The organism is Martelella sp. K41-7 (assembly GCF_055808365.1).
This window is the reverse complement of sequence record NZ_CM147867.1, coordinates 3,885,172-3,998,001: the sequence shown is the minus strand read 5'-3', so window position 1 is coordinate 3,998,001 and position 112,830 is coordinate 3,885,172. Positions and strand designations below refer to the sequence as shown.

At 59.3% G+C, this 112,830-nt stretch carries 111 protein-coding genes, 1 tRNA gene, 5 pseudogenes and 1 riboswitch (1 of these 118 only partly in view); of the genes and pseudogenes, 57 read left to right on the top strand and 60 right to left on the bottom strand.

What is annotated here, in order from left to right; translation table 11 throughout:
- Window positions 1-109, bottom strand: the 5' portion of a protein-coding gene (locus AC0L7L_RS19020; RefSeq protein ID WP_272213662.1) for a LacI family DNA-binding transcriptional regulator. The gene continues 929 nt to the left of window position 1, outside the view; only the first 109 of its 1,038 coding nucleotides appear in the window; it begins with the start codon at window positions 107-109; its stop codon lies beyond the left edge, outside the window.
- A 232-nt stretch (window positions 110-341) separates the two neighbouring features.
- On the opposite strand from AC0L7L_RS19020, the gene AC0L7L_RS19015 reads away from it, so the two are divergent.
- From AC0L7L_RS19015 to yicI, 5 genes are all read left to right on the top strand, one after another.
- A complete protein-coding gene (locus tag AC0L7L_RS19015; protein WP_272213661.1) occupies window positions 342-1,571 on the top strand; it encodes an ABC transporter substrate-binding protein in 1,230 nt (409 codons plus the stop codon).
- A gap of 116 nt (window positions 1,572-1,687) precedes the next feature.
- Complete coding sequence (locus AC0L7L_RS19010; protein ID WP_272213660.1) at window positions 1,688-2,590, top strand: carbohydrate ABC transporter permease; 903 nt, start codon at window positions 1,688-1,690, stop codon at window positions 2,588-2,590.
- Window positions 2,587-3,414 (top strand): carbohydrate ABC transporter permease, encoded by an 828-nt coding sequence (locus tag AC0L7L_RS19005; RefSeq protein WP_272213659.1) that lies wholly within the window; start codon window positions 2,587-2,589, stop codon window positions 3,412-3,414. The genes AC0L7L_RS19010 and AC0L7L_RS19005 overlap by 4 nt, the downstream gene beginning before the upstream one ends.
- Window positions 3,411-4,478, top strand: a complete 1,068-nt coding sequence (locus AC0L7L_RS19000; RefSeq protein WP_272213658.1) for an ABC transporter ATP-binding protein — start codon at window positions 3,411-3,413, stop codon at window positions 4,476-4,478. The genes AC0L7L_RS19005 and AC0L7L_RS19000 overlap by 4 nt, the downstream gene beginning before the upstream one ends.
- 69 nt (window positions 4,479-4,547) lie before the next feature.
- Entirely contained in the window at window positions 4,548-6,866 is a 2,319-nt protein-coding gene (gene yicI / locus AC0L7L_RS18995) for an alpha-xylosidase (protein WP_272213657.1), read from the top strand.
- Between the two features lie 144 nt (window positions 6,867-7,010).
- On the opposite strand, the gene AC0L7L_RS18990 is transcribed toward yicI, so the two are convergent.
- Window positions 7,011-7,784, bottom strand: coding sequence for a DeoR/GlpR family DNA-binding transcription regulator (locus AC0L7L_RS18990; protein WP_272213656.1), 774 nt, complete (start codon window positions 7,782-7,784; stop codon window positions 7,011-7,013).
- 253 nt (window positions 7,785-8,037) lie between these two features.
- Between AC0L7L_RS18990 and AC0L7L_RS18985 the strand changes: the two genes are divergently transcribed.
- The 7 genes from AC0L7L_RS18985 to AC0L7L_RS18955 all read left to right on the top strand — a co-directional run bounded on the left by AC0L7L_RS18985 (window position 8,038) and on the right by AC0L7L_RS18955 (window position 13,365).
- On the top strand, window positions 8,038-8,958 hold the full coding sequence (locus AC0L7L_RS18985; protein WP_272213655.1) for a metal ABC transporter substrate-binding protein: 921 nt from the start codon (window positions 8,038-8,040) through the stop codon (window positions 8,956-8,958).
- Window positions 8,959-9,035: 77 nt separating this feature from the next.
- Window positions 9,036-9,941: a manganese/iron ABC transporter ATP-binding protein gene (locus AC0L7L_RS18980; protein ID WP_473510717.1), complete on the top strand. Its 906-nt coding sequence runs from the start codon at window positions 9,036-9,038 to the stop codon at window positions 9,939-9,941.
- Window positions 9,941-10,798: a metal ABC transporter permease gene (locus tag AC0L7L_RS18975; protein ID WP_473510714.1), complete on the top strand. Its 858-nt coding sequence runs from the start codon at window positions 9,941-9,943 to the stop codon at window positions 10,796-10,798. Before AC0L7L_RS18980 ends, AC0L7L_RS18975 begins: the two co-directional genes overlap by 1 nt.
- On the top strand, window positions 10,795-11,631 hold the full coding sequence (locus AC0L7L_RS18970) for a metal ABC transporter permease (RefSeq protein ID WP_473510712.1): 837 nt from the start codon (window positions 10,795-10,797) through the stop codon (window positions 11,629-11,631). Before AC0L7L_RS18975 ends, AC0L7L_RS18970 begins: the two co-directional genes overlap by 4 nt.
- 131 nt (window positions 11,632-11,762) lie before the next feature.
- Window positions 11,763-12,167, top strand: a complete 405-nt coding sequence (locus AC0L7L_RS18965; RefSeq protein ID WP_272213647.1) for a Fur family transcriptional regulator — start codon at window positions 11,763-11,765, stop codon at window positions 12,165-12,167.
- 175 nt (window positions 12,168-12,342) lie between these two features.
- Entirely contained in the window at window positions 12,343-12,705 is a 363-nt protein-coding gene (locus tag AC0L7L_RS18960) for a hypothetical protein (protein ID WP_473510708.1), read from the top strand.
- Between the two features lie 60 nt (window positions 12,706-12,765).
- Complete coding sequence (locus AC0L7L_RS18955) at window positions 12,766-13,365, top strand: copper chaperone PCu(A)C (protein ID WP_272213646.1); 600 nt, start codon at window positions 12,766-12,768, stop codon at window positions 13,363-13,365.
- A gap of 269 nt (window positions 13,366-13,634) precedes the next feature.
- On the opposite strand, the gene modC is transcribed toward AC0L7L_RS18955, so the two are convergent.
- From modC to AC0L7L_RS18895, 12 genes are all read right to left on the bottom strand, one after another.
- A complete protein-coding gene (gene modC, locus AC0L7L_RS18950) occupies window positions 13,635-14,729 on the bottom strand; it encodes a molybdenum ABC transporter ATP-binding protein (RefSeq protein WP_473510705.1) in 1,095 nt (364 codons plus the stop codon).
- Window positions 14,726-15,391 (bottom strand): molybdate ABC transporter permease subunit, encoded by a 666-nt coding sequence (gene modB, locus AC0L7L_RS18945; RefSeq protein WP_272213642.1) that lies wholly within the window; start codon window positions 15,389-15,391, stop codon window positions 14,726-14,728. The genes modC and modB overlap by 4 nt, the downstream gene beginning before the upstream one ends.
- Before the next feature lie 43 nt (window positions 15,392-15,434).
- Entirely contained in the window at window positions 15,435-16,184 is a 750-nt protein-coding gene (gene modA, locus AC0L7L_RS18940) for a molybdate ABC transporter substrate-binding protein (protein WP_272213641.1), read from the bottom strand.
- A gap of 31 nt (window positions 16,185-16,215) precedes the next feature.
- Window positions 16,216-17,019, bottom strand: a complete 804-nt coding sequence (locus AC0L7L_RS18935) for a TOBE domain-containing protein (protein ID WP_473510702.1) — start codon at window positions 17,017-17,019, stop codon at window positions 16,216-16,218.
- 273 nt (window positions 17,020-17,292) lie between these two features.
- Window positions 17,293-18,096 carry a 2-keto-4-pentenoate hydratase gene (locus AC0L7L_RS18930; RefSeq protein WP_272213639.1) on the bottom strand — a complete coding sequence of 268 codons (804 nt, stop codon included), beginning with the start codon at window positions 18,094-18,096 and terminating at the stop codon, window positions 17,293-17,295.
- 353 nt (window positions 18,097-18,449) lie between these two features.
- A complete protein-coding gene (locus AC0L7L_RS18925; RefSeq protein ID WP_272213638.1) occupies window positions 18,450-18,626 on the bottom strand; it encodes a hypothetical protein in 177 nt (58 codons plus the stop codon).
- 116 nt (window positions 18,627-18,742) lie between these two features.
- Window positions 18,743-19,774, bottom strand: a complete 1,032-nt coding sequence (locus AC0L7L_RS18920) for a fatty acid desaturase (protein ID WP_473510695.1) — start codon at window positions 19,772-19,774, stop codon at window positions 18,743-18,745.
- 177 nt (window positions 19,775-19,951) lie between these two features.
- Window positions 19,952-20,161: a cold-shock protein gene (locus tag AC0L7L_RS18915; protein ID WP_272213636.1), complete on the bottom strand. Its 210-nt coding sequence runs from the start codon at window positions 20,159-20,161 to the stop codon at window positions 19,952-19,954.
- Between the two features lie 513 nt (window positions 20,162-20,674).
- On the bottom strand, window positions 20,675-21,832 hold the full coding sequence (uxuA, locus tag AC0L7L_RS18910; protein ID WP_473510691.1) for a mannonate dehydratase: 1,158 nt from the start codon (window positions 21,830-21,832) through the stop codon (window positions 20,675-20,677).
- A gap of 118 nt (window positions 21,833-21,950) precedes the next feature.
- Window positions 21,951-22,718 (bottom strand): FCD domain-containing protein, encoded by a 768-nt coding sequence (locus tag AC0L7L_RS18905; RefSeq protein ID WP_272213635.1) that lies wholly within the window; start codon window positions 22,716-22,718, stop codon window positions 21,951-21,953.
- Window positions 22,715-24,508 (bottom strand): glycoside hydrolase family 2 protein, encoded by a 1,794-nt coding sequence (locus AC0L7L_RS18900; protein ID WP_473510690.1) that lies wholly within the window; start codon window positions 24,506-24,508, stop codon window positions 22,715-22,717. The genes AC0L7L_RS18905 and AC0L7L_RS18900 overlap by 4 nt, the downstream gene beginning before the upstream one ends.
- Before the next feature lie 78 nt (window positions 24,509-24,586).
- Window positions 24,587-25,579, bottom strand: a complete 993-nt coding sequence (locus AC0L7L_RS18895) for a TRAP transporter substrate-binding protein (protein WP_473510687.1) — start codon at window positions 25,577-25,579, stop codon at window positions 24,587-24,589.
- 217 nt (window positions 25,580-25,796) lie between these two features.
- Here AC0L7L_RS18895 and AC0L7L_RS18890 point away from each other — a divergent pair, with 217 nt between their 5' ends.
- The 4 genes from AC0L7L_RS18890 (at window position 25,797) to AC0L7L_RS18875 (ending at window position 31,633) form a co-directional block, all read left to right on the top strand.
- The gene (locus AC0L7L_RS18890; protein ID WP_272213631.1) at window positions 25,797-26,354 is read left to right on the top strand and encodes a TRAP transporter small permease; all 558 of its coding nucleotides are present in this window, start codon (window positions 25,797-25,799) and stop codon (window positions 26,352-26,354) included.
- 14 nt (window positions 26,355-26,368) lie between these two features.
- On the top strand, window positions 26,369-27,679 hold the full coding sequence (locus AC0L7L_RS18885) for a TRAP transporter large permease (protein WP_272213630.1): 1,311 nt from the start codon (window positions 26,369-26,371) through the stop codon (window positions 27,677-27,679).
- A gap of 18 nt (window positions 27,680-27,697) precedes the next feature.
- On the top strand, window positions 27,698-30,073 hold the full coding sequence (locus AC0L7L_RS18880) for a glycoside hydrolase family 31 protein (RefSeq protein ID WP_272213629.1): 2,376 nt from the start codon (window positions 27,698-27,700) through the stop codon (window positions 30,071-30,073).
- A 99-nt stretch (window positions 30,074-30,172) separates the two neighbouring features.
- Window positions 30,173-31,633, top strand: a complete 1,461-nt coding sequence (locus AC0L7L_RS18875) for a mannitol dehydrogenase family protein (protein ID WP_473510683.1) — start codon at window positions 30,173-30,175, stop codon at window positions 31,631-31,633.
- Window positions 31,634-31,818: 185 nt separating this feature from the next.
- Here the strand turns inward: AC0L7L_RS18875 and AC0L7L_RS18870 are convergent, their stop codons facing one another.
- From AC0L7L_RS18870 to AC0L7L_RS18855, 4 genes are all read right to left on the bottom strand, one after another.
- Complete coding sequence (locus AC0L7L_RS18870; RefSeq protein ID WP_473510681.1) at window positions 31,819-33,051, bottom strand: cysteine desulfurase-like protein; 1,233 nt, start codon at window positions 33,049-33,051, stop codon at window positions 31,819-31,821.
- A gap of 24 nt (window positions 33,052-33,075) precedes the next feature.
- On the bottom strand, window positions 33,076-33,825 hold the full coding sequence (locus AC0L7L_RS18865; RefSeq protein ID WP_272213625.1) for an amino acid ABC transporter ATP-binding protein: 750 nt from the start codon (window positions 33,823-33,825) through the stop codon (window positions 33,076-33,078).
- A complete protein-coding gene (locus tag AC0L7L_RS18860; protein WP_473510678.1) occupies window positions 33,825-34,496 on the bottom strand; it encodes an amino acid ABC transporter permease in 672 nt (223 codons plus the stop codon). Before AC0L7L_RS18860 ends, AC0L7L_RS18865 begins: the two co-directional genes overlap by 1 nt.
- A gap of 86 nt (window positions 34,497-34,582) precedes the next feature.
- Entirely contained in the window at window positions 34,583-35,371 is a 789-nt protein-coding gene (locus AC0L7L_RS18855; protein ID WP_272213622.1) for an ABC transporter substrate-binding protein, read from the bottom strand.
- 156 nt (window positions 35,372-35,527) lie between these two features.
- Here AC0L7L_RS18855 and AC0L7L_RS18850 point away from each other — a divergent pair, with 156 nt between their 5' ends.
- Window positions 35,528-36,220, top strand: a complete 693-nt coding sequence (locus tag AC0L7L_RS18850) for a FadR/GntR family transcriptional regulator (RefSeq protein WP_272213621.1) — start codon at window positions 35,528-35,530, stop codon at window positions 36,218-36,220.
- A 73-nt stretch (window positions 36,221-36,293) separates the two neighbouring features.
- Window positions 36,294-37,196 carry a LysR family transcriptional regulator gene (locus AC0L7L_RS18845; protein WP_473510674.1) on the top strand — a complete coding sequence of 301 codons (903 nt, stop codon included), beginning with the start codon at window positions 36,294-36,296 and terminating at the stop codon, window positions 37,194-37,196.
- 7 nt (window positions 37,197-37,203) lie between these two features.
- On the opposite strand, the gene AC0L7L_RS18840 is transcribed toward AC0L7L_RS18845, so the two are convergent.
- Window positions 37,204-37,980 (bottom strand): HpcH/HpaI aldolase family protein, encoded by a 777-nt coding sequence (locus AC0L7L_RS18840; protein ID WP_272213618.1) that lies wholly within the window; start codon window positions 37,978-37,980, stop codon window positions 37,204-37,206.
- Between AC0L7L_RS18840 and AC0L7L_RS18835 the strand changes: the two genes are divergently transcribed.
- The 4 genes from AC0L7L_RS18835 to AC0L7L_RS18820 are packed head-to-tail and all read left to right on the top strand — an operon-like array spanning window position 37,979 to window position 41,071.
- Entirely contained in the window at window positions 37,979-38,146 is a 168-nt protein-coding gene (locus AC0L7L_RS18835; RefSeq protein WP_272213617.1) for a hypothetical protein, read from the top strand. The two genes, AC0L7L_RS18840 and AC0L7L_RS18835, sit on opposite strands and share 2 nt — an antisense overlap.
- Before the next feature lie 54 nt (window positions 38,147-38,200).
- On the top strand, window positions 38,201-38,770 hold the full coding sequence (locus AC0L7L_RS18830; RefSeq protein ID WP_272213616.1) for a TRAP transporter small permease: 570 nt from the start codon (window positions 38,201-38,203) through the stop codon (window positions 38,768-38,770).
- The gene (locus tag AC0L7L_RS18825) at window positions 38,767-40,047 is read left to right on the top strand and encodes a TRAP transporter large permease (protein ID WP_272213615.1); all 1,281 of its coding nucleotides are present in this window, start codon (window positions 38,767-38,769) and stop codon (window positions 40,045-40,047) included. Before AC0L7L_RS18830 ends, AC0L7L_RS18825 begins: the two co-directional genes overlap by 4 nt.
- Window positions 40,048-40,099: 52 nt before the next feature.
- Window positions 40,100-41,071, top strand: coding sequence for a TRAP transporter substrate-binding protein (locus AC0L7L_RS18820; protein ID WP_272213614.1), 972 nt, complete (start codon window positions 40,100-40,102; stop codon window positions 41,069-41,071).
- Between the two features lie 60 nt (window positions 41,072-41,131).
- Here AC0L7L_RS18820 and AC0L7L_RS18815 read toward each other — a convergent pair whose 3' ends face one another.
- Window positions 41,132-42,064, bottom strand: coding sequence for a dihydrodipicolinate synthase family protein (locus AC0L7L_RS18815; protein ID WP_473510669.1), 933 nt, complete (start codon window positions 42,062-42,064; stop codon window positions 41,132-41,134).
- 214 nt (window positions 42,065-42,278) lie between these two features.
- Here AC0L7L_RS18815 and AC0L7L_RS18810 point away from each other — a divergent pair, with 214 nt between their 5' ends.
- The gene (locus AC0L7L_RS18810) at window positions 42,279-42,413 is read left to right on the top strand and encodes a hypothetical protein (RefSeq protein ID WP_272213612.1); all 135 of its coding nucleotides are present in this window, start codon (window positions 42,279-42,281) and stop codon (window positions 42,411-42,413) included.
- A gap of 57 nt (window positions 42,414-42,470) precedes the next feature.
- On the top strand, window positions 42,471-43,784 hold the full coding sequence (locus AC0L7L_RS18805) for a flavin monoamine oxidase family protein (protein ID WP_473510666.1): 1,314 nt from the start codon (window positions 42,471-42,473) through the stop codon (window positions 43,782-43,784).
- A gap of 14 nt (window positions 43,785-43,798) precedes the next feature.
- On the opposite strand, the gene AC0L7L_RS18800 is transcribed toward AC0L7L_RS18805, so the two are convergent.
- Window positions 43,799-43,984, bottom strand: a complete 186-nt coding sequence (locus AC0L7L_RS18800) for a hypothetical protein (RefSeq protein ID WP_272213608.1) — start codon at window positions 43,982-43,984, stop codon at window positions 43,799-43,801.
- Between the two features lie 263 nt (window positions 43,985-44,247).
- Between AC0L7L_RS18800 and AC0L7L_RS18795 the strand changes: the two genes are divergently transcribed.
- The 9 genes and pseudogenes from AC0L7L_RS18795 to AC0L7L_RS18755 all read left to right on the top strand — a co-directional run.
- Window positions 44,248-45,039: a GntR family transcriptional regulator gene (locus tag AC0L7L_RS18795; RefSeq protein WP_272213607.1), complete on the top strand. Its 792-nt coding sequence runs from the start codon at window positions 44,248-44,250 to the stop codon at window positions 45,037-45,039.
- 45 nt (window positions 45,040-45,084) lie between these two features.
- Window positions 45,085-46,083 (top strand): TRAP transporter substrate-binding protein, encoded by a 999-nt coding sequence (locus tag AC0L7L_RS18790; RefSeq protein ID WP_272213606.1) that lies wholly within the window; start codon window positions 45,085-45,087, stop codon window positions 46,081-46,083.
- A 69-nt stretch (window positions 46,084-46,152) separates the two neighbouring features.
- Complete coding sequence (locus AC0L7L_RS18785; RefSeq protein WP_272213605.1) at window positions 46,153-46,668, top strand: TRAP transporter small permease; 516 nt, start codon at window positions 46,153-46,155, stop codon at window positions 46,666-46,668.
- Window position 46,669: 1 nt separating this feature from the next.
- Window positions 46,670-47,977 (top strand): TRAP transporter large permease, encoded by a 1,308-nt coding sequence (locus AC0L7L_RS18780; RefSeq protein ID WP_272213603.1) that lies wholly within the window; start codon window positions 46,670-46,672, stop codon window positions 47,975-47,977.
- 170 nt (window positions 47,978-48,147) lie between these two features.
- On the top strand, window positions 48,148-48,612 hold the full coding sequence (locus tag AC0L7L_RS18775) for a NanQ anomerase/TabA/YiaL family protein (protein WP_272213602.1): 465 nt from the start codon (window positions 48,148-48,150) through the stop codon (window positions 48,610-48,612).
- Window positions 48,613-48,752: 140 nt separating this feature from the next.
- Window positions 48,753-49,595 carry a 5-dehydro-4-deoxy-D-glucuronate isomerase gene (kduI, locus tag AC0L7L_RS18770; protein WP_272213601.1) on the top strand — a complete coding sequence of 281 codons (843 nt, stop codon included), beginning with the start codon at window positions 48,753-48,755 and terminating at the stop codon, window positions 49,593-49,595.
- A gap of 58 nt (window positions 49,596-49,653) precedes the next feature.
- Window positions 49,654-50,439 (top strand): gluconate 5-dehydrogenase, encoded by a 786-nt coding sequence (locus AC0L7L_RS18765; protein ID WP_473510661.1) that lies wholly within the window; start codon window positions 49,654-49,656, stop codon window positions 50,437-50,439.
- Window positions 50,440-50,811: 372 nt separating this feature from the next.
- Complete coding sequence (locus AC0L7L_RS18760; RefSeq protein ID WP_473510659.1) at window positions 50,812-52,395, top strand: EAL domain-containing protein; 1,584 nt, start codon at window positions 50,812-50,814, stop codon at window positions 52,393-52,395.
- Window positions 52,396-52,766: 371 nt separating this feature from the next.
- Window positions 52,767-53,290 (top strand): annotated as a pseudogene (locus tag AC0L7L_RS18755) (transposase); the annotation flags it as partial.
- 500 nt (window positions 53,291-53,790) lie between these two features.
- Here the strand turns inward: AC0L7L_RS18755 and AC0L7L_RS18750 are convergent.
- Window positions 53,791-53,919, bottom strand: a pseudogene (locus AC0L7L_RS18750) (IS481 family transposase); the annotation flags it as partial.
- Between AC0L7L_RS18750 and AC0L7L_RS18745 the strand changes: the two are divergent.
- Genes AC0L7L_RS18745 through AC0L7L_RS18735 form a run of 3 tightly spaced genes read left to right on the top strand, consistent with a single transcriptional unit; the run spans window position 53,877 to window position 54,888 of the window.
- Window positions 53,877-54,083 (top strand): hypothetical protein, encoded by a 207-nt coding sequence (locus AC0L7L_RS18745; RefSeq protein ID WP_473514033.1) that lies wholly within the window; start codon window positions 53,877-53,879, stop codon window positions 54,081-54,083. The pseudogene AC0L7L_RS18750 and the gene AC0L7L_RS18745 sit on opposite strands and share 43 nt — an antisense overlap.
- A gap of 3 nt (window positions 54,084-54,086) precedes the next feature.
- Window positions 54,087-54,533, top strand: a complete 447-nt coding sequence (locus AC0L7L_RS18740; protein WP_473510656.1) for a hypothetical protein — start codon at window positions 54,087-54,089, stop codon at window positions 54,531-54,533.
- A gap of 55 nt (window positions 54,534-54,588) precedes the next feature.
- A complete protein-coding gene (locus tag AC0L7L_RS18735) occupies window positions 54,589-54,888 on the top strand; it encodes a hypothetical protein (RefSeq protein WP_473510654.1) in 300 nt (99 codons plus the stop codon).
- Between the two features lie 134 nt (window positions 54,889-55,022).
- On the opposite strand, the gene AC0L7L_RS18730 is transcribed toward AC0L7L_RS18735, so the two are convergent.
- Window positions 55,023-55,098, bottom strand: a tRNA-Phe gene (locus AC0L7L_RS18730).
- 54 nt (window positions 55,099-55,152) lie between these two features.
- Here AC0L7L_RS18730 and AC0L7L_RS18725 point away from each other — a divergent pair.
- From AC0L7L_RS18725 to AC0L7L_RS18710, 4 genes are all read left to right on the top strand, one after another.
- On the top strand, window positions 55,153-55,662 hold the full coding sequence (locus AC0L7L_RS18725) for a hypothetical protein (protein WP_473510652.1): 510 nt from the start codon (window positions 55,153-55,155) through the stop codon (window positions 55,660-55,662).
- Between the two features lie 280 nt (window positions 55,663-55,942).
- Complete coding sequence (locus AC0L7L_RS18720; protein WP_473510650.1) at window positions 55,943-57,712, top strand: sugar phosphorylase; 1,770 nt, start codon at window positions 55,943-55,945, stop codon at window positions 57,710-57,712.
- Window positions 57,713-57,883: 171 nt separating this feature from the next.
- Window positions 57,884-58,771 (top strand): MBL fold metallo-hydrolase, encoded by an 888-nt coding sequence (locus AC0L7L_RS18715; RefSeq protein WP_272213591.1) that lies wholly within the window; start codon window positions 57,884-57,886, stop codon window positions 58,769-58,771.
- 34 nt (window positions 58,772-58,805) lie between these two features.
- Window positions 58,806-59,141, top strand: coding sequence for a protein tyrosine phosphatase family protein (locus tag AC0L7L_RS18710; RefSeq protein ID WP_473510645.1), 336 nt, complete (start codon window positions 58,806-58,808; stop codon window positions 59,139-59,141).
- Window positions 59,142-59,146: 5 nt separating this feature from the next.
- Here AC0L7L_RS18710 and AC0L7L_RS18705 read toward each other — a convergent pair whose 3' ends face one another.
- Complete coding sequence (locus tag AC0L7L_RS18705) at window positions 59,147-59,908, bottom strand: molybdopterin-synthase adenylyltransferase MoeB (RefSeq protein WP_473510642.1); 762 nt, start codon at window positions 59,906-59,908, stop codon at window positions 59,147-59,149.
- A gap of 66 nt (window positions 59,909-59,974) precedes the next feature.
- On the opposite strand from AC0L7L_RS18705, the gene AC0L7L_RS18700 reads away from it, so the two are divergent.
- Entirely contained in the window at window positions 59,975-60,178 is a 204-nt protein-coding gene (locus AC0L7L_RS18700) for a SlyX family protein (protein WP_018064972.1), read from the top strand.
- 117 nt (window positions 60,179-60,295) lie between these two features.
- Here the strand turns inward: AC0L7L_RS18700 and AC0L7L_RS18695 are convergent, their stop codons facing one another.
- Window positions 60,296-60,934 (bottom strand): hypothetical protein, encoded by a 639-nt coding sequence (locus AC0L7L_RS18695; protein ID WP_473510640.1) that lies wholly within the window; start codon window positions 60,932-60,934, stop codon window positions 60,296-60,298.
- Between the two features lie 90 nt (window positions 60,935-61,024).
- Window positions 61,025-62,149, bottom strand: coding sequence for a DNA replication/repair protein RecF (gene recF, locus AC0L7L_RS18690; RefSeq protein WP_473510637.1), 1,125 nt, complete (start codon window positions 62,147-62,149; stop codon window positions 61,025-61,027).
- On the opposite strand from recF, the gene AC0L7L_RS18685 reads away from it, so the two are divergent.
- Entirely contained in the window at window positions 62,148-62,327 is a 180-nt protein-coding gene (locus AC0L7L_RS18685) for a hypothetical protein (RefSeq protein WP_473510634.1), read from the top strand. The genes recF and AC0L7L_RS18685 overlap by 2 nt on opposite strands.
- A 5-nt stretch (window positions 62,328-62,332) precedes the next feature.
- On the opposite strand, the gene dnaJ is transcribed toward AC0L7L_RS18685, so the two are convergent.
- The 7 genes from dnaJ to AC0L7L_RS18650 all read right to left on the bottom strand — a co-directional run bounded on the left by dnaJ (window position 62,333) and on the right by AC0L7L_RS18650 (window position 70,211).
- Window positions 62,333-63,463 (bottom strand): molecular chaperone DnaJ, encoded by a 1,131-nt coding sequence (gene dnaJ, locus AC0L7L_RS18680; protein WP_473510632.1) that lies wholly within the window; start codon window positions 63,461-63,463, stop codon window positions 62,333-62,335.
- Between the two features lie 91 nt (window positions 63,464-63,554).
- The gene (gene dnaK / locus AC0L7L_RS18675) at window positions 63,555-65,480 is read right to left on the bottom strand and encodes a molecular chaperone DnaK (RefSeq protein WP_272213588.1); all 1,926 of its coding nucleotides are present in this window, start codon (window positions 65,478-65,480) and stop codon (window positions 63,555-63,557) included.
- A 352-nt stretch (window positions 65,481-65,832) separates the two neighbouring features.
- Complete coding sequence (locus AC0L7L_RS18670; protein ID WP_473510630.1) at window positions 65,833-67,035, bottom strand: serine hydrolase domain-containing protein; 1,203 nt, start codon at window positions 67,033-67,035, stop codon at window positions 65,833-65,835.
- A gap of 232 nt (window positions 67,036-67,267) precedes the next feature.
- Entirely contained in the window at window positions 67,268-68,380 is a 1,113-nt protein-coding gene (locus AC0L7L_RS18665) for an NAD(P)-dependent oxidoreductase (RefSeq protein ID WP_272213587.1), read from the bottom strand.
- Between the two features lie 199 nt (window positions 68,381-68,579).
- Window positions 68,580-68,795, bottom strand: a complete 216-nt coding sequence (locus AC0L7L_RS18660) for a hypothetical protein (RefSeq protein ID WP_272213586.1) — start codon at window positions 68,793-68,795, stop codon at window positions 68,580-68,582.
- Entirely contained in the window at window positions 68,792-69,481 is a 690-nt protein-coding gene (locus tag AC0L7L_RS18655; protein WP_473510627.1) for a GNAT family N-acetyltransferase, read from the bottom strand. Before AC0L7L_RS18655 ends, AC0L7L_RS18660 begins: the two co-directional genes overlap by 4 nt.
- 85 nt (window positions 69,482-69,566) lie before the next feature.
- A complete protein-coding gene (locus AC0L7L_RS18650; RefSeq protein WP_272213585.1) occupies window positions 69,567-70,211 on the bottom strand; it encodes a 2-dehydro-3-deoxy-phosphogluconate aldolase in 645 nt (214 codons plus the stop codon).
- A 200-nt stretch (window positions 70,212-70,411) separates the two neighbouring features.
- On the opposite strand from AC0L7L_RS18650, the gene AC0L7L_RS18645 reads away from it, so the two are divergent.
- The 3 genes from AC0L7L_RS18645 to trhO all read left to right on the top strand — a co-directional run bounded on the left by AC0L7L_RS18645 (window position 70,412) and on the right by trhO (window position 72,816).
- The gene (locus AC0L7L_RS18645) at window positions 70,412-70,888 is read left to right on the top strand and encodes a CYTH domain-containing protein (RefSeq protein WP_473510625.1); all 477 of its coding nucleotides are present in this window, start codon (window positions 70,412-70,414) and stop codon (window positions 70,886-70,888) included.
- A 1-nt stretch (window position 70,889) separates the two neighbouring features.
- Window positions 70,890-71,813 carry a CHAD domain-containing protein gene (locus AC0L7L_RS18640; RefSeq protein ID WP_272213582.1) on the top strand — a complete coding sequence of 308 codons (924 nt, stop codon included), beginning with the start codon at window positions 70,890-70,892 and terminating at the stop codon, window positions 71,811-71,813.
- A 91-nt stretch (window positions 71,814-71,904) separates the two neighbouring features.
- A complete protein-coding gene (gene trhO / locus AC0L7L_RS18635; protein ID WP_272213581.1) occupies window positions 71,905-72,816 on the top strand; it encodes an oxygen-dependent tRNA uridine(34) hydroxylase TrhO in 912 nt (303 codons plus the stop codon).
- 45 nt (window positions 72,817-72,861) lie between these two features.
- Here trhO and AC0L7L_RS18630 read toward each other — a convergent pair whose 3' ends face one another.
- Entirely contained in the window at window positions 72,862-73,308 is a 447-nt protein-coding gene (locus tag AC0L7L_RS18630; protein ID WP_272213580.1) for a Crp/Fnr family transcriptional regulator, read from the bottom strand.
- A gap of 62 nt (window positions 73,309-73,370) precedes the next feature.
- Window positions 73,371-74,054, bottom strand: a complete 684-nt coding sequence (locus AC0L7L_RS18625; RefSeq protein WP_272213579.1) for a response regulator transcription factor — start codon at window positions 74,052-74,054, stop codon at window positions 73,371-73,373.
- Window positions 74,055-74,163: 109 nt separating this feature from the next.
- Here AC0L7L_RS18625 and AC0L7L_RS18620 point away from each other — a divergent pair, with 109 nt between their 5' ends.
- Window positions 74,164-74,742 carry a L,D-transpeptidase family protein gene (locus AC0L7L_RS18620; RefSeq protein ID WP_473510621.1) on the top strand — a complete coding sequence of 193 codons (579 nt, stop codon included), beginning with the start codon at window positions 74,164-74,166 and terminating at the stop codon, window positions 74,740-74,742.
- 3 nt (window positions 74,743-74,745) lie between these two features.
- On the opposite strand, the gene AC0L7L_RS18615 is transcribed toward AC0L7L_RS18620, so the two are convergent.
- The 5 genes from AC0L7L_RS18615 to AC0L7L_RS18595 all read right to left on the bottom strand — a co-directional run bounded on the left by AC0L7L_RS18615 (window position 74,746) and on the right by AC0L7L_RS18595 (window position 79,716).
- Window positions 74,746-75,981: an AI-2E family transporter gene (locus tag AC0L7L_RS18615; protein ID WP_473510619.1), complete on the bottom strand. Its 1,236-nt coding sequence runs from the start codon at window positions 75,979-75,981 to the stop codon at window positions 74,746-74,748.
- A gap of 81 nt (window positions 75,982-76,062) precedes the next feature.
- The gene (locus AC0L7L_RS18610) at window positions 76,063-76,611 is read right to left on the bottom strand and encodes a gamma-glutamylcyclotransferase family protein (protein WP_473510617.1); all 549 of its coding nucleotides are present in this window, start codon (window positions 76,609-76,611) and stop codon (window positions 76,063-76,065) included.
- A complete protein-coding gene (locus AC0L7L_RS18605; protein WP_473510615.1) occupies window positions 76,611-78,437 on the bottom strand; it encodes an ABC-F family ATP-binding cassette domain-containing protein in 1,827 nt (608 codons plus the stop codon). The genes AC0L7L_RS18610 and AC0L7L_RS18605 overlap by 1 nt, the downstream gene beginning before the upstream one ends.
- 3 nt (window positions 78,438-78,440) lie before the next feature.
- Window positions 78,441-79,103, bottom strand: coding sequence for a thiamine diphosphokinase (locus tag AC0L7L_RS18600; RefSeq protein ID WP_272213575.1), 663 nt, complete (start codon window positions 79,101-79,103; stop codon window positions 78,441-78,443).
- A 64-nt stretch (window positions 79,104-79,167) separates the two neighbouring features.
- Window positions 79,168-79,716: a MarR family winged helix-turn-helix transcriptional regulator gene (locus AC0L7L_RS18595; protein ID WP_473510613.1), complete on the bottom strand. Its 549-nt coding sequence runs from the start codon at window positions 79,714-79,716 to the stop codon at window positions 79,168-79,170.
- A gap of 98 nt (window positions 79,717-79,814) precedes the next feature.
- Between AC0L7L_RS18595 and AC0L7L_RS18590 the strand changes: the two genes are divergently transcribed.
- Window positions 79,815-81,365 (top strand): MDR family MFS transporter, encoded by a 1,551-nt coding sequence (locus AC0L7L_RS18590; protein WP_473510611.1) that lies wholly within the window; start codon window positions 79,815-79,817, stop codon window positions 81,363-81,365.
- A gap of 9 nt (window positions 81,366-81,374) precedes the next feature.
- On the opposite strand, the gene AC0L7L_RS18585 is transcribed toward AC0L7L_RS18590, so the two are convergent.
- The 4 genes and pseudogenes from AC0L7L_RS18585 to AC0L7L_RS18570 form a co-directional block, all read right to left on the bottom strand.
- Window positions 81,375-82,547 carry an OpgC family protein gene (locus AC0L7L_RS18585; protein WP_473514012.1) on the bottom strand — a complete coding sequence of 391 codons (1,173 nt, stop codon included), beginning with the start codon at window positions 82,545-82,547 and terminating at the stop codon, window positions 81,375-81,377.
- A 41-nt stretch (window positions 82,548-82,588) separates the two neighbouring features.
- Window positions 82,589-84,421, bottom strand: a pseudogene (mdoH, locus tag AC0L7L_RS18580) (glucans biosynthesis glucosyltransferase MdoH); the annotation flags it as partial.
- Between the two features lie 217 nt (window positions 84,422-84,638).
- Window positions 84,639-86,258, bottom strand: coding sequence for an OpgD/OpgG family glucan biosynthesis protein (locus AC0L7L_RS18575; protein WP_473510609.1), 1,620 nt, complete (start codon window positions 86,256-86,258; stop codon window positions 84,639-84,641).
- A gap of 395 nt (window positions 86,259-86,653) precedes the next feature.
- Window positions 86,654-87,092: pseudogene (locus AC0L7L_RS18570) on the bottom strand (FKBP-type peptidyl-prolyl cis-trans isomerase).
- A 266-nt stretch (window positions 87,093-87,358) separates the two neighbouring features.
- Window positions 87,359-87,470, top strand: a riboswitch (TPP riboswitch).
- 47 nt (window positions 87,471-87,517) lie between these two features.
- On the opposite strand from AC0L7L_RS18570, the gene thiB reads away from it, so the two are divergent.
- The 4 genes from thiB (at window position 87,518) to AC0L7L_RS18550 (ending at window position 92,440) form a co-directional block, all read left to right on the top strand.
- Window positions 87,518-88,531 carry a thiamine ABC transporter substrate binding subunit gene (gene thiB, locus AC0L7L_RS18565; protein ID WP_473510606.1) on the top strand — a complete coding sequence of 338 codons (1,014 nt, stop codon included), beginning with the start codon at window positions 87,518-87,520 and terminating at the stop codon, window positions 88,529-88,531.
- A gap of 19 nt (window positions 88,532-88,550) precedes the next feature.
- Window positions 88,551-90,173 (top strand): thiamine/thiamine pyrophosphate ABC transporter permease, encoded by a 1,623-nt coding sequence (gene thiP / locus AC0L7L_RS18560; RefSeq protein WP_473510603.1) that lies wholly within the window; start codon window positions 88,551-88,553, stop codon window positions 90,171-90,173.
- 14 nt (window positions 90,174-90,187) lie between these two features.
- The gene (locus AC0L7L_RS18555; protein WP_473510600.1) at window positions 90,188-90,841 is read left to right on the top strand and encodes a thiamine ABC transporter ATP-binding protein; all 654 of its coding nucleotides are present in this window, start codon (window positions 90,188-90,190) and stop codon (window positions 90,839-90,841) included.
- 102 nt (window positions 90,842-90,943) lie between these two features.
- The gene (locus AC0L7L_RS18550; protein WP_473510596.1) at window positions 90,944-92,440 is read left to right on the top strand and encodes a M48 family metalloprotease; all 1,497 of its coding nucleotides are present in this window, start codon (window positions 90,944-90,946) and stop codon (window positions 92,438-92,440) included.
- Between the two features lie 18 nt (window positions 92,441-92,458).
- On the opposite strand, the gene AC0L7L_RS18545 is transcribed toward AC0L7L_RS18550, so the two are convergent.
- From AC0L7L_RS18545 to AC0L7L_RS18525, 5 genes and pseudogenes are all read right to left on the bottom strand, one after another.
- Window positions 92,459-93,322: an RNA polymerase factor sigma-32 gene (locus AC0L7L_RS18545; protein ID WP_272213556.1), complete on the bottom strand. Its 864-nt coding sequence runs from the start codon at window positions 93,320-93,322 to the stop codon at window positions 92,459-92,461.
- Window positions 93,323-93,576: 254 nt separating this feature from the next.
- Window positions 93,577-94,149, bottom strand: a complete 573-nt coding sequence (locus AC0L7L_RS18540; RefSeq protein WP_272213555.1) for a CarD family transcriptional regulator — start codon at window positions 94,147-94,149, stop codon at window positions 93,577-93,579.
- Window positions 94,150-94,574: 425 nt separating this feature from the next.
- The gene (fdxA, locus tag AC0L7L_RS18535) at window positions 94,575-94,913 is read right to left on the bottom strand and encodes a ferredoxin FdxA (RefSeq protein WP_272213554.1); all 339 of its coding nucleotides are present in this window, start codon (window positions 94,911-94,913) and stop codon (window positions 94,575-94,577) included.
- Window positions 94,914-95,078: 165 nt separating this feature from the next.
- On the bottom strand, window positions 95,079-95,474 hold the full coding sequence (locus tag AC0L7L_RS18530; RefSeq protein WP_272213553.1) for an RNA-binding S4 domain-containing protein: 396 nt from the start codon (window positions 95,472-95,474) through the stop codon (window positions 95,079-95,081).
- Between the two features lie 4 nt (window positions 95,475-95,478).
- Window positions 95,479-98,545 (bottom strand): annotated as a pseudogene (locus AC0L7L_RS18525) (helicase-related protein).
- A gap of 833 nt (window positions 98,546-99,378) precedes the next feature.
- Between AC0L7L_RS18525 and AC0L7L_RS18520 the strand changes: the two are divergent.
- The 3 genes from AC0L7L_RS18520 to phaR all read left to right on the top strand — a co-directional run bounded on the left by AC0L7L_RS18520 (window position 99,379) and on the right by phaR (window position 100,666).
- The gene (locus AC0L7L_RS18520) at window positions 99,379-99,534 is read left to right on the top strand and encodes a DUF3309 family protein (protein ID WP_272213550.1); all 156 of its coding nucleotides are present in this window, start codon (window positions 99,379-99,381) and stop codon (window positions 99,532-99,534) included.
- A gap of 22 nt (window positions 99,535-99,556) precedes the next feature.
- Window positions 99,557-99,745, top strand: a complete 189-nt coding sequence (locus tag AC0L7L_RS18515) for a hypothetical protein (protein WP_272213549.1) — start codon at window positions 99,557-99,559, stop codon at window positions 99,743-99,745.
- A 366-nt stretch (window positions 99,746-100,111) separates the two neighbouring features.
- Window positions 100,112-100,666, top strand: coding sequence for a polyhydroxyalkanoate synthesis repressor PhaR (gene phaR, locus AC0L7L_RS18510; RefSeq protein ID WP_473510590.1), 555 nt, complete (start codon window positions 100,112-100,114; stop codon window positions 100,664-100,666).
- A gap of 104 nt (window positions 100,667-100,770) precedes the next feature.
- Here phaR and rpmF read toward each other — a convergent pair whose 3' ends face one another.
- The 3 genes from rpmF to AC0L7L_RS18495 all read right to left on the bottom strand — a co-directional run bounded on the left by rpmF (window position 100,771) and on the right by AC0L7L_RS18495 (window position 102,565).
- Window positions 100,771-100,953: a 50S ribosomal protein L32 gene (gene rpmF, locus AC0L7L_RS18505; RefSeq protein WP_473510588.1), complete on the bottom strand. Its 183-nt coding sequence runs from the start codon at window positions 100,951-100,953 to the stop codon at window positions 100,771-100,773.
- Window positions 100,954-101,117: 164 nt separating this feature from the next.
- Window positions 101,118-101,765, bottom strand: coding sequence for a glutathione S-transferase family protein (locus AC0L7L_RS18500; protein ID WP_272213547.1), 648 nt, complete (start codon window positions 101,763-101,765; stop codon window positions 101,118-101,120).
- 80 nt (window positions 101,766-101,845) lie between these two features.
- Window positions 101,846-102,565, bottom strand: coding sequence for a biosynthetic peptidoglycan transglycosylase (locus tag AC0L7L_RS18495; protein WP_272213546.1), 720 nt, complete (start codon window positions 102,563-102,565; stop codon window positions 101,846-101,848).
- A gap of 123 nt (window positions 102,566-102,688) precedes the next feature.
- On the opposite strand from AC0L7L_RS18495, the gene AC0L7L_RS18490 reads away from it, so the two are divergent.
- Both AC0L7L_RS18490 and AC0L7L_RS18485 read left to right on the top strand, forming a co-directional pair.
- A complete protein-coding gene (locus AC0L7L_RS18490; protein WP_473510585.1) occupies window positions 102,689-103,597 on the top strand; it encodes a polyprenyl synthetase family protein in 909 nt (302 codons plus the stop codon).
- Window positions 103,598-103,601: 4 nt separating this feature from the next.
- Window positions 103,602-104,435: a glycerophosphodiester phosphodiesterase gene (locus AC0L7L_RS18485; protein ID WP_272213542.1), complete on the top strand. Its 834-nt coding sequence runs from the start codon at window positions 103,602-103,604 to the stop codon at window positions 104,433-104,435.
- 297 nt (window positions 104,436-104,732) lie between these two features.
- Here the strand turns inward: AC0L7L_RS18485 and AC0L7L_RS18480 are convergent, their stop codons facing one another.
- Window positions 104,733-105,740 (bottom strand): 2-hydroxyacid dehydrogenase, encoded by a 1,008-nt coding sequence (locus tag AC0L7L_RS18480; RefSeq protein WP_473510581.1) that lies wholly within the window; start codon window positions 105,738-105,740, stop codon window positions 104,733-104,735.
- A 174-nt stretch (window positions 105,741-105,914) separates the two neighbouring features.
- Between AC0L7L_RS18480 and AC0L7L_RS18475 the strand changes: the two genes are divergently transcribed.
- Complete coding sequence (locus tag AC0L7L_RS18475) at window positions 105,915-106,448, top strand: SH3 domain-containing protein (RefSeq protein ID WP_473510579.1); 534 nt, start codon at window positions 105,915-105,917, stop codon at window positions 106,446-106,448.
- Between the two features lie 6 nt (window positions 106,449-106,454).
- Here the strand turns inward: AC0L7L_RS18475 and ubiG are convergent, their stop codons facing one another.
- The 7 genes from ubiG to rpmI form a co-directional block, all read right to left on the bottom strand.
- Window positions 106,455-107,204 carry a bifunctional 2-polyprenyl-6-hydroxyphenol methylase/3-demethylubiquinol 3-O-methyltransferase UbiG gene (ubiG, locus tag AC0L7L_RS18470; RefSeq protein WP_473510577.1) on the bottom strand — a complete coding sequence of 250 codons (750 nt, stop codon included), beginning with the start codon at window positions 107,202-107,204 and terminating at the stop codon, window positions 106,455-106,457.
- Window positions 107,205-107,364: 160 nt separating this feature from the next.
- Window positions 107,365-107,739 (bottom strand): rhodanese-like domain-containing protein, encoded by a 375-nt coding sequence (locus AC0L7L_RS18465; RefSeq protein ID WP_272213537.1) that lies wholly within the window; start codon window positions 107,737-107,739, stop codon window positions 107,365-107,367.
- Between the two features lie 190 nt (window positions 107,740-107,929).
- The gene (pheT, locus tag AC0L7L_RS18460; RefSeq protein ID WP_473510574.1) at window positions 107,930-110,359 is read right to left on the bottom strand and encodes a phenylalanine--tRNA ligase subunit beta; all 2,430 of its coding nucleotides are present in this window, start codon (window positions 110,357-110,359) and stop codon (window positions 107,930-107,932) included.
- A gap of 72 nt (window positions 110,360-110,431) precedes the next feature.
- Window positions 110,432-110,854, bottom strand: coding sequence for an ASCH domain-containing protein (locus AC0L7L_RS18455; protein ID WP_272213535.1), 423 nt, complete (start codon window positions 110,852-110,854; stop codon window positions 110,432-110,434).
- Entirely contained in the window at window positions 110,851-111,933 is a 1,083-nt protein-coding gene (gene pheS, locus AC0L7L_RS18450) for a phenylalanine--tRNA ligase subunit alpha (protein WP_473510572.1), read from the bottom strand. The genes AC0L7L_RS18455 and pheS overlap by 4 nt, the downstream gene beginning before the upstream one ends.
- Before the next feature lie 157 nt (window positions 111,934-112,090).
- Window positions 112,091-112,495, bottom strand: a complete 405-nt coding sequence (gene rplT / locus AC0L7L_RS18445; RefSeq protein ID WP_473510570.1) for a 50S ribosomal protein L20 — start codon at window positions 112,493-112,495, stop codon at window positions 112,091-112,093.
- Window positions 112,496-112,545: 50 nt separating this feature from the next.
- Complete coding sequence (gene rpmI / locus AC0L7L_RS18440) at window positions 112,546-112,746, bottom strand: 50S ribosomal protein L35 (protein WP_272213534.1); 201 nt, start codon at window positions 112,744-112,746, stop codon at window positions 112,546-112,548.
- Window positions 112,747-112,830 lie beyond the last annotated feature (84 nt).

Sequence of the window (112,830 nt, the reverse complement as noted above, 5' to 3'; positions counted from 1 at the left end):
AAACCCGCTCACGCGTCTGCGCATTCACGTCCGCCTTGCCGTTAAGCGCACGTGACACTGTACCTATTGAAAGTTGCAGGTGGCTCGCGAGCTGGCGGATGCCCGTCATGATTTCTCCAATTTTGAGGTTCGTACCTCTATTGACATCAGAACAAGTCCATGTCTATGGTCGTAAACGTTTACGGAGCGTGTTTTAGCGATTTCGGGACCCAACGGTCAGTGATTGTCAAAGGGTATCCTGCGATGAATGGCTTGCTCGGAGTCATGCCGGATCGCATAAAAACAAAATCCGTTGAGACCGGCCGAGGACGGTCGGTAAACCTATACGGGAGGCAATATTTATGAATCGCGCTAAACTAATGCTTTGTGTTTCTGCGGCTGCCATCAGCCTGGGAACCGCTGCTCCGACACTTGCGCAGGAGCCGGTCACGCTCAACATCTGGACCGTCGACAAGACCGGCCAGCCGACGCCTGACCTGGCACGCGAATTTGATGAAAGCGAAGCAGATATCGATGTCGTCTATCGCGAGGTCAACTTTGCCGATCTGATGAGCGAGGCGATGCGCGCCTATTCGGTTGGCCGCGCGCCGGACGTCTTTGCCGTCGACAATCCCGACACGGCAATGCTGGCCGCCAATGGCGCCCTGCTTGACCTGACGGATATGATCGAGCAGTCCGACATCATCAATGTCGACGAATATTTCGAAGGCCCGATGGCATCGGCAACCTGGGATGGTCGCATCTACGGTGTTCCGAAGGCGACCAACACGATTGCCCTTTTCTACAACAAGGACATGTTCGAGGAAGCCGGCATTGAAGAGCCGCCGAAGACCTGGGACGAGTTGATCGAAGACGCGCGTGTCCTCAACGATCCGGAAAACGACGTCTATGGCGTTGCCTTCTCCGCCAAGGCCTCGGAAGAGGGAACCTTCCAGTTCCTTCCCTTCGTTCAGATGGCCGGCGGCGATTACGAGAACATCAATTCCGAGGGTGGCGTCGAGGCGCTTTCGTTCTTCAAGACGCTGATTGACGAAGGTCTGGCTTCCCCGGATACGGTTTCGCGTACGCAATGGGCGTCCACCGCCACGTTCAACGCCGGTAATGCTGCGATGGCGATTTCAGGGCCCTGGGAAATCAACCGGATGGCTGACGAGGCAGAATTCGACTGGGGTGTCACGCTGCTGCCGACCCCTTCCGAAGGATCGCCGCGTTCGTCCGCCATGGGCGACTACAACTGGGTGATTTTCTCCTCCACAGAACACCCGGAAGAAGCCTTTAAGGCACTCGAGTTCTTCGCTGAGCAGGACAAGGATCTGTTCGAACGTTTCGGCCAGATCCCGGCCCGCAACGACATCGACATCCCGCCGACCGGCAACGAGGCCAAGGACGAAGCCCTGCAGGTGTTCCTGGAGCAGATGCAGTATTCCCAGCCGCGTGGTCCACATCCGGAATGGCCGAAGATTTCCAAGGCCATCCAGACGGCGCTTCAGTCAGCGCTTGCCGGCTCAAAGACGCCGCAGCAAGCGCTTGACCAGGCGCAGGCTCAGATCGATAAGATCACCGGAAAGTAAACTGCTTTTCCTGAAATTCGGGATAACCCACCACGCCCGGCAACGGGCGTGGACGGGGAAGGCTTGCCTGATATTCCGGACTTCATCCGTTTAAACGCCCAAGGGAGCTTCAACAAATGCGCAAGGCGCTCTCAACGCTCTGGGATGGCCGTGGTTTCGATCTGTTACTCGTGGGGATACCCCTTGTATTCCTGATCGCCATTTCCGGTTCGGCTCTGGTCTACAACGTGATCATGAGCTTTCAGGAAGTCGATATCTTCAGTCTCGGCACCTTTTTCCGTCCCTTTGTCGGCCTCGACAATTATATCGCTGTGCTTACCGACCCACAGGCCTGGCCGATCTTCGGCAATACGCTGATCTTCGTGCTCTGCTCGCTTGGAGGACAATTCCTCTTCGGGTTCTTCCTGGCGCTGTTCTTCAACATGCAGTTTCCTGGTTCGACCTATCTGCGCGGTCTGTTTCTGGTGTCCTGGGTGATGCCGGGGCTGGTAACCGGCGCGATCTGGAACTGGCTGCTGGCCGGTGACTTCGGCGTGATCAACTTCTTCCTGGAGTCGATCGGCGTCATTGACGACCCGATCTTCTGGCGTTCGTCTCCGGACTTTGCGTTGTGGAGCGTGATCATCACCAATATCTGGTTCGGCACCGCCTTCAACATGATCCTGCTTTCGGTCGGCCTCGCGGCCATTCCCAAGGATCTTTATGAAGCCGCAAGCCTTGATGGCGCCAACGCCTTCCGTCGCTTCTACACGATCACCCTTCCGATGATGCGGCCGACAATCGGCGCGCTTCTGTCGCTTGGCCTGATCTTCACCCTCCAGCAGTTCGACCTGTTCGCCGCGATTACCGATGGCGGTCCGAACAATTCGTCAAACGTTGCCCAGTACTGGGCCTGGCAGCTTTCCTTCCGTGAATACGATTTCGCACGTGGTGCTACCGTTTCGGTGCTGATGATCACTCTCGTCATCATCGCGGCCGTCTTCTATGTGCGCTCGACCCGCCATGAGGTGCGCGGATGACCCCGACAACACGCAACACCCTGCTGATCGCCTGCGGTCTGGTATTGGCAGCCATCTATCTGTTCCCGCTTTACTGGATGTATGTGACCGCGCTGAAAACCAGCACGGCGATGTTTGCCGCACCGCCGAGCTTCGTGCCACCGAATCCGCAATGGGACGTTTTTGCCGGCGTCTGGGTCGAGCGCCACATGGCGACCTATCTGAAGAACTCGCTGATCATCGCCAGCTGCTCCGTTCTGTTCATCGCCACGCTTGGCTCGGGCTGCGCCTATGTCCTGGCACGCTACCGCAGCGTCTGGGTCGATGTCGGCCTGTTCCTGGTGCTGATGCTGCAGGTTCTGCCCGCCTCGCTGATGGTCACCCCGATCTTCGTCGGCTTTTCACAGATCGGCCTGCTCGACTATCCGCGCATCGCCGTGATCGTGGCGATCACCGCCAAGGCCATGCCGTTCTTCGTCGTGCTTGTGCGCGCCACTTTCATGAATGTGCCGGCGGAGCTTGAGGAGGCCGCCCTCGTGGATGGCAATTCCCGCTTCGGTGCGTTCTTCCACATTGTTCTGCCGCTTGCCAGAAACGGCATTCTCGTCAGTGCACTTTTGATCTTCATGCAGGCCTTCGGCGAATTCGTCTATTCCAAGTCACTGATCCAGGACGTCGAGCTTCAGCCCGCCAGTGTCGGTCTTTCCACCTTCATGGGCCCGAACTCGGTCGATTGGAACAGGATCATGGCCTACGCCTCGATCTACGTAACCCCCATCCTCGCTGCCTTTGTGCTTCTGCAGCGCAAGATCGTCTCCGGCCTGACCTCGGGAGCTTTGAAATGACAACCCAGATCGAATTCAATGCGGTCGAGAAATATTACGGCCGCTACCACGCCCTCAAGAACGTCAATCTCACCATCGAAAAGGGCGAGTTCGTCGCACTTGTCGGCCCGTCCGGTTGCGGCAAGTCCACACTGCTGCGCACACTTGCCGGTCTGGAAAAGATCACCGGCGGTGAGGTGAAGATCGCCGGCGAGCTGATGAACGACATGCCGCCGCGCCGGCGCGATATCGCGATGGTTTTCCAGTCCTATGCGCTCTATCCGCATATGACTGTCGAGGAAAACCTGACCTACAGCCTGCGCACCCACGGCATGAAGAAGAAGGACGCCCAGGAAAAGGCACGCGAAGTGGCCGAAACCACAGGGCTTTCCAACCTTCTGGAACGCTATCCGCGCGAACTCTCCGGCGGACAGCGCCAGCGCGTGGCGATGAGCCGCGCCATCATCCGCGACCCGAAGGCGTTCCTTTTCGACGAACCGCTGTCCAACCTTGATGCCGCACTTCGCGTCCACATGCGCAAGGAAATCCGCACGCTTCACGACCGGCTCGGCGCCACGTCTGTCTATGTCACCCATGACCAGATCGAGGCCATGACCATGGCCGACCGGGTCGTGCTGATGAAGGAAGGCCGGATCGTGCAGCAGGGTGCGCCGCTGGAACTCTATGACAGCCCGGCAAACCAGTTTGTCGCGGGTTTTATCGGATCGCCGGCCATGAACTTCTTGCCGGCTACGGTTGGTGATGACGGACACAGCCTGAAACTTGAACTCGGTGACGGCAATGTTCTGCCCTATCCGGGCGAGCTCGAAGCCGGCCGCAAGGTCACGGTCGGGCTGCGCCCCGAGCACCTGGAGCTGGTTTCGGCGGACGAAGCCCAGTTCAGCCTGAAGCTGCGCATCGCGGAAGCGACGGGCGCGACGACCTTCCTGTTCACCGATAGTGATCCGGAGATTGCCGTTGTCATCAACGACCGCGCCGCAGTCACCCCCGGCGAAGCGCTGAACATGCGCATCGACCCCGAACAAATCCACATCTTCGACCGCGAAACCGGCGTCCGGCTCTGACCGCACCGTTCGCGGGTAGCGGTGGCGCCTTCCCGCCACCGCTGCCACAGAATTCAAAGGACTGAAGACATGAAAATCATGGACGGCAACTGGCATGTCCGCCAGAACCTCGATCTCAACCAACCGCTGGAGGTCTTCGACGCGCGGGTGAAGGACGGCAATCTCGTCATCCGCGCCACCACCTGGCCGATGAACGACCGTGCCAACCAGATCAACGCCCGGCTGATTATCCTGACCTTCTCCGCCCCGATGGAAGGCATGATCGGGGTCAAGAGCGAGCATTTCCGCGGCGTTCTCGACAAGGGACCGCATTTCGATCTCTACCCCGACGAAGGTTTTGCGCCTGAAATCGAGATCACGGAGGATTTCGCCACCCTGAAGAGTGGCAATCTGACCGCCCGAGTTGCGCTGAAGGGCCGCTGGAACCTCGAATTCCTGCGCGATGGCAAACCGATCACCGGTTCCGACTACAAGGCCGGCGGCCATGCCACCGACCATGACGACAATGACCGCACCCATATGTTCGAGCGCCTCAGCCTTGGCGTCGGCACCAAGGTCTACGGCCTCGGCGAACGCTTCACCGAGTTTGTGAAGAATGGCCAGATGGTCGACATCTGGAACCGCGACGGCGGCGCCAACACCGACCAGGCCTACAAGAACATTCCCTTCTTCCTCACCAATCGCGGCTGGGGCGTATTCGTCAACAATCCCGGACGCGTCGAGTTCGAAGTCGGCTCGGAGAAGGTTCACAAGGCCCTGTTCTCGGTTCCGGGCGAAAGCCTTGAATATTACGTCATCGACGGGCCGGATCCCAAGGGCGTCATCGACCGCTATACCAAACTGACCGGCCGTCCGGCGCTGCCGGCACGCTGGTCGTTCGGCCTGTGGCTGACGACTTCGTTCACGACCGAATACGACGAAGCGACCGTTACCGGCTTCCTCGACGGCATGGCCGAGCGTGATATTCCGCTGCATGTGTTCCATTTCGACTGCTTCTGGATGCGCGGCCTGCACTGGTGCGATTTCGAATGGGACCCGGAGACCTTCCCGGAACCGGAAGCCATGCTTCAGCGCTACAAGGAACGCGGCCTCAATATCTGCGTCTGGATCAATCCTTACATTGCCCAGGAATCCAAGCTCTTCGACGAAGGCAAGGAAAACGGCTACCTGATCAAGCGTCCGGATGGTTCGGTATGGCAGTGGGATCGCTGGCAACCTGGCCAGGCCGTGGTCGACTTCACCAATCCGGAGGCCTGCGACTGGTATGCCGGTTATCTGAAGGACCTGGTCGCCCAGGGCGTCGATTGCTTCAAGACCGACTTCGGCGAGCGGATCCCGGTCGATGTCGCCTATCACGACGGCTCCGACGCCGAGACCATGCACAATTACTACACCTTCCTTTATAACAAGGTCGTCTACGAGGCCCTGCAGGAGACCAAGGGCGAGGACGAGGCCGTGTTGTTTGCCCGCTCGGCGACCACCGGCGGCCAGCAATTCCCGGTTCACTGGGGTGGTGATTGCTATTCGGACTACGAATCGATGGCGGAATCGCTGCGTGGTGGCCTGTCGCTCGGCCTCTCGGGCTTCGGCTTCTGGAGCCACGATATCGGTGGTTTCGAGGCAACGGCGGAGGCCGATGTCTACAAGCGCTGGTGCGCCTTTGGCCTGCTTTCCAGCCACTCGCGCCTGCATGGCTCCAAATCCTACCGTGTGCCTTGGCTCTATGACGATGAAGCCGTCGACGTTCTGCGCTACTTCACCAAGCTGAAGATGAAGTTGATGCCGACAATCTACGAGGCGGCTTGCGAAGCGCCCCACACCGGCCTGCCGGTAATGCGCGCGATGATGCTGGAGTTCCCGGATGACCGCAGCTGCGACGTGCTCGACCGGCAGTACATGCTCGGTGGCAAGCTGCTTGTGGCGCCGGTTCTTGATGCCTCCGGCGACGCCGAGTTCTACCTGCCCAAGGGGCGCTGGACCCATCTTTTGACTGGAGAAGAAGTCGAAGGCGGAAGCTGGCGCATGGAAAACCATGACTTCATGAGCCTGCCGCTTTATGTCCGCCCTTCAAGCATGATCGTCTGGGGCGCTGTCGATGACAAGCCGGTCTATGACTATGCGGAAGGTGCTCTCTTTGCCCTTTACGCTCTGGAAGATGGCAAAACGGCGAAAGCCGCGATCTTCGCCGACAAGGGTGTGAGCGAACAGGAACTTGCGGTCTCGCGTACGGGCGACACGCTGACGATCAGTGCATCGGATGCAGCCCGCCCGTGGCGCCTGCGCCTGCAGAATATCGCCTCTGTCAGCGACGCCGAAAGTGCCGGCATTGAGGAAACCGCCGAAGGCGTCATCCTCGAAGGCAAGGGCAATGTCACCGTTACGCTCTGAAACCGGTGGTTAGTGCTGTCTGACAAGAAAAAGGCCCCTGGAACACCGTTCCGGGGCCTTTTTTGGTTTGGCGCGCTTTCTCAGCCCCCGGCCCGCAAGCGTGTAGAGCACGAATTTGCAGATCAGCACCGGTCCCTTGGCCGCTTACGCCAGCACCCCTTCCGGATAGCGCAACTCAACCCCTTCGGTATCGATCAGATCAGATATTTCCGGTGTCGGCGGCCCGTCGAGAACCAGAAGGTCGGCATCACCCAACCGCCCGCGCTTGGCCGGTGCGGGGCGCGAGAACTTGGAGCGGTCGGCGACCAGGATCGAAATGCGGCAGCTCATGCGGATCGCTTCACGTGCGGCGGCCTCTTGCTGGTCGAAATCGACGAGCGCACCGTCCGGTTCGACACCGGCAACACCATAAATACCGAAATCGGCGCGGTAGCCATTGAACATGGTCTCCACGTCCTGGCCGATCAGGTCGCGGTCGGGCAGACGGATCATGCCGCCGGGGATGAAGATGCGGTTTGAGGCGTTGGGGCTGAGCGCCATGGCGACATTGATATTGTTGGTCACAACGGTCAGGTCGTCGTGATCGACCATGGCGGCGGCCACCATTTCCGGCGTAGTGCCGATCGAAAACATCACCGAGGCGCGGCTCGGGATCATCGCGGCGACAAGCTGGCCGATGCGGCGCTTGGCTTCCGGGTGCGACAGGCGCCGTCTGTCATAGGAAAGATTGACACCGGCGCTCATCCGTTCCACGCCACCATGGCTGCGACGAAGCTGATCCGCTCGGCAGAGCATGTTGACATCGCGGCGGATGGTTTGCGGCGAAACGCCGAACTCCTCCGCAAGCATTTCGATGGTCATCGTGCCATGCGCCTCGACAAGAGCCGCTATTTTCGTTTGACGGTCATTGATGTTCATTGGCGCCACTGATTTGCGATTTCGATGCGCAAGCGAACATCCGTCCGGTCGGTGACAGGGTTTTGAACCTCTGATGACGTTTGAATGAAAACGGCATGCGCACCGAAATCGAGGCCGTCCCGATCCAGCCATTCGTAACATTCGCCTTCAACCGGATTTCCCGAGGCGCCCTTGTTGCAATTAATTCTTAATTACACTAGAGATACAAATACGGATCTGTGCACCCAAGACCCAAACGCAACAGGAGAGAAATATGTTTGACCAGATGAGGCGGTCGGTTCTGACTGCTCTGGTGGCTCTGACCGCCACGGCCGCGACCGCAGTGCTTCCGGCAAACGCCGCCGAGGACGGCAAGTTCAAGGCCGTCACCACCTTCACCGTGATTGCCGACATCGCCCAGAATGTCGCAGGCGACGCGGCGGTCGTGGAATCGATCACCAAGCCGGGCGCGGAAATCCATAATTACGCACCGACACCGCGCGATATTCTGCGCGCCCAGGGTGCCGATCTGATCCTGTGGAACGGGCTCAATCTGGAGCTCTGGTTCGAAAAATTCTTCCACAACCTCGATGATGTCCCCAGCGTCGTGGTGTCCGACGGTGTCGCGCCGATGAGCATTTCCTCCGGACCCTATGAAGGCAAGCCCAATCCACACGCATGGATGTCGCCGACCTCGGCGCTGATCTATGTCGACAATATCCGCGACGCCTTCGTGGAATACGATCCGGACAATGCCGCGATCTACAAAGCCAACGCGGAGGCCTACAAAAATGAGATCAGCGCGATCGTTGGGCCGATCCAGGCAGAGATCGATACCGTGCCTGACAACAAACGCTGGCTGGTCAGCAGCGAGGGTGCGTTCTCCTATCTGGCCCGCGACCTCGGACTGAAGGAGCTTTATCTGTGGCCGATCAACGCCGACCAGCAGGGGACGCCACAGCAGGTCCGCCAGGTGATCGATGTGATACGCGAAAACGATATTCCGGTGATTTTCTCCGAGAGCACGATTTCACCGGCCCCGGCCCAACAGGTCGCTCGCGAGACCGGGGCGCAATATGGCGGCGTTCTCTACGTGGATTCCCTGAGCGACCCCGACGGACCGGTCCCGACCTATATCGATCTTCTCAAGGTCACATCGGACCGCATTGCCAAAGGGCTTTCAACCAATTCATAAGTTAAAGTCGAGACAATTGCCGCTTCGCCCGGCAAAGGCGGAGCGGCCAAACTTTTCAAAAGAAGGGTATTGCCGGCATGAATAAACCAGCAGAGGGACGCCTTGGCCGGACTGAGCAGGAACGGCAGACCGGCATTGCGGTCAGCGACGCGACCGTCACCTACCGCAACGGCCTGACAGCCCTGAATGATGCGACATTTACAATTCCAACCGGCTCGATCGCGGCCCTTGTCGGGGTCAACGGTGCGGGCAAGTCCACCCTGTTCAAGGCGATCATGGGTTTCGTCCGGCTGGCGAAAGGCGAGATTTCGGTTCTCGGCATGCCGGTGTCACAGGCGCTGAAGAAGAACCTCGTGGCCTATGTCCCGCAATCGGAAGAGGTCGACTGGAATTTTCCGGTGCTTGTCGAAGACGTCGTGATGATGGGCCGGTATGGCCATATGGGGCCGTTCCGCCGGGCCAAGAAGGCGGACCATGAGGCGGTCGACAGCGCCCTTGCCCGTGTCAACATGACCGAGTTCAGGCATCGCCAGATCGGTGAACTCTCCGGCGGCCAGAAAAAGCGCGTGTTTCTGGCGCGCGCTTTGGCACAGGATGGCTGGGTCATTTTGCTGGACGAGCCGTTTACCGGCGTTGACGTCAAGACCGAGGATCAGATCATCAAGCTTTTGCGAGACCTGAGGGACGAAGGCCGGGTGATGCTGGTCTCCACCCACAATCTCGGCTCCGTGCCGGAGTTCTGCGATCATACGGTGCTGGTCAAGGGCACGGTGCTTGCCTATGGCCCGACATCGGAAACCTTCAACGAAGCCAACCTGTCTTTGGCCTTCGGCGGGGTGCTGCGCCATTTCATGCTCAACGGTGCAAACCACGAACCGCCAAACCCGGTCGGTATCTTCAGCGATGACGAGCGGCCGCTGATCATTCGCGACGGCATTGTCCAGATCCGCGACGAGGGCGGAAAGGCGGAGGACGAACGCTGATGTCCGTAATCCTCGAGCCATTCAGCTATCACTACATGACCAACGCCATGTGGGTCTCGGCGCTGGTCGGCGGCGTCTGCGCGTTTTTGTCCTGCTTCCTGATGCTCAAGGGCTGGTCACTCATCGGCGATGCCCTTTCACATTCGATTGTGCCGGGCGTTGCCGGCGCCTTCATGCTCGGTCTGCCATTTTCCCTCGGCGCATTTTTCTCCGGCGGGCTGGCCGCTGCCGCCATGCTGTTTCTCAACAACCGTACCAAGCTCAAGGAAGACGCGATCATCGGCCTGATTTTTTCGTCGTTTTTCGGGCTCGGCCTTTTCATGGCGTCGATTTCGCCGACATCGGTCAACATCCAGACCATTGTGCTTGGAAACATTCTGGCGATCACCCCGGAAGACACGCTGCAGCTGGCCATTATCGGCTTCGTGTCGCTCGCCATCCTTCTGTTCAAGTGGAAGGATATGATGGTCACCTTCTTTGACGAGAACCATGCGCGCTCCATCGGCCTGAGGCCTGGGCTGCTGAAGGCTGTCTTTTTCACGCTTCTGGCCGCCTCCACCGTCGCCGCGCTTCAGACGGTCGGTGCATTTCTGGTGATCTGCATGGTCGTCACCCCCGGCGCAACGGCCTATTTGCTGACCGACCGTTTCCCGCGCCTGCTGATGCTGGCCGTTGCCATCGGAACGCTGACCAGTTTCTTCGGCGCCTATGCCAGCTATTTCCTCGACGGTGCGACCGGTGGCATCATCGTCGTGCTGCAAACGGCGATTTTCCTCTTCGCCTTCGTGTTCGCACCCAAACACGGGCTGAGGGCCGCCCGTGCCCGTGCCAGAAAAGCGCTGGAGGTCAGCCGATGAACATCATCGATACCCTGATGCTGCCGTTCCAGTTCGACTTCATGATCCACGCGCTGATCATCTCCACCATCGTTGCCGTGCCAATGGCGCTTTTATCATGCTTTCTGGTGCTGAAGGGTTGGTCGCTGATGGGCGACGCGATCTCTCATGCGGTGTTTCCCGGCGTCGTCATCGCCTATATCGTCGGCTTTCCCTATGCCATTGGCGCTTTTGCGGCGGGCATGATCTGCGCGCTGGCGACCGGTTACCTGAGTGACAACAGCCGGATCAAACAGGACACGGTGATGGGCATCGTCTTTGCCGGCATGTTCGGTGTCGGGCTCGTCATGTATGTGAAGATCCAGTCATCGGTCCATCTCGACCATATCCTGTTCGGCGATATGCTCGGCGTATCGTGGCGCGACATTGCAGAAACCACAGCGATTTCCGTGCTGGTGGCTGGCGCGCTTGGCGTCAAGTGGAAGGACTTCCTGCTGCATGCCTTCGACCCTGCGCAAGCGCGCGCCGTCGGGCTTCGCGTCAATTTTCTGCATTACGGACTGTTGTGCATGATTTCGTTGACGGTCGTGGCAGCGCTGAAGGCCGTCGGCATCATTCTCGCCATCGCCATGATGATTGCGCCCGGCGCGATCGCCTTTTTGCTGACACGGGATTTCGCGCGCATGCTGACCCTGTCCGTTGTCATCGCCATGGCCGCATCGTTTCTGGGGATTTATCTGTCGTTTTTCATCGACAGCGCGCCTGCGCCCACGATCGTGTTGCTGCTGACCGCCGTCTTTGTCACTGTCTTCGTCTATTCCACGCGCAAGGCCACACGTGCCGAGATCGACTGACCGGCGGGCCGGCGGGCCGGCCGAGGATTGCAATTGCGACACAACTGGCTTAGTTGCAAAAGCGCGCGTCTACGGCTTGGATCCCTTGAAAGGCGGAAGGCCGGCCCGATGGCAACGGAAGGGAATACCGCATGGACATCGAAACCCTCTGTACCGAAAACGGCCTGCGCATGACCAAACAGCGCCAGGTCATTCTTCAGGTCCTGGCCAGCATGGACGACCACCCGGATGCCTCGGAACTCCATCGGCGCGTGGTGGAGATCGATCCCGGCGTTGCCCTTGCGACCATCTATCGGACCCTCAAGCTTCTGGAAGAAAAAGGCATTCTCGAAAAACACAAATTCGGAGACGGGCCGGCCCGCTTCGAAAGCGCTGAACAGCCGCACCACGACCACCTGATCGATGTCGAAACCGGCAAGGTCATCGAGTTCCGCTCCGACGAGATCGAACGCCTTCAGGAAGAGATCGCGCGCCGCCACGGTTTCTCGATCGTCAGCCATAAACTCGAGATCTATGTGAAGTGCCGCAAGCAGTAACCCGGACCGGCTTACCTGAGCAATGCCGCCGCATTCACCGCTGCTTTCGCGAACGCGCCGGTTGCGGCAAATTGACATAATGCAAGGCGATGACAATTCGGTTCTTGCCCTGCAGCCGGGATTCAGCAATGTTTCCAGCAATCGATGCGACTGAAACGGAATGAAGGGGGCAGGCTTGCGGGTTATAACGTCAGCAATACGCGAACTGGCGGCAGCACTGGCCGTGATCGCCCTTTTTGCGCTGACCTTCATCTACCAGCCCGTGATATCGGCACCGACCCAACCCGACGCCTTCTTTTCTCTGATTTCATCTCAGAACAGCTATTGCGGAAGCGCGCCGTCGGACGATAGCACCTCACGTCATGGCCCCTGTCACGCTTGCCGTTCCAACGCCTGTGTCCTGCCCCCGCCACCAGACGAGGCCGTTCCGGCCTATCACGGTTTCGTCGCCCACGTCTTCACCTTCGCAAACAGGTTTTCGCCGCTTCGGGTATTCGAAGGTCGCTACAATGCACGTGCACCTCCGTTGACTGTCTGAACTTTTGAACCGGCCATTACGGCCTGCAAAATCATGACAATTCCAAACGGAGTAATTTCCATGACCCCATTCATGAACCGTCTCGCACGCGTTGGCGTCCTCAGCCTCGTCAGCCTGACTTTTGCCAACGCGCATATTCCATTGGCCGCCGCACAAACGGCAACGGCAGAGACCGGCAAAAGCGCCGAACACAACGGCGGCCATGACGCTAAGCCCGCCAGCGATGTGATGGTTGGCGACCTCGAGATTTCCGGGACCTTCGCCCGCGCCACACTTCCGGGCGCCCCGGTCGGCGGCGGCTTTCTGACGATTACCAATCGCGGCGATACCGACGACCGTCTTGTCAGCGCCTCGTCCGAAGTCGCCGGCGTTGTGCAGCTTCACAACATGCGCATGGATGGCGATGTGATGAAGATGTACCAGATGCCTGATGGCATTCCGCTGCCAGCGCACGAGACCGTCACGCTGAAACCGGGCGGCTTGCATGTCATGTTCATGAAACTGAACGGCCCGCTTGTTGAAGACAGCGTCATCGACGTTGAACTGACGTTTGAAGAGGCCGGCAAGGTAACGGTTGCCTTTCCGGTAAAAAGCATTGCCGCCAAGGAGGCTGACCCGAGTTCGAACGGCATGGATCACGGCGGCATGAAGGCTGACTAGACAGGCGTTTGCTACGTCAAACGCATCGGGCCGGGCACAGTCAGCCCGGCCTTTTTCGCAGGCCGGACCTTTCTGGTTTCACGCGCCAGACTTCTGGTCGCTACCCTATACCTGCTCGAACTCAGCTTTTGCCCACCTGTAGATGTCCATGCGATCGCCATCTGCAAGGGGCGTATCGCGTTTGACGATACGGCAAAAAACAACGAGATGCCCTGCCCGATAAAAGGGAAGACGTTCCTTGCGCGGTTTGCCTCCGGTCATGTCGTCCTCTATTCCACAATCGCCACGGACTTGACCTGGGCGAAGACCGGCTTTCCCGGCGCAAGCTTGAGAAGCGACGCCGAGCGCGCGGTCAGGCGGGCAATCAACGGCGTACCGCCGACATCCACCCTCACCGCAACGACAGCGGGATGATCCCCTTCAGCGATCTCAACCACCGTTGCAGGCAGATGATTGACAATGGAAACGTTGTGAGATGCCTCCAGCGCCAACGAGACATCGCGCGCGAGCACCATCACCCGCACAGTGTCACCGACCGGCCTTTTCGGGTCGCGCACCCAAAGCGAACCGCCGGTAAAAGTGACGCGCGCCAGATGCCAACGGGTATCGATTTCCGCCACTCTTGCATCAATCGCGATCCCGGCCCCCTCCTCCCGGCGGATCGGCAGGTCGAGCCGCGCGAGGGTTTCCGTAAGCGGGCCTGAGCCAAGAACCCGGCCGCTCTCCAGCACCGCGATATGGTCGGCAAGCCGGGCCACTTCACCCGGGGCATGGGTCACATAGAGAACCGGAATGGAGAGTGTTTTCCGAAGACTTTCCAGATAGGGCAGGATGTCCCGCTTGGCGGCGACATCGAGCGCCGACAGCGGTTCGTCCATCAACAGCAGTTTCGGCGCAGTCAACAGCGCGCGGCCGATGGCCACCCTCTGACGCTCACCGCCGGAAAGCTTGCGGGGCGCGCGCTCCAGAAGGTGAGCGATGCCAAGCAGTACAACCAGTTCATCGAACCGAGCTTTTGCCGCATCGCGCTCGCCGCGACCAAGCCGTCTGAGACCAAAGGCGAGATTGTCGCGAACCGAAAGGTGCGGGAACAGATTGGCATGCTGGAACACGTAGCCGATGGCCCGGCGATGCGGCGGAAGAAAGGTCCTGTCGTCCTGCCAGACTTCACCATCAACGGTCAAATGCCCGCGCTCAAGGTGGTTCAGTCCGGCAAAGCAGCGCAGCAGCGAGGTCTTGCCGCAGCCTGACGGCCCGAACAGCGCGGTGACGCCGTTGGCCGGAAAGGCCAGATCGACATCAAGAGCGAAGGCGCCAAGCCTGCCCTTGAAACGGGCGGAAATCGGTTGGTCACGCATGGTCATCGCAGCCTTTCCCGCATCCGCCGTTCAATCAGCATCATCGACAGGATAACGATGAAGGAGAACACCACCATGCCCCCGGCAAGCACATGGGCCTTGCCCCATTGCAGGGTCTCCACATAATCGTAGATGGCCACCGACAAGACCTTGGTTTCGCCCGGAATATTGCCGCCGATCATCAACACCACGCCGAACTCGCCGACCGTATGGGCAAAGCCGAGAATCGCACCGGTCAGAATACCCGGACGGGCCAGCGGCAGCGCAACGGTGAAGAAGCGATCAACGGGCGAAGCGCGCAGCGTTGCCGCCGCCTCCAGCGGTTCCTCGCCAAAAGCCTCAAACGCATTGCGGATCGGCTGGACAGCGAAAGGCAGCGAATAGATCACCGAGCCGACGACAAGGCCGGTGAAAGTAAACGGCAGTGTAAAGCCGATCACCGACTTGATCGCCTGGCCGAGCGGGCTTTGCGGCCCGAGCGACAAAAGCAGGTAAAATCCCAGGACCGTGGGTGGCAGAACCAGCGGCAGGGAAACAACCGCTCCGACCGCTTCCCTCCACCACGCTTTCGAACGCGCCAACCACCAGGCAATTGGTATGCCGACCAGCATCAGCAGAATAGTGGTCAGAAAAGCGAGTTTGAGAGTGAGGAAAACGGCTTCAGCCATCAGGTTTAGAGCTTTCCTTTTGGGTCACGCCTTGTCGCGAGCCTTATTCAACCGCATAGCCGTAGCTTTCGATAATGGCTTCAGACTTGTCGCCTTTCAGAAAATCGAGAAAGGCTTTCGCCGTGTCGTTATCGGCACCGGCCTCAGTCAAAACGGCGTCCTGCCGGATCGGCCTGTAGAGGTCATCCGGCACGACCCATTGCGATCCGTGGTCGCTGCCGATCACCTGAGAGAGCGCGACAAAGCCGAGTTCGGCATTGCCGGTGGCGACGAACTGATAGGTCTGCGAAATGCTGTCGCCCTGAACCAGCCTGGCGTCCAGCATATCGTAGACGCCAAGCGCTTGCATGGTCTCGAGAGCGGCCGCGCCATAAGGGGCTGAAGCCGGGTTGGCGATGGCTACCCTTGAAAAATCGTCAGGCCTCTTAAGAACCGCACCCTTGTCGTCCACAAGGTCAGCATTCTCGCTGAACAGCACCAGCTTTCCGACGGCATAGGTGAACTCGCTGCCTTTCACCGCGTATCCTTCATCAACCGCCTTTGTGACCCGCGCCTGGTCGGCAGCGAGGAACACGGAAAACGGCGCGCCATTGGCAATCTGTGCATAAAGCTTGCCGGTGGAGCCGAAAGACAACAGCACCGTATCACCGGTCTCGACCTCAAACGCTGCGGCGATATCCTTGGCCGCATCGGTGAAGTTAGCAGCAACGGCGACATTGATTTTCTTCGCGTTGGCAAAGCCCGTGGGCAGAATGACGGCTGCGGCAGCGATCAGTGACAGGATCAGTTTCATGGCCAATTCCTTGCAATAAGGGGTTATGCTTTCAGCCAAGCGCCAGAATGATCTGTGAGGCCTTGATCAGTGCGGTCATCCGTTTTCCTGTTTCAAGCGCCATCGCATCTGCGCTTCTACCGGTGATGATGGCGGTGAGCGTCTTGCCGCCGCCGATGTCAAGAACCACTTCCGCGTTGACCGCGCCGGGCTCCACGGACACCACCGTGCCGCTGATGCGGTTGCGGGCCGATGACAGGATATTGTCGCCGTCCTCCAGCAAAATGGGGGTCGAGGCCTTGATGAGCGCGTAGGCTTGCTGCCCCGGCGCAAGCGCGAGATTGGCAACGCTCGGCTCGGTCACGATCACCGCCAGCATGACATCAGGCGCAATCTTCAGAAGGACTTCGGCATTGACAGCACCGTGGGATACGGCTTCGACAACGCCGTGATAGCAGTTCCGTGCACTGGTTCGCATCAACGGACTCCAGGAAAGGGTCGCGGCCGGAACAGAAAGGCCGGGGTTTTCGGAAATGACGGTCTCCAGATGCGCCACCACCTCACCGAGCGCCGCTGTCAGCTGCCGGTGGGCCGCAAGCGCTCGCCTTCCCTCCTCGGTCACATCCGTCCCGCCACCGCCGGCGCCGCCCGCCCGCTTGATAATCAGCGGGCGCGGAAACAGGTTGTTCATCGCGTTCACCGCATCCCACGCCCCCTTGTAAGAGAAGCCCGTGGCTCTGGCCGCGGCGGAAATCGAACCAAGACGATCGATCTCGGCCAGAAGCTCGAAACGAGCCTTCCCGACCCGGTCTCCCGAGGCAGTTTCAAACGTCAGTGCCGGAACAAGCCCGCTCATTTCCCATTCCCGGTTTTCGTTATGCAGTCAAACTATATAGCGCATCAAACATCTAAAGCAATCGCCATAAAGAGCTCTCCGACCAGAACGCGCGAAAGCCGCTTCCATTGCCGCACCTGGATCGGCGTGTTGAGCCCCGGTTTACCTCGATCTGTGCCATCCGGGCGGCATCGACCAAAACGTCGCCAGCGCGCTAATGTCCTATATAGGACGGGTTGCGCCTCAAGATCCGGCAGACGGCTGGGCGCATCAGTGACGCACCACCGCTGCTTCTCAGCGCGGCCTGGCCGCCGTAACAGCGATGTCGAACGGAGCGGCACCTGCAAATTCAGCGCGCGCCCGCGCGCCGGGCGTCACCTCGTGAATACCGGTCGTCATGCCGGTCAAAACGATATCACCCTTCTGGATCTTGCGTCCGCGCGCCTTCAGGTTCCCGGCAAGCTGGCGGATCGATTCCAGCGGGCCACCGGCGGGCTTCGCTGCGGATCCCTCGCCGGCCAGCGTGCCCTCAACCAGCATACGCGAAGTCATGTCTTCGAACTTCAGTGTCTCCCAGCCTTCAATCACCGGGCCGATGACGGCACCGGCATTGTTGCCGTGATCGCTGACCACGGCGACCGGACCGATGGCATTCAGGCTTGGCAGCGGTGAGGACGCAACCTCCGAACCGGCATGGATACCCTCAAGCGCGGCGAGGATAACGGCATCGCTGAAGCCCTCTTCGCCCGGTTCCAGATCCTGCGCGAAAACCGCGACGAATTCGGCTTCCAGTGCTGCAAACCCGCCGTCATAGACCATCACTTCAGCAAGGCCGCCCTCGGGCAAGCGGTGGAGGTTTTCGGCAAAGGTCGGGCCAACGATCCGCGTCGCGCCGAGCTTTTCCTGAAGGTCGGGATGCACACCAGCCACCTTCCATCCCGCAATCGACCGGCCGTCGAGTTCAAGCACCTTTTCCTGCACCTGATAGGCCTGATCAAGCGTTGCGGGCAGTTCACCCGGAAATCTATCGAGAGTCTCAGCCTTCAGCCGGGCCTCAACAAAAGCGGTTGCCACTTTCAGGATATCTTCTTCGGTCACGGTGCCTTCCAAAATAGCTCAGAGATTTGAGAACGGGCGTTCGGCAACCTCCTCGTATTGCGGCGGCCTGCCGATACAGGCGAGTATACCGCCATCGACATAAAGTACATGACCGATGATGAGTGCCGAAGCCATCGGCTTCAGTCATATGTGCGCAGGCACTTCGCCAGGCGCACACAGGCCTTGGCTCTTTCTGAAAAACAGCGCAAGACGGCCGCGACCCTGTCGACAGGCTCAGGACATGCGGACGGATCCTCATGTCTCGAGGCATAGCCGATGTCGGTGGCACTGCGCAGTATGCGCCGTTTCGCTGACCGCAAGGTATCCGGCCCGCATCTCGGCGTTGCGGGTGTTCAGAGCAGCTGGTCGCTGCTTTCATCATCCGCCGCAATGTCGACCTTGCCTTTGCGCTGCTTTGGCTCTGCGCTGGCTTTGACCGGCAGATCGGACGCTTTTTCAACGGCGTCGGCACTGCCGGTGCTCACGGGTTTAGCCTTGGCTGTTTCCGTATTTCTTGCAAAACGTATCATTTGGATTTCCTTTGAACTGGCATCTGACAACTGACGACGACTGGTTCTTCTTCAATCAACTCGATACATAATTAACACACTGCTTTTATTCGCTCTTTGAACGCAAACGCATTCCATCAAGAGATCATGCTCAAGCGCGCCTGCCTGAATGAAACCAGGCGCTTGGTCCGTTCATCCCAAAGCACGAACCTGACGCAGCGCAGGCTCTCGAGGAACGTAATCCGTCCGGTGTCGCGCAGTTCCGGATAATCACGCAACACTTCCGGCAAACGATAGAACGGCACCTTCGCCGCGAGGTGGTGAACATGGTGAATTCCGATGTTGCCGGTAATCCACCGCAGCGGCAGCGGGAGGTCATAATGCGAACTGCCATGCAGTGCTGCATTCTGGAAGTCCCAGCTGCGACCCTCGGACCAGTGCGTCTCTTCAAACTGATGCTGGATATAGAAAAGCCACACCCCGGCTGTCGCGGCCATCAGCGTGATCGGCAGCTGCACCGCCAGAAACGCAACCGGGCCCATGAGCCACATCAGCAAGCCAACGGGAATGGCGGCGCCGATCGTGGTGACAATGGTCGATGTCCATGGTTCGATACCTGCGCGCATCAGACCGAGCGGCAGGCGGTACTGGCAGATAAACAGCCAGGCAGGACCAAGGCCAAACATCACGACGGGATGACGATAAAGACGATAGCCTAACCGTCCCCAGGAAGACAAAGCCCGGTATTCCCGGACGGTCAGCGTATCGACATCGCCAATACCGCGCTTGTCGAGATTGCCCGTCGTCGCATGATGGACGGCATGGGTGCGGCGCCAGTAATCATATGGCGTAAGGGTGAAAATACCGATGACGCGGCCGGTCCAGTCATTGACGCGTCGTTGGCCGAAAAGCGCGCCGTGCCCACAATCATGTTGCAGAACAAACAGACGAACGAGGAAACCGGCCGCCGGAACCGTAAGCAACAGCGCCCACCAGTGGCCGTTCAGGACGGCGACGGCAAGCAATACCCACAAACTGACGAAAGGGAGAGCTGTAATGAGGACCTCAACCGTGCTGCGAAGCGGGTCTGGTTGCCGGTAGGGAGCAAGCGCCGCAATCCACGAGCGATGGCTCCGTTCGATTTCGGCCTTTGAAGCACTGCTGTTCAAGGTTTTTCCTAGCTGCGGTCTTCGCTTGATCGTAATTGCCCGAGCAATCTGTCACGAAAGGCTCTCGCGCAACAACAGGGGCTCCAAAGCAAAAAAGGCCGGGCACATTGCCCGACCGATCGCTCTGCCTTGATACTCCGTGCCAGTACATCCGTGGTCAGGGAGCAAAGACGTGAGTTAAGCAGCCCGCAGGTTTTCCGCAGCGCTCTTGCCAGACCTATCGTCGGTCACGACGTCGAAGCTTAGCTTCTGGCCTTCTGAAATGGTGCCCATTCCGGCGCGTTCGACAGCGGAAATATGAACGAATACGTCCGATCCGCCGCCCTCAACCTCAATGAAGCCGAAACCCTTGGTGGAGTTGAAAAATTTCACTGTACCAGTGCTCATGACGATTTCCTTCCAATCAATCAGAGAAAAATGCCCGGCGGGCGTTGATGGCCACGCAGGAACGATAAATTCGACGTTGATGGGAAATTCATCAGAGCGCGTTGCGCAAAATAAAGTTCTACAAACAAGATCGATCTAGGCTCTATGCGCCTAATTCTTGTCTAAATCAAGGCCAGGATCGAGTTTTATCGAATATAAATTCAAAATAAGTAAATATTTTTATTTAAAAAATATTACTTCGCAACCGCAGTATTTACTTAAAATTCGGATTTTATCCATTTTTTAAAATTCAAACCGATCCGATAGATTCGCCTTAAAGGACCCTCTCAGGCAAGCCCGCCGAAACGTCGGTCTGACGCAGTTCGTTCTGTATGAACCGTATCGGGTGCTTTTCTGAGTAGAGCTCCGACCCGTTGCAGCTCAGCCGGTCATCGTCTCACGGCAAGCGAGCATTACCGAATATCCGGGTCACCGTCGCAGCAAGTGCGACGGTGACCCGGACAAAGCTGTTTCTCACATGGACGAAAGTGCTTTTGCAATGCCACGCACTTCCGACAAACCGCGCAGCCGGCCGATCAGGGGATACCCGGGGTTGGTCTTTCGCGACTGGTCGTCGAGGATTGCGTGGCCATGATCCGGACGGAAGGGAAGCTGGACACCACGCGCCTTCTCCACATCCAGCGCGGCCTTGACGACCGCCACCATATCGACGTCGCCTTCAAGGTGCGCAGCTTCGTGAAAGCTGAGCCCGTCCGCCTCGCGCTTGGTCGTGCGCAGATGCAGAAAGTAAACCCGCTCCCCGTGTTTTTTCAGCATTTCCGGAAGATTGTTGTCGGGGTGCACGCCGTAGGATCCGGTGCAGAAGGTAAAGCCATTGGCAAGGCTTGGCACCCGGGCGGCAATCCGGTCCATGTCTTCAACGGTCGAAACCACCCTCGGCAGCCCGAACAGCGGACGCGGCGGGTCGTCAGGATGGATGGCCATAACGCCACCGGCTTCTTCGACCATCGGAACGACGATTTCGAGGAAACGGCCAAGCTGTTCTGCAAGCGCTGCGGCATCGACCGCGTTGTAGCGGGCAAGCTGGGCGCGGAAATCCTCCAGCGTGTAGCTTTCCTCGGCACCAGGCAGGCCGGCCAGTATGGTGCCGGTAAGTTTGGCGATCGAATCCGCGTCGAGCGCTTTGAACCGGGCCTCAGCTTTTGCGACATCATCTGCCGGATAATCGACTTCCGCCCCCTTACGCTGCAATATGAAAACGTCAAATGCGACATAGAGCAGATAGTCGAACCTGAGCGCCAGAGCGCCGTCTTCCAGCGGATAGGTCAGGTCCGTGCGCGTCCAGTCGAGCACCGGCATAAAATTGTAGCAGATCGTCTTGACGCCTTCGCGCGCGAGGTTCTGTGCGCAACGGCCCCAGGTTTCGGCAAGCTTTTCCCAGCCGGGTTCGGCGGTCTTGATCTTCTCGTGAACCGGAATGCTCTCGACAACCGACCAGGTCAAACCGGCTTCGGCAATCATGTCACGACGGGCGGTGATCATATCACGCTCCCACAGCACGCCGTTCGGCAGCTCGTGGAGCGCGGTCACGATATCGGTCGCGCCAGTCTGGCGTACCTCAGCAAGTGAAATCGGATCATTGGGTCCGAACCAGCGCCAGCTTTCCTTCATCGTATTCTCCTGTCATTTACTCATCATCAGCCTGAAGCGTCGTATGCTCGAAGCGCCGGAAGGCTTGCGCTCCTGACTGAAAAACCGGTTCCCGACGAGTTGGCCGTTTCACCGGCGCCTAACCCACGATCCGCCCTAACTCGTGAGACCCGAAGACATAGCCGTCAAAGGCCGGATCATCGACATCCGACAGCGTCATCAGGGTTTCGCGCACATTCTGCAGATGCGTCCACATCGCCTGCCGGGCACGCGCCGGGTCCTTCATCTGCAGCGCTTGCAGTATTTCCTGATGGTCCTGCAGCCAGCGCCGGCGATAATCGCTATCGAAAACGCGGGTGTGAAGTTGCGCCCACATCCGGCTTTTCTTGCGCTTGCCCCAAAGCTCATCCAGCAGATCGACAAGAACGGCATTCTGTGTGGCGACCGCGATCAGCCGGTGAAAAAGCTCGTCCGCCTCATAACCATCATCCGTTCCCTTTTCGATGGCCTCACGCTCCATATCGAGCGCCTCACGCATTCTTCGGATATCGGCCATGGAAACCATTTCGGCAGCAAAGGCGGCAATGGTTGATTCCAGAAGCTGGCGGGCCTGCAGCAGTTCGAACGGCCCGAAATCATCCGGCAGGTCTTCGGGGCGCGGCTCTTTATGTTCAACCGCTTCCGATGGCGTGGCGAGATAGATACCGGAGCCTTTGCGTACATCGACAAGGCCTTCGAGTTCCAGCGTGATCACGGCCTCGCGCACCAACGATCGGCTGACCCCCAGCTCTTCGGCCATCTGACGCTCAGTCTTGAGACGGTCGCCCGGCTTGCAGTCAGAGCGGCTGATCAGATCGCGGATTTCGACGGCGACCTCCTGATAGCGGCGCTTTACGGTTTCTCTCATTTTTCAACCTCCGCTGCAGCAACCGCGTGATAGAATTCCCGCAGTATCGCGAAGGATTTCTTCTTGGTTGCCTTGTCTGCAGCAATCAGGCCTTTTCTGTTGAAACCGCGCTGAAAAATTCCCTGCCGGCGCTCCGTGCGGAAATCATAGAGGATCCACGGCGACATACCCTTGACGAAATCGAGGTCCTTCAGCGTGCTGATCTGCTTTTCATAGACCTCGGCCTGGTAATCCTCGGAAAACAGTCCCTCTTTCGGCCCCTTCTCGGTAATATCCGCATCCGCGCCGGTTTCAGAGATGACGACGGGCCGGTCGGGCTGCGAATTGGCGAGGATTTTCGGCAATTCGGAGAAATCCTCGTCATACCAGCCGTAATATTCATTGATGCCGATGATATCGAGGTGGGCGGCAAGCCGGTCCTCGATCTTCAGTTTCGCATGATTCACGAGGCAGGCGGCCGCAATCAGACGCGTCGGATCTTCCGCGCGCGCAGTTTCGGCAAGACCGCGCATGAAGGCAAGCCGGGCATCGGTATCGGCATTTTCGTTGCCGACCGACCAGATCGCAACGCTTGCGCGGTTGCGGTCGCGGCGGATCAGTTCGATCAGTTGGTTCCGCGCATCGCGCTCGGTTGCCGGGTTTGCAAAATCAATGGCCCAGTAAACAGGAATTTCCGCCCAGACGAGGAGGCCGAACTCATCGGCCAGTTCAACCGCGCGTTCGTGATGGGGGTAATGCGCAAGCCGTACGAAATTGCAGCCCATCTCCTTGGCGTGGGCATAGCGTTGACGCAGGTCTTCCTCGGTCACGACCTTGCCGAGCTTGTCGTCATCTTCATGGACGGAGATACCGCGCAGCCAGAGCGGACGGTCGTTCAGGTAAAGCTCCCGGCCCCTGCGCTCGATCGCGCGAAAACCGACCCGGTCCGACACCCGGTCATCGCCGGCGCTGACCTGAACATCGTAGAGCTTCGGACGCTCCGGCGACCACAATAGCGGCGCAGCATCGATATCGATGCTTCCCCTGCCGTCGGCAAGCTTCACGGTCTCGTTGATCCCGAGCTCCGGAATCGAAATTTCCGCCGTCTCGGCGCCTTCGGCGACGACGCTTGCTGTCAGGCCACCGGCGCCGCCGGGTTTCAGGTGAATGAAAAAATCACGGATCAGGCTTTCCGGCGTTTCAACCAGCGAGACCTCGCGATAGACACCGCCATAGTTGAACCAGTCGGTATTGCGCATCGGCACACGATCCGTGGTGCGCACATTGTTGACGCACAGCATCAGCCAGTTGCGTCCGTCACTCAGACGGCCGGTCAATTCAGCAAAGAACGGCGTCGAGCCGCCGTAATGGTTTCCGACGAATTCGCCGTTGAGGAATACCTTGCAGTCATATTGCGCGGCACCGACGCGCAGGAAGCTGCGCTTGCCGGGGTTCGGTGCAAAATCGATAGGGCGGGTATACCAGGCGCTGCCTTCGAAGAAGTACCATTTTTCCTTGAGCATCTGCCAGCAGGACGGCACCGGCACGGTCTCGCCCATATAGGGATCATAGTCCCAGGGCTCTTCGCGGTCGCGCGGGGCGGCCGGCTCCATGGCAAACCATTTCTGGCGCAGGCCGGTATCAAGCAGATCAACACAGAAATTCCAGTCGCCGTCGAGCGAGGTTTGCTCGCGGTCGCCCATGAAGATCATGGTGGTGTGGTTAAGGTTCTGCGGGTTGAAGGGACGATCATAATCCTCGTCATGCAACGCCTGCAGCGCATTTTCCGCCAATTCTGATCGCTCTAGCATGATCAACCTCCACCGGGATCTTTAAGACTGCATGAGGTGGCCGGCCACTCAAAGCGGCCGGCCAATTTGTTGGGCGACTTAGTTGTCGCTGTAGTTGGCACCTTCAGCCTGGATGCGGTCGACCAGGTCAGCAACAGCCGGAGAGCTGCCCTTGACTTCGTCATACATCGGCTGAACGGCCTCGATGAAAGGCGCCTTGTCGACGGTGTTGACCGTCACACCCATTTCCTCGATTTCGCCCATGGTCTTGGAGACGATTTCGTCCCACTGCTCGCGATGGAACTGCATGGCCTCGCCGGCAGCCTCACGGAATGCGGCCTTGTCCTCATCGGACATGGAATCCCAGGCGCAGTTCGAGATCACCACAACGGAGGGGATCATGGTGTGCTCGTCGAGCGAGAAGTAGTCAGCCACTTCACCGTGACGCACGGTGGTCAGAGCAGTGGGATTGTTTTCCGCACCATCGACAACACCCTGCTGCAGGGCGCTGTAGAGTTCACCATAGGCGAGCGGCGTCGGGCTGCCGCCAAGCAGCTCGACCATGCGGATGGCGGACGGGCTCGGCTGAACGCGGATCTTCATGCCCTGCAGATCGGCCGGCGTGTTGATCGGCTTGTTGCCATAGAAGGAACGCGCACCCTCGATCAGGAAGGCAACGCCCTGAAAGCCCTTGCCGTAAGAGGCATCAAGGATTTCCTGGCCGATATCGCCGGTCAGGACATCAAACTGATGATCTTCGCTGAGGAACAGGTACGGCAGGTTCAAAGCGGAATAGGTCGGCTCGAAGGCTTCCAGCTCGCTGGCATTGCTCTTGGCCATATCGAGCACGCAGCTCTGGACCAGTTCCATGGATTCGCGCTGGTTGCCCAGCTGGCCATTCGGGAAAACCTGAATGTCCCATGCGCCATCGGTCAGTTCCGAAAGACGATCACCCATGAATTCCATGGAGATGTGCAGCGGATGATCCGGCGGGTTGTTGTGATTGAGGCGAAGCGTGCGCGCTTCGGCAGTTGCAGCAAAGGCGACAGCAGCGACGCCCGTCATCAAAGCGACTTTGGAAAAGATCTTCATATCTTCCTCCCGGCACCCGTTCGTTTGAGGAGAGGTTTACGGCCGCCACAGAGTGCCTTATTGCAGCGGATGGGGGCATGGTTGACCAAATACTTCTAAGTGTCAACCAAAATAGATAAATTGGTTGACCAATTTTTTGTTTTGGTTCATGGTCCCACCATCAGCCAGGGTTTTGCCCGGAATGGCTGCACAAAGAACTCGCTTAAGGGAGGGTCGGATGTCCGAAACAGGAAAACCCGACACGATCAGCCGTTTCATAGACGGCCTTGCCAATGTGATCGACGCCATTTTGCGCGTCATTATCGTTGCCGGTTTCTCCGGCATGGTCGTCTGTGTGGTGTGGCAGGTCATGAGCCGCTACATCTTGCGCGCGCCATCAATCTACACCGATGAAATCGCCCGCTTTCTGTTCATCTGGATGGCGCTGGTCGGCGGCGCCTACACTTTCGGCAAGGGCCGGCATCTTGCCATCGAGATTCTCGCGCCGGCGCTCAAAGGCTGGCGCAAGCAGCTGGCGCAGCTTCTCGTTGTCGGGGTGATCGCCTTCTTCGCCATCGCCGTGATGATCAACGGCGGCGGAGCTCTTGTGGAGCGCACACTTGCCAACGGTCAGGTCTCGCCTGCCCTGCAGATGCCGATGGGCTACATCTACCTGGCCATTCCGATCTCCGGCGCCGTCATTCTTTTCTATTGCCTGCAAATGGCCATCCGGCTTTTCCACGGCAAGACGCCCGTTGAAGCCCCGCCCGCTGAAGCCAGCGGACCTCTGAACTAAGGGGAGATCCTTTCATGCTTATGTCCTATGCCCCGCTGGTCCTTTTCGGCAGCTTCATTTTGCTGATGGTGCTTGGCGTCCCGATTGCCTTTTCCATTGGTGTCTCGGCCACCCTCACCTTTGCGCTGTTCGTCGGCATCGACCAGTCCTTTTTCATCGTTGCCCAGCAAATGTCATCGGGCCTCGATTCGTTTACCCTTCTGGCGATCCCCTTCTTCATTCTGGCCGGCAACATCATGAACCGAGGCGGCATCGCCCGCAGGCTCATCGATTTTGCCAAGGTGCTCGGTTTTGCCCTTCCCGGCTCGCTTGCGCATGTGAACGTGCTCGCCAACATGATGTTCGGCGCCCTTTCGGGGTCGGCCGTTGCATCGGCGGCCGCCGTCGGCGGCGTCATGTCGCCCTTGCAGAAGAAGGAAGGCTATGACCCGGCCTATTCGGCCGCCGTCAACATCTCGTCCTGCACCACCGGCCTTCTGATCCCACCGAGCTCGACCTTCATCGTCTTCTCGCTGATCTCGGGCGGCACCTCGGTCGCAGCCCTCTTCGTCGCCGGTTATGTTCCGGGCATCCTCATGGGGCTCGGCATCATGATCGTTGCCGGCATCATCGCCAAGAAGCGCGGTTACCCGACACAGCCGCGCCCGACCACCGGCGAATTCTTCAGGAAGGGCCTCGACGCTCTGCTGCCGCTTGGCCTGATCGTCGTCGTCATGGGCGGCATTATCGGCGGTATCTTCACCGCCACGGAAGCCTCGGCCATCGCCGTCGTCTACACGCTGCTGCTGGCCTTTGTCTGGTATCGCGAAACCTCGCTCAAGCAACTGCCGTCGATCATTCTCGAATCGGCCATTACCACCGCTGTCGTGCTGCTGATGATCGGCTGCTCGATTGCGATGTCGCGCGCCATGGCCTTCGGCAATATTCCGAACATGATTTCCGATTTCATGCTCGGCCTGTCGGACAACCCGATCATGATCCTGCTGATCCTGAACGTGGTCCTTCTGGTTGTCGGCACCTTCATGGACATGACACCGGCGCTTTTGATCTTCACCCCGATCCTTATGCCGGTCGTACAAAAACTTGGCATGGACCCGGTTCAGTTCGGTGTCATGATGACGCTCAACCTGTGCGTCGGGATCTGCACCCCGCCTGTCGGCTCGGCTCTCTTCATCGGCTGCTCAGTCGGAGGAACCACGATCCCGAAGGTGATCAAACCTCTGATACCCTTCTTCCTGACCCTGATCGCGGTTCTGATGCTCGTCACCTATGTCCCCGCAATCAGCCTCGGCCTGCCCCGTCTGCTTCTGGGTTATGGCGGCTAACACAACGGGAAAAAGAAAATGCGTACCCTCAAATCCTGGGCGCTGAGCGCGCGTGACGCCAATGGCGTCACGCTCACCATCGACGGCACCCACACCCTGAAGATCACCGTTCTCGAAGAAGCCCTCTTCCGGGTCTCGCTGAAAAAGTCCGGTGAATGGCGGCTGGACCGCACCTGGTCGATCGCGCCACAAGAAGACGTCCCCTTCGAAGGCCGCGCCCGTGACGATCTTTCCGGTTTCTCCCTGCCGGAATTCACCTGCACCGAAGGTGACACACTGGTCATCGAGACGGAAAGCCTCAAGCTCACCGTCGAAAATCCGCTGACCATGCGTTGGGAAGCCAAACAGGCTGACGGCACCTTCAAGCTGGTGGCCGAGGAGCGGCCCACCGGGGCCTACATGCTTGGCATCCGCGACCATCGCAACAGCCATTTCCTGCTCAGAAAACCCGGAGAAAAGGTCTATGGTCTCGGCGAAAAGGCAGGCAACCTCGAACGTTCCGGCCGCCGCTACGAGATGCGCAATCTCGATGCCATGGGCTATAACGCCGAAACCACCGATCCGCTTTACAAGCATCTGCCCGTCACCTTCACCGTGACACCGGATGCCGGTGCCTTCTCGGTGTTCTACGACAATCTCGCCTCCTGCTGGTTCGACCTCGGCAACGAGTTCGATAACTACCACAAGCCCTTCCGCGCCTATCGCGCACTCGATGGCGATCTTGACTATTATTTCGCCTGGGCGACGCAGATGCTGGATCTGGTGAAAAACCATACCCGGCTGACCGGCGGTACGGCCTTCATGCCGCGCTGGGCGCTGGGCTATTCCGGCTCCACCATGGCCTATACCGACCGACCCAACGCGCAGGAAGAGCTGGAAGGTTTTCTGACCCGGCTCTCCGAGCACGACATTCCCTGCGACAGTTTTCAGATGTCGTCGGGCTATACCTCGATTGGCTCCAAACGCTATGTCTTCAACTGGAACTATGACAAGTTCCCGGATGTCGAAGGCATGTCGAAGGCGTTCGCGGATGCCGGGCTGACTCTGATCGCCAATATCAAGCCGGCGCTGCTGCAGGACCATCCACGCTTCAACGAAGCGCTTGATGCCGGGTTGTTCATCACCGACAGCGAGACGAATTCCTATGCCGATGCCGTCTACTGGGATGATTCCGGCGCTCATCTCGATTTCACCAACCCGGTATCCGTGGCCTGGTGGCAGAAGGGCGTGACCGAACAGCTCCTGAAAAAGGGCATCGCCTGCACCTGGAACGACAATAACGAGTACGAAATCTGGGATGACGAAGCTCGTTGCAACGGTTTTGGTAAAGAAATTCCGGTTGCCCTCATCCGCCCGCTGCATTCACTCTTGATGAGCCGCGCCTCAAAAGAGGCGCAGGAAGCCTTCGATCCCGATCACCGGCAATATCTGATCTCGCGCGCCGGTTGCCCCGGTATCCAGCGCTATGTCCAGACCTGGTCCGGCGACAATTATACGCGCTGGGAAACGGTGCGTTACAATATCCGCATGGGCCTCTCCATGTCGCTATCGGGCATCTACAATGTCGGCCACGATGTCGGCGGCTTTTCCGGCCCCAAGCCGGAGCCGGAACTGTTTGTCCGCTGGGTCCAGAACGGGATCTTCCACCCGCGTTTCACCATCCATTCCTGGAATGATGACGGCACCGCCAATGAAGCCTGGATGTATCCGGACGTGCTGCCGCTGATCCGCGATGCGCTCAATTTCCGCTACCGGCTGACGCCCTATCTCTACACGCTGACATGGCTGGCATCCACCGAACACGAACCGATGCTGCGCCCGACCTTCCTCGACCATCCGCACGATCCCCGGACGGTTGAAGAGACCGACGACTTCATGCTCGGTCGGGATCTTCTGGTCGCCAATGTCATCGACAAAGGTGCAGCGGAACGCACCGTCTATCTGCCGAAAAATGAAACCGGCTGGTGGGATTTCTGGTCCGGCAAATATCATGCCCCCGGTACGGAAGTAACGTTGCCGGTCGAACTGGCAAGCATGCCGCTCTTTGTGCGTGCCGGTTCTGTCATTCCGCTGTCTGACGAAGCGAACCGCGCCAATGCCGGAGCAGACAAGGCCCGCACCCTCGCGATCTTCCCGGTCCCCGGCGCGTTTTCGGCAGCAGCAGTCGAATATGAGGATGACGGCGACACCGTAAACTGGCGTGAACCCTCGGGCCACAGCCTGACGCGCTACGTTTTGTCCGGCGATGATGCCAACCTCGCGCTTACCTGGAAGCGTGAAGGTGACTACACACCGCCTTATGAAACTATTCGGGTCCTCCTGCCCGAAGGCGAAAGCCGCAAGCTTGCCGTCAACGGCACGGCCGACGCCAACGGCACGACCGTCAACCGCTGACGGCCTTTCGGGAGAGCTTCGGCTCTCCCGTTTTTTTCAACACCCCCACTGTCGACGGTGCCCGCGCGCACACGCCGTTTTCTTACGGAAGGAAAAACCATGTCTGCACTTCTCGAACGCGCAAAGTCCGATGTTCTACGACCGGACTACGACCGCTCGAAGGTCGAAGCCCGCATGTGCCATATCGGCTTCGGCGCCTTTCACCGTGCTCACCAGGCCGTTTATACCGACGATGTTCTGCGCGCCGGCGGAAGCTGGGGCTATCGCGAGATTGAGCTGATGGGGCCATCCGCACCGCTGCTAGCGCTCGCAGAACGCGACTACCTCTACAGCGTCGTCGAAAATGCTGCCGACGGGCAGAAGGCCCGGATTTCCGGCGCTGTCGTCGACCATCGCCATCGGGAAGACTGCGGGCCAGAGGGCATCGTCAGCGCCATCGCAGATGAGAACATCGCACTGGTCTCCATCACGGTGACGGAAAAGGGCTATACGCTCGGCGCCGATGGCGGCCTTGATTTCGACAATCCCGCAATTGTGGCCGACCTTGCGAACCCCGATCAGCCAAAAACTGTGGTCGGCACGCTGGTAGCAGCTCTTGCAGCCCGCAAAAAGTCCGGGCAGAAGCCGTTTACCGTTCTCTCCTGCGACAACCTGCCATCAAACGGCAAGCTTGCCCGCCGCGCGGTGATCGATTTCGCACGTGCCCGCAACACGGAGCTTGCCGACTGGATCGAAGAGAATGGCCGCTTCCCCTCCACCATGGTTGACCGCATCGTGCCGGCGATGACCGAGGAAAGCTATCAGCTGCTGGCCGAGCGGATCGGCACGGAAGACCCCGCCGGCATCGTCTGCGAACCCTTCCGTCAATGGGTGATCGAGGATGATTTCGTGTCCGGCCGTCCGGACTGGGACCGCGCCGGGGCCACCTTCACCGATGATGTCGTGCCCTACGAAAACATGAAGCTGCGCATGCTGAACGGCTCGCATTCCTTTCTCGCCTATCTCGGCTATCTCGGTGGCTATGAGACGATTGCCGAGACCATGAAGGATCCGGCCTATCGCAAGGCCGCCCGCGAGCTGATGGGCAAAGAGCAGATCCCGACACTTGAAGCGCCTGAAGGCATCGACCTCGACGCATACGCAGATGCGCTGATCACCCGCTTCGAAAACCCGGCAATCCGCCACCGCACATGGCAGATCGCCATGGATGGCAGCCAGAAACTGCCGCAGCGTGCTTTGGAATCCATTGTCCACCATCTGCGCGCGGGTACGCCCTGCCCCCGCCTTACATTGCTGGTCGCGGGCTGGATCCGCTACGCTTCCGGCACCGATGAAAAGGGTGCTCCGATCGATGTGCGCGACCCGCTTGCAGAAAAGCTGAAAACGCTCGCCAATGGCGGCACAGCGGCGGAGATTGCCGAACGTGTTGTTTCCGGCTCCGGCATTTTCCCGCCCGAACTCGCACAGAACGCTTCGTTCAAGGCAAGCCTTGCTGATGATATCCAGGGCATCGCCGACAAAGGGGCGCGCAAAATGGTTGAGATGCTGGCGGCTTCATGAACGCCAGAACGAGGTGAGAACACCCTGAAACAGGGCCGCGCATTCCCGTGAGCAGAAAATGCGCGGATAGCCTGATCCCAAACACCGGTCTGTGCGGCCGTCAGGTGGAACCACCTGACGGCCGCGAAAATGCGGCAAAGCAAAGAGATAAAGCGATTCTGCGTTTCCGGAAAAGCCGAGCCGCTCTAGAGGTGCTCGAGCGCGCCGATGAGACGGTCGACCTCCTCGAGCATATTGTAGTGCACCATAGACACGCGCAGCATGCCGCCTTTGTCGGTCATCTCAAGACATTCGGCGAGCCGGCGTGAATGAAAATCGCCGTGACGCACGGCAATGTGGTGTTCATCCACGGCACGGCAGACTTTTTCCGCATCACGATTGTCGAGGCGAAAGGCGATGGTTGGCACCCGCATCGGGTCAAGGCCGGACGGATCCCCGATGATCTCACAGTCATTGCGGGCTCTGAGATAGGACAGCAACCGCTCCGAAAGCGCGATCTCCTGTGCGGTGATTGCGGCGTACCCCGTCTCGATCTTCTCACGCAGCGATCCGGTTTCGCCGGCTCTTTCACCAAGCTCTGCCAGATAGTCGACAATGCCGCAGGTAGAGTAGGCCAGCTCGTAATTGGGGTTGCCGGGTTCCAGCTTGCCGGGGATTTTGTCCTTGCCGTAGAAATAGTGGTAGAGCGTGTCGAGCTCGGCAAGAAGCGCGTATTTGCCGTACATCAGCGCGTAATGCGGCCCGAACACCTTGTAGAGGCTGAAGACATAGAAGTCGGCGTCGAACGCCTGAACGTCGACGGCGCGGTGCGGCGCATAGGCAACGGCATCGACGCAGATCAGCGCTCCGCGGGCATGCACGAAATCAGCGATGGCGCGGACATCGTTCACCGACCCAAGAATGTTGGACACATGGGTGAAGCAGACGAGTTTCGTGCGCGCGCTCATCAGCGGTGCGAGATCATCGAGCTTCAGCGAACGGGCTTCCTTGTCGAGCGGCCAGAATTTGACCACCACCCCCATCGCCTGAAGGCGATCCCACGGGCCGATATTGGATTCATGATCGCTGACGGTGACGATAATCTCATCGCCTTCCGACAACTGACCCTGCATTGCACGGGCAAGGTTTTGCAACAGCACGGTCGAGGACGGACCGAAGACGATCTCCTCGGGCCGTGCCGCATTGACGAGGTGCATGGCGGCCGTGCGCGCCTCGTGCAGCGCGGCTGCAGCACTCTGGGAGACTTCGTAGGAGCCGCCGATCTGAACGTTCTTGTCGAACAGGAAGCTGTTGATGCGATGGACGGCGCCCTTGAGGATCTGCGATCCGCCGGCATTGTCGAAAAAGGTCCAATCCTGTTTCAGGCCCGGAAACTGGCTGCGGACGAAATCAAGGTCGAGAGAAGGCGATCCGGACACGGGTGTTACCTCTTGTTTTGTTGTCTAGTGATTGAGCACAGCGCGGAGAAAATCCTGGGTTCGCTCCTCGCGCGGCGTGTCGAAAATAGCAGCGGGTGCGCCGGCCTCGACGATACGCCCGCCATCCATGAAGATCACCCGATCGGCGACCTGGCGCGCAAACCCCATTTCATGGGTGACAATGATCATGGTGACGCCGGTACCGGCAAGATCGCGCATCACGTCGAGAACCTCGCCAACCATCTCGGGATCGAGCGCGGATGTCGGCTCGTCGAACAGCATCACACGCGGCTCCATTGCCAGAGCGCGGGCGATGGCCACGCGCTGCTGCTGCCCGCCGGAAAGCTGGCCGGGATATTTTTCCGCCTGCTCGCTGATGCCGACGCGCGTGAGCAGCGTGAGCGCTTGCTTGCGGGCTTTCTCGGCAGAGGTACCACGTACCCGCATCGGTGCGAGCATGACATTGCGGACGACGCTCATATGTGGGAACAGATTGAAATTCTGGAACACCATGCCGACTTCGGCGCGCACCTGAGCCAGTTCCGGGCCGCGGCGCACCGGCAGCCCATCAATCTCGATGCTGCTGTCGGCGGAGAAAGCTTCCAGATGGTTGATGCAGCGGATAAGGGTCGACTTTCCCGAGCCGGAAGGGCCGACCACACAAACGACCTCACCCTCGGCAATATCAAGTTCAATGCCGTGCAGAACGGTGAAGTCGCCATAGGCCTTCACCAGATTGCGAATGGAAATAAGCGTGCGGGCGGTTGCGGCCATCAGCGCCTCCCCTTGCTGAAATGGCGTTCAAGCCGGGTAACGACGGCGACCATCGGCCAGAGCAGGATAATGTAGATCAGCGCAGCACCAATCAGCGGTGTCGGATTGGCGGAAAGCGCCTGGGCCTGGGTCGCCTGCTTCAAAAGATCCGGCATCGCCACAACGGATGCGAGCGCGGTATCCTTGAGCACATTGATACAGTTGTTTGTCAGCGGCGGAATGACGATGCGGACGGCCTGCGGCAGCACCACATCAACCATGGTGTGGCGCTCGGAGAGGCCAAGGGCAGCGGAAGCCTCGAACTGTCCGCGCGGTATAGCTTCGATTCCGGCGCGAAAAATTTCGGCGGTATAGGCGGCCGATACCAGCGACAGCGCGGTGACGGCGGACAGAAACGCCGAAAGCCTGATGCCGACAAAAGGCAGCGCATAATACACCACGATCAGCAGTACCAGCAGTGGGATCGACCGGAAGATGTCGATATAGCCCCTGATGAGAATGGAGAGAATGCGGGGCGCGTAAAGCCGCGCAACAGAAAGGAGCAGGCCGCCGGCAAGACCGACGACGATGCTCATAAACCCGATTTCGAGCGTCACCAGCAGACCGCGCATCAATTGCGGCAGACTGTCGACAAACACGCCGACATTCAGGAATGTGTGGATCAGGTCCATGGGCGGAAGAAGGCTCCGGGATTGGGCCGGCCACAGCCTCTAAATGACGGCGGCCGGCCCCGATGCGGATGAGTGCGGAAACGGCCTTACTTGGCCTTCGGCATGTCGAGAACTTCAACCGTGGAGGTTCCCGCTTCAGGGGTGGCGCCAAACCAGTCCTCATAGATCGTGGCCAGCGTGCCGTCTTCCTTCAGTTCGGAGATCACGCCGTTGACTTCGGTTGCCAACGGTGCGTCCTTAGCGAACATGATCGAGTATTTCTCGCCCGTCGGGATGCGCTCAACCACCTGCAGTTCCGGCTTGTCCTTGACATAATAGAGGACCGCCGGAATGTCCGAAATATAGCCGTCGATGCGCCCTGCGGTCATGTCGAGCATGGCCGGAGCCAGGCCTTCATAGCGGCGGATGTCGGAAAAACCGTATTCATCCTTGTGTGCCTCCGACCACATGTCGCCGGTCGAGCCAGTGTCGACGCCGACGACCTTGCCGTCCATGTCTGCAAGACCGGAAACGCCAGCAGACTTGCTGGTCGAAAGCGACTGGTCGCTGTCATAATATGGCTGGGCGAAGGAGACCGATTCAAGCCGCTTTTCGGTGATCGTGATCGAGGACACCGCCATGTCGATACGGCCCGACTGAACCGCCGGGAAAAGACCGTTAAACGGTGTATTGACGAATTCGACGGTTTTGCCGAGACGGTCAGCAATCTCTTCAACGAGGTCAACCTCGAAGCCGACGGCCTTGCCGCTGGAATCCTCAAATTCCCACGGTACGTTGCCGATATTGGCGCCGACGGTCCAGTCAGCAGCGTGAGCGCCCGTTGTCGCAAAAGCCGCTACGGCGGAAAGAAGCGTGATTTTGAGTGCGCGTTTCATTGTGGTTCCCCTTGTATTTTGTTTAGGCCTAAGTCTAAATTGGCTAACTGGTTAAACCGGTCTTACCAGTCAACCAATCATGCACGGCTTTTTCGGCTTTGCAAGACGGGTTGAAAAAAATAGACTGACAGCATCAATCGGGGAGGCGGGGACCGCATGCTCAACAAGACACTTTTGCCGCAATCGGTCGCGCGCCAGATCCAGACCATGATCCAGTCGGGCGAACTGAAAGATGGCGAGAAGATCCCCTCACAGCGGGAACTGTCTGTGAAATTCGGCATCAGCCGGCCGTCACTCAGGGAAGCGCTGCTGACGCTCGAGACGCTGGGACTGGTCAAGACCGAACCGGGCAGGGGCACATTCGTGACCCGAAGCGGAGACCGCAGACAGGAACGCGACAGCAAGACGTGGCGCTACGCCGACAGCTACTCCGTGTTCGATGCGTTTCAGACCCGCGTCATGCTCGAAGGCGAGATCGCCCGGCTCGCTGCCGGCCGGCTGACCCACTACCAGTTCGATCTGATGGAGCAGGCAACGGCCACGATGGAGGAAAGCTGGGCCCGGCAGGACCTGGTCGCCAATGTCGAGGCCGATCTCGAATTTCACCGCATCATCGTTTCGGCGTGTTCCAATGCGATGCTGCGCGACCTCTATGAGGCCGTGCGCGACAAGCTGACGGAAACCCAGCGCCAGCCGATCCCGCGCACAGACCCCGAACGTATGAAAGCCTCGGTCGGCGAGCATCGCACCATCGTGATGGCGCTGCACGACGGAGACAGTGCGGCGGCTGGTGCTGCCATGCAGGCGCACATCCGCAACACGGCACAATGTGCCGGACTTGCGCCTTAGGACCGGCAATCGGTCTCGACAAACGGTTCGAACTCGGCAAAATGACGATTGCCAGCAATGAAGAGACCGGACATTGAACCTCAGACAGCTTGAGATTTTCCATGCGGTGATGACTGCTGGCACCACTGTGGGTGCGGCCGAAGCGCTCGGAATGTCGCAGCCGGCGGTCAGCAACGCCATCAAACATCTGGAAAGCATGGTCGGTTTTTCCCTGTTCGAGCGGCTGAGCAACCGGCTGGTGCCGACGGAAGAAGCAAAGTTGCTGTTCTCGCGCGCCGAGCCGATCTTCCAGCTGCAGCAGACGGTGAACCAGAGCGCCCTCGATATCCGCGCCGGCCATATCGGCCGTATCCGTGTGGTGGCGACATCGGAAGTCACCGAATCGCTGGTGCCGATGGCCATGCGCGAGTTCCTGGAGCGCTTTCCGGACGTCTTCGTGGTGCTCGACACCAAGCCGCTGCACAATGTTCTGGAGGCTGTCGAGGCCGGTATTGCCGATGTCGGCTTTGCCATCGATCCCGGCGAGCGGCATTCGCTGATCCTGCAGCCGATCGACGAGTTGAGAACCGTCTGCGTCTGTTCTGCCGGCAGTCCGCTTGCGAAACTGCCTTTCGTCACGCCGCAGGACCTGGCCAGCGAACGGCTGATCTGCCCGCTCTCCGGCACCCGTGTCGCCATGCTGCTGGAAGAGGCGTTCCGCAAATCCGCCATTCCCTACGAGCCGAAGGTGGAGGTCAGGTTCCTGAACGCCGCCGCACGGATCGTGCAGGAGGGCTGGGGCGTTGCGCTTATTGACGAGGTAACCGCCACATCGGACCATTATTCCGACCTGACGGTACTGCCGTTCGAGCCACGCATTCCGCGGCCGCTGACCGCCATCCTGCCGCGCAGCCACTCCGTTTCGCGCCACTCGCGCGCGTTTGTGCGGACCTTCACGCTGACGACCGGCACGCGGATTGCCGAAATCCGGCGCTGAGGCGTCTTCAGGCGTCAGTCGTGATCTTGCGGAAGCTGTCAAGCGTGTGCCGGGCACCATCGAACAGCAGATTGATCTCGTTGGTGGCGACGACCATGCCAGCACCGAAATCGAGCGCCTGTTCACGCACCCGTTCCGGCGGCAGACCCATCGTGCAGAATGTCTTGCCATTACGTTTTGCCGCCCGGCCAATGGCGGCAAAGGCACCGACGACCGTCTCATGGGCGACATCACCGGGGCAACCGAGCGCTGCGGCGAGGTCATTCGAACCGATCATCAGCCCGTCGATCCCCTCAAGTGCGGCGATCTCATCGGCAGCCTCCAACCCGCTCACACTTTCGATCATCGCAATCACGCGTGTGCTGGCCTCGGCAGTGGCGATCAGATCGGCCACCGGAACGGGCTCAAAGCCGCTAATTGCCAGTGGACCGGGCAAAGCCCGGTTACCGGTGGGCAGAAAGCGCGTCTTCTCCACAATCGCGCGCGCTTGCTCCAGCGTATCCACATGCGGCACGATCACACCCGTCGCGCCGCAATCGAGCACCCGGGCGAGATCCGGCGATGTGGGCCCAGTGACGCGGGCATAGACTGGAACGCCGGCCAGCAGTCCGGCCACACAGATATCCGTCATCGCGTCGAGGCCAATGCGGCCATGCTCCATGTCCACCACCAGAAAGTCAAAGCCGGTGCGCTGCGCGATCGCCACCGTTTCGACAGTCCCCATCACGCATATGGCAAGGCCGATATCGGCGGTTTCAGAGGGCTCTGTGGTCAATTGAGGCATGGTGATCGTTCCAAAATACGGTTGGCAGAAAGAGCGCGGGCTGGCCGCCATTGATGTTGCCTTTATTGCCGTGACCGCCGCAATAGGCAATGCAAATACTGCCTATAATTTGCGCATGCCTAAATATAATACACGAGGCTCTGGCGGCGAACGCAAACCACGTTAAGCTGTGATCATCAACACCGACCCCCCTCCCGGGCGGAGCAAAACTGGAAAAGATATGCCAACCGAAAATTCCGTTGCGCAGACAGAGGCGTACACCGGAGGCTTCCGCCTGCGCAATCTGCCCCGCCTTGTCCTGACCATCCTGCGGCGGGCGGTCGACATCGTTGCGGCAAGCCTGTTCATCTATATGGCCTTTGCCATTCTGGTGCAGATTCTCGGGCGCTATGTCTTCAACTACTCGATTGCCGGAACGGAAGAAACCGCGACCTTCGCGCAGGTCTGGTTGGTCATGCTCGGCGCCGGCATCGCCATGCGCCACCATCAACATGTCGGCGTCGATGTCCTGATCGTGCGCTGCCCGATGTGGATCCAGAAACTGGTCGGCGGCATTTCTTTCCTGCTCGGGCTCTGGTTCCTGGTTGTTGTCGTCAACGGCAGTTTCGGCCTCGTTGCCATCGGCCTGATGGTGAAGTCGGCGGCCCTCAGACTGCCCCTTGTGATCCCTTATTCGGCCATTCCCGTCGGCATGAGCTATTTCGCGCTCGAATTCACCATCGCAACCCTGCCGGGACTTTTGAGCCGCAAACAGGCTGATGACACCGGCCATTCCGGAGAGCTGCTATGAGCCTTGCCTTTGGCGGTTTCGCCCTTCTGATCTTTTCCGGCATGCCGATCGTGCTTGCACTCGGCGTTGCAGCACTCGTGACCATTGTCGCCTTCACCGATGTACCGCTCACCATCATCGCCCAGCGGGTTTATGGCGGCGTCAACTCCTTCCCGCTGATGGCGATCCCGTTCTTTGTCGCTGCCGGGCTGATCATGGAAGCAGGTGGCATTGCAAGACGCTTTGTCGCGCTCGCCACCGCGCTGGTCGGCTGGATTACCGGCAGCCTGTTCATGGTGGCCATCACCACCGGCACGGGGCTTGCCGCGATCTCCGGTTCCGGATCGGCCGATACGGCGGCGATCAGCTCCATCCTCGTGCCGGAAATGAAGAAGCGGCGCTACAATGTCGACATGGCCGTTTCCATCATTGCCGCATCCGGCTCGATGGCTTCGATCATTCCGCCGAGCATCGTTATGGTGGTCATCGCCATCACCGCGAACCAGTCGATCGGCGCCATGTTTCTCGGTGGCATCGTCCCCGGCCTGCTGATCTCGCTAAGTCTCCTGACCGGCGCCTGGCTCTATGCCAAGAACGGCGGCGAAGCCTATCGCGATGCCGAACCGTTCTCGCTGAAGCGGCTGTGGTCGGTGTTTATCGATGCGGTTCCCGCCCTGTTCGTGCCGGTGATCATCGTTGGCGGGATTGTCGGCGGCGTCTTTACCGCCACCGAGGCAGCCTGCATTGCCGTTTTCGTCACGCTCGGAATTTCCTGCTTCATCTACCGCGAGTTAAAGCTTACCGACCTTGGTCCGTTGATCCTGCGCACCGTCAGCCTTTCGTCCGCCGTGCTGATCATCGTTTCCACCGCCAGCATTTTCTCCTGGATCATCGCTTCGCTGGGGGTGACCAGCGCGCTTGATGCCTGGCTGCGCGAGGTCGCGTCGTCGCCGGTCGCATTCCTGCTGATCGTCAACATCCTGCTGCTTGTGGTCGGTATGTTCATGGAGAGCATTTCGGCCATCCTGATCCTGCTGCCGGTGCTGATGCCGATTGCAGTCGGCTATGGCATCGACCCGATCCAGCTCGGCGTACTGATGGCCCTCAATCTGTCGATCGGCCTGATCACACCACCTTACGGCATCTGCCTTTACGTCGCCTCGATGGTGGCCGGGCGGCGGATCGAACAGGCCGCCTCCAAGGTCTGGCTGCCGCTCATTCCGATGGTCATCGTCCTGATGCTGACGGCCTTCGTCCCGACCGTGACACTCCTACTGCCCAATCTGGTCTACCGCTGATGCGGCGACCCGGTCATTCCAACCTGCCTCAAAAACAACAAGGGGAACTCAAATGAAACTGATCCAGGCTTTTGGCCTTGCCGCACTGATGTGCTCCACCGCCTCACCCGCATTTGCCGCAGACTACGTCCTCAAGATCGCCCACACCAATGCAGCCGACGAGGTTCAGGACAAGGGCCTGCAGCTGATGCGCGAGCTTCTGGAAGAAAAGACCGATGGCCGTGCAACCATCGAAATCTTCCCCAACGGCGTGCTTGGCGATGAGGCCCAGCTTGTGGAAGGCACCATGCTCGGTACGCTCGACATGGCAATGACCGCCAACTCCACGATTTCCAACTACATCACCGACTTCCGGGTTTTCGACCTGCCGTTCCTGTTCACCAGCATTCCGGCGCTCAGCGAAAAGCTGGAAGACGAAGACGTCTACGCCGCCATGGAAACATCGGCTGAAACCGCCGGCTTTGAGCTGATCGGCGTCTTCTCCTCCGGCATTCGTCACCTGATGACCAAGGATCCGATTGAAGGCATTGAGGATATTCAGAACCTGAAGATCCGCACCATGCAGAACCCGATCCACGTCGACGCCTTCCGTTCGTTTGGCGCCAACCCGACCCCGCTTGCCTATTCCGAACTTTACGGCGCGCTCCAGAGCGGCGTTGTCGATGGCGCCGAAGGGGCCGCCACCAACTATACCGGCCAGAATCTCTACGAAGTCGCCCCTGATTTCGCCATTCTCGGCTGGCTCAACATGACCGCGGTGGTGTTCATGAACGAGGGCATGTTCTCCGGCCTGCCGGAAGACATTCAGGTGGCACTGAAGGAAAGCGGCGAGGAAGCCTCTGCCTGGCAGCGTGGCTATGTCGATGAACAGGAAAAGCCGCTGCTTGACGCGCTCGTCGAAAACGGCGTGACCATCAGCCATCCCGATCCGGCACCGTTCCGCGAAGCGGTTATCCCGCTCTACAACGAGATGCTGGAAACCGACAGCCAGAAGCAACTCTTCGATCTGGCGACAAAGGACTGACCGCACTCAAAAATGCGACGGTCGGGTATTCGGCCGTCGCACTCCCGCTTCTGTGCTGACTTAAAAAAGTGCCCGAAGCAGCTTTTCAAGAGAACGCAATTCCTCAGGCTCCGGCTGCCGGTTCGGCGGCATCACGCGGGCAGAGGGAATAAGGCCGAGAATATGAAGGCAGGCTTTGAGACGGGCTGTGGGCGTTACCCCGGATCGCTTGCGGTAGATGGCGGCGGAGAGCGGATAGAGCCGCTCGTGAACCGCCCGCGCCCGCTCCCAGTCCCCGCCCGCAGCGGCTTCAAACAGATCACAGACAAGTGCCGGCACGACCGCCGCAAGGCTCACCTGGCTGCCGGTAGTGCCGATCAAATAGCAGGTCAGAAGATGCTCATCCCCCGAGGCCATGACCGAGAGGCCCGGCCGGGTCCGGTTCAAAAGCCGCCAGTTCTCCTCATAGGTCGCGACCTCCCAGCTCCCTTCCTTGACGCCGGCAACCGACGGCAGACCTGCCAGCGCCTCAAGCGTTTCCGGCCGGTAAGCCATCGGACCGGTTCCGACCGGCGCCTGATAAACCACGAGCGGCAGCACCGTCTCTGCAGCGACGCCGGCATGATGCGCGACCACGGTCTCCACGTCCTGCCCGAGCGCCCATCCGTTCGGCGGGAAAACCAGAAGCGCATCGGCACCTGCAGCCCCGGCGGCCTGCGCCTGCCGGGCCGCCTCCTGCGTGCTTTCGCTGTAAATTCCGCTGGTGATGAATGTGCCTGCTGGCGCCACCGCGCGCACCAGCCCGACCACCCGGGCCATCGCAGCGCTGGAAAGCTGCGCATTTTCGCCCGCATGGCCGTTGATCAGCAGGCCGGCAATGCGGCGCTCCTGCGTGACATGTGCAATATGCGCCTGCAGCGCCACCTCATCGATCCGAAAATCCTCAGTCAACGGACATATGGTTGCCGCGTGGATGCCCGTCAGTCTGGCAGCGGCGGAAGCTATTTCGGTCAAGGTCTGGTTCTCCGGCGGGCCGGCTGGCGGCCCGAAGCAAGAGCAGGGCCCAGCACGCGCCATGATGTGGCGTTTCAGCGGTGCCACTGAAGCATGGAGGAAACGCCCAATCAAGATATTTTTCCTCATAAAATCAAATATTTAACAGATATATGCGGACGACTATCCGTACCCTTAGGCGCACCTGCCGGTCCGATTAATCAGGGAGCATCCAATGTCATTCGATACAGTCGTCAATGGCGCAACTATTGCCACGGCCGCCGATCATCCAACCGTCGACAACATGGGCCGGACCCCGGGTATCATCCGCGCCCCTTCGCCGCTGGCGGTCAGCGCTCAGGCCTATTGAAATGGCAGAATTTCAAGCTAGCCCCCGGCCACTGAACATCACATCCACGACGTGATCGTGATCGGAGCCGGGATCGCAGGGCTTTCCGCCGCCTGGCGCCTGCGAAACCGCGACATTCTGGTTCTCGAAGCAGATCGCCGGGTGGGTGGGCGCATCTTGTCGACCGAGACGCCAACCGGCATCCTCAATTTCGGCGCCCACATGCTCGGCGGTCCAGGCACGCCCGTTGGCGATCTCTGCGCCGAACTCGGCCTGCGTCTTCGCCCCATTGACGCAGGCTTGATGGCAATCGCCTATGACGGGAGGTTGCGGCTGAAGGGACGGCCGGAATTTCTGCCGTTTCTGTTGCCGCTGTCGCCGCTTGCGCGCCTTTCGCTGGTCCGTGCCGGTCTTGACCTCAGGCTCGGATCGGCCAGTGCATCAAAAATGCTCCGGCGCACCGAAAACGGCATCTGGCAGGAGAGGACCGGACAGCGCTTCGCCTTTGCCGGAGATGAAACGCTTGCGGCGCGACTTGGCCGCCTGCACCCGCAAACCGAAGCGATCATCCGCGCCATAACCGAGCGCTGCGGCGGCGACCCCGGCGAGATATCCGCCGGTCACGGCCTGCGGTCGTTTGCAAATGTCTGGTCTTCGGCCGCACCTGGCTTTCATCTTATCGGTGGCTCTTCCCGCCTGCCCGAAGCCATCGCGACGCAGCTTCGGCGCCGGCTCCTGCTTGAAACGCCAGCGCACAGCGTGGTGCGGCACAAAAAACATGTCACGGTGACCGCACACAACGCTCACGGCCAGCCTTTGTGCCTGCACGCCAGGGCCATCATCATTTCAACACCGGCACCGCAGACGCGCGCGCTGATCGCCGAACTGCCGGAACCGCTAGACGACGCACTCTCAAAGGTGCGCTACGGCCCATTCCTTTCCGTGGCACTGAATACAAGGGAGGCCACAGCCGGCAAACTGGAGAAAACCTATGCCGTTTCCACCCCCGACAACGCCTTCAGCGTTCTGTTCAACCAGTCGGTCAACCGGTTTTCCCTGCCCGGACATGAGCGCGGTGGCAGCCTGATGATGTTTGCAGGCGCCGCGCGCGCCACATCATTGATGGCACTTGACGATACTGAGATCGCTTCCCGGTTTCTCCATGATCTCAAACGCATTCTGCCGGAGGCAGAAATCGCGTCGGCACCAATTGTGCAGCGCTGGCCGCTTGGCGCACCTTTTGCCTTTCCCGGCCGCGCGGCACTGCAGCCAGCACTCACAAAACCGATGGACCGGATCGCACTGGCAGGCGATTTTCTGGAGTTCGCCAATATGGAGGCCGCAGTTCGCAGCGGCTACGAAGCAGCCAGCCGAAGCACATCCTGGCTCTGAAACAGCGCCCCGCATCATCGCATGTCACCCGATTCGAGGCCGATCAGCGCATGGATGCCGGCAGCGCAGGCATCACGATAGGCAGCGGGATTTTCCGAGAGCATCTTGCGCATATGCAGCCCACCGGTGGGATCACGTCCGACGATATCGGTGAAGGCTCCGCCGCGACCAAATGGCCTTGCCTCCTGGGTCGTCGACATGAACCTGCCTCAGCTCATACTGATTCTGGCAATGGCGCTAAAGACCTCAACACTGGCCGCTGCCGACGGCACCTTGCGCCAGACTTTTCGTGGACACGCCCGTTCCCAAATTAGATCATTTTTTCATTTAAAATCATATATTTCCAGCATTTTCAGGATACCCTGCCGGCCTTGAAAACAGTGACTTTCAATTGTCATCAAAGTGGCATTGCCGAACTTATATATATGGTATATAAGATATACAACAAGCGATGGAGACCCGGATGGGCTACGCATCTGATGGCATGATTGACATTTCGGGGAATGGAGACGGCACCCGAACCGGGACTGCTACCCAGATCGTTCACCGCCGGCTGCGTGCTGAAATTGTTTCTCTGAAGCGTTTGCCCGGCCAGACCATCAGCGAAAAGGAAATTGCAGCCGAATGCGGGCTCAGCCGCACACCGATCCGTGAAGCGCTCCTGCGGCTGGCCGAAGAACAGCTGGTCGATATTGTTCCAAAGTCGGGCACGCGCGTTTCGCGTATTCCAGTAGCTTCACTTCTCGAAGCTCAGGTGGCGCGTACAGCGCTTGAGCAAGTCAATGTCCGCGCCGCTGCCGCCCGGGTGCAAGGCAGTGAAATCGCCAATATGCGCGCCCTGCTGATGTATCAGCGTGAGCGCACAGACGCCGGCGACAACGATGAATTTCATGCCGCGGATGAGGCGCTTCATCGCGCCATTGCGGTTGCGGGTGGCTATCCCGGCATCTGGAAAATCATCGAGCAGGTCAAGTTGCAGGTCGATCGCTACAGGCGCCTGACGCTGCCGCAGATCAACCGCATGGAACGGGTGCTCGTGGAACATGGCGAGATCGTGGATGCGCTTGCCGATAAAGACGCAGAGCGCGCAGTGGCTGCCATGACTCATCATTTAGAAGGGCTGAGCGCGGAGGACCTGCGTCCGATCCGCGACCTCAACCCGGATTATTTCATCGGAGACATCACGAATGTCTACGAGAAGTGGGGCGATGGCAACATCGCTTCTCAGACTGAAAGTCGGCCCAACCAGTCGTGAACACGGCCGATACCTCGAAATCCAGTATCCTCATGAGAGGCAATCATGAAAAACGTACAAAATACTCTTAAACTGGCGGGCGTCAGCGTAATCGCGCTGGGTGCTGTGTTTGGTCCGTCTGCTGCTTTCGCCGAAACCGTCTACGAGATCGCGTTCAACCAGCCGGAATCGCACCCGCAGTACAAGGCGATGCAGCGTTTCGGCGAAGCGTTCTCAGAACGCACCAACGGCGAATATTCGGTCAAGATTTTCCCGAATGAGCTGCTTGGCGCGCAGAAGGAAACCGTGGAAATGGCCCAGACCGGCACGATCGCCATGTCATTGGCCGCCGCCAGCCTTCTGGAAAGCTGGAACCCCGACTTCGTCGTCTTCAACCTGCCCTATGTGTTCGACAGCATCGAGCATCAAAAGCAGATCGTGAATAACCCGGAAATTGTCAGTGATCTTTACAACTCGGTCGCTGATCAGGGCATCGTTGTTGTGGCCGCTTTCACCGCCGGTTCGCGCAATGTCTATCTGAAGGACCACCCGGTTGAAACGCCGGAAGATATGGCCGGCCAGAAGATCCGCGTGATGCAGTCGCAGACCAATATCGACATGATGAACCTGATGGGCGGCAACGGTATCGCCATGGGTCAGGGCGAGGTCTACACCGCTATTCAGACCGGTGTTCTCGATGGCGGCGAAAACAACGAGGTGACTTACTGGTCGCTCAAGCATTCTGAAATTGCACCGTATTTCTCCTACACGCAGCACCTGATGATCCCTGATTACCTGGTGATGAATGTCGATTACTTCGAAGACATGCCTGACGATGTGAAGCAGATCTTCATCGAAGAGCTTCAGAAGGCCGCAGACTATGAATTCGAAGTCTTTGCTGAAGATGCAGCCAAGTCCAGGGCACTGGCTGAAGACGCCGGTGCGAAGTTCAACGACGTTGACCTTCAGCCCTTCCGCGATGCCGTTCGTCCGCTGACGGAAGAAAAGATCACCAGCGACGTGACCAAGAAGATCTACTCGCAGATGCATCCGGCAAGCGAATAATTCCCAACAATAGATGACCAGGACTGGCCCCGGCTTTCCGGGGCCGTCAGGGATGAGAAAGAAACTGCTATGCATACGATCAAGCTTTGGGTCGATCGTTTTCTGGCAACGACCTGCATCACATTGTGCGGCCTTCTGACGGTTATCGTGACCTGGCAAGTGGTCAGCCGTTATGTTTTCAGCAGTGCTGGCGCACTGACGGAAGAGCTGGCAAAAATCATGTTTGTCTGGCTGGTTCTTCTGGGTGCAGCTCTGCTGTTTGGCGAAAAAGGCCATATGAACATCGGCATCTTCGTGGATGCGTTTTCGTCAGCGCGACTGAAAGGTGTCTTCCATCTCACCGCAGACATCCTGATCCTGCTGTTTGTTGTCGCTATTCTTCTGATCGGCGGGCTCGACGCCGTTGACCGGACGATGCGTCAGACCAACGCCGCCATCCCGTTCCTGCGAACGGGACAGATCTATCTGGCTTTGCCGATATGTGGCGCCTTTTCGGCCTATTACTGCCTTTACAACATCTGGAATGACATTCGAGCGCTGCTCCGCCCTGCCAATACGCAGAGTGTGGAAGGAAAGGCGAACTAAAATGGGAAACGCAGCCGACATCGGCCTTATCCTGCTCATCTCGATTCCGATCCTTCTGATGATCGGCGTTCCGATCAGTGTCAGCATGGGCATTGGTTCCGTACTGGCGATGGCCACCATCTTCACATTTGACCGCATGGCGATCACATCCGCCCAGCGTATTTTCGCCGGCATCAATTCCTTCTCGCTGCTGGCGATCCCGTTCTTTATCCTGGCAGGCAACATCATGACCTCGGGCGGGATAGCGCGAAGGCTGATCAATTTTGCCAAGGCACTGATCTGCTTCATACCGGGCTCGCTGGTTCAGACGAACATCGTTGCCAACATGCTGTTCGGTGCCATCTCCGGCTCCGGCGTTGCAGCCGCCGCCGCCATTGGCGGGGCCATGGGGCCACAGCAGAAGGCGGATGGCTATGATCCAAAATTTGCCGCCGCCGCTAACATCGCTTCGGCGCCTGCAGGAATGCTTATTCCGCCAAGCAACACCTTCATCATCTATTCACTGGCCAGCGGCGGCTCCTCGGTTGCAGCCCTGTTCATGGCCGGTTATGTGCCCGGCATTCTATGGGGCTTTGCCTGCATGATCCCGGTGGTCTTCTTCGCACGCAAGGCTGGCTACAAGGCCGAACGGCTTGCGAATTTCCGGACCAACCTGAAGACCACGATTGAAGCGATTCCGGCCTTGTTGATGATCGTGATCGTCGTTGGCGGCATCATCTCGGGCATTTTCACGCCAACCGAAGCCAGTGCCATCGCGGTGGTCTACGTCTCGATCCTGTCTCTTGCCTACAGAACGATGTCGGTGAAGATGGTCCCCGCACTGTTGCTGGCAACGGTAAAAACCACGGCGATGATCATCTTCATGATCGGTGTTTCGTCGATCATGGGCTGGATCATGGCCTATGCGCAGATCCCCAACATCATTGCGTCGTCGCTGCTGTCGATAACGGACAACCCGATCCTGATCATGATCATCATGAATATCGTGATCCTGCTTTTAGGCTTCGTGATGGACCCCACACCGGCCATCCTGATCTTTGCACCGATCTTCCTCCCGATCGCGATCTCACTGGGCATCGATCCTGTCCATTTCGGGGTTCTAATGGTCTTCAACCTGTGCATCGGCACCATCACGCCACCGGTCGGTCCGATCATGTTCGTCGGCTGCCGTATCGCCGAGCTGAAGATCGAGGACGTCGTCAAGCCGCTGCTGCCCTTCTTCTTCATCCTCGTGGCACTGCTGATGGCGGTGACGTTCATACCGGAATTGTCGTTGGCGCTGCCGCGTGCGGCCGGGCTGATCCATTAGTGATCGAACTTTTTGAAAACCGGCTGCCCCGCCGCGGGGCGGCCGGAACGGATACGTTCGGGTAAACCGGGCACCGGCAGAACAACTGAAATGCGCGTGATGGCGATGCCCGATGGCGCCTCCACACGTCCAGGCCGGACAATAGCAACGGTCAGCAAGGAGTAAAGACTGTGATTTTCGGACGACTTGACAATCTCGACCTCGAGAAGGCGACCATGCCGGAAGCGGTACTGGAAGGGCTTCGTTTCTTAAGCCAGGCCGACCTGGCCAGCGCGCCGGAAGGCCGGATCGACATTGACGGGGATCGTATTTTCGCAACAGTCCAGGATTATGTGACCCGGCCCACTGAAGCGAACCGCCCCGAATCCCATCTCCGCTATTTCGACATTCAATATGTGGTTTCCGGCCGGGAAGTGATCGGCTTTGCGCCTCTGTCGACAACGGGAGAAGCGGTTGAAGACCTCTCCGAGGAGCGCGACCTGCTGTTTTACGAGACGATGGCCGATGAAACACCGCTGACGCTGTCTGCCGGCAGCTTTGCCGTGTTTTACCCCTGGGATGTGCATCGCCCATGCTGCGCCGTTTCCGAAACAGGCGAGCCCGTTCGCAAGGTCGTTGTCAAAATCCGCTTGTGATCGATCCGTACTGCGCGCGGGAGAACATACCCCGCCCGCCTTTCAGGCGCCGAGAGCAACCAATTTGAATTTCAGCAAGCGAAAAGACCGCAGGGTTAGTCCGCAACTATTCGCTTCTACACAACGAAGGAGAAAGAACCATGGATATCCGCTATTCCGTCAATCAGAAAGACTTCAAGCGCTACACCACCGAGGAAGCGCGCGATGAATTCCTGATCGAAAACCTCTATGTCGCCGATACCGTCGTTGCCGTTTATTCGCATATCGACCGGATGGTGACCCTTGGCTGCATGCCGGTGAGTGAAGCCGTGCCGCTGGACAAGGGCATTGATTGCATGGGTACGTTCGGAACGAATTATGTTCTGGAGCGCCGTGAAATCGGTATCTTCAACCTTGGCGGTTCCGGCACGATCGAGGCCGATGGCGAGACCTTCAACCTAGACTTTCAGGACTGCCTCTATATCAGCCGCGGCACCAAGTCGGTCGTGTTCAAGAGCGTTGATCCGGCCAAGCCCGCAAAATTCTACATGGTTTCCGCACCGGCTCACAAAGCCTGCAAGACAACTTTCCTGAAGATGGCCGATGCCAAGAAGGTTCCGCTGGGCGATGCAGCCACGTCCAACAAGCGCGTCATCAACCAGTTCATCCATCCTGACGTTCTGGAAACCTGCCAGCTCTCCATGGGCCTGACCCAGCTGGAGCCGGGTAGTGTCTGGAACACCATGCCAGCCCATACCCATGAGCGCCGGATGGAGATCTACACTTATTTCAATCTGCCGGAAGATCAATCTGTCTTCCACATGATGGGTGAGGGCAAGCAGACCCGCCACATTCTGGTGCAGAACGAGCAGGCCGTCATCAGCCCGTCATGGAGCATCCATGCCGGTTGCGGCACCACCAGCTACACCTTCATCTGGGCGATGGGCGGCGAAAACCAGACCTTCAACGACATGGATGTCATCCCGATCAACGAATTGCGCTGATCGCTGGGACAGCTTCGCCCTCCGAACAAACATTTCTCAAGAACAGAAAGATCCGCTCATGCACTTTGCAGACAGTTTTTCGCTTGAAGGCAAGGTCGCGCTGGTCACCGGCGCTTCCTACGGTATCGGCTTCTCCATTGCTTCCGCGCTTGCCGAAGCCGGTGCGACGATCGTCTTCAACGACATCAACGAAGATTTCCTGAAAAAAGGCATCGCCGACTACAAGGCAGCCGGCATCGACGCCAAAGGCTACATCTGCGACGTTACCGATGAGCCTGCCGTACAGAACATGGTGGCCCGGATTGCCGAAGACGTCGGCCCGGTCGATATTCTGGTCAACAATGCCGGTATCATTGCCCGTACGCCGATGCATGAGATGGAAGCTGGTGATTTCCGCAAGGTCATCGATATCGACCTGACGGCACCCTTCATCCTCGCCAAGGCCGTTCTGCCATCAATGATGGAACGCCGCAGTGGCAAGATCATCAACATCTGCTCGATGATGAGCGAGCTTGGCCGCGAAACGGTTTCGGCGTACGCAGCCGCCAAGGGCGGTCTGAAGATGCTGACACGCAATATCGCTTCGGAATACGGCGCCTACAACATCCAGTGCAACGGCATCGGCCCCGGCTATATCGAAACGCCGCAGACCGCCCCGCTGCGCGAGCCCGGCCATCCGTTCAACTCCTTCATCCTGGCCAAGACGCCTGCCAACCGCTGGGGCACGACCGGCGACCTGAAGGGCCCGGCGGTTTTCCTTGCCTCATCGGCTTCGGACTTCGTCAACGGCCACGTTCTCTACGTTGACGGCGGCATCCTCGCCTATATCGGCAAGCAGCCGTAATTCAGCACGAAACCGGAGCGGGCAAGGCATTTACCTGTCCGTTCCGGCAAGCTGATAAATGATAACTGCGCTGCCCCATTCTTTGAACCGCCGGATGTTGGATTTTCCGGCTCTGATCACGATGGCGGGCAGGCAGCGGTGCGTCGCCCCAAGCTTGACGCCTTTGTCACCTGTCTGGTTCTCCGAGACGGAGGCCGGTATGTCGCGCCAGCAAGTCTGGAAATAACCCGAGAGCATAGCCTTCGAAATGAAGCTTTCGGCTTCCGCCTGCGACCATAGCGATATTTAATAATTCTCAAGTCAGAGGAATATCTATATGTTTTTTCTAAAATTTTAGGCCATTCTATAGGAATAGGTGGGTGGGAGGCGCGCTTGAACGCAATACGGCTATCACGACGGGACCTAACCTTTCTGGCCGTTTGCATTATTCTGGGCGGAATTCTCACATTTGCGGCTCAGTTTGTTGCGCTTACAAGAAGCGCAAACCAATTGGTTTTTCAATACGGAGAAAAAATATACGATCGGTCTGTGTCGATTGCCGCCGACGGCACCGACGCTATTCGGCTGCTGAATGAAACATCCAATATCTTATGCTCCGAAACCGATCTTGCGATGATGCGTGATTATGCCTTTCGCTCGGATTATCTGGGCGATGTTGGCCGTATCGTGCATGGGAACTTGATATGCTCAGCCATGTTTGGGTTCTTTATTCCCGCACGCAGGCTACCTCAACCAGCTCGTGGGGATATGCTGAATGGAACGGTCTTCTGGAGAGCGACAGTCGGCGTGTTGCCGATCGGGATACCCGTGGATATTGCCGCCCATGGTCAGACGGCGGTGTTTACCGACCCTGCAGCATTTGAAGCGATTGAGCCAAATCGTGACGGCTTCAGTGCTTTGGTCGTGACCCATGACGGGGACTATGTCTTTCAAAGTTTTGGTGAAACACGCGGTTTAGTGGAGCGGTTGGGGCAACCTGACGCTGGCTTTTTGCTTAATCATGATCGCTATTATTCGCGTTGTAGCGATACCTACGACATATGCCTGGTCGCCCGGTATTCGTCTTCAGCGATAGGCCGGACAAATGCTTTTCAGTTTGCAGTATTTCTGTTTGCCGGGGCGGCGTGCGGCGGCGTAATCGGCGGTTTCTGCCTGTGGTATCATAATCATCGCTTGTCATGGCGGCAAAAGCTGAAACGCGCGATAAAGGCGAACCGCCTGGCCGTGGTCTATCAACCGTTCTTCAAACTGGACACCGGAGAGCTCACCGGTGCAGAAGCACTAGTCCGTTTGATCGATGATGCTGGTGGATGGGTCTATCCCGACATGTTCATCGGCGCGGCCGAAGAAATGGGCATTGGGAACACAATCACGCGTAAAGTTGTCGCTATGGCCCTTTCCTCGATGCAGGATGTTCTGCAGGAGAGGCCGGATTTCTATATCAGTATCAACATCATCGCGAGCGATCTCCTCGACCCCTCCTTCCTTGCGTTCATGCAGAATGAGACGGCGCGCCGGGGACTTTCTCCTCGGCAAGTGGCGCTCGAGCTGACCGAGCGTTCAACCGCCAACCATGAGGCGCTGACTTCCTCGATGGCGCTTTTTCGCGACTGCGGATACCAGATTTTCATCGATGATTTCGGTACTGGATATTCAAGCCTGTCCTATATATCGGAGCTTCCGATCTCCGGGATCAAGATAGATCGTATGTTTATTCAGGCTCTTGATCAGGAGACTGCTGCCAGTACCATTGTGAACAAGATACTTGACCTGGTGTCGACACTGGACGTCAATGTGATCTGCGAGGGGGTGGAGACTGAAGCGCAGGCCAGCCGCCTGAGAGCCATGCGCCCGGGCCTGACAGCGCAGGGGTGGCTCTTTAGCAAACCGGTTTTGTCGGAGACCTTTGTGACGCAGTTTATTGAAAATGAAGTGAGCTACTCCCCAACGGTTTGAAAGGATGCAGTTCGGATTTCAGGAGACTTTAGCTCTTTTGATTTGCTGATTTGAGGGGCGCTTGCGTGATGTCGCAAGCGGCGGCTCTGAAGGCTCTTTTCCTTGATCCGTCTCCGGTATTTCGGAATTTGGTTTCCAAGACCACCTCTGTTCTTGACCAGTCCATGAGCAAGCCTTGTCAGCTCTGGATTCTCTTAAGTGTCCGCTCAGCCGCCTTTAGCCTCGCTTCGCCCCCCTCGGTAGCGCTCACTCATGTTGCCCTTTGAATGCCCGAGTAAAAGGTTGCGGTCAAACACTTCCACACCGGCATCAATGAGCCGACCTTCCATCGTGTGACGCAATGAGTGCAGGAGGGACAGAGGATTTACACCGTGGATCTTTATCTGAAGGTTCGTCTGGCCGTCTCGGAAGGCATGAGCCGACGTCAGGCAGCCAAACACTTCAACATATCCCGCGACAGCGTAGCAAAGATGCTGACATATTCGACGCCTCCTGGCTATCAGCGACGATCACCAGTCCGGCGCCCGAAGCTGGATGCGTTCGTTTCGACCGGCTTCATGACGAGTGCGGGCTCACCGGCGACTATACGATCATCAAGGACTATATCCGCGAACGGGAACAGCGCCGTCAGGAAGTGTTCGTGCCGCTTTCTCATCCGCCCGGCCATGCGCAGGCTGATTTCGGTGAGGCGACTGTCGTGATCGGCGGCGTGGAACAGAAAGCCCGGTTTTTCGTGCTCGACCTTCCGCATAGGGACGGCTGCTATGTGCGGGCTTATCCCGCGGCGGTAGCCGAGGCCTGGGTTGATGGCCACGTCCATGCGTTTGCGTTCTTCGGGGCCGTGCCGCAATCGATCGTCTATGACAATGACCGCAGTCTTGTGGCCAGGGTCCTGGCGTGATCCCACGGATAGTGGCACAACAGACACAGGCATGCGGGTCCCAATCAAGATACAGGAAGATGATCTATTGAACCCGGCGTACCTGAGCACTCTCGGCCCCGGAGAAAACGGTGTGTCTGGACTGGTTCTTGGTGTGGGCCCCGACGTTCTCAGGGTAAGTTGGCCTTATCAGAACAGGCCCAAGCAACGACCAGGCGTTCGTCTTGTCCAATGGGCGCGGGCACAGGGGAAACAAAGGGTACTGAGCCTTCTCCAACGCTCTGATTTTTTGCTTCTCCGCCTTCGGCGACCAAAAAATCTGCTCTCTCTCGCTTCCGGCTGCCGGGGTCACGGGCCCCGGCAGCTTAACGGAAGCGTTCGATGCGTTGGAATCTCAAGGCTCCTTGACAGGTCAGAAGCGGCTGCGTCCGTTGGACGCATCTCCGCCGCCAGCAAGCTGGCGCGAAGATGGTCCATTATCTTTGCCACTCCTGACCTATCAACCCTTTCTTTCCCTAGGTGTTCAGTCCCGGCATTTGATGGATCGGATTAAGTTTGAAACGTTGGGGTTCAGAAGTCCAGATTTTGCAGATGTATTCGTGTGGCGTTAGCCCACGCAACGTCTTCAATCGCCGCCCGATATTGCGGCCTCGCAATCAAACGCTTTCCGGTGTGCTGCCCGGTGGCTCCGGTTGCCTTTGGAGACGGCACCATTCGCTACGACCGATCAGATCTCGGCCGTTGGCTCGAGAGCAAGAAAGCCGGATGCGTCGATACCGACGATGACATTCTTTCCAAGCTGGAGTGATTGATGGCAGACAGGAAGAACCCTCGCGGTTTCAAGATATTCAAGGACCGCAAGGGCAAATGGCGGTGCTACCATCGCAAAACACGTGAACCGATGGACCTCGAGAAGTGCCCGCTCTACTCGGTCGCGTATTATACAGAGTGCTACCGCATCAACGAACTGGTGAAGAGTTCGGAACAGGCCAAGCCCGGTACGCTTGGCCTGTTCATTAAACGCTACCATGCCAGCGACAAGTTCAAAGACCTGGCCCCGCGCACACAGGCCGATTATCAGCGCTGCTTTGACTACCTGAAGAGCATCGCAGGCACACCGCTGAAGCGCTTCACGCCGCCTCTGGTGCGCAAGATACGAGACAAGGCAGCAACCAAGTTGGGCATTCGCTGGGGGAATTATGTGAAAACCGCGCCCGAAGGATGCCCCGCAGGCAAACAGACCGTGGGCAGACTTTGAGCGTGAAGCCGTCATAGAGGCTATTCCGGCGCATATGCTGCCTCCGGTAATGCTGATGATTTATTACGGCCTCGATCCGCAGGACGCGCTCAAGCTGCCCCGGTCTGCCCTTTCGAATGGCGAGATCATCACCAGACGCGGAAAGACCGGAGTAGCCGTCGCCCTCCCCTTGTTGCCCGATGTGGCGCAGGTAATGACCAACCAGCCGAAACACGACGCCATCACGCTTTGCGCCAACAGCTACGGACGACCATGGACCACGGCCGGCTTTCGCGCCTCATGGCGACCATCCAGCTCGTGCTCGGACAGAATACCGAAGCCATGGAACGGCACGGCACTATTCGAGGCGCGCTGACATGCGGAAACAGACCGCTGCCGCCATGGCCGATTTCGAAGCCGAAGTGAACAGACGCAAAACGAAAACTGTCAAACAGGAAGAAACGAAGGCAGGCCAAAATGAAAAAGATTACTAAACCCAATGGGTTTAAGTGGTGCCCAGACGCGGATTCGAACCACGGACACGCGGATTTTCAATCCGCTGCTCTACCAACTGAGCTATCTGGGCAGGCGCTCTTGAGACAAAAAAGCACCTTCGCCGGCTGCCGGAGCGGACCCGCGAATGAGCGCGTTTATAGCATTTTGTTTTTTCAAGTCCAGCGGCAATTTCCCGATTTTCCAAGAAAATTTCGGTTCACCGGCTGCGCGGCCCGTTCGCCGGGAACAAACCGGAGAAAGCCGCTTACAAAGCCGCCTTCAGCCGCACCGACAAGGCCAGTTCCTCGGCAAAATCAACAAGGTCACCAATGCGCGGATAAGCCAGTTCGTAGAACGTCTCAGCATCATGCCGCCTGACGCCAACGAGGCCGCGCCGCACGAGCAAGGCCGTCGCCGAACCAACCTGACAAACGGAAAGCCCGGTAACACGGCAAAGGCCCAGACATGTCTGCCTGCTAACCTGCAGGGCTTTGACGACCTTGACACCCTCATCGCTGGCAAGGGACGCGAGAGCCCCGGCCATGAGGTCAAATCGCGCGTCAGATTCGACCCCACGGCCGAGAGTCACCATGTTCTGATGAGAAACGTTCATGAAAAAACCTTTAAATTAGACCATCAAATAACATTGATATAAATTAGAATATCGAGATATGTAATATATATCTTGCCGCTTCAGCTTTATCATAACCACAACACAGACGAAATCAAAACAATAGCGAAAAGACTACTGCAATACGACCAGAATACGCCGGAATGCAAGACGCCGACGCTGGGATGTGGCGCGTCATCAAGGATGGGCGGTTGAGACGCTGTGATGCGGCAGTGCAACAAAAAGCCAAGAATTGCTCTGGATAGACGATTGCCAATCGGAACCGACATGCTAACCTCTGGCGTGTGGGGAAAGAAGGACCAGAATGACAACAATTTCTGAGACGCCGCAAAAAAGCATGGTGATTTCCAGGCGGCTGCGGGAGAGCATCAGGCTCCATCTCGAGAGCATCTATCCGAAAAAAGACTCGCGCGCACTGACGCGGCAGATCATCGAAGCCTTCTGGAGCGACGGCGCGGTTCCGCGCAAGCGCGGCCGCGTTGCCGGCAACAATATGTGGAGCGCCGACAACACCTATGTCATCACCTACGGCAATTCGATTATCGACGGGGAACACAAGCCGCTCTCGCTGCTTCAGGATTTCGTCAACGAAAACCTGAAGGGTGTCATCAAGGGCGTGCATATCCTGCCCTATTTCCCCTATACTTCCGATGACGGTTTTGCGATCACCGACTACCGGGCGGTCGACAGCGGCCTTGGCGGCTGGGAGGACATAGAGCGCATCAGCCGCGAGTTCCGGCTGATGTCGGATCTGGTGCTCAACCACTGTTCCAGTCAGAGCAGCTGGTTCAATGAATTCCGCATGGGCCATGAACCCTACAAGGATTTCTTCTTCACCGCCTCACCGGAAGACGACCTTTCCTCGGTTGTCAGGCCGCGCGCCCATCCGCTGCTGCGCAAGGTGGAGACCGCCGAAGGCGAACAGCATGTCTGGTGCACGTTCAGCCACGATCAGGTGGATTTCGACTTTTCCAACCCGGAAGTGCTGCTCGAATTTTTGCGAATCATGCGGTTCCATATCAATAGTGGCGTGCGTACCATCAGGCTCGACGCCTGCGCCTTCATCTGGAAGGAAATCGGCACCTCCTGCATCCACCTGCCCCAGACCCACGAGATCATCCGGCTGATGCGGCTTCTGGCCGATTACAGCGAAGAAAGCATCGTTCTCATTACCGAGACGAATGTGCCGAATATCGAAAATCTGAGCTATTTCGGCAATCGCAACGAAGCCCACATGATCTACAATTTCTCACTGCCGCCGCTGATCGTGCACGCGCTTTTGACGGGAACCTCACAATTCCTCAATGCTTGGCAGATGGCGATGCCCCCGGCACAGATGGGCTGTGCCTATTTCAACTTTACCGCCTCGCATGACGGCATCGGCCTCAGACCCGCTGAAAGCCTGCTGTCCGACGAGGCCATCATGCAGATGGTCGAAACGGTTAAAGGCTTTGGCGGCCGGATCTCCATGCGTCAGCTTTCCGACGGCTCAATGCGGCCCTACGAGATGAATGTCGCGCTGTTCGATGCGCTGAAAGGTACGGTCAACGGCGAGGACGAACACAACATCGCCCGCTTCCTCTGCAGCCAGACGATCGCCATGGCGCTGGAAGGCATTCCGGCCTTTTATATCCACTCGCTGCTGGCCACCAGCAACGACTATGAGGGCGTCGAAAAGTCCGGCCATAACCGCGCAATAAACCGCCATCGCTGGAATTATGATGCGCTGCAAGAAGCGCTTGCCGACGAAACCACGCAGCATGCCAGGGTTTTCAATGCCATGCGTGAACGTATCGGCATTCGCACCAAACAACCCGCCTTTCACCCGAATGCGACCCAGTTCACCCTGCATCTGGGAGAAAAGCTGTTCGGCTTCTGGCGCCAGAGCGTCGATCGTACCCAGAGCATTTTCGCGATCAACAATGTTACCAACGAGACACTCGAGATTCCGGCGATGGCGCTGAACCTGATCGGTGGAGAGAACTGGGTCGACCTGATTTCCGGCGAGACGGCCAGCGATGCCAAGATCACCTTTGCGCCCTACCAGTGCCGGTGGATCACCAACAAGAGATAGGCGCTTGCTGCGGCGGCAACACCATCTTGCCGCCACGCTTCTTCCACCGAGAAACCGAACAAAACCCAGCACCCGGCTTGCCGCCGTGTGTTTTTTGCCATATTAATTTCATAGTTTCGTATATACGTACTGTAATCTCGAACTCCGAACCATTCCCGAGGGAGACCGGACATGTCCCTGCCATTTTCGCCCGACCCTGCTATCAGGCCTGAAGTCCACGGCTTCTTCGACCCCGCCACCAACACAATCTCCTACATCGTGCACGATCCGGCTTCTGATGCCTGCGCGATCATCGACAGTGTGATGGACATCGACTACCCCGCCGGACGCCTTTCCCATGCAAGCGCCGACCGGATGATCGGGATGATCAGGGACAATGGCTGGCGGCTGGAATGGCTGATCGAAACCCATGTCCACGCCGACCACCTTTCCGCAGCGCCCTATATTCAGGAACAGCTTGGCGGCCTGCTTGGCATTGGCGAGAATATCGTGGCCGTGCAGGATACGTTCGGCAAGGTGTTCAACGAAGGCACTGAGTTCCAGCGCGATGGCTCGCAGTTCGACCGTCTGTTTAGCGATGGCGACAGCTATGAAATCGGCGGACTGACGGCCCATGTGATGCACACGCCCGGCCACACCCCCGCCTGCATGACCCACGTAATCGGTGATGCCGCCTTTGTCGGCGATACGCTGTTCATGCCCGATGGCGGATCGGCGCGTGCCGATTTTCCGGGCGGTGACGCCCGCACGCTCTACCGCTCCACTCAGCGCGTTCTGGCGCTACCGGAAGAGACGCGGCTGTTCATGTGCCATGATTACGGCCCGAATGGTCGCGACATCAAATGGGAAACCAGCGTCGGCGAGGAACGCCGCCACAATATCCACCTCCATGACGGTATCAGCGAGGATGAATTTGTGGAGATGCGCGAAAAGCGCGATGCAACGCTGTCGATGCCGCGGCTGATCCTACCCTCTCTGCAGGTCAACATGCGCGCCGGCGATGTGCCTAAAGACAGTGACGGGCGACCGATGCTGAAAGTGCCGATCAACGTGCTCTGACGCTCGACATCATCTGCAACAGGAAGAAACCGGCATGCGGACTCGCGCAATCAACAGCAATTATCACATCTCTGGCCAGCTCAAGGCCAAAGATATGGCGGAGGTGGCAAAAGCCGGTTTCGCCGCCGTCATCTGCATGCGGCCGGACGGCGAGGGCTTTTTTCAGCCAAAATTCGCCGAGATCGAAGAGGCGGCAAAGGCAGAAGGCCTCGCCTGCTACTATGTGCCGGTCGGCGGCGGCCATCAGCCGATCACCCAAGCGCCGAAGCTGAAGACGATCCTCAATGAAACAGAAGGACCGGTTCTTGCCTTCTGCGCATCAGGCGGCCGCTGTGCTGGCCTTTATAACCTCGCCCTGCAGGCGGGTTAGTCGCCTCAGGCTTTCCGCGCGTAGGCGATGGTTTCAAAGCGGGTGGCAAGCGCGTCGTAAAGCAGAAGCCGGCCAATCAGCGGATCACCGGCGCCCGTCGCAAGCTTGATCACTTCCATCGCCATCAACGTGCCGATCACGCCGGTGACCGGGCCGACAATGCCGGCCTCGGCGCAGGACGGCACCAGGCCAGACGGCGGCGCTTTCGGATAGAGATCGCGGTAACGCGGGTTTGGCTTTCCATCAACCCCCGCCGCATAAGGCTTCAGCACCGTCAGCGATCCATCGAACCGGCCGACGGCGCCGGTCACCAGCGGCACGCTCCTGCGCTCGGCAGCATCGGCGGCCATATAGCGCGTGTCGAAATTGTCGGACCCGTCCACGAGGATATCGAAACCGGCCAGGACATCATCAACGGTTCCGGCATCAAGCCGTTCGTGAAAGCGACGGCAGATGACATGCGGGTTGATGCGCGCAATCGCCCGTGCCGCACTCTTCGTCTTCTCCTCTCCAACAGTGCCACTGTCATGAATGACCTGACGTTGAAGGTTGGAAAGGCTGACGGCGTCATCATCGGCAATACCCAGCGTACCGATACCGGCAGCCGCCAGATAGGCGAGAACCGGACTGCCGAGCCCGCCCGCACCAATCACCAGCACCCGCGCACGCTTGAGCGCCTGCTGACCCGCGCCGCCGATCTCCGGCAGTACGATGTGGCGGGCATAGCGTTCGATTTCTTCGGGGGAAAAGGGTTCAATGTCGCTCATCGTTTCACTATATCAGGCACGGCAGGAACGGATAGCCAAGAACCCGCAAACGTGATGGAAAACACCATGAGTGACGACCGTATTCTTAAACTGGAAGAAACCGTCGCCTATCAGGCGAAAACCATCGATGAACTGTCTGAACAGCTTGCCGCCCAGTGGAAGGAAATCGACCGGTTGAAGAAGCAGTTCGAGGTCCTGACAGACCGGTTCCTAACGCTGGAGGAAACCGCCGGCGAACGCCCGGCGATCACCAAACCGCCGCATTACTGAAGATATCCGCTCAACTGCAGGCTTTGTCCTCTATCCTTTATCCTTGCAGTAGCTGCCGCGCCAAATGACGAAACGAGACAGGGCGGCGCATAACCAGCGTGCGCCTGTCACGTAACACTATCGCGACGATTTCTTTGGTGAATAGAGGGCTCCCACACTGCCGGCACCATTTTTATATCGCCCGTAGACTCGTGTATCATTCGCGATCGCTGAACTGGTAATCTCTTTTGCAAATGCCCGATAAAAAACATCGCCTCGGGCTTTGGAATTAAAGCCGCGGACCGACGCACGGCAGTGCAGTCTGCCTCCAAGATCGGTTTTGGTCGGGATCGCGGCTTCAGTGTGCCCCTTGCTATCGCCCCAAATGGATTTGCCCCCAGCGCTGAGTGGCTTGGTGAAGCCACGCATGCCTTCCCATTGCTTCTCGTGGAGCTCGTAACCTGCGGCTATGAGGACGCCTGATGCTTTGTCCACAGATGCGATATCCATAAATTGAATGAGACAGGCTTTCGCCGCCGCCTGACCCAGTTCAGACAGCTCGGGAAATAGTGGATTCAGGTCTTCTGGTTCAGGAGTTTCAGTCGTACAACCCGACAATGCTGCTATCATAATTGCAATCGCAATCTTGGGTGTTTTTCTCATGCCGTCCACTTTGAAGTCCTGCAACCTGAAGTAAATTTCGCTATAACCGGATAAATGTAATACGGGTGCATGTCTAGCTGTATAGTTGCAGGTCTTTTGTCCATACACAGCCAATGATTGGATCCGGGGGTGTCATGGCGCCAGTCCGAATAGGTCCGCGACGCGCTGTTCGCTTTTTATCAGAAGCACTTTCCAGCATCGGCGCTAAGCTTCGCTCACCACCCCGTTCGCGACGTTGAAGAACTGGCCGCGGTCGCCGAGCGCGGTAAACAGCGCCCGGTCGGTGCCGGTCATGAAGGACTGACCGCCGATTTCGGAAATGCGGGTAAAAAGCGCCGCGCGCCGTTCCTCGTCCAGATGGGCGGCAACTTCATCGAACAGCATGATCGGTGGATAGCCACTGATGCGGCGGGTGAGCTTTGCATGCGCCAGCACCAGCCCGATCAGCAGCGCCTTCTGCTCCCCGGTTGAGCACAGTGCCGCCTCAATGTCCTTTTGCTGATGCCGCACGGCCATCTCACTGCGATGCGGCCCATCCAGCGTGCGACCGGCAGAAGCATCACGGTAGCGCTCCTCTTCCAGCAGCGCCCGGTAACGATCCTCCAGATCGATCGCCGGTGCCTCGGCCACATCGGCGAAGAAGCCGGTGAGCGCGATATCGGGTGCGGGGAAGGGAGAGCCTGCCTCGCTTTCGGCGATCAGCCCGGTCAGGAGCGACAGCAGCTCGCGCCGCGCCAGTGCCATCGCCACGCCGAGCCCGGCCATCTGCTGTTCCAGCCCGGAGAGCCACGCGGGCTCCATGCGTCGCTCCGACAAAAGCCGATTGCGCGAGCGCATGGCCCGCTCGAAATCTGCGACACGGCGACCATGCGCAGGATCGATCGACAGCACCATCCGGTCGAGAAAGCGACGGCGGTCGCCGGCCGGCCCGGTGAAAAGCCCGTCCATGGAGGGCGTCAGCCAGATCACCCGCACATGATCGAGAAGCTCATCCCCTGAAGTGGCCTGCGTACCGTTGATGCGGACCCTACGGCCTGCTCCTTCCGTGCCGTCCGTCCCGGTTCCGATACCGACGCCGCCCTCCATGCCTTCGAGCTCGGAAAACACCGTAAAACCGGCAGCCGCCCCCTTGCGTGCGACCTGCCCGTAGGAGGCCCGGCGCATGCCACGCCCGGGCGACAGGAAAGACACGGCTTCCATGAGATTGGTCTTGCCCGCCCCGTTTTCCCCCGTCAGCACGACATGCCGTCCATCAAGCGAAAGCGATGCTTGCGGATAATTGCGGAAGTCAGTGAGCTTCAGCACAGTCAGGAAAATAGAGGGCAGCATGGCGCAGTTTCTGTTCAAATGGTCCGCCCCTTATGGGGCAAAAGCGATCAAGACAAAAGACCGCCATGACTGGCCAGAGCAGTTCAGGGCCACAATGAACCACTCTGATGTTCACAACGATCAACAAAAAAGCGCCGGGGCCTACCCCGACGCCTTCAAATGGTATCAGCGACTGTGATGCCATCACTCCGTCCCGAAAAATTCCTTCATCCGGGCGAAAAAGCCGTTGGATTCCGGGTTGTTCTCGTTGGACGAGAGTTCGTCGAATTCCTCCAGCAATTCGCGCTGACGGCGTGTCAGTTTCTGCGGGGTCTCGACGCGAACCTGAATGTAGAGATCGCCCTTGTGGGAGGATCGGAGCACCGGCATGCCCTTGCCCTTGAGGCGGAACTGCTTGCCAGTCTGAGTGCCCTCGGGAACCGCAACACGCGACTTGGTGCCGTCCAGCGTGGTGACCTCGAACTTGCCGCCAAGAGCCGCCTGGGTCATCGAGATCGGCACGCTGCAATGCAGGTCCGCGCCATCGCGCTGAAAGAACATATGCGGCTTGACCGACAGAAAGATGTAAAGATCGCCCGATGGCCCGCCCCGCAAGCCCGCCTCGCCCTCACCCTGAAGGCGGATGCGGGTACCGTCTTCGATACCGGCCGGAATGTTGACCGAAAGCGAACGCTCCTCGACCGTGCGTCCCTCGCCACGGCATTTCGTGCAGGGGTCGGAAATCGTTTCGCCACGGCCGTGACAGGTCGGGCAGGTACGTTCCACCGAGAAAAAGCCCTGCGCCGCGCGCACCCGGCCAGAACCGTGACAGGTGGCACAGGTCGACGGCTTCGAACCCGGCTTTGCACCGGAGCCCGTGCATTCGTCACAGACGACTGAGGTCGGAACCCTGATCTGCGCCGTCTTGCCCTCGAAGCTTTCCTCCAGCGAGATTTCCATATTGTAGCGCAGGTCAGCCCCGCGCTCGCGTCCGCCGGAAGAACGCCGCCCGCGCGCGCCGCCCATCATTTCGCCAAAAATATCCTCGAAAATATCGGAGAAGCCACCGGCGCCTCCGAAGCCAGCAGCGCCCGGTCCGCCGCCGCCGTTTTCAAACGCGGCATGACCGAAACGATCATAGGCAGCTCGCTTCTGCGGGTCCTTGAGCGTCTCGTAGGCTTCGTTGATTTCCTTGAACTTCTTTTCGGCCTCGGGATTATCCGGATTCTTGTCCGGATGGCACTTCATCGCAAGTTTGCGGAAGGCGCTCTTCAGCTCCTTTTCGTCTGCCGAACGGCCGACCCCGAGTGTCTCGTAATAGTCCGCTTTTGCCATGGAGTCTGCCAACCTCTTGAACAGAATTCTCCGGCCGCCTTGGGAACGGCCGGATGTTTGATTTCAGGATTGATAACGAGCGACGCTCAAATCAAGCCGATTTCTTGTTGTCGTCATCATCGCTGACGTCTTCGAAATCAGCATCGACAACGTCGGACTCGGCGTCCCTGGCGGCATCCGCGGAGGCAGCCGCGTTCTCATCAGCCTGCTGAGCTTCATAGACGGCCTGACCGAGCTTCATCGAAACTTCCATCAGCGTCTGCGTCTTGGCCTGGATGTCATCGGCATCCGGCTCTTCGGCACCGACAGCCGTCTTCAGTTCCTCGATCGCCGCCGTGATGGCATTGCGGTCTTCTTCCGAAACCTTGTCGCCATGCTCATTGAGCGACTGCTCGGAGGAATGAATCAGGCTTTCAGCCTGGTTCTTCGCCTCAACCGCAGCACGACGCTTCTTGTCTTCTTCGGCGTGGCTTTCGGCGTCCTTGACCATCTGATCAATGTCGGCATCGGAAAGACCACCCGACGCCTGAATACGGATCTGGTGTTCCTTGCCGGTGCCCTTGTCTTTGGCAGACACGTTGACGATGCCGTTGGCGTCGATATCGAAGGTGACTTCGATCTGCGGCACGCCGCGCGGTGCTGGCGGAATGCCAACGAGGTCGAACTGGCCGAGCATCTTGTTGTCGGCCGCCATTTCACGTTCGCCCTGAGCCACACGAATGGTCACAGCGGACTGATTGTCCTCTGCCGTGGAGAAGGTCTGGCTCTTCTTGGTCGGGATCGTGGTGTTACGGTCGATAAGGCGGGTAAACACGCCACCGAGCGTTTCGATACCGAGCGACAGCGGGGTCACGTCAAGCAGCAGAACGTCCTTGACGTCGCCCTGCAGAACGCCACCCTGAATGGCAGCACCAAGCGCCACGACTTCATCCGGATTTACACCCTTGTGCGGATCCTTGCCGAACAGCTGCTTCACGGTTTCCTGAACCTTGGGCATGCGGCTCATACCGCCGACCAGAACAACTTCGTCAATCTCGCTTGCCGAAATACCCGCATCCTTCAGCGCGGCCTGGCAGGGGCCAACTGTGCGCTTGACGAGATCAGCAACGAGGCTTTCGAACTTGGCGCGGGTCAGCTTCAACGTCAGATGCTTCGGGCCGGTCGCGTCAGCCGTGATGAACGGCAGGTTGACTTCGGTCTGCTGCGAGGACGAAAGCTCGATCTTGGCCTTTTCGGCGGCTTCCTTCAGACGCTGCAGGGCCAGTTTGTCAGCCCTCAGATCAATGCCGTTTTCCTTCTTGAACTCGTCTGCAAGATATTCGACCAGACGCATGTCAAAGTCTTCGCCACCGAGGAAGGTATCGCCATTGGTCGACTTCACTTCGAAGACGCCATCGCCGATTTCGAGGATCGACACGTCGAAGGTACCACCGCCAAGGTCATAAACGGCAATGGTCTTGCCTTCGTTCTTGTCGAGGCCGTAAGCGAGTGCAGCAGCCGTCGGCTCGTTGATGATGCGCAGCACTTCCAGACCGGCGATCTTGCCGGCATCCTTGGTGGCCTGACGCTGGGCGTCGTTGAAGTAGGCGGGAACCGTGATGACGGCCTGCTCTACCTTTTCACCGAGATAAGCTTCCGCGGTCTCCTTCATCTTCTGAAGGATCATCGCCGAGACCTGCGACGGGGAATAGGACTTGTCGTTGGCCTTCACCCAGGCATCGCCATTGTCGCCCTTGACGATTTCGAAGGGAACCAGGCCCTTGTCCTTGGTCACGGTCGGGTCTTCGTAGCGGCGGCCGATCAGGCGCTTGACAGCGAAGAGTGTATTGGTGGGATTGGTCACAGCCTGACGCTTGGCGGGCTGGCCGACAAGGCGCTCACCATCTTCAGAAAAAGCCACCATCGAAGGGGTCGTACGGGCGCCTTCGGCGTTTTCGATCACCTTGGCATCCTTGCCATCCATGATGGCGATGCAGGAATTCGTCGTACCGAGGTCAATACCAATTACTTTAGCCATTTTCGCGTGTCTCCTTTTAAGCAGGCCATCCGAACCCTTCAGGCATTCTGTGACGGCCCCTTGAGCTATGGTCTTGATTTGAATTTCGCGGCGATAACGCCGTTGTGAGCGCTATATAATGAGCACCAAATGTCTCTGCAAGGCGCTTCACCATGCTTATGGCAGCAATTACACGCCAATTTAGCGGCTCTGGGCATCGTTTGAGGGCCATAAGGTACCATCTTTACGTCAGCGATGTCGTGCTTGTCTCAGACGCTCCTCAAGGGATAACGCCGGACCCGATGGATTTGCGGTCGGTCGGGCCCGATATCAACCCCAAGGGATTAACCATGGCTCAATTTCTGGCGGTTGATTACTCGTTTTGCGAGAATTCCGCATAGAGTCCGGCCAAGACATCGCCTGCGGCCTGATTGGCCGACTGGCCCGAAAAATTCGTCAGCACCACGATGCCAAGGTCTTCCTCCGGATCAAGCACGATGCGGGCCAGGTTCATCGCATTCGACCCGTTATGGGTCAGAAGCGGCCGGTCGGCCCAATCGAACGGCACAACACCCCAGCCAAGCGCATATTCGCCCGTCGTCGGCGTGCCGGGTGGTGGGTTTTCGCGCAGAGGGGTCTGAACCTTGGCGGCATGAAGATACTGGAGCGTTTCCGGCGAAACCAGCGCCGGGCCGCGCCTGCCCTCACCCACATTCCAGGACGCCCATTTTGCATAGTCGCCGACAGACATGTGTGCGGTCCCGGCCGGTCCCATGGCCGGAGGAACATCGGAGGCAGCCCCCCAGTACATCGGCGTCACAGTTCCGTCTTCTTCGATCCGGTGACTGACCGGCGCATCCACAAGACCGAAGCTGGTCTGCGGCCCGAGGCCAGCTGTATCAAGGCCGAGCGGCTCGAAAATCCGTCCGTTCATCAGCGTTTCCCAGTTCTCGCCGGCAACCGCCTCAACCATCATACCGGCAATGATGTAGCCGAGATTGGAATATTGGAACGGCGAGCCGTCCGGGATCGTCACTTCGTTCGTCTTCCAGGCGTCGAGCAGGCGTTCACGCTGCTCCCACGGATTGAAGTCGAAGACCTCGGCGCTGAAATAGAGATCGACAATCTCATCAGTGTCGGCGGGAACACCGCTCGAATGGGAAAGAAGCTGCTCCAGCGTTGCCGCCGAAAGGCTTTCGCTCATGCCCGGAAAATTCGCACCCAACACGTCGCCAACGGTCGACGACCAATCGAGCTTGCCCTCATCAACCATCATGCCGGCAAGCGTTGCGGTCATCGCCTTGGTGTTGGAACCGAGATGAAACCGGTCGTCGACAGTGACCGGAATATCCGCACCCAGAACCCTGGTGCCAACCGCAGCGGCCTCTACGGTCTCACCGTCCTTGACCACAGCAGCGGCAAGCGCGGGAAGGCCGTATTCCGTACGAACCTCTTCCAGATAGCCTTCAAGATCGAAGGCCGTGGCTGGCGCGGCGAAGGCAAGAACCGGAACAACAAGGGCAACCGCCCCAAAACAAGCGAGGCGGTCTCGCGCCCCCGCCATAACACGCATCATAAGCTAACCCCTGTTTCAAGGCGCCCGCGACCGGAGATGCAGCCTTTTCAGCCGCCCGATATCAGGCTTTGCCCCCAACTGCTTGTTTTCTGCTCAAGCAGAACAGGCGCAGCTTTACCAATCTCGGGGCAAAAGGCAACTTATCCACCAAAGAAGCAAGGCGCAGCCAGACACTGAATTAACCTGATTACGATTATTCAGCCGGTCACAAGGGGCCGGTTGCAAGGGCCTGTCACAGGGGATCCGGGCAGGCGCGCTCCCAGACGTCTCGCGGCAGCAGGTGAACGCCCTGCGGCGCCAGCGCGCCTTTGCCCACAATATGGCCGACACCCTCGGCCATCACCGCGAGCGTCATGTCAAAGGCATTGAGGCTGTCGCCCTCGCCGCCGGTCAGATTGGCCATGGCACCACCGACGAAAAGGTGAACCCTGCTGCTGGAGGGAAGCCTGTGGGTGGTGACCGCAGGCAGAGCCCTATCCACTGGCAGCGCCAGAAGCGGCAGAAGCTCGATCTCGTCGAGACGATGGCCGGAATTCAGAAGAAAACAGCCGTCCTTCAGTGTCTCGATCACCGCAAACGGCACGACGTGATGACCACCGGTGGCCGTGACAATAACATCGGCCTCGGGCGCGAGCGCGGCAACGCTGCCGGTCCGCCAGCCATCATAGCGCGCCTGCAGGAGACGGGCAGGATCGATCTCGGCCACCATCACCGTGCCCCCGAAGGCTCTGGCACTGGCTGCAAGCCCCTGCCCGACAGAACCGTAACCAACCACCAGCACATTCTTTTCGTGCAGGCTCAAAAGCGTGCGGGTGAAAAAGGCGTTCCATGTGGTCAGCCCGACCATATGCCGATTGTGCAGACCTTCCTTGACCGGCAGATCGTCCCAATTGAAGATCGGCCAGGGCGGGAGCGCGCCCTGCAGCCGGTTAATGCCGGAGCCGGTCGCTTCAAGCCCGGCCGTAATCTCGGGAAGCGGCCCGCCGGCGGACAGAAGCCTGTGGGTATAATCCGACCCCATTTCGCAAAGATGGGTCGGGCCCCAGTCAATCCCGTTTTCAATCGCCCTTTGCCAATCATCTTCCGGCATATCCTTGAAGGCATCGACGCGCGCACCGGCCGCCCGCATGGCATCGACCACATCATTGCGCACGGTTGCCGGATTGCAGGTGGTGATGAACAGTGCCGCACCGCGCCCGGCCAGCCCTTCCACCAGCGGCAGCATCTTCATATCGAGATGCATGCTCATGGCGAGCCGGACGCCGGTCATTGCCGGCAGGGTCTCAATTGCGCGCGCCACACGTGGCATATGCGCCCTTGCCCAGGCGGGTGTAATTTCGGTCATGGTCAGCAGCTCCTTGCACTGGGGTTTCCGTCCGTGACGGCGCTGGTCGTGGCACCCAGCCAGAAAACGGTGAACAACCAGCATACCAACAATGCCACTGCCGGTCGGAAGAAAGGCTAAAAGCCTGCCTTGCATCATCCGGGTAGGCTTTTCGGTTTCAGGATGTGTAATCGCATTGCCAGGCTGCAGTTTGCGGCGCTTATCGACCGTGGCGGCGCTGGTAGCGGCCGCGCAGCCAGAAAATCAGGAAGACGGCGAGCACGAAAAAGATGCCCACCCCGATCGCAAGCCATGGCGAAAACAGCGCCACATAATTTATGACATCGGGCAGGAAATATCCGCCGATCAGCAACCCGCCAAAGATGATCGCCGCCGCGATAATGGCTGCGCGATTGCCAGACGTATCGTCATTCATTGCTCGCTCCCGGTCCTGATCGCCTTCAGGCCCCGAACCTGCCGGCCATCCGCATCGAAATTGTCGGGCGACAGCCAGGTCTCGAGCGCGGTCCTGATGGCTGGCCACTCACTGTCGATCATCGAATACCAGGCGGTATCGCGGTTCTTGCCCTTGGCGACCATATGGTTGCGGAAAATGCCTTCGAAGGTGAACCCCAGCCGCTGCGCAGTAGCATGGCTAGGCGCGTTCCCGTTGTGGCACTTCCATTCATAGCGCCGGTAGCCGAGGTCATCGAAAACGTGACGCGCCAACAAATAGTGTACCTCGGTTGCCATCGGCGAACGCTGCATCGCTGCACCGTGGGCGACCGAACCGATCTCGACCGCGCCGTTGTTCTCGTCGATGCGCATATAGCTCGCCATCCCGACAACCGTGCCGGTTTCCGCCGTCTTGAAGACGCGCGTTACCCAGGAGCCCGCAGCATTCTGATCTTCAAGCCAGGCATAGAAATCGTCAGGGCCGGCAAAGTCAGGTTGGGGGAAATAGTACAGAAGCGCACTGACGGTTTCGGCTGTGCCGCCGAGCGCGTGCCACAGTGCAGCGCCGTGCTCGCCCGTATCATAAGGCTCAACCGTGACATAGACCCCGCGCTGATGCACGGGCTGTGGCTTGAGCCGTGGCGAAAAACCGGAAAGATCGGACAAAACGGCCTCCCTGAACAGCGGGCAAAACCGCCGGATTTCAGACGGAAGCGCCCGCCTTCAAAGGCGGGCGTTCCTGTTGTCGGTCTCAGTATTTGCCAAGCGATGCGCAGGCCTCTTCGGCCAGTTTCTTGATCCCGGCCCAGTCACCCCTGGCGACCAGATCCTTTGGCGCCACCCAGGAGCCGCCGACGCAGATCACATTGGGAAGCTTGAGGTAATCGGGCGCATTGGCAAGCGAAACACCGCCGGTCGGGCAGAATTTGACGTCCGCGATAGGCGAGGACAGCGCCTTCAGATAGGGCGCGCCACCGGCCTGTTCGGCGGGGAAGAACTTCATCACACGGTAGCCTTCCTCACGCAGCGACAGCACTTCGCTGGCCGTCGCCGTGCCTGGCAGAAGCGGCACTTCGCTGTCATCGGCGGCATCCAGGATATCGCCGTTGATGCCGGGCGACACAATGAACTTCGCACCGGCCTTTTCTGCGGCCGCATAGTCGCGGGCCGAAAGAATGGTGCCAGCGCCAATGACGGCACCCTCGATTTCCTCGGACATGGCCTTGATCACATCGAGCGCGGCATCGGTGCGCAGCGTGATTTCCAGCGCTTTCAATCCGCCCTCGACAAGCGCCCGCGCCAGCGGTACGGCATGTTCGACGGACTCAACGATCAGCACCGGAACGACGGGCTGGGCGGTGAGGGCATCTAGGAGATTTTGGGTTTTAGCATCCATGGTCGCACTGGCCTTTTGAACTTTTTTGCAAGCTGCATTTGAAATACCCCGGCACAGGCATCAAGTCGAGACCGGAAGGAATTATAATCGACGTGAATCATTGCCCGCGACAGTAGCCGTCTTCTTATCGTATTCCTGTTGTCAGGGTTTGATCTCGATTAACAGTTTCCGTCACGGGATTGGACGGGGAGAGGGTTTCGATGGCCAGGGAAATCGAACGGAAATTCCTCGTAGACGGCGACGGTTGGAAGGATGGTGCGGAAAAGGGCGTGCGACTGACGCAAGCCTATCTGCTCGGCGCGCCCGACCGTTCCGCCCGCGTCAGGATTTTCGATGAAAGCCATGCCCGTATCACACTGAAATTCGGCGGCAATGCAATGAGCCGCGACGAGTTTGAATATGACGTTCCCCTGGAGGACGCACGCGACATGACGACCCACGCGCTCGGCATCGTGATCGACAAGACGCGCTACCGTGTGCCGGATGGCGATTTCGTCTGGGAAGTGGATGTCTACCATGGTGATCTTGCCGGTCTCGTGGTAGCCGAGGTTGAGCTTCCCGACGAGAAGGCAACACCGCGCCTTCCCGACTGGCTTGGCTGCGAGGTGACCGGAGACCGGCGCTACATCAACCAGGCGCTCGCCGAGACAGGCGCCATACCAGAAGAGAACGGCTGACATGGCTTTCGCGCTCGACCCCGAAAAATCGTTTGACGCGGCCGTCCGCAAGGCGGCCATCTCCCAGCTGGAAGACGCGGTCAAAACGCTGAAAAAACAACCCGACGGACTGCATGAAGCGATCCACGATGCGCGCAAGAAGTTCAAGCGCGTGCGCGGCCTTTACAGGCTGATCCGGCCGATCGCCAAGGATTTCGCCGAGGCCGAGAATGCCCGCATCCGTGATATGGCCACGGACCTTGCCGGCGGCCGCGATGCCACTGCGCTGATCGAATGCGCAGCGTATCTGCGCGCTTTCCTGCACGACGGTACAACCGACATGGCGCTCGCACGACTCGAGGCCGCGCTATTCGCCCGGCGAACTTCTGCCGCCGTTTCGGATACAGAGCTGAGGCAAAAGGTGAAGGCCGCAATCCATACCTGTCGTGAGGCAATTGCCGCCATTGAAGGTGCCGATTTCGACGAAGACCGCACATCGGCCGCGAAATACCTGTCCAAAGGCTGGAAGAAACAGCTGAGCAATGCACAAGTGGCGCTGATGACGGCCCAGGCCGAAGGCGACGATGATGATTTTCACGAATTGCGCAAGAAGAGCCAGACCTACTGGATGTTCTGCGCGCTGCTGTCGCCGGCATGGCCCACAGCACTGAAAGTCAAACGCGACGGTGCCAAGGCGCTGGCCGATGTACTTGGCCATGAGCATGACCTCAGCATGCTGCTTTCGCTTCTGGATGACAGCAATGCACTCCCGCTCAACGCGGAAACGCTGGCGACCTGCCGCCAGACCGCCACCAGCACCCGCGCGCAGTTGCGGCGGCGCGCAATCAAGATGGCACGCAAGACCTTCGGAGACGAGGCGCATGTGGAAGCCAAGATCATCCGGACATTATGGAAGAAGCGGGTCGGCTCCCATGAGCACCGCTGATCCTTAGCATAATTGCCAAAAACCGCCGATGCGTGTATTGGCCAACCCAATAACTGCACAAGCTCAAGATTGAAGAAAGCGGAGAGAGACCATGGAACGGTCCTATCTGGTCGCAGCCCTGTATCACTTCACACGATTTGCCGATTTTCAGGCGTTTCGCGCGCCGCTTTTGGCCTGCTGTGAAGAAAACGGCGTGCGCGGTACGTTGCTGATCGCTCATGAAGGCATCAACGGCACCATCGCCGGCAGCCATGAGGGCATTGCCAATGTGCTGGCCTTCATCCGCGCCCGGCCCGAATTTGCCGGTCTCGAGCACAAGGAAAGCCATGCCTCCAAGATGCCCTTCAACCGCCTCAAGGTGCGGCTCAAGAAGGAAATCGTGACCATGGGGGTTGAGGATATCGATCCGCTGAAGACGGTCGGAACCTATGTCGACCCGCAGGACTGGAACGACCTGATCACCGATCCGGACACGATCGTGATCGACACCCGCAATGATTACGAAACCGCGATCGGCATTTTCCGTGGCGCGGTTGACCCGAACACCAAGACCTTCCGCGAGTTTCCGCGCTGGGTTGAGGAAAACCGGGGCCTCCACAACAAGCCGAAGATCGCGATGTACTGCACCGGCGGTATTCGCTGCGAAAAAGCGTCCGCCTATATGAAGGAGCAGGGCTTTGACGAGGTCTACCACCTCAAGGGCGGAATTCTGAAATATCTCGAGGAAATACCGGAAGACAAAAGCCTGTGGGACGGTGCCTGTTTCGTGTTCGACGAGCGCGTTTCGGTCACCCATGGTCTCAAGGAAGGCGAGCACCAGCTCTGCCACGCCTGCCGCCATCCGGTCACACCGGAAGACAAGCTTTCCGCCGAATATGAGGAAGGCGTGTCCTGCCCGCATTGTGCTGAAAGCTATTCCAACGCAGACCGCGCCCGTTTCCGCGAACGCCAGCACCAGATTGCTCTGGCCAAACAGCGTGGCGAGCGGCATCTGGGAGCATGAGGGTCGGCGACAAGCCTTTGCTTTGACGCAGGGAAGCGCGGGCTCTCAGAAGTCCGAAAGCCTTGTCTTGACGGCTGAAAGCGCATTGACCATTTCGGAGAAATTGCGGCGCAGGCGACTGTCCATTTCCACGGCAATGTCGGGATATTCCTCGATCAGCCGCAGGAACTGGTCGCGGCGGATCAGCAGGAGCGCGCATGGCTCTGCGGCAACCGCCGAAACGCGGTGCGGTATGGCACTGATCAGGGCGGCTTCTGCGAGCAGGCTGCCGGGGCCGGCAATGCCTGCCGAACGTCCGCCGGCTTCAAGCGTCAGCGTTCCGCTTTCGACGAGATAGGCACCAAGGCTTTCCGCATCTTCTTCAAACAGAACATCGCCCTGATCAGCAGAAAGACGGGTGACGGTGAAGGCGATCAGGCGGAGCTGATCGTCCGAGAAGCCCGAGAAAAGCTCGGTCCTGCGGAGCTTCTCGATGTCGCGCGACAATGCCATATCTCATCCCCCGGCCATATCTTGACCCCTGCCACGCCTTGCCCTCAGGGGCTGGCTGCCAGCTACGGTACCAGTTTATAGCCGCCGTTTTCGGTTACCAGAATGCACGCATTCGACGGATCTTCCTCAATCTTCTGGCGCAGCCTGTAGACATGGGTTTCAAGTGTATGGGTCGTGACACCTGAATTATAACCCCAGACCTCTTCCAGAAGCATGTCGCGGGTTACCACTTTCTGGCCCGCGCGGTAAAGATAGCGGATGATCGCCGCTTCCTTCTCGGTGAGCCGGATCTTCTTGCCGCCATCGCCGGTAAACAGCTTCTGTCCCGGTTTGAACACGTAAGGGCCGACGTTGAAGGTGGCATCCTCGCTCTGCTCATGCTGGCGCAACTGCGCACGCACGCGGGCAAGCAGCACGGCAAACCGGAACGGCTTGGTGACATAGTCGTTGGCGCCGGCTTCCAGCCCCAGGATCGTGTCGCTGTCGGTATCGTGGCCCGTCAGCATGATGATCGGCGCCTTGTAGCCGTTCTTGCGGGCCATCTTTACCGCTTCGCGCCCATCCATGTCCGGAAGCCCGACATCCATGATCAAGAGGTCAACCTGCTCTTCCCTGAGCATCTTCAGTGAGCGCGCCGCACAGTCGGCTGAAAGGATGGCGAATTCGTCGTAAAGCTCAAGCTGCTCGACAAGCGTCTCACGCAGATCCTGATCGTCATCGACCAGAAGTATCGTCCTTTCCGTCATGCACTCGGCCCTCTCATGTCATTGCCCACCATTATATCCTCCTGCATGGCATTGCCCGCAAAAACGCCATTGCGACGGGCAACCGCCGGGCGTAATGCTATGAAACTATATGATTTCACGCACAAAGCAAAAAAACGTGAAGAAAGCCACCGCCACCCGACGCAAGAGGCCCGCGACCATTGTCGTTCGTCGCGCACCGGGCTCCCGCCACCGTGCGTTGCTTCGCTGCGGCCCGCTCTGTTTTCCCGCCGCTATTGGCCGGAGCGGCATCTCGGCAATGAAGCGGGAAGGTGATGGCGCTACTCCACTTGCCATGATGAAGGTGACCGGCGGGCTTGCCCGCCGCCGCATCCCGATCCTGCCCGAAACCCCGCTTCGCCTTCGCCGGATCGGCCCGAATGACGGCTGGTGCGACGCACCCTCGGACCCGAACTACAATCGACCCGTCCGCCTGCCCTACGCCCCCAGTCACGAGAAGCTCACGCGCGACGACGGCATCTACGACATCATCATTATTCTTGACTGGAACATGCGGTGTCGGGCGCGGGAAAAGGGCTCGGCGGTGTTCTTTCATCTTGCCCGACCGGGTTTTCTCCCGACCGCCGGCTGCGTCGCCATCGCTCCGTCCGCCATGCGCGTTCTGCTCCCACACCTGAGGCGCGGCACACGGCTTGTGGTGTTACGCTGAAGCTTAGCCGTTCGGCGTTGTTTCCGGCGAGCTGGCCGCTTGCCGAATACGCTCAGCATCGCTGACAGGTGGGTCGCCGCCGGGCGGCGCAACATCGGCATTCGGATTTGCCGCTTCCCTGGCCATGCCGGAAGCCTCCAGCACCCATTCACGCCAGATCGCCACGATCAGTGCCATCAGCACCGGTCCGACGAACAGACCGATCAGCCCCATCGTCTTCACACCGCCGATAAGGCCGAAAAAGGTCGGCAGGAACGGCAGCTTGATCGGCCCGCCAACAAGGCGCGGTCTCAACGTCTTGTCGACAATGAAGAGCTCGATCGTGCCCCAGGCGAGAAGCGCAATGCCGTGAACAGGGGTTCCTCGCGCAATCAGGTAACCGGAAATCAGCGTGAATGTGAGCGGCGCGCCGCCAGGCACCATCGCCATAACCGCGGTCAACAGCCCGAAGGACACGAAATTCGGAACGCCGGCGAAATAATAGGCGGTTCCGAGCACGATACCCTCGCCCATGGCGATCAGCGTCATGCCGGTGACGGTTGACGAGATCGTTGCCGGAACCACCCGCGATATTCTGTACCAGCGATCGGGAAACAGCCGTTCGCCGATCATGTCGAGCTGGCTGGCGAACTTGTCGCCGTCCTTGTAGAGGAAGAACAAGGCGATCAACATGAACAAAGCCGACAGAACCAACCCGAAAACCCGTCCGCTGACAAACAGCGCCGTGCGGTAGATGCTGCCGATATTCTCGCCGCTGACGGCCTGGATCAACTGGCCGATATCGCCTGGCTGACCGAGATAGTCGCGCCATTGCTCGCCAATCCATTCACCGATCACCGGCAGGTTGAAGATCCAGTCCGGCACCGGCGCGCCGACACGGTTCGCCTCGGCGGCCCACGAGATCCAGGCCTCCAGTTCGTGCGACATGTAGATCACAGCAAACACAATCGGCAGGATCAGAAACAGCAGGATCAACAAGATGGCGATGGTGGCCGACAGCGCGCGTCGGTCGCCGAGCCTGCGGTTCAGATCCTGAAAAACCGGCTGCGAGGCAAAGGCGATGATGAGAGCCGCCAGCACCGGCACCAGAAAACCGTGAAAGAAATAGACGGCAGCAAGCGCCACGCCAAGAAGCAGCCAGCGGGCGGCGGTGACCGACGGGATCAGCGGCGCGCGTCCTGCGGCAGCCTGGCCGATCCAGCGTTGCATTTTGTGGTCCTTGTGCGGTGCTTCCGGCATTATTGCTTTCGCTTTCACGATGAGTGACGACCGGCTGTCAAATAACGCGGCGTCCTATTTACGGTACTCCAGGCCATGCATTCAAGTGCCCGCAAGCGGGCTCTCGAATGCAAGACCGGAGAGGATATCAAGCGCTTCCCTGCGGGTGGCGCGATCAGCATCGCGATCTTCGCGGACTGAGATCCGGGAGAGTTCGGCAATATAATCTTCAGGCAGCGCGTGTTCGCGCGCGCCGGCGGTGACGAGGCCCAGATACCAGTCGAAGGGCCGAAGCGTGGGATCGCGGAAAGCAGGCGGCGCCATATAGGTAAAGGCTGAAACCGGGCGCCCGTCCGGGAGCGCATGGATGGTGCAATCGTCCAGACGGTCATAGCCCTTGCCGCACCCTTCGAAGCCGTCGAGCAGGCCGCAGTCTCCGGGTACAAGTGCGAACAGAACGCCGAAAACGCGCGCACCCGCCTGCGGCACGATCGTCGCCTTGCCGGATCCGTCGCGTCCCGGCTTGGCGAAATCGAGCGTGTGATCTTCAAGGAAAGCGCGCCCGAGCGGGCGCGCGGATGGACAACGGCGCAAGAGCCGTTCTGTCAGCATATTGGAACCATAGGCGAAATAATGGAGCCCTGCCGGCATCAGCCTTCCAGTTCCTCCCTGAGCACTTCCAGTTCCAGCCATTCCTCTTCCTTGGCCGCAAGGTTCGTCCGCAGACCTTCCAGCTTTCCGGCCAGTTTGCCGAAGCCATCGGGATCGCGCTGGAAGAAAGACGGGTCGGCCATTTTTTTCTCCAACGCCGCAATCTCGGCCTCGATCTTCTCCATATCCTTCGGCAGATTTTCGAGCGCGAATTTCTGCTTGTAGGAAAGCTTGCCCTTGTTCTTTGCCGGCCGGTCACTCGACCCCTTCTCGTCCTGCGCGGCCTGTTTCTCCCGCTTCTCGGCTGCCTTTGCTTCCGCAGCCGCCCCTTTTCGCTGGGCCAGCATGTCGGAATAACCACCGGCATATTCGAGCCATGCGCCGTCGGGCGCCAGCGGATTGGCCGGTGCAATCGTCGAACTCACGGTGCGGTCGAGAAAATCACGATCATGCGAAACCAGAATGACACTGCCCTTGAAACCGGCAACGATCTCCTGCAGCAGATCAAGTGTCTCGATATCGAGATCGTTGGTCGGCTCATCAAGGATCAGCAGGTTCGATGGCCGCGCCATAATGCGCGCCAGCATCAGCCGGGCGCGTTCACCACCGGAGAGGTTGCGGATCGGGGTGCGCGCCTGTTCGGGCTGGAACAGGAAATCCTTCATATAGCCGGTCACATGGCGCTGTTCGCCGTTGACCAGCAGCGTATCACCACGCCCGTCGGTCAGATAATGCGCCAGCGTGTCGTCGGGATCGAGATCCTCGCGCTTCTGGTCGATGACGGCGATCTCAAGATTGACGCCAAGCCTGACGAAACCGCTGTCGGGCGCAAGCACGCCTGTCAGAAGTTTCAGAAGCGTGGTCTTGCCCGCGCCATTCGGCCCGACAAGGCCGATGCGATCACCACGGGCGACCCTCAGCGAAAACGGCTTGACGATCTCGCGCGTGCCGAAGGATTTGGTGATGCCTTCGGCCTCGATCACGAGCTTGCCGGAATCCTTCGCCTCAGTGACGGTGGCATCGACTGTGCCCTGCGGCCCGCGATGGCCGCGATGGCGCGCGCGCATGTCATGCAGATCGCCAAGACGGCGCATGTTGCGCTTGCGCCTTGCGGTGACGCCGTAGCGCAGCCAGTGTTCCTCGCGCACGATGGCGCGCGCCAGCTTGTGCTGCTCGGCCTCTTCCTCTTCCAGCACCTTGTCGCGCCACTCTTCGAAAGCAGCAAAGCCCTGCTCCATCCGCCGCGCCGTGCCGCGATCGAGCCAGACGGTGGCCGTCGAGATATTTTCGAGAAACCGCCGGTCATGCGAGATCAGCACCAGCGCCGAACGTGTGCCCGCCAGTTCGCCTTCGAGCCATTCGATGGTGTTGAGATCGAGGTGGTTGGTGGGCTCGTCGAGCAGCAGGATATCGGGCTCGGGTGCGAGAACGCGGGCAAGAGCGGCGCGGCGCGCCTCACCGCCGGAAAGCGTATTCGGGTCGGCCTTCGGGTCGACGCCCAGATGCTCCATCATGTAATCAGCGCGGTAGTGCTCATCACCGGGCGCAAGCCCTGCAGCCACATAGGCGTCCACCGTTGCATAGCCGTCGAAATCCGGTGCCTGCTCAAGATAGCGCACCGTGACCGAAGGGTGGCGGAAGATCTCGCCGGACTGCGGCTCCACAAGGCCGGCGGCGATCTTCAGAAGCGTCGATTTGCCGGAGCCGTTGCGCCCGACAAGGCAGATCCGGTCACCCGGCTCCACCTGCAGACCAGCACCCGACAGCAACGGCGTGCCGCCAAAACTCAAATGGATGTCGTCAAGCTTCAATATCGGAGGCGCCATGCCTCAAACTCCCGAAAAATCATGAGGGCGGAAAATGACAATGCCGCGGCCGCTTTTCAACCCGAAGCGAACCGGTCCGTCATCCGTTCCGGCCTTGTTGGAAACCGTGCGCGGCAACCCGAACGGCGCTTCGAAAGCCTCCAGTGGATAACCGGCATTGGTAATCGAAAGACCGTGAAGGTCAGAGAAGCCAAGCACCGAGAACAGCGCGCCGGCGGGCATGTCGATATCGGTCGCGCCGGGCAGCAACGGCCGAGCCTCCTCCTCGCCCGACGTCAGAACAATATCGTGACCGGCCTCAGCCATTCGCACGGCAAGCATCATGTTCATCATCCCGTGGTCGGTGCGTTCGCCCTGAAGCGCTCCGGCCATGATGATCCGCTTTGCGCCACGGGCCAGCGCCTCTTCGATCGCAATGGCCCCATCCGTTGCATTCTTCGCCGGCGGAAAATCCTTGCGCTCAATGTCGGGATAGCGCGCCAGCAGGTCGGCATCTGTGGAATCGAAGTCGCCGACCCAGACTTCCGGCACGACACCCAATGCTTCGGCGTGGACCATGCCGCCATCGGCGGCGACCACACGGGTATCGGCGACCATTCGCCTGACACGGTCGTCCACGACCAGTGCGCCGCCCAGGAGAAGGGTGAAGGTTTCAGATTGTTTCATGCGCTAAGGCCATAGCGAATGTCACGGCCAAACAAAAGCATATTCGGGCAAGGCGGCATCGGTTTCAGCCGGCCGAGCGGGCCTTCGGCGCTTCGACAGGTTGAGGCTCTTCTTCGGCGGCATGTTCGCGAATGTAATCTTCGATGCCGCAGACGAAACGCTCATAAAGCCTGGAAAACCGGTCGATATCCTCCGGCTCCCAGCTTTCGGTGACGCTTTCAAGCAGTGTCCGCTTGACCGCATGGATTTCGTTGAGAAGCTTGGCGCCCTTTTTGGTGATCACCAGGATCGAACGACGGGCATCGCTCTGGCATACCCGCCGCTCCAGAACGTCTTGGGTCACAAGTTCGGCCACGATACGACTGGCGCGCGAAGGATCAATCCGCATGCCTTCTGCAACCGCGCCGATGGTGGCCTTGCCGGGCGACTCGACGCGGGAAACGACATCAAGCACATCGAGATGGGTGATTTCCAGTGCCGGCGCCACCCGGGCAATGGCAAGCCGCCCGAGAATACGGCGACGGGTCATCAGCCGATTGCGGGTCATCGCCCCGGAGATCCGTTCGATACCCTCGTTTTCGAGGTTTTCATGTGCTTGGGTTTTCTTGGTCATCATGCCTTTTTCTATAACAGATTCCGCGCGAACTCAAAATATGCTAAAGTCATTTTTATGCTATTGACATATAATCGCCATTATCACATATTTGCATAATGACAATAAATCCGCCCTCCGCGCACCAGCCCTTTATATCGCTGGTCGAGCATCCGCGTCTGCGCATTGTCGCCTTCCTCTTCCTCCTGATGGCGATGTTCCTGGCAACACTCGACAACCAGATTGTATCGACGGCGCTGCCGACCATTGTCGGCGAGTTTGGCGCAATCGAACGTTTTGGCTGGGTGGCATCCGCCTATCTGCTCGCCTCATGCGCCGTGATGCCACTTTATGGCAAGCTTGGCGATCTTATCGGGCGGAAATATGTGCTTATGACGGCAATCGTCATATTCCTGATCGGTTCGCTGACCTGCGGTCTTGCTGTTTCGATGAACACGCTGATTGCCGCGCGCGCGTTGCAGGGCCTCGGCGGCGGCGGGCTGATGGTCTCGATCTTTTCGCTCAATGCCGATCTGTTTTCGCCGCGCGAGCGGCCGAAATACCAGAGCTATGCCAGCCTTGTGATCATGACCTCCGGCGCGCTCGGCCCGATGCTTGGCGGCACGATGACAGCTGCCTTCGGCTGGCGCTCGATTTTTCTCATCAACCTGCCGCTTGCCATTGTCGTATTGTGCGGCGTGTTCTTTATCGTGCCGCACCGCAAGCCCGACCGGCAGCCGAAAATCGATTTCGCCGGTGCGATCCTTCTGGCGGTTACGGTCACGGCAATCGTACTGTGGAGCGATTCGAGTGAGATCTTCGGCTCACTGTTTGCGGCTCCGAGCCTTGGTGTGGTGGCAGTCGCTGTTGTTTGCGGCTTTGCGTGGGTGCTAGCAGAACGCCGCGCGCCGGAGCCGATCATTCCCCTTTCGCTGCTTGCCAACAAGACCGTTGCTCTGCTCATTCTGGTCTCGGTCACCAGTGGTGCCGTTGCCATCGGCATGGTCAATTTCCTCGCGCTCTACCTGCAGACGGTCTACGGCCTGTCACCAACCGCTGCCGGGCTGTTCTTCATCCCGATCACGTCTGGCATCGTCATCGGCTCGATCAGCAGCGGGCGGCTGATGTCGATCACCGGGCGCTACAAGCCCTATGCCATCATAGGCCTTGCGCTTTCCACACTCTGCTTCACGCTGCTTGCACTTTTCAGCGGAGATGCGCCGCTTGCCGTCGTCGCCATAATCATGGGAACGCAGGGGATCAGCATCGGACTGGGCCAGCAGGTGCCGGTGCTGGGTGTGCAGAATGCGGCGCTCGGCGGCGATGTCGGGGCGGCCACCGGTACGGTCACGCTTTCACGCATGATCGGCGCGGCGACCGCAATTTCGATCTATGGCGCGCTGCTCGCCCATGGCCTCAACAACGCGCCCTCAATCCCAGGCGCCGGGTCACTGACAGACCTGACGCCAACAGCGATCTCAGGCCTGACGGGAACGGCGCACCAGGCAGCACTTGCCGGCTATGCAGAAACCTTCATCATGATCTTCGCCTTCGCCGCCTTCGTTGCCCTTACCGGCTTGATCGCTGCGATTTCACTGAAGCCGATAAAGCTCGGCATGCATCCCCCGGGGCCGGACACCTCCCCTGACGCCCTCAGGGCGCCGGCCTGAGCGGATATCTTACCGATTGGTTTTTCCAGGTGGCGTGACGACGAGACTGTTGATGGGATTGGCGCGATCGTCAACGCGCACGTCCTGCGGCAAGGCCAACCGCCCTGCGCGCTGGAGCCCGTAACGGGCGGCGAAATACTGCACCACGAGTCCGACGGAAAGCAGGACCGTGTCTTCCAGAATACCGGTTGGTTGGATCGTTCGCAGGATCTGCAGGCTGAAGGCGATCAGCGAGCCGGTGACAAAGGTGACCAGGCTTGCCCGTCCCATCATATTGAGTGGATGGAATACCGTGCTTTCCAGCAAGCGACGGAAACCGGGCAGGTATATAACGATATAGGCCAGTGCGAGAATATGGGCGATACGCGGTAAGCCCAGTGTCTCCTTGCTGGTATCGGCGATCACGGCGGGCGTTATCAACTCCGGCCATGGAAACGAGTAGTTTCCGGTCAAACGCCACCAAACCGCATAGACGACGAAAGCAACAGCCGCTGCATAGAGCACGGGTGAAAACGGTACCAGTCTGTCGCCCCGGCGTGCGGCAATGCCGATAGCAAGGCCGATGGCAAAAAGCAGGAGCCAGCAGAAGGGATTGAAATACCAGGCCCAGTCGCCGGGATAGGCCGGCATTCTGAGTTCACTCCAGCGTCCTGCGAGCCAGATCGCCGCCGAGACCGAAAGCATCAGCGCAATACTACGGCCACCGAGCCACAACAATCCCGGCACCGCTGCAAACAGCACAACATAAAGCGGCAGAATGTTGAAATAGCTGAGCTGATAGGTCATCGTGAAAAGCCCGATGGCCGTTGCGAACGGCGCGCGCCAGACCCAATCGACACCATTCATCTCACCGAATTCCATCAGGCCGAAGGCAAATACCGCCGGAACGGTGATCGCAAGAGCAACAACGGTGGACAGCACATGAGCGCCGTAGATTGTCAGGGCGCGTTTCCAGATCACCAATGCGGTGGAGCGCATTGCGCCGGCAAAACGGTGGCTGTAGGCCAGTGCCGCCGAGATGCCGGAGATCAGCACAAAGGCCTCGGCGGCATCGGAAAAGCCGATCATCCGGATTGTGTAGAACGAATAGAGGTTTTCGGGCACATGATCGATGAAAATCATGATCAGAGCCAGACCTCTCAACACGTCAAGACGCGGATCACGCCGGCTCTTCCCCGACAATGTTTGCGCTGCGACGCGCGCTCCCCCATGCTCCAACGGCGTTATCCTTGCGCGGCCGAATATGCGGGCTCAGCCTTGTCCGTCTGCGGATTTTCCGCAAATTCCTCTGTTTCCTCGTCTGCGTCCGCCATCGGGTGCCAGCGCTCCAGAACGGCATCTCTGGCGCACATGACCGCCGGACGTTCGCGCTCTTCCGGTGTTTGCAGCAGCCCGCAGCGCGCGGCGATACGCCCGCTTGCCGGAACAGAGCTTGCCATTATCAGCAGTGGCGACAATATCTGCGGCACGGCGATCGGCGTCAGCCAGTAAAACAGGGCCGGCGCAAGCACCCATGCGCCCGCCAGCATGACAAAACCGCTCAGGACAATCCACCAACTGGCCCTGAATGCTTCTGCAAGGCGGATCGTGTGCCCCTCACGGTCGGAAGAAGGCCAGCCGCCATCCATGCCGAAAAGAATCTGCAGCACAGACCGGCTTTGATACATCAGGGTTATCGGTGCCAGTATCGACGACCATATGATTTCGGCGAGCGTGGAGAAAAATACGGCAAGGAACCCGCCGAAACGGCGAGCCTCACCCGTAATGCCGGAGCGCAGTGCGATCAGCAGTTTCGGCCCGATCAGCAGACCGCCCACGCCGACGAGAAGGGTCACGGCCAGCGCGGTTTCGGCACGGGGGAAAATCGCCGGCAGATAGGGGCTCGGGAAATAGTCGGGGGCAGGCGCAAACAGCGGCGCAACGATCGAAGCGGCGATGAACGCCATCCACAGGGGCGAACTGGCATAGGCCATGACGCCCTGAAGAAACGTGAAACGGTTCCACATACGCAGCCCCGGCGCCGCCAGCAGCCGAATATGCTGAAGATTGCCCTGGCACCAGCGGCGGTCGCGCTTGGCGTAATCGATCACGTTTTGAGGGCCTTCCTCGTAAGAACCCTCCAGATCGGAATCGACCCGGACGATCCAGCCCTTGCGTGCCAAAAGCGCGGCCTCAACATAGTCATGGCTGAGGATATGGCCGCCGAACGGCGGCGCGCCGGTCAACGCCGGAAGCCCGCAGCTTTCGGCGAAGGCGGTTGTGCGCACCATCGCATTGTGCCCCCAGAACGGCCCTTCCTGTCCCTGCATACGCGCCAGCCCCTTGGTAAAGATCGGCGAGAACAGGCCTGCGGAAAACTGCAATGCACGGGCAAACCATGAGCGCGCCGCCACAATCTTCGGCAACGTCTGGAGAAGGCCCAATCTGGGTTCGGCTTCCATCCGGCGCAGCATCTCGACAATGGTCTCGCCTTCCATGAGGCTGTCGGCGTCAAGGATCAACATATAGGGGTAGCGGCCGCCGTGGCGCCGCACGAAATCGCCAATATTACCGGCTTTCTTGCCGGAATTATCGCTTCGTCGGCGATAGAAAACCGCGATCGGGGCGGGAACCTCAGCATGCAGACGCAGGAACCATTTCTCCTCCTCCGCGGCCACGTCTGGATCGCGCGTATCGGAGAGGATCGCTATGTCAAACAGCGCGGCATGGGGGGTCAGGGCCAGGCTCTCGGCCATGGCCAGGGCAGACGAGAACGTGGCGCGCGGATCTTCGTTGTAAACCGGAATCAGGATCGCCGCCCGCGCCGACTGTCCACTGTCAGACAGTGAAGAGCGCGGCGGCGTTTTGATTGCAGCACCGAAAAGCCCACCGATCGCAAGAACGGCACCCCATGCAATCCAGGCGGCTGTTGACGCACAAAGAGCGATCCGGGCAAAGTCAACCCAGTCCACGCCATCGGCAAAAAACACATCCATAGCAAGACGCGAGGCGACCATTGCCACCAACGCTGCAAAAAGAATGGAAATGGTTCGCCTGAAAGTGAGCATCACTGCTTCCTGCTTTACCTGCCGAAACCGGTCACACCCCGGAAAATCCCAGGGCCGGGATCAGCCGTGGGCCTAGAAACGCGGCAAACGAATGCGCTGTAAACCGAACACCGGGGCGAGGATCGACATGATCAAGCTCCGGCTGCGGCGGGGCCGCTCGATCAGCTGATCGGGCATGGGAAGCGGCGCTGTGGCCGGGAGAAAACGGCTAAAGTCCGTCTTCGGCTCAGTTTGGTTGATCATCACCTTTTCTCCATTGATAGAGCCAGACCTCACTCAGATCTCGACTGCCGTCTGTCAGTGCCCCCACAAGCTCAACGGGCGCATCGCCTGCAGGGCGCACATCGATTGCCAGCCGCCAGATGCCCTGGCCGCGGATCGTTGACACAGTCGAGTGAACAATCTCTCCATTGGTAACGTGGAGACGTTCCTTCAGTTCCGAACCGGCACCAAAATCATCCAGCGGACCGCCAGCGAAATCGACGACCAGCTTGCGGATATCGTCATCGGTTTGCGTGCCCGAAACACCACCCTCGCCGCTGCGAATATCAACGACGCGGGCCAGGCGCGTACGGTCTTCCTCGATCGAGCCCCATGTCAGCCGATAGCGGAACTCTGCCGAGCCACCCGCCTTCGCCGGAGCCTCGGGCTGCCAGAAGCAAACGATATTGTCGTTGACCTCCTTGTCGGTCGGTATTTCGACAAGCGAAATTGAACCCTTGCCCCAATTGTCGAGCGGCTCGACCAGAAGCGAAGGGCGCCGCTCATAATGGGCTTCGGCATCCTGATAGTCATCAAAGGCGCGGTGGCGCTGATAAAGACCAAAGGCGCGGGGGTCGGCCTCGGTAAAGAACGAATTCGCAAGTTTTTTGGCATTGTGCAGGCTGCGCCACAATTCCGTTCCATCGGCGCGCACGATCTTCAGCCCTTCGCTGTCATGAACGCGTTCCCGGTAGTCATCGAAGGCGTGATGGTTGGCCGGACCGAACAGGAACATCGAAGTCATCGGCGCAACGCCGAGACGGGCGATATCGTTCCGGAAGAACAATCGCGCGGTCACTTCCATGCGGGTATTCTTGCCGGGCGTGATGACGAAACGGTAGGCCCCGGTCACACTCGGGCCGTCAAGTGCTGCAAAAACCGTGATCTCCTGTGTGCTTGAACCCGGCCGGACAATATAGAAGGCCGAGAAGCGCGGAAACTCCTCTCCCTCTCCTGTGGCCGTGTTGACGGCAAGCCCCCGGGCGGACAAGCCATAGAGATTGTCCTGTCCGAGCGCACGGAAGTAGGAGGACCCGAGAAACGAGATCAGTTCGTCACTGACATCAGGGCGGTTCAAAGGATAGTTGATGCGGAACCCGGCCACTCCTGGCAGGCCTATGTTCTTGAACTGCTCCACATCAAGCGGTGCGCGATAGATGAAATCATCGGTCGAAAACACCAGTTTTTCTGCGTCGCCACCGGCAACTTCGTAGATATCGACCGGCGTCTTGAACAGCCAGCCGAGCGCAAATGCCTGTAGCTGGAAATTCGACTGGTCGCGCCATATCGCCTTGTTGGGATCATACCGGATCGCGCGATAATCATCGTAATGGAGGCTGCTGAACGGTTCGGGAATGCTCTGGGCCGGCTCCTGATAGGGTTCGCCGGCTTTAGCCCGCATCTGAGCCGTCAACTTATCGAAGGTAAAGGCGTCGGGCCGCGGTTCCTGAGCCTCGACCGCCACATTCTGGTCCGGAATCTTGCCCGGTTCCACGGCAGCTTCCTGAGCATAGGACCGGCCGCCAAGGCCGGAAATGGTCAGAGCGCCCACCGCCGTGTGCGCCAGAAAGGATCTTCTCTTCATATAAATGCCCGCCGATTAAAAAGACGTTTCCCAAAAGTTTGCATGGCAGCAAAAACGACGCCGCCTCCCGCTGCGATTGCATAAAACACGAAACGCAAGGCACCGCCAGACCCTCCGTATTTCAGGAACAGACGATTTCGAAACGGCGCAACGCCCACACTGTTCCCCTGACACGCAAAAAGACGCAAGCATCTGTGCATCACACGCCCAGCGCGCTTGCGCGCGTATGCAAAAGGGGCTGGAACGCCGCGTTGCATTCCAGCCCCAGTAAAAGGCAGCCATCCAACCAAAGAATGGCAAGATCATGGCATTTTACCGTCTTCGCACTGCAACATTCTCGAATGTCACGCAATCGGCGTCAAGATAGCGGCAGCGCCGCCAACAGCTGTCTTTCGTCAGGCAGCCTTTACAATTTCGACCAGTTCCACGGCGAAATTCAGATCTTGTCCGGCGAGCGGATGATTGGCATCGACGGTGACCTGCTCTTCTTCGACCTTGGTCACGATCAGCGGCACGGTCTCGCCTTCGGGCGTACGAGCCTGAAGCTGCATGCCGGGCTCGACCTCAACCTCGGACGGCATGGCCGAACGCGGCACGACCTGAACCTTCTGCGGGTCATGCGGCCCATAGGCTTCGGTGGAGGGCACCTGGACATCGCGGCTGTCGCCGACATTCATGCCTGCAATCTCGCGGTCAAGTCCCGGGATGATCTGTCCAGCCCCGACGGTGAATTCAAGCGGCTGGCGGCCTTCGGACGAGATCGAAAGTCGAACCATCATTCAGCGTTCCGGTATAGTGAATACGAACGGTGTCCCCGCTCTTTGCTTCTGTCATTTCGTGTGCTCCTTCCTTGAACACTGAGCGCGACAGCACAGCACCGGTCAAAGCCCGGGCCAGCGCCAGCGCGCCGTTTCTCTTTCCTGAAGCGCGGGCCCGATAGCCGGGCGCGCCACAGAGGATTGAGCCGACACACTTTCCTGCATGACGACTGGCGGGCACATCCAGAGATCCGGATGTGCCTCTTACCTAGTGGCTTTCACCTGTATTTTCAAATCAGGGACCGGCTCTTGAATTCCCGATAAGCCCGGGATAGGTGTTGAAGTGCTCTAACGGGGTGCGGAAAACGCCAATGCGTCGTCCGCTGAGAGGCAAGACCAACCCGAAGAACCTGATCCGGCTAACACCGGCGGAGGGATTAGACGCGTGGACGACCCGACGCCCTTTTCCCTTGTTGATTGAGACCGCACCAAGGAGGCGTCATGCCCGGTTATCATCTTCCGATTTCGATTGCAGCGCTGGCTGTGCTGGCCGCAGGCGGCGCGCAGGCCGAAGACAGCAAGGTGCTGACCATCTACACCTATGAAAGCTTCAACACCGAATGGGGCCCGGGTCCGCTGGTCAGCCAGGCTTTCGAGGCCGAATGCGACTGCACCGTCAAATTTGTCGGCGCGGAAGACGGCGTCGCCCTTCTCAACCGGCTGAAACTTGAGGGCCAGTCAAGCCCGGCCGACATTGTGCTCGGGCTCGACAACAATCTGATCCACGAAGCGAAACAGACGGGTCTTTTTGTCGCACCCGGCATTTCCACCGAAAATCTCGACATTCCAGGCGGGTTTGAAGACGACGTGTTCGTGCCCTTCGACTACGGCTATTTCGACATCGTCTATGACAGCGAGAGTATTTCCTCACCGCCGAAAACGCTTGATGAACTGATCAACGGACCGAAAGACGAAAAGATTGTGATCGAGGATCCGCGCACATCGACGCCGGGCCTCGGCATGCTGTTGTGGATGAAGGCGGTTTATGGCGACGCGGCTGCGGAGAAGTGGGAAGTGCTTTCCGACCGTATCCTGACGGTCGCGCCCGGCTGGTCGGAAGCCTACGGCCTGTTCACCAGCGGCGAGGCGCCGATGGTGCTGTCCTACACAACCTCTCCGGCCTATCACCAGATCGCCGAGGAGACAGAGCGCTACAAGGCCATTGATTTCGAAGACGGGCTCTATATCCAGATCGAGGTCGCCGGCATGACGGAGATGGCGGACGACCCGGCGCTTGCAAAATCCTTCCTCGCATTCATACTCACCCCCGGTTTTCAGGATGCGATCCCGACCCACAACTGGATGATGCCGGTTGCCGCCACCTCCGAGCCGCTGCCGGACGCCTTTCTGAACGCGGTAACGCCGGACAAGACGCTGCAGTTTGCCCCTGATGTCGTGGCCGAGAACCGGCGGGCCTGGATTGATGAGTGGCTGAACGCCATGAGCGCGCGGTGAGCGCCTCGGGAAAACGATCTTGTATTTGACCACGGCAGAGTTCCGCCGGAGCTTTTACGCCGGCATCCTTTCGTTGGCCGCCGTCATCGGCTTCATCGCCGTTGCGGTTTTCGCGCTGTCCGGTTTCGGCCGGCTTGCCGATGCCGCGCATGTTTTGAACGAGCCCTATGTCTGGCGCATCCTGCGCTTCACGCTCTACCAGGCATTTCTGTCCACATTGTTTTCTGTGGTTTTCGCCATACCCGTGGCACTCGCCATGGCACGGCGGCCGCATTTTCCCGGCCGGATCTGGATCGTCAGGCTGATGGCCGTACCGCTCGGACTTCCGGTGCTGATCGGCGCGCTCGGCATTATCGGCATCTGGGGACGTCAGGGCCTGTTCAACGATACGCTGGCTTTGGCAGAACTCGGCCGCCCGCTGCAGATCTACGGGCTGCAGGGCATCTTGATTGCGCATGTCTATTTCAACCTGCCGCTGGCCGCCCGCCTGTTTCTGGCAGGGCTCGAACGCGTGCCGCAGGAATATTTCAAGACGGCCGCAATGCTGTCGATGCCGCAGCGCACCGTTTTCCGCTTCGTGGAATGGCCTGTGATCGCGCCACTCATCCCGGGCGTTGCCGGCCTCGTCTTCATGCTGTGCGCCACCTCGTTCACGCTGGTGCTGATCCTTGGTGGCGGCCCGGCGGCAACCACGATCGAGGTTGCGATCTATCAGGCGCTTCGGTTTGATTTCGACCCGGCCCGCGCCGTTGCCCTTTCGGGTATCCAGATTTTCGTGACGGCGCTGGTGCTTGCCGCCCTCGCCTTGCTGCCACGGGCAGGCGATCCCGGCATCAGCGCAAGCAGCGACCTCAATCGCCGGCCCGACGCCGCCCACCGCCTGTCGCGCGGGGTCGATGCCATGCTGATTGCGCTTTTCGTCGTTTGGCTGATCCTGCCGCTGGCGGTTATCGTCATGAAAGGCGTCAGCGCCGACCTTCTCGGATTGCTCACCGAGCCGGTGTTTCTGCGGGCGACGGCCACCAGTCTTTCGATCGCCTTTTCGGCAGCACTGGTATCGCTTGCCGTCGCATTCTCCTTCATCAGCGCCACCCATACGATCAATACGCTGAAACAGCCGGGTGCATTTGAACGCGGGGCTGCCGGTTCGATGTCAGCGATGGGCTCGCTTGTGCTTCTGGTGCCGCCGATCGTCCTTGGAACCGGCTGGTTCCTGCTGCTGCGGCCCTATGGTCTGTCCGATGCCGCCGCACCCGCAATCGTTGCCGGAATCAACGCGCTGATGGCGCTTCCCTTCGTGCTTCGCGTGCTGCAGCCTGCGGTCTCCGTCCACCGCGCCCGCACAGCGCGTCTTTCCGCCAGCCTCGGCCTCACCGGATTTGCCCGGTTGCGCATTATCGACTGGCCGGGTCTGAGAAAACCGGTGCTGACGGCACTGTCCTTTGCCATGGCGCTCTCGCTCGGCGATCTCGGCGCTGTCGCACTTTTCGGCGGCGACCAGCTGACGACCCTTCCCTGGCTGCTGTACAGCCGGCTTGGCAGTTATCGTACAGAGGATGCCAACGGCCTTGCGCTGATCCTCGGCGCGCTCTGTCTTGTGATCATGATTGCCGGCACCCGCACACCGGCGGCAAGAACCTGAACAGAGGAGCAAACGTGGCACAATCCCCCGCCATCACCATGGACGGTGCAGCGCTCAAACTCGGCGGCAGGGATTTCCTGTTCAGCGGCGAGATTACCGGTGGCCGCGTGACGGCGGTGACCGGCCGCTCCGGATCCGGCAAATCCACATTGTTGAACCTGATCGCCGGGTTCGAAAAACCCGACAGCGGCCGTGTGCTGATCGGCGGGCATGTGATGAACCATCTCCATGTGGCCAGACGCCCGGTCACCGTCGTGTTTCAGGACAATAATCTTTTCGCCCATCTCGACATCTTCACCAATACCGCGCTCGGCCTGGATGCGGCGCTCCGGCTTGATGACAACGGGCGGAAGCGGATCAGGGAAGCGCTGGCGCGCGTTGGCCTCAAAGGCTTTGAAAAACGAATGCCCGGGTCGCTTTCCGGCGGCGAACGCCAGCGTGCCGCCTTTGCCCGGGCGCTGGTGCGCAACCGCCCGGTTCTGCTGCTTGACGAGCCGTTTGCAGCGCTCGACCCGGAAATGCGCGGAGAAATGGGCGCACTGCTGCTTGAATTGCATGGCGAAACCGGCAATACCGTCGTCATTGTCTCGCATGAGCCGGGCGAGGTGGAGGCGATCGCCGATCACCGCATGGTCATCGAAAACGATGCGATTTCCGCGCGCTATTGACCGTTGCGACTGTGAACGCCAAATATGTTTCATGAGAGGCGGCAGGAATCTGCCATCTGCAATAGATCGGACAAGGATCGCGTTTTGACAGACGCATCACCTATGGCAAACGAAATCCTGCGCCCTGTGAAGACAGGAAAGGCCGCGGGCACCAGGCGGTATGCGATCGCGGCCCTTGCCTGTGTGCTTATGCTTTCGGCATGCCAGTCGACGGACAGCTATTTCATTTTGCCGGCAACGGCGAGCACGGAGCAGACCGTTGACGCCCTGACGCGTAACGATCCCAACGCCGCGATGGGGGCGCGTGAACATCCACGCATCCTGGAGACCTATGGCGGTCAGTATCGCGACCCGCAGGTGGAAAGGCTGATTGCGCGCATTGCCGGCGCGTTGACGGCGGTCTCTGAAAACCCGCAGCAGACCTACAGAATCACCATTCTGAATTCGCCCACCATCAATGCATTTGCGCTTCCCGGCGGCTATCTCTACGTCACTCGCGGGCTTCTCGCGCTGGCCACGGATGCCTCCGAAATTGCCGCCGTGCTGTCCCACGAAATGGCCCATGTCACCGCCAATCACGGTATCGAGCGCCAGCGACGGGAAGAAGCAGAAGCCATTTCCAATGAGGTGATCGCCGAGGTTCTCCCCGATACGCCCCAGGTCGAGCAAATCGCCGCGCGCGGCAAGATGCGTCTTGCCGCCTTCTCGCGCCAGCAAGAGCTAGAGGCCGACGCCATAGGCATCCGCATGCTCGCCGAAGCCGGTTATGACCCTGCCGCAGCTACGCGTTTCCTGCGCTCCATGGCAGCCTTCGCACAGTATGAATCGGCTGGCGCCGAAGGGGAAAGCCTGGATTTTCTGTCCAGCCATCCCAGCACCCCGCGCCGGATCCAGTTGGCTGACGACCAAGCGGCTCTTTATGCCAATGTCGGCGCAAATGAGGTCGGGCAAGAATATTTCCTGAACGGGATCAACGGGTTGCTTTATGGCAGCAATCCGGACGAAGGCTATATACGGGACCGGAATTTCTATCATCCGAAGCTTGAAATTACCTTTGAGGTGCCTGCCGGTTTCTCCATGACCGACAAGGCCAATGCCGTGGTGGCAACCGGACCCGGCGATATCGCGATCCGCTTCGACGGTGTGAAGGCCAAGGGCCGCCGCGATCTCGGTGATTATATCCAGAGCGGCTGGGTAACCGGTCTGGTGCCCGGCTCGGTCGAAACCACCAGCGTTAATGGCATGCCAGCAGCAACTGCGCATGCGGTTGCTGGCGACTGGTCCTTTGACGTAACGGTGATCCGCGATGGCAACGAGATCTACAGACTGCTGACAGCGGCGCCGCGCGGCAGTGGCCAGCTTGAGGATATCGCCTCCTCTGTGCGCGCGTCGTTCCACAAGATGACACCGCAGGAGATCGCCAGCCTGAAGCCTCTGAGGATCAGGATCGTCAAGGTTCGGCCCGGAGACACGGTGGCTGGCCTTTCGGCAAACATGATGGGAACAAGCCGCAAGCTGGCGCTGTTCAAGATCCTGAACGCGCTTGGACCGGGCGCCACGCTCTCAGTCGGCGATGAGGTCAAGATCGTCTCGCAATAGGCCAGACGACAGCGCGCGTCAAACCGGAACCGCAGTCATGCCGCTGTCGGCGGTCATCGCTGATTTCAGCTTTTCGAGCGCACGGGTCTCGATCTGGCGCACCCGCTCCTTCGAAATACCGAGTTCCGCACCAAGTTCGGCGAGCGTCGCGCCGTCTTCGGCAAGTTTGCGGGCGCGGATCACCCGGTTTTCGCGCGCTGAAAGCTTGGACAGTGCGCGTTTGAGTTTCTGGCTGAGGCGTTCACCGTCGATCATGCCGGAGACCTGTTCTTCCGGCAACGGCTGATCGCAGACCAGAAGATTGATGCGTTCGGTTCCCTCTTCGCCCTCGGCGCCGACCGGTGCCTGCAGCGACGTGTCATTTCCCGAAAGCCGCGCGTCCATAACCTGCACGTCCAAAACGTTAACGCCGAGGCTCTCCGCGATTTCCTCATAGATCGACTGTGCGCTCAATTCACGATCGCGCGCGGCGATCATGGCGCGCAGGCGGCGGAGCTTGAAGAACAGAGCCTTCTGGCTGGAACTGGTGCCGCCGCGCACGATTGACCAGTTGCGCAGCACATAATCCTGCATCGAGGCGCGCACCCACCAACTGGCATAGGTCGAAAACCGGACACCGCGTTCATGGTCGAACCGGGCAGCGGCCTCGAGAAGACCGACATACCCTTCCTGAACCAAATCGGATTTGGGAAGACCGAAACCGCGGAACTTGCCCGCCATCGAAACTACCAGTCTGAGATGGGCCATCGCGATATCATTGCGCGCGTTGCTGTCGTCGCTGATGCGCCATCGCGTCGCCAGTTCGGTTTCCTGCTCGCGTGTCAGATAGGGCGCCGCCATTGCGACGCTGGCAATACGGTGATCCTGTGCATCGATATTCATGGCTCACTCCCGGACGACAAGACAATCAAGGCCACTGAGCACCGGGAAAAACCTGCGTTTCGATCAAAACCGCAACTGTCCCAACACTCCTTGATCATTTCAACGCACGAGAGAGCGATTTGGTTCAAAGACAGTTACGGATTTCTGAGCACAAAAACGTGAACTGCACACCAAACGGAAAAAATCCGGCCATCGCGGACCGGATTTTTTAAAACAAGGGCCGATGAATGTGGCCCGTTCTGATGGCTGAAGCCTCAGGCGGCCTCTTCCTGAGCGTCGTCTTCTTCGTCTGCAGCCTTGCCGCGCTTGGGACCCTTGGCAAGGTGGCTTTCGATCAAGCGAACTGACTCGGTGTCCGACAGCTTGTTGACGGCGGCGATTTCGCGCGCCATGCGTTCAAGCGCTGCTTCATAAAGCTGGCGTTCGGAATAGGACTGTTCAGGCTGGGTGTCGGCGCGGAAAAGATCGCGAACAACCTCGGCAATCGAAATCAGATCGCCGGAATTGATCTTCGCATCATATTCCTGGGCGCGGCGCGACCACATGGTACGCTTCACACGGGCCTTGCCCTGCACAACTTTCAAAGCGCGCTCGACGAAATCCGTTTCCGACAGCTTGCGCATGCCGATGCTCAAGGCCTTGGCAACCGGCACCTTGAGGCGCATCTTGTCCTTGTCGAAATCGATGACAAAAAGCTCGAGCTTCATGCCGGCCACTTCCTGCTCCTCGATGGAGTTGATCGTGCCAACACCGTGGGCGGGATAGACGATGGACTCACCGGTTTTGAAACCGTGGCGGCCGGCAGACTTTTTCTGTTGTACTGTCATAGGCTTTTAAAAACTCCCTGTTACGCATCCGGCGGGCGCCGGTCCCGGACATGCATGATCCGGCGGGTGGGACGATTGGAGGGTCGACACCCACTGTAACCATCAAACGGACAACGAAAAGCGCGACGAGTTGCTTGTTTCGAAGGGCAACTGCACTTCGAATGAGTTTTGTCGACGCTAGGGTTGATTGCTTTCTTGGGCTTCAGGCAATTTTGCCGTTTTCTGGGTCAGTGCATCTTACATAGCACAACACGCAGCAGAAATCAATGAGCCGTCCACCCGCGACAAGACGTCGCCGGCGAGCGGGGATATTGGCCGAGACCTAACTGAATTCTCCGGCTTCGCCAAGCCCCAAATTGCAGGTGCGTTCAAAAATCTTGGCGAAGCTGCGGCGAGGACGACGACGGCGCAAACGCACCGCCCCCTCAATCGCCGGGCCCGGGCTTATCCGAGAAGAACTGCTCGAACTTGTTCTCAACGCCGTCCATATCGTCGGCGTCGGGAAGCGGATCCTTCTTGATGGTAATATTCGGCCAGCTCTCAGAGAAGTCAGCATTCAGTTTCAGCCACTTGTCGAGACCCGGCTCCGTATCGGGCTTGATCGCCTCGGCCGGACATTCCGGCTCGCAAACGCCGCAGTCGATGCACTCGTCGGGATGAATGACCAGAAAGTTCTCGCCTTCATAAAAGCAATCCACCGGACAGACTTCAACGCAGTCGGTGTATTTGCACTTGATGCAGTTATCGGTCACGACATAGGTCATGAAGGACTCCAGAAATCTTTTTGGGGCCGGCGAGCCAGTACGCGCAGCCATGGCCCGGCCGCAGTCGAACCGTGAGGTAACGGCTTTCGGCGCCTGCCGCAAGATGATTTCATTCCAGAAAGCAGGCTCTTGCGGGTAGAAGTTTCCAAAGGCCCGCCAAAGGCCTCATTCGTCGCCGCGCAGGCGCATCAGCGAGCGGCGTTCCTTCTTGGTCGGCCGCCCGGCACCTGCAACGCGCTGGGCCTGCTCGAAGGCGGACAGCTTGGCGCGGGCTTCAGGCGGCGGGCTGACATCCTCGTAAAGCGTCTGCGCCTCTTCAAAGGGGCCGCGCCGGTTACCGGGCGCGCGCACCACCAGATGGAGGTCCCGTCGCTCAAGCTTGACGACCAGCCTGTCGTCCACCGTCACATCGACACTCGGGCGAATGACCCTTGCTCCGTTCAGCTTCACCTTGCCATCGCGCACCAGCTTTTGCGCCAGTGAGCGCGATTTGACGATCCGCGCGAAGAACAACCATTTGTCGACGCGCTGACGGCCTGCCGGTGCCTCGCCTTCAGCCACCGGCTCACCGCTTCATCTGGGCCTTCAGCGCGGCAAGCTTGGCGAACGGCGAGATCCGGATCGACCGGCTTTTCGCGTTCACGACGCTGTTCGCGCGGCTTGGCCTCGCCCTCGTTGCGCTCGCGACGCGGGTCTTTACCGCCCTTGCCGCCGGGCTTGCCGGAGCGTTCACGCTCACCATCGCCACCCTTGCGGTTCTGCTGTCCACGGCCACGGCCCTCGGTGCGCTGACCACGCCCCTGATGCGGGCGGCTGCGCTCATTCTGGCTACGGCCGCCCGGGCGCCACAGAAGAACCGGTTTCGGCTCTTCCTCTTCCTTCGCCACAGCCTCATCGGCCTTTTCAGCCTTTTCTGCCGAAGCCGGAGCGGCGTCTGCGTTCGCTTCGACAGGCTTGTCATCAGCCTGCTCGACCGTTGCGGCTTGTTCTTCCGCCGGTTTTTCCGGCGTTTCGGTCGCTGCGGTTTCCGCGACTGCTGGCTTTTCCGACGCTTCTGGCGTTTCGGCCACGTCAGTCGCGTCGGCTACCGGCTTGTCGGCGCGCTTGGCAACGGTTTCGACGGCGACACCGGCATGCTGTTTTGCAGCCTTTTCCGCGTCACGCTCGGCCTGCGCTCCCTCGATCCGGGCAATATCCTCCGGCGAAGCGATATCGGCGCGATAGCCGAGCCCCTTCAGGATTTCTTCCATATCGTCAGGCGTTGCGCCGAGGATCGACATCATCGCAGGCGTGGTCACGAAACGGCGGCCGTCGAACGCACCTTCCGGTCGTACACCGCCTGATTCCGGCTTCCACTGGGTCAACGGACGGATGATATCAGCGAGACGCTCGAGAATATCGATCCTGACCGCGCGCTTACCGAGAAAACGGAAGCCGGCCAGCTTGTAGAAGGCACGTTCGAAACTCGGATCGGTCACCACCGATGTGCGACCAGCCGCAAGCACCGGAATAAGCTCGCCATAGCCCGGCTTGTCGAGGCCGTCATTGGCAAGACCCCAGAGCAGCGTGATCATCTCGGCAGGCGCGGGTTTCAAAAGCGCCGGCATGAACACGTGATAAGCGCCGAAGCGTACGCCGTAGCGGCGCAGCGAGGCGCGGGCGTCCTGATCGAGCGTCTTGACCTCGGCGGAAACATCACGCCGGAACAATACGCCGTAATTTTCGACGAGCTGAAAGGCAAGCCCACGTGCCAGTCCTTCGATATCTTCGGCAGTGGCAAGGTCATCGAGCGGCTTCAGCACCGTTTGGATCGTATGCCCGACAAAGCGTTCGATTCGTGCGGCCACATGGTCACGCGCCGCACCGGTGAGCTGTTCATCGGCCAGAACAATGGCACGTGGCCTCATAACATTGTCGGAAGCGACCAGACGCGCCACCGGATCACCGAGCCATCGTACCGTGCCTGAGGCATCGAGTACCAGATCGGAATTGCCGGACGCATGCAGACGCGCAGCCCGCGCCTCGAATTCGAGCGCCAGCGCTTTCAGCGCAGCCGCCTCGATCGCCTTGGCGTCCGGCCCCTCGGCGCCGGACACGGCTTTAAAACGAAAGCCCGCCAGTTCCCCCACATGATGTCCTTCTACAAAGACATCACCATTCACGCTCACTTCAGCTTCAAGCATCGCATTCTCTCTCAGGCGCTTCATCAGCACGGAAGTCCTGCGGTCAACGAAGCGTTTCGTCAACCTCTCATGCAGTGCATCCGACAGCCGATCCTCGATTTTTCGTGTCTTTTCCTGCCAGTGTGTCGGATCGGCAAGCCATCCGGGCCGGTTCGAAACATAGGTCCATGTTCTAATCTGGGCAATACGCGCGGAAAGCGTATCGATCTCACCATCGGTCCGATCGGCATGGTGGACCTGTTTTGCAAGGAAATCCTCGTCAACGGTGCCATGCTCGACCAGGTCGAGATAAAGTGAGGCGATCAGGTCGGCATGCTGGGCCGGCGTGATCCGCCGATAATCGGGCAGCGCACAGGCTTCCCATAACAGTTCAATCCGCGCATGCCGGTCGGCCTTGCTGGCGATGGCATGGTTGCGGGCGAGAAATTCGAGCGCGCGCTGATCGACAGCTGGCAACGCCCGTGTCAGCCCCTGCACCCGTGGCACCTCGTCGAGGCTTGCCTTCAGCGCATGCAGCGAGGCAAAATCAGGTGTCTTGGAACGCCACTGCAGCACTTTCACCGGATCGAACTGATGGGTCTCCAGCCGCTGAACGAGTTCCTCGTCAAACGGCGCGACCCGGCTGGTGGTGCCGAACGTGCCGTCACGCATATGGCGACCGGCGCGGCCGGCGATCTGGCCGAGTTCGCCCGGATTGAGACTGCGGTATTGATGACCGTCGAACTTGCGGTCCTGGGCGAAGGCGACATGGTCGACATCAAGATTGAGCCCCATGCCGATCGCATCGGTCGCGACCAGATATTCGACATCGCCATTCTGGTAGAGCTCGACCTGGGCATTGCGGGTCCGCGGGCTGAGCGCGCCCAGTACAACGGCGGCGCCGCCGCGCTGACGGCGGATCAGTTCGGCAATCGCATAGACCTCGTCGGAGGAAAAGGCGACGATCGCCGAACGGCGCGGCAGGCGGGTGATCTTTTTCTGCCCGGCATAAAACAGACTCGAAAGCCGCGGGCGCTCGACGATCGAAACCCCCGGCAGCAATTGCCGCAGGATCGGTTTCATCGTTGCCGAACCCAAAAGCAGCGTTTCCTCGCGTCCGCGCAAATGCAGAATACGGTCGGTGAAGATGTGTCCGCGTTCCAGGTCCCCGGCCAGCTGAACCTCGTCGATGGCCACGAAGGCGGCGTCGGTTTCGCGCGGCATCGCCTCGACGGTGCAGACGCTGTAGCGGGCCTGAGGTGGAGAAATCTTCTCTTCGCCAGTGATCAGCGCGACGCGGTTCACACCAACGCGCTCGACAAGGCGGGTATAGACTTCACGGGCCAGAAGGCGCAGCGGCAGGCCGATCACCCCGGAGGCGTGCGCCACCATCCGCTCGATGGCAAAATGGGTCTTGCCGGTATTGGTCGGACCGAGCATGGCGGTTACCCCGCGTCCGCTCAAGATCATTGCTTCTGACTTCAATGTCCCGGTCCCAAATCCCCTGGCCGGGGCCAAATTTTTCGCCCCCGTCCATTGCTTCAATCGCCGGATCGGAAAAACCACCAGCGCGCGTCTCCCCTATAGATGGACCGGCTGCGCGCCACAAGCAAGGGGGACGCGCATTTTGCCCCAAAACCCGGTCTTTGTTAAGATTTGGAACAGATGCGAACGAATCACAGACGAATCGGTGACTCTCCCGTTTTCCCGGTTTGTTCACGGCTATATGTTGGGGTATCGCCTCTTGCGACGTCTACATGTGGAAAGTGGTTTTCTCTGCCCACGCAGGTCAGAGCATCCGCGTTAACCTTCGTAAACAAAGAATGAACAGACAAGTCACCTGCCCCGTTTTTTTGGGAGCGCGAGCGTGCATCGGGAGTGCGCCTGACCTGGGTAAGGTTGCTGGCCCCCTCGTGCTGCGCCACCGCGCGGAAGCATCACGGTTCTGTGCCGGTCTCGGAACCGACGCTGCGGCCGTTCGTTCCGCCGCCTGTCCGGAGGTGGCACGGCGGATGCAGGAGAGAGCCCGAAACGGCCTCAGAACGGACAATTGCCAGCTTGTTTTTGCCCGAGGACCAAAGCCGGAACGAATCAGCGACGAATCACAGACAGCCAAATTTTCCCGTTTTGTTCACCGCTATATATGGCGCCTCATTAAATATTTAACCATATTTTTCAGAGAGTTGTGACGCATCTGGACGGCTGGAAGCAGCCAGGCATTGTCGTAGCCTGCTTGCAGGCTTTGGGAACAAAGAACGGTGCACGCCCGTTATAGCGCCAACTGAATATCCCGGAGAGAGACAATGCTCGGTACAATCCTGCTTATCATCATCATCCTTCTTCTGATCGGTGCACTTCCCCGCTGGGGCCATTCACGGACATGGGGATACGGACCGTCTGGCGGTCTTGGCCTTGTCCTGCTAATCGTCATTATCCTGCTCCTTGCAGGCTATGTGTAATCGACCACTGGAGACAGAGACCATGAAAAAGGCAGTTTTTGCTATCGCACTCATTCTTCCGCTCGCCGCCTGCACCACGCAGCAGCGTAACACCACCATCGGCGCCGGCACCGGCGTTGCAGTCGGAACCGCGATCACGGGTGACGCCACTGGCGCCATCGCCGGTGGCCTGATAGGCGGCGGCATCGGCGCGGCCACCGCCAACCGATAACCAAAGCGGCGCGCGCTAGAAGCAGTCGCGTCACGATCGGCTCGCCGATCCGGGCGCCGCCATCATCAAGCGGCGCCTTTTTTGTTGGATACCGACAGCGTAGACGGTTTTGGGTGTTGCACGTGCGATAATCAACGCGCTTCGGCAACCTTCACCGCGAGGAGCACAGCCAGGTCTTTTCTCAAGCCTGCCGTGCGAACTGGCCTTGTGTCAAAGGACTTCGCCCCCACCACAGCAATAATGACCGAGCCGCATGCACTGACCACGCTATCGCTGCAATGCGACAAAACGATTGTAACGCTACGTTTTTTGAGGTTACATCTGCGATGGGAAGAGGAAACGACAAACGCGGGGAGGAGACATAATATGCCCGTACGCAACGGACCGACTGCGATCAAGAAATATGCCAACCGCCGGCTCTACAATACCGGCACGAGCAGCTATGTGACGCTCGAAGATCTGGCAACAATGGTGAAGCAGGGCGAGGAGTTCACCGTTCAGGATGCCAAGTCAGGCGACGACATCACCCATACGGTGCTGACCCAGATCATCTTCGAACAGGAAGCGAAATCCGGCCAGGGCATTCTGCCGGTCTCCTTCCTGAGAGAGATCATCGGCTATTACGGCGATCAGATGCAGGCCATGCTGCCCGGCTTTCTGGACAATGCCATGAAGGCGTTTTCCGAACAGCAGGCCCATATGCGCGAGCAGATGGACAAGGCGCTCTACGACAACCCGCTGAAGCGGGAATATTACCGCAAGGAAGAAGCGGCCCGCCGCGCTCCCCTTGGTGCCAGCAGCTATCGCGCGCCCGTCAAAGACAATGATGAGACCGGACCGGCGGTCCATGCGGTCACCGGCGACCTGGACGATCTGCGTCAGCAGCTCAGGGTCCTGCAGGATCGCATCGACAATCTCTGAACGCCTGGTGGCTGATCGACATTTTCAGACACCGCCGAGCGAAGAAACCACAAACAAAAAAGCCGTCCCGAGGGACGGCTTTTTTAAGTTCTGCGGTAAGCCAATCAGGCTTCCTTCGGCGTCAGAACCTGACGGCCGCGATACATGCCGGTCTTCAGATCGACATGGTGCGGACGGCGCAGCTCGCCGGAATTCTTGTCTTCGACATAAGTCGGAGCGCTAAGAGCGTCTGCAGAGCGGCGCATACCGCGCTTGGACGGGGTCGTTTTTCTTTTCGGTACAGCCATTGGACTACTCCAGTTTCGGCAAGGCGCAGTCACCGGCGGGGATAACCACCGCGATTTCGGCCTTGAAATACATGAAATTTGGCGCGCTTATACAGGTCTTCCGGCCCTTTGACCAGTCCCTCCGGCTCTTTTTTGAGTCTTGCCGAAAAGATATTCGTCCTGCCTCAGACCTCATCTTCGGGCACGACCCAACTTTCAGCCAGCGCCCCATCGCGCCAGCGCTGGAAGGCAGGCAGGCTTTTCACTGCATCCATATAGGCGCATGTCGGTGTGGCGTCGACAAGTTCATAGATCTCGAAGCGATTGACAACCGGCGCATACATGGCGTCGGCCGCCGTGAACGAGCCGAAAAGGAAGGGGCCACCGGAGGTTTCCAGCGCATCGCGCCACATCGCCTCGATCCGAGCCACATCAGCCCTGACGGCGTCATCGACGGCAAACGGCGCCGGTTTGCGGCCGAAATTCATCGGGCAGGCGCCGCGCAACGCCCGGAAACCGGCGTGCATTTCTGCAGCAAGCGCGCGCGCGGAGGCGCGCTCGATCCTGTCGTCTGGCCAGAGCTGGGCTTCGGGATAAAGCTCAGCGACATATTCGATAATTGCCATCGACTCCCAGATCCGGGCATTGCCATGATGCAGCACCGGCACAGTACCAACCGGGGAAAGCTCGCGGAAACGCGGATTGCCCGCCGGGAAATCAAACGGGATCAGCACTTCCTTGAACGGTATGCCCGACGCCTCCATGGCAAGCCACGGTCTCAGCGACCACGACGAATAGCGCTTGTTTCCGATGTAGAGCGTCAGATCGCTCATTGGTGCGTCCTTTCAGATCGACAATCCGCGGCGGGAGTTAACCTCAAACGACCGCCGCATGCCAATGGATTTATCGGATATCAGTCATAAAGACAGGTAATATAAGCCCCGGAGCGCGCTGCAAGCCGTTCCACCCGGTCAGCCAGCCGGTTCATATGAGCGCTCGGGGCGGTTGCCTGCCTGCCGGTCGGGTTCGGCAGCGAGACAGCAAGAAGGGCTGCCTGACGGCGTGAAAGCTCAGAGGCGGAAACCCCGAACTGTTCGCGCGCGGCGGCCTCGATCCCGAAGGTTTCCGGCCCCCACTGGGCAATGTTGAGGTAAATCTCCATCAGCCGCTGCTTCGACCAGAACGCGTCGGCCGCGACTGCCAGCGGCAATTCCAGCGCTTTTCGCAGATAGGACCGGCTGTTCCAGAGAAACAGGTTCTTGACCGTCTGCATCGGAATGGTGCTGGCGCCGCGCGTTTCTTCGCCGGCCAGCGCATCCTCGATAACGGCTTTGTATTCGCGCCAGTCGATGCCGTAGTGATTGCAGAACTGCCCATCCTCCGACATCACCACCGATTGCACCAGAACCGGCGCAATATCGTTGAAGGCGACCCATTGGCGGTCATAGCCCGACAGGATCCGCGTCAGCATCGGCGTCGAGACAGGATGCACAAAGGCCGGCCGATAGAGCGGCAAAAACAGGTAGGGCAGCAGGACGATGGCGGCCAGAGCGAGCGCGACGATGCGGAACCAACGCCGGAAAAAGCCCCTCCGCGGCGCTTCGTCCTCCTCGTATTCAGGCGTCTCGCCCATATATCAACTCATCCTCATGAAAACTTGCCCCTCCATAGCGCGAAAACGACCAGCTTGAAAAGAAGGGAGCGGACTTGACCATTCCGGCTTGAACGGGCCCCGGCGCCATGGCAAGAGAAACGCATGACAGCCGTGATGTTTTCCAACCGTCTTGATGACGCCCGCGCCCGCGTGGAAGTCTGCCTTGAAGGGCTTCTTGGCCCAAACCCGCTTGCCGGGGAGACCGCACGCCCGGCAACGCTGATGGCGGCAATCCGTCACGGTGTGTTGAACGGCGGCAAACGCTTCCGTCCGTTTCTCGTGATCGAGAGCACCAGGCTTTTTGAAGGCCCGCAAGACGCGGCACTCAGAGTGGCCGCCGCGCTCGAATGTATCCATTGCTATTCGCTGATCCATGACGATCTTCCAGCCATGGACGATGACGACCTCAGGCGTGGCCGGCCGACAGTCCACAAGGCCTTTGACGAGGCCAGCGCCATTCTGGCCGGCGACAGTCTCCTGACACTGGCCTTCGATATAATTGCCGATGACGCAACCGCGCTTGAGCCTGGTGTGCGGCTGAAGCTGATCGCAGCCCTTTCACGCGCGGCCGGCATTGGCGGTATGGTGGGGGGGCAGGCGCTCGATCTGGCGGCCGAGAAAATGTCACCCGACGAAGATGGTATTGTCATGTTGCAGGCGATGAAGACCGGCGCACTGATCCGCTTCGGGGCTGAGGCCGGTGCGATCATTGCCGGTACGGGCGACGATGAACGCGCGCGGCTTCACCGCTACGGCGCGGTGGTCGGCCTTGCATTCCAGCTAGCCGATGATCTTTTGGACCTGACGGCAGATGCCGAGACAATGGGCAAGGCCACAGGCAAGGATGCCGGACGCGGCAAGGGCACGCTGGTCGCTCTTCATGGCCCTGAATGGGCCGAAAACCGGCTCGGCGAACTGGTGCACGAGGCCGAAACGCTGCTGTCGCCCTTCGACGAGAAGGCCGAAACGCTGGTCGAAGCGGCGCGCTTTGTCGCCCAGCGCAGGAACTGACATCATGACCGCCCCGATCGCGATCACCCGGAACGGCCACAAAACGCTTTTAAAATGGCACTGCGGCAAGCGGTTTCCCGCCGATACGCCGTTTTCACGCGCACGCATTGCCGAAGGCCTGAAGGCAGGGGCAAGCAGCGAAATCGACCTGCAGCTCACCGCAGACGGGTCGATGGCAGTGTTGCATGACGCGCTGCTGGAACACTCAACCACCGGGATCGGCCCAGTCGCCACAGCAAGCGACGATGAGGTCCGGGCGGCCCGCCTGCTTGATCGGCAAGGCCGCGACACTGGCGAAAACGTGATGCTGTTTGACGATCTAGCCCGGCTGGTGGCGGAAACCGGCGCTGATGATGCCGCCATCCTGCAGCTCGACCTCAAGGCGGGCCTCGACGCCTTTTCGCCGGAAAGCATTGCCCGCTTCGGTGAAGCCGTGCGCCCGGTCGCGCGCCACATGATCCTTTCAGGCGGGGACGCGGCTGCCGTCAGGCGATTGTCGCAAAGCGCTCCCGGCCTTTCAACGGGCTATGACCCTTGCCTGGACGGCGCGATGGAGACGGTGATGGCCAACGGGCGCTACGCCGAATTCGTCGCCGCCGCACTCGACACCGCACCCGGTGCACGGATGTTCTATCTCCACTTCGAACTGGTGTTTGCCGCTGCAGATGCCGGTTTCGACATGATCGCCGCTTTTCACACCGCCGGAAGAACGGTTGACGCCTGGACCATCAGGAGCAGCGATACCGAGGGTCTAGCGCGAACCGAGCGGCTTCTGGCGCTGAAAGCCGACCAGATCACCACCGACGACGCCGACGGGCTTTTTGCGGCGCTCGGATAATTTATCAACAGCCGATCTGGCCGCGTATGCGATTGACTTCAGCCCTTGACCTGCAGACATTTTCGCAGGGTATTCCATCGCTGTCGCCGTCAGCGCGGCGATAGCCATTGCACCATTGCCGCACGGCTTCGGCACAGCTTGAAGCCTGCCCGCAGGTCCATCCGGCCGCCGGTACGATTGGCAAAACAGCTGGCGTCATCGGCACTGGCTTGGGTGATGCCGCGGACACGGGCATCCCGATATAAGCCAGAAAAACGACAAGCAGCGGGATTTGCAGACTGCGCACGGGTTTCGGCCTCAATCCCGCCCCGGCAGCACGCGATTGGGCGGACGGTGGCCGTCGAAGAAGGTGCGGATGTTGATAATCACCTTGTCGCCCATGTCGATCCGGCTTTCGAGCGTGGCCGAGCCCATATGCGGCAACAGAACGGCCTTGCCCTTTTTCGCCAACGCCAGAAGACGCGGATTGATCTCCGGCTCGTTTTCAAAAACATCGAGCCCGGCGCCGGCGATCCGGTCTTCCTCAAGGCATCTGATCAACTCATCTTCATCAATCACGTCGCCGCGCGCAGTGTTGACGATATAGGCCTCCGGCCGCATCAGCTGCAGACGGCGGGCGGAAATCAGATGATAGGTCGCCGGTGTCGAGGGGCAATTGACCGAGACAATATCGACGCGGGCCAGCATCTGGTCGAGGCTGTCCCAATAGGTTGCCTCAAGCTCGGCCTCGGTCTCCGGGCTGATGCGACCGCGATTGTGGTAATTGACCGAAAGCCCGAAGGCCTTGGCCCTGCGGCCGACCGCCGTCCCGATACGACCCATGCCGACAATGCCGATGCGCTTGCCCCAGATGCGCCGGCCAAGCATCCATGTCGGGTCCCAGCCCTGCCACGCGCCGGGTTCCGCATCCGAAAGAAAACGGGCGCCTTCAGCAAGCCTGCGCGGCACGGCGAGCACCAGCGCCATGGTCATATCGGCCGTATCCTCGGTCAGGACATTGGGCGTATTGGTGACGGTGATGCCCTTTTGCGCCGCAGCATTGACGTCGACATTATCAATACCGTTGGAAAAGCTGGCGATCAGCTTAAGCCGTGGCCCGGCCTTTTCGATCAGCGCCTTGTCGATCTGGTCGGTCAGCGTCGGCACCAGAACATCGGCCCGGCTCATGGCAGCAGCCAGTTCATCGCGGGTCAGCGGCCGGTCGTCGCGGTTCAGCTCGACCGAGAACAACTCCTGCATGCGGGCTTCGACCGGCGCCGGCAGTTTCCGCGTGACAAAGACTTCTGGTTTCTTCGGATGGGTCATCGGTTAACAGCTCATTAAACATGTCCGGCGATAATGCACATATTGCAGGCTCATTTCCACCTGAAGCGGATGGCTGCGGTTCGAAAACATTTTTGGACGCAGGCCCGGACCCGTTCTTGTACCGGAAACGTGCCATGCGAGGCCCCTGGACGGGCGGACTAAAAAAGGGTTGCCATGCGTCGTATCGTCAGTCTGTTCCTGTGCGCGCTTGTCGTCTGCGCCGTTGTCTCGCCGGTCCAGGCACAGAGCGAACGGCGCGGCGCGTCCGGTGGGCCGCTTCCCCGCTTCGCCATCGTCAAGCCGGATCGCGCCCGCATGCGCGTTGGTCCCGGCTTCAACTACGCCACCAAATGGATCTACCAACGCCCCGGGTTGCCCGTCGAGATCATCGAGGAATACGCCGTCTGGCGTCAGGTTCGTGATGCCGACGGTACAGAAGGCTGGATGCATGTCTCTGTGTTGTCCTCGGTGCGCAATGCGATGGTGGCACCGTGGCTGCGCGGCAACGGTTCTGATGCGCCCGATTATCTCGACCTGAAGGCAAACGCCGACGATTCCGCCCGCGATATCGCCAATATAGAACCCGGTGTCATCGTTCACCTGGACGAATGCGACGGCACATGGTGCGAACTCGAGGTCAAGGGCGTGTCCGGATACATGCACCAGAACGACCTCTGGGGCGTCTATCCCAACGAAGTGTTCCGCTAGAGCGCCTCAGGCTTCCGGCCTGGTCGTCAGCACCATATAATTGACGTCAGTGTCCGCTGATCGGTTCCAGCTATCGGTGAGCATGTTGTAGAACACGCCCTGACGCTCCACGATTTCCATGCCGGCGGCCTTCAGTGGTGTTTCGATTTCCTCCGGCCGCACCAGCTTTTCATATTGATGTGTGCCGGGCGGCAGCCAGCGCAGCACGCGCTCGGCCGCAAAAATCGCCAATGCACCGGCCTTCAGCGTACGGTTGATGGTGGCGACGAACATCATGCCGCCTGGCCTGACCAGCGAGGCACAGGTTGTCAGGAAAAAATCGACATCCGAGACATGCTCGACGACTTCCATGTTGAGCACGATATCAAAGGTCTCGCCGGCTTCCGCCAGCGCTTCGGCGGTGGTCGCACGGTAATCGATCTCAAGCCCGGATTCGACAGCGTGGGTGGTGGCAATGCCGATGTTTTTCTCCGCCGGATCGATGCCGGTGACGCTTGCGCCCATGCGCGTCAGCGGCTCGGCCAGAAGCCCGCCACCGCAGCCAACATCGAGGATCCTCAGGCCAGCAAGCGGCCGCGCCGATTGCGCGTCGCGGGCAAAATGCGCACAGGCCTTTTCGCGAATATAGGCGATACGCACCGGATTGAACTTGTGCAGCGGCTTGAACTTGCCGGTCGGATCCCACCATTCCGCGGCCATTTTCGAGAACCACTCGACCTGGCTGTCGTCGATTGTCGTCTTGGCGGCGTTGCTCATCGGCCTGATCTCCGGGTGACGCGAACGGCACAATTGCGCCGTTCTATCTCATTGTTATGACGCAATCTCAGGGCTGAAAGCCGAAACCGACTTTCATAAAGCCTGCGTCCTTCCTCCGCTTATAGAAGCGGCCGGGGCCAGCGGCAAGCGAGACGGTGTTTCAAGAAGCGCGCTTCGGTGCGCCGGTGGCCATATCGGTACCGATGTAAGGTAGTTTTTCGGCTTTCCAAGCCCCGAAGCCACCTTCCATATGCGCAATCTTGCCGAAACCCGCGCCAAGGCAGATATCGGCGATGCGGCCCGAGCGCACGCCGGAACCGCAATGAAGGACGATGCGCTTGCCATCCTGGGTCGGAAAATTGGCGGGATCGGTAAAGGCCATCGGAGAAAGCAGCGACCCTTCGATATGCTCAAAGGCATATTCTGCAGGCGTACGGACATCGATCAGAACGATGTCATGGGCCGCAAGCGCCTCAAAAACCTCGCGCGGCGTCCAGGTTTCGATCGTGCCGTTTTCCAGTTCCTCGATTTTCATGACAGTCTCCCTTTTATCGGTCGGTTCGAACTTCGACCAATTATACTTCATATGTACGAAACAATGAAATTAAAGTTTGCGGAAAATTGAACCTCATGAACCGGTGGACAAAAGGGCGGGTTTGACCAAACCAAAACGGCCCGGTCGAAACCGGGCCATGTCACAAATACGAGTCGGAATGCGCAGCACCTCAGGCGCGGATAACGCCGCCGGTGGTCTTTTCAACATTGCCGACGATCTTCTTTGTCAGCGCCTCGAAATCCTCGTCCGTCAGCGTGCGGTCGCTGGGCTGAATCGAAACCTCGATGGCGACCGATTTCTTGCCCTCACCAAGCGAAGCGCCTGAAAATACGTCGAAAACGGTAACACCAGTGATCAGCTTGCGATCGGCACCGGCGGCCACGCGCTCGATTGCCGCCGCCTCGACATCGCTGTCGACCACGAAGGCGAAGTCGCGTGTGACCGCCTGAAAGGCTGAAAGCGTCAGCGCCGGTTTGGTGCGGGTGGCCTTCTTCTTCGGCGCCGGCATGGCATCGACGAAGACCTCGAAGCCGGCAAGCTTGCCGGAGACATCAAGCGTCTCCAGAGTTTTGGGATGGAACTCACCAAAATGACCGAGCACGATCTTCGGGCCCATCCTGATGGTGCCGGAACGGCCGGGATGATACCAGTCCGGCCCGCCGGCAACGACCTGGACATTGCCCATCGGCACACCGCAGGCTTCGATCACGGCCAGCGCATCGGCCTTGGCATCGAAAACGCCGACGGCGCGGCCTGCACCGGTCTCGCCGTTCGACCACATCCGGCCCGCGCCTGAAAGCGTTGCCGTGCCGCGGCGGACGCCACCGGCAACCCGGCGCTGGCCTTCCGGCCGGTCATTCTCATAAGTGGCGGCGACCTCGAACAGCGCGACATCGCCATGGCCGATGGCGGTATTGCGCCCGGCGGCTGCCAGAAGGCCCGGCAGCAGCGAAGGTCGCATATCCGACATGTCGGCGGCGATCGGGTTGGAAAGCTTGAGCTGAGGCGCACCGCCGCCGAAGAGTTTTGCTGCCTCTTCGGGAATGAACGACCAGGTGACGGCTTCCATCATGCCACGGGCGGCAAGCTCGCGCCGCGCGGAACGCGAGCGGATCTGAAGCGTGGTCAGGATCTTTTCGTTGACCGCGCCAAGCTTTGGCAGGGCCACCGGTTCGATGCTGTCAACGCCATGAATGCGCATGACTTCTTCAACGAGATCGGCCTTGCCGTCCACATCCGGCCGCCAGGAGGGCACCGAAACGGAAACCATCTCGCCGCTGCCTTCAACCGCGAAACCCAGCCGTGTCAGGATATCGCGGCTTTCATCCACCGAAACCTCCAGACCGGTCAGGCGCTTCACCTCGGAGAACGGATAGTCGATCACCTTCGGCTGATGCGCCTGATAGCCCGTGACCGTCTTTTCGCTGGCCGCACCGCCGCAGATGTCCAGCACCAGCTCGGTAGTGCGCTCAAGGCCGGGCACCATATATTCCGGATCCACGCCGCGCTCGAAGCGGTAGCGGGCATCGGAAATGATGCCGAGATCACGACCCGTGCGGGCAATGTTCATCGGATCCCACAGCGCCGATTCGATCAGAACGTCACTGGTGTTTTCATCGCAGCCGGAATGTTCGCCGCCCATGATGCCACCAATGGATTCCACGCCATTGTCATCGGCGATGACGACGTTCTCCACCGACAGCGCATATTCACGTTCATCGAGCGCAAGAATTGTCTCGCCGGCCTTCGCACGGCGCACAACAAGCCCGCCCTTGACCTTGGCCGCGTCGAAGACATGCATCGGCCGGCCCTGATCGAAGGTCATGTAATTGGTGATGTCGACCAGCGCGTTGATGGGGCGCAGGCCAATCGCGATCAGCCGTTTCTGCATCCATTGCGGGCTCGGGCCGTTTTTCACGCCGCGCACCAGACGGAGTGCGAAGCCGGGGCAGAGGTGCCTGTCGTCGTCGGAAAAATCGAGCGTCAGCGAAACCGGCGTATCGCCTTTCGCCGCAAAAGACGGCGCCGGCCTTGTTTTCAGCGTGCCAAGGCCAGACGCCGCAAGATCACGGGCAATGCCGTAAATGCTGGTGCAATCCGGGCGGTTCGGCGTCAGATTGATCTCGATGACCGGATCGTCAAGACCGGCATATTCGGCAAAGCTCGCACCGACGGGGGCATCCTCCGGCAGATCGATAATGCCGTCATGATCGTCGGACATGTCGAGCTCCTTTTCCGAGCACATCATGCCGTGGCTCTCGACGCCGCGGATCTTGCCGACCGACAGCGTGACGCCGATGCCCGGCACATAGGTGCCCGGCCTTGCGAGCGCGCCGACAAGTCCAGCGCGAGCATTGGGCGCGCCACAGACGATCTGCAGCGGCTTGCCGTCTCCGGCGTCGACGGTCAGCACCTTCAGCCTGTCGGCATCGGGATGCTGTTTCGCGTCAATCACCTTCGCGATGGTGAACGGCTTGTAGGCCGCCTTGTCGTCAACATCCTCGACCTCAAGGCCGATGGTCGTCAGCCGTTCGCAGATCTCGTCAAGCGACGCGTCGATTTCCAGATGGTCCTTCAACCAGGACAGTGTAAATTTCATGTCTCTCGTCTCGCCGTTTCACTCGACCGCTAACCGGAGCGCCAGTTCCATTGCCGTCGATTTATGTTCTTCTCAAGCGTTTTTGTCAGCATTCAGTGTTTCGACAAGCCGGAACCGCTCGCAGATCAGTTCCATATCAGGCGCAAAGCCGCCATTGCGCGCGAAGTAGGCCTCATGCGCCTCGCGCCAATGGGCAAGCGACAGGTCGCCCTCGCCCTCGTCACGGGCGAAATCCGCGTCAACCGCGTCGAACCGGCAGATGCGCACCTCGGTCGTCTCGATCACCGCAGCCGGCTTGCCGGCGCCGTCGAGCACGACATCGCGACGGCCGACCTCGGGCATCGGTTCCTGCGCGTCCTTCACATCCCGGAGCGCGCCGCAGGTCGCTGTCTTGCGGCCGGAAAGCACAAGCGCCAGAAGCTCATCCATCAGCGTCGGCGTATCGCCGAACGCGAACTGAACGGCATCCTTGTAGCGTTCAGGAAGGGCGGTCATGACGACAACCCGCCAAACAGCGTCGGAATATCCAGCGGCCGGAAGCCGTAATGCGAGGTCCAGCGCTCATCGGCGGCGAAGAAGTCTCTGAGGTCCGGCATGCCGTATTTCAGCATGGCGATGCGGTCGAGGCCCATGCCCCAGGCAAAGCCCTGATAGACATCCGGATCGAGGCCGCAGTGGCGCAGCACATTCGGATGCACCATGCCGCAGCCAAGGATTTCCATCCAGTCCGTCCCGGTTCCGAACTTGACCTGCTCGCCGGAGCGATCGCACTGAATATCGACCTCGAAGGAAGGCTCGGTGAAGGGAAAGAAGGACGGGCGGAAGCGCATGGTCACGCTGTCGACCTCAAAGAATGCCTTGCAGAATTCCTCCAGCGTCCAGCGCAGATGGCCGACATGGGTGGTCTTGTCGATGACAAGGCCTTCCAGCTGATGGAACATCGGCGAATGGGTGGCATCGCTGTCCTGGCGATAGGTCTTGCCGGGAATGACCACACGGATCGGCGGTGCCTGCGTCTCCATCGTGCGGATCTGCACCGGCGAGGTGTGGGTTCTGAGCACCTTGCGCTCGCCGTTTTCATCCGGGCTGAAAAAGAAGGTGTCGTGCATCTCGCGGGCGGGATGCCCCTCGGGGAAATTCAGCGCTGTGAAATTGTAATAGTCCGTCTCGATTTCCGGACCTTCGGCAATCGAAAAGCCCATATCGCCGAAAATGGCCGAAATCTCGTCAATCACCTGGCTGACCGGATGGATCCGGCCGGAAAGCGAGGGCGAGGGCCGGACAGGCAGCGTCACATCGACCGTTTCAGCCGCCAGGCGTGCGGAAATGGCGACCTCTTTCAGTTCGGCCTTGCGCGCGGCGATCGCATCAGCGACGTCCGTCTTCAGCGCGTTGATGGCCGCGCCGCGGGTCTTGCGCTCTTCCGGGTCCATCTTGCCGAGGGTCTTGAGGAGATCGGAGACCGACCCCTTCTTGCCGATCGCGCTTACGCGCACGGCCTCGATTTGCGCCTCGTCCGCAGCCGCGACGATATCGGCCATCAGCTTTTGTTTCAGATCCTCAAGATCGGACATCTTTTCATCTCTTCCTTGCAGAAAGCGGCTCAGTTCCGCTTACCTGACGCTCAGATACATGAATTTCATGATTTCAGAATGAAGAAAACCCGCACTGGTACGGCCAGCGCGGGTTTCCCAAAAAGGTAAAATTTCAGAGAGCTTGGGACGCGCTGGCTTATGCTACCGCGGTTTCAAACTCGTTGGCCGTGCCCTCTTTCTTGAGGTACTCAAGGCCCTTCTTCGAAGCAGCAACGAGCGATGCAAATGCTGCGGGCTCGTGAATGGCCATGTCGGACATAACCTTGCGGTCAACTTCGATGCCAGCCTTGTTGAGACCATCGATGAAACGGCCATAGGTCAGGCCATGTTCACGCACGGCAGCATTGATACGCTGAACCCAGAGCGCACGGAAATTGCGCTTGTTAACCTTGCGGTCGCGGTAAGCGTACTGCATGGACTTGTCCACAGCAGCCTTGGCTGTGCGGATGGTGTTCTTGCGGCGGCCATAAAAGCCTTTTGCCTTCTTGATGACTTTTTTATGCTTGGCGTGTGCAGCAACGCCACGTTTTACGCGAGCCATGTTTAATCTCCTTCAGATCGATCGGAATGCGTTTAGAAAACTTGCGGGCGTTACTTGCTGTAAGGCATGAACTGCTTGACGATCTTCGCGTCCGGATCGGACAGGACCATCGTGCCGCGTGCATTACGAAGGAATTTGTTGGAGCGCTTGATCATGCCGTGCTGCTTGCCTGCAGCCGCAACCTTGACCTTGCCGCTCGCGGTCACCTTGAAACGTTTTTTGACCGACGATTTCGTCTTCATCTTGGGCATTTTGCTACTCCGTTTTTGTTAATTGGGACCTTGGGCGACGAACCCGGCCACATTGCATTTTCGAGCAGACACGGCATGCCCTGC

Coding starts and splice junctions, on each gene's coding strand:
- AC0L7L_RS19015 (WP_272213661.1), top strand. CDS start 342: ATGAATCGCGCTAAACTAATGCTTTGTGTTTCTGCGGCTGCCATCAGC.
- AC0L7L_RS19010 (WP_272213660.1), top strand. CDS start 1,688: ATGCGCAAGGCGCTCTCAACGCTCTGGGATGGCCGTGGTTTCGATCTG.
- AC0L7L_RS19005 (WP_272213659.1), top strand. CDS start 2,587: ATGACCCCGACAACACGCAACACCCTGCTGATCGCCTGCGGTCTGGTA.
- AC0L7L_RS19000 (WP_272213658.1), top strand. CDS start 3,411: ATGACAACCCAGATCGAATTCAATGCGGTCGAGAAATATTACGGCCGC.
- yicI (WP_272213657.1), top strand. CDS start 4,548: ATGAAAATCATGGACGGCAACTGGCATGTCCGCCAGAACCTCGATCTC.
- AC0L7L_RS18990 (WP_272213656.1), bottom strand. CDS start 7,784: ATGAACATCAATGACCGTCAAACGAAAATAGCGGCTCTTGTCGAGGCG.
- AC0L7L_RS18985 (WP_272213655.1), top strand. CDS start 8,038: ATGTTTGACCAGATGAGGCGGTCGGTTCTGACTGCTCTGGTGGCTCTG.
- AC0L7L_RS18980 (WP_473510717.1), top strand. CDS start 9,036: ATGAATAAACCAGCAGAGGGACGCCTTGGCCGGACTGAGCAGGAACGG.
- AC0L7L_RS18975 (WP_473510714.1), top strand. CDS start 9,941: ATGTCCGTAATCCTCGAGCCATTCAGCTATCACTACATGACCAACGCC.
- AC0L7L_RS18970 (WP_473510712.1), top strand. CDS start 10,795: ATGAACATCATCGATACCCTGATGCTGCCGTTCCAGTTCGACTTCATG.
- AC0L7L_RS18965 (WP_272213647.1), top strand. CDS start 11,763: ATGGACATCGAAACCCTCTGTACCGAAAACGGCCTGCGCATGACCAAA.
- AC0L7L_RS18955 (WP_272213646.1), top strand. CDS start 12,766: ATGACCCCATTCATGAACCGTCTCGCACGCGTTGGCGTCCTCAGCCTC.
- modC (WP_473510705.1), bottom strand. CDS start 14,729: ATGACCATGCGTGACCAACCGATTTCCGCCCGTTTCAAGGGCAGGCTT.
- modB (WP_272213642.1), bottom strand. CDS start 15,391: ATGGCTGAAGCCGTTTTCCTCACTCTCAAACTCGCTTTTCTGACCACT.
- modA (WP_272213641.1), bottom strand. CDS start 16,184: ATGAAACTGATCCTGTCACTGATCGCTGCCGCAGCCGTCATTCTGCCC.
- AC0L7L_RS18935 (WP_473510702.1), bottom strand. CDS start 17,019: ATGAGCGGGCTTGTTCCGGCACTGACGTTTGAAACTGCCTCGGGAGAC.
- AC0L7L_RS18925 (WP_272213638.1), bottom strand. CDS start 18,626: ATGATACGTTTTGCAAGAAATACGGAAACAGCCAAGGCTAAACCCGTG.
- AC0L7L_RS18915 (WP_272213636.1), bottom strand. CDS start 20,161: ATGAGCACTGGTACAGTGAAATTTTTCAACTCCACCAAGGGTTTCGGC.
- uxuA (WP_473510691.1), bottom strand. CDS start 21,832: ATGAAGGAAAGCTGGCGCTGGTTCGGACCCAATGATCCGATTTCACTT.
- AC0L7L_RS18905 (WP_272213635.1), bottom strand. CDS start 22,718: ATGAGAGAAACCGTAAAGCGCCGCTATCAGGAGGTCGCCGTCGAAATC.
- AC0L7L_RS18900 (WP_473510690.1), bottom strand. CDS start 24,508: ATGCTAGAGCGATCAGAATTGGCGGAAAATGCGCTGCAGGCGTTGCAT.
- AC0L7L_RS18895 (WP_473510687.1), bottom strand. CDS start 25,579: ATGAAGATCTTTTCCAAAGTCGCTTTGATGACGGGCGTCGCTGCTGTC.
- AC0L7L_RS18890 (WP_272213631.1), top strand. CDS start 25,797: ATGTCCGAAACAGGAAAACCCGACACGATCAGCCGTTTCATAGACGGC.
- AC0L7L_RS18885 (WP_272213630.1), top strand. CDS start 26,369: ATGCTTATGTCCTATGCCCCGCTGGTCCTTTTCGGCAGCTTCATTTTG.
- AC0L7L_RS18880 (WP_272213629.1), top strand. CDS start 27,698: ATGCGTACCCTCAAATCCTGGGCGCTGAGCGCGCGTGACGCCAATGGC.
- AC0L7L_RS18875 (WP_473510683.1), top strand. CDS start 30,173: ATGTCTGCACTTCTCGAACGCGCAAAGTCCGATGTTCTACGACCGGAC.
- AC0L7L_RS18865 (WP_272213625.1), bottom strand. CDS start 33,825: ATGGCCGCAACCGCCCGCACGCTTATTTCCATTCGCAATCTGGTGAAG.
- AC0L7L_RS18860 (WP_473510678.1), bottom strand. CDS start 34,496: ATGGACCTGATCCACACATTCCTGAATGTCGGCGTGTTTGTCGACAGT.
- AC0L7L_RS18855 (WP_272213622.1), bottom strand. CDS start 35,371: ATGAAACGCGCACTCAAAATCACGCTTCTTTCCGCCGTAGCGGCTTTT.
- AC0L7L_RS18850 (WP_272213621.1), top strand. CDS start 35,528: ATGCTCAACAAGACACTTTTGCCGCAATCGGTCGCGCGCCAGATCCAG.
- AC0L7L_RS18835 (WP_272213617.1), top strand. CDS start 37,979: ATGGTGATCGTTCCAAAATACGGTTGGCAGAAAGAGCGCGGGCTGGCC.
- AC0L7L_RS18840 (WP_272213618.1), bottom strand. CDS start 37,980: ATGCCTCAATTGACCACAGAGCCCTCTGAAACCGCCGATATCGGCCTT.
- AC0L7L_RS18830 (WP_272213616.1), top strand. CDS start 38,201: ATGCCAACCGAAAATTCCGTTGCGCAGACAGAGGCGTACACCGGAGGC.
- AC0L7L_RS18825 (WP_272213615.1), top strand. CDS start 38,767: ATGAGCCTTGCCTTTGGCGGTTTCGCCCTTCTGATCTTTTCCGGCATG.
- AC0L7L_RS18820 (WP_272213614.1), top strand. CDS start 40,100: ATGAAACTGATCCAGGCTTTTGGCCTTGCCGCACTGATGTGCTCCACC.
- AC0L7L_RS18810 (WP_272213612.1), top strand. CDS start 42,279: ATGTCATTCGATACAGTCGTCAATGGCGCAACTATTGCCACGGCCGCC.
- AC0L7L_RS18800 (WP_272213608.1), bottom strand. CDS start 43,984: ATGTCGACGACCCAGGAGGCAAGGCCATTTGGTCGCGGCGGAGCCTTC.
- AC0L7L_RS18795 (WP_272213607.1), top strand. CDS start 44,248: ATGGGCTACGCATCTGATGGCATGATTGACATTTCGGGGAATGGAGAC.
- AC0L7L_RS18790 (WP_272213606.1), top strand. CDS start 45,085: ATGAAAAACGTACAAAATACTCTTAAACTGGCGGGCGTCAGCGTAATC.
- AC0L7L_RS18785 (WP_272213605.1), top strand. CDS start 46,153: ATGCATACGATCAAGCTTTGGGTCGATCGTTTTCTGGCAACGACCTGC.
- AC0L7L_RS18780 (WP_272213603.1), top strand. CDS start 46,670: ATGGGAAACGCAGCCGACATCGGCCTTATCCTGCTCATCTCGATTCCG.
- kduI (WP_272213601.1), top strand. CDS start 48,753: ATGGATATCCGCTATTCCGTCAATCAGAAAGACTTCAAGCGCTACACC.
- AC0L7L_RS18765 (WP_473510661.1), top strand. CDS start 49,654: ATGCACTTTGCAGACAGTTTTTCGCTTGAAGGCAAGGTCGCGCTGGTC.
- AC0L7L_RS18740 (WP_473510656.1), top strand. CDS start 54,087: ATGGCAGACAGGAAGAACCCTCGCGGTTTCAAGATATTCAAGGACCGC.
- AC0L7L_RS18735 (WP_473510654.1), top strand. CDS start 54,589: ATGATTTATTACGGCCTCGATCCGCAGGACGCGCTCAAGCTGCCCCGG.
- AC0L7L_RS18725 (WP_473510652.1), top strand. CDS start 55,153: ATGAGCGCGTTTATAGCATTTTGTTTTTTCAAGTCCAGCGGCAATTTC.
- AC0L7L_RS18720 (WP_473510650.1), top strand. CDS start 55,943: ATGACAACAATTTCTGAGACGCCGCAAAAAAGCATGGTGATTTCCAGG.
- AC0L7L_RS18715 (WP_272213591.1), top strand. CDS start 57,884: ATGTCCCTGCCATTTTCGCCCGACCCTGCTATCAGGCCTGAAGTCCAC.
- AC0L7L_RS18710 (WP_473510645.1), top strand. CDS start 58,806: ATGCGGACTCGCGCAATCAACAGCAATTATCACATCTCTGGCCAGCTC.
- AC0L7L_RS18705 (WP_473510642.1), bottom strand. CDS start 59,908: ATGAGCGACATTGAACCCTTTTCCCCCGAAGAAATCGAACGCTATGCC.
- AC0L7L_RS18700 (WP_018064972.1), top strand. CDS start 59,975: ATGAGTGACGACCGTATTCTTAAACTGGAAGAAACCGTCGCCTATCAG.
- AC0L7L_RS18685 (WP_473510634.1), top strand. CDS start 62,148: ATGGCGCAGTTTCTGTTCAAATGGTCCGCCCCTTATGGGGCAAAAGCG.
- recF (WP_473510637.1), bottom strand. CDS start 62,149: ATGCTGCCCTCTATTTTCCTGACTGTGCTGAAGCTCACTGACTTCCGC.
- dnaJ (WP_473510632.1), bottom strand. CDS start 63,463: ATGGCAAAAGCGGACTATTACGAGACACTCGGGGTCGGCCGTTCGGCA.
- dnaK (WP_272213588.1), bottom strand. CDS start 65,480: ATGGCTAAAGTAATTGGTATTGACCTCGGTACGACGAATTCCTGCATC.
- AC0L7L_RS18670 (WP_473510630.1), bottom strand. CDS start 67,035: ATGATGCGTGTTATGGCGGGGGCGCGAGACCGCCTCGCTTGTTTTGGG.
- AC0L7L_RS18665 (WP_272213587.1), bottom strand. CDS start 68,380: ATGACCGAAATTACACCCGCCTGGGCAAGGGCGCATATGCCACGTGTG.
- AC0L7L_RS18660 (WP_272213586.1), bottom strand. CDS start 68,795: ATGAATGACGATACGTCTGGCAATCGCGCAGCCATTATCGCGGCGGCG.
- AC0L7L_RS18650 (WP_272213585.1), bottom strand. CDS start 70,211: ATGGATGCTAAAACCCAAAATCTCCTAGATGCCCTCACCGCCCAGCCC.
- AC0L7L_RS18645 (WP_473510625.1), top strand. CDS start 70,412: ATGGCCAGGGAAATCGAACGGAAATTCCTCGTAGACGGCGACGGTTGG.
- AC0L7L_RS18640 (WP_272213582.1), top strand. CDS start 70,890: ATGGCTTTCGCGCTCGACCCCGAAAAATCGTTTGACGCGGCCGTCCGC.
- trhO (WP_272213581.1), top strand. CDS start 71,905: ATGGAACGGTCCTATCTGGTCGCAGCCCTGTATCACTTCACACGATTT.
- AC0L7L_RS18630 (WP_272213580.1), bottom strand. CDS start 73,308: ATGGCATTGTCGCGCGACATCGAGAAGCTCCGCAGGACCGAGCTTTTC.
- AC0L7L_RS18625 (WP_272213579.1), bottom strand. CDS start 74,054: ATGACGGAAAGGACGATACTTCTGGTCGATGACGATCAGGATCTGCGT.
- AC0L7L_RS18620 (WP_473510621.1), top strand. CDS start 74,164: ATGATTTCACGCACAAAGCAAAAAAACGTGAAGAAAGCCACCGCCACC.
- AC0L7L_RS18615 (WP_473510619.1), bottom strand. CDS start 75,981: ATGCCGGAAGCACCGCACAAGGACCACAAAATGCAACGCTGGATCGGC.
- AC0L7L_RS18610 (WP_473510617.1), bottom strand. CDS start 76,611: ATGCCGGCAGGGCTCCATTATTTCGCCTATGGTTCCAATATGCTGACA.
- AC0L7L_RS18605 (WP_473510615.1), bottom strand. CDS start 78,437: ATGGCGCCTCCGATATTGAAGCTTGACGACATCCATTTGAGTTTTGGC.
- AC0L7L_RS18600 (WP_272213575.1), bottom strand. CDS start 79,103: ATGAAACAATCTGAAACCTTCACCCTTCTCCTGGGCGGCGCACTGGTC.
- AC0L7L_RS18595 (WP_473510613.1), bottom strand. CDS start 79,716: ATGACCAAGAAAACCCAAGCACATGAAAACCTCGAAAACGAGGGTATC.
- AC0L7L_RS18590 (WP_473510611.1), top strand. CDS start 79,815: ATGACAATAAATCCGCCCTCCGCGCACCAGCCCTTTATATCGCTGGTC.
- AC0L7L_RS18575 (WP_473510609.1), bottom strand. CDS start 86,258: ATGAAGAGAAGATCCTTTCTGGCGCACACGGCGGTGGGCGCTCTGACC.
- thiB (WP_473510606.1), top strand. CDS start 87,518: ATGCCCGGTTATCATCTTCCGATTTCGATTGCAGCGCTGGCTGTGCTG.
- AC0L7L_RS18550 (WP_473510596.1), top strand. CDS start 90,944: ATGGCAAACGAAATCCTGCGCCCTGTGAAGACAGGAAAGGCCGCGGGC.
- AC0L7L_RS18545 (WP_272213556.1), bottom strand. CDS start 93,322: ATGAATATCGATGCACAGGATCACCGTATTGCCAGCGTCGCAATGGCG.
- AC0L7L_RS18540 (WP_272213555.1), bottom strand. CDS start 94,149: ATGACAGTACAACAGAAAAAGTCTGCCGGCCGCCACGGTTTCAAAACC.
- fdxA (WP_272213554.1), bottom strand. CDS start 94,913: ATGACCTATGTCGTGACCGATAACTGCATCAAGTGCAAATACACCGAC.
- AC0L7L_RS18520 (WP_272213550.1), top strand. CDS start 99,379: ATGCTCGGTACAATCCTGCTTATCATCATCATCCTTCTTCTGATCGGT.
- AC0L7L_RS18515 (WP_272213549.1), top strand. CDS start 99,557: ATGAAAAAGGCAGTTTTTGCTATCGCACTCATTCTTCCGCTCGCCGCC.
- phaR (WP_473510590.1), top strand. CDS start 100,112: ATGCCCGTACGCAACGGACCGACTGCGATCAAGAAATATGCCAACCGC.
- rpmF (WP_473510588.1), bottom strand. CDS start 100,953: ATGGCTGTACCGAAAAGAAAAACGACCCCGTCCAAGCGCGGTATGCGC.
- AC0L7L_RS18500 (WP_272213547.1), bottom strand. CDS start 101,765: ATGAGCGATCTGACGCTCTACATCGGAAACAAGCGCTATTCGTCGTGG.
- AC0L7L_RS18495 (WP_272213546.1), bottom strand. CDS start 102,565: ATGGGCGAGACGCCTGAATACGAGGAGGACGAAGCGCCGCGGAGGGGC.
- AC0L7L_RS18490 (WP_473510585.1), top strand. CDS start 102,689: ATGACAGCCGTGATGTTTTCCAACCGTCTTGATGACGCCCGCGCCCGC.
- AC0L7L_RS18485 (WP_272213542.1), top strand. CDS start 103,602: ATGACCGCCCCGATCGCGATCACCCGGAACGGCCACAAAACGCTTTTA.
- AC0L7L_RS18480 (WP_473510581.1), bottom strand. CDS start 105,740: ATGACCCATCCGAAGAAACCAGAAGTCTTTGTCACGCGGAAACTGCCG.
- AC0L7L_RS18475 (WP_473510579.1), top strand. CDS start 105,915: ATGCGTCGTATCGTCAGTCTGTTCCTGTGCGCGCTTGTCGTCTGCGCC.
- ubiG (WP_473510577.1), bottom strand. CDS start 107,204: ATGAGCAACGCCGCCAAGACGACAATCGACGACAGCCAGGTCGAGTGG.
- AC0L7L_RS18465 (WP_272213537.1), bottom strand. CDS start 107,739: ATGAAAATCGAGGAACTGGAAAACGGCACGATCGAAACCTGGACGCCG.
- pheT (WP_473510574.1), bottom strand. CDS start 110,359: ATGAAATTTACACTGTCCTGGTTGAAGGACCATCTGGAAATCGACGCG.
- AC0L7L_RS18455 (WP_272213535.1), bottom strand. CDS start 110,854: ATGACCGCCCTTCCTGAACGCTACAAGGATGCCGTTCAGTTCGCGTTC.
- pheS (WP_473510572.1), bottom strand. CDS start 111,933: ATGTCCGATCTTGAGGATCTGAAACAAAAGCTGATGGCCGATATCGTC.
- rplT (WP_473510570.1), bottom strand. CDS start 112,495: ATGGCTCGCGTAAAACGTGGCGTTGCTGCACACGCCAAGCATAAAAAA.
- rpmI (WP_272213534.1), bottom strand. CDS start 112,746: ATGCCCAAGATGAAGACGAAATCGTCGGTCAAAAAACGTTTCAAGGTG.